Below are 115,343 nucleotides of genomic sequence, written 5' to 3' on the forward strand. Positions count from 1 at the left end.
TCTCTCTATGCATCATGTGCCTGAACGAGCACAAACAGCTTGAACAGCACTGATCCCGGGGGAGGCAACTCCCCCTTCTGCTTAAGCTTTTGTAAAAGTGGTAACGCGCCCGGACGCAGTGGCTAATCTTTAAGCCATATGCCGATAAAGGAGTGCGTTATGCCTCGATCCTCGCTGATTTTCCTGCCTGCGTTATTCATTCCGTTTTCACTTCTTGCTGCGCCAGAGGCGGTGAAGGTCGAGGTGCTGCAAAACAGACTCGATCACCCCTGGTCCCTGGCGTTCCTGCCGGATAATAACGGGCTGCTGGTGACCCTGAAGGGCGGTCAGCTCAAACGCTGGCAGGCCGGAAAAGGGCTCTCCGATCCGATTGTCGGCGTACCGAAGGTCTGGGCAAACGGGCAGGGAGGATTGTTGGATGTGGTGCTGGCGCCGGATTTTGAAACGTCGCGCCGCGTCTGGCTGAGCTACGGCGAGGCCGGGCATGACGGCAAAGCCGGAACGGCGGTGGGCTTTGGCCGCCTGAGCGACGACTATTCCCGCATCGAGGGATTCCAGGTGGCGTTCCGCCAGATGCCGAAACTCTCAACCGGTAACCATTTCGGCGGACGGCTGGTGTTCGACGGCAAAGGCTCCCTCTTTATCGGACTCGGCGAGAATAACCAGCGTCCGACGGCGCAGGATCTGGATAAATTGCAGGGCAAAGTGGTGCGCCTCACCGAAGACGGAAAAGTCCCGCCGGATAACCCCTTTGTGAATACCCCCGGTGCGCGACCTGAAATCTGGTCTTACGGCATCCGCAACCCGCAGGGGATGGCGATGAACCCCTGGAGCGACACGCTGTGGCTCAACGAGCACGGCCCGCGCGGCGGGGATGAGATCAATATCCCGGAGAAGGGTAAGAACTACGGCTGGCCGCTGGCAACGCACGGCATTAACTACAGCGGTCTGAAAATCCCGGAAGCCAAAGGCGAGCACGTTGAGGGCACCGAGAAGCCGCTGTTCGTCTGGAAAGTCTCACCCGCGGTAAGCGGCATGGCGTTCTACAACAGCGACGTCTTCCCGCAGTGGAAAAACAAGCTGTTTATCGGCGCGCTGAAGGAGAAGGACGTGATCGTGCTGAGCGTGGAGGGTAACAAGGTGACAGAGGACGGGCGCATTCTGGGTGACCGGGATCAGCGTATTCGCGATGTGCGGGTGGGGCCGGATGGGTATCTGTATGTCCTGACCGACGAGACGGACGGGCAGCTGTTGAAAGTCAGCCCGTCCGGCGCGTAATCAGGTAACCGGGATCATCACGACGTTACGGTACGCCGGGCGATCGCTCAGCTGTTTAAGCCAGCGCTCCAGGTGCGGGCGCGGCGTCCACTTCAGGCCCATGTTGGTCAGGTTCCAGACGAATGGCGCCACGGCGATATCGCCGGTGCCGAACGCCTCGCCGGAGAACCAGGCGTGCTTCGCCAGCTCGTCATCCATCATCGCAAACAGATTTTCGCAGGCATCCTGCGCGGCGTGAATCGCGGGATAATCGCGTTCCGCTTCCGGCGTGCGGATAAGCCCCATCAGGATCACGCGGTGGGTCGGGGACAGCGTCTGGTTCGCCCAGTCCATCCACTTTTCGCCCTGGGCGCGGCGGGCCGGGTTTTCTACCCACAGGCGGCCCTGACCGTACTGGGCGGCGAGGTAACGCACAATCGTGTTGGACTCCCAAAGCGTCGCGTCCGTTTCATCATCGCGCAGCAGCGGCACCAGGCCATTCGGGTTCATGGCCAGATAGTCGGCCTCCTTGTTCACGCCGAACGCCATGCCTGCCATGATTTGATTGAACGGTAAATCCAGCTCTTCCAGCGTCCAGAGCACTTTCTTAACGTTGGTCGAATTATTCCTGCCCCACAGCGTAATCATATTTACTCCCGATGAGATGTGAATCCGAATCAGCTTTTCGCCATGGTGAGATAAACCTAACAATTACGCAACAGAAGACAAAAAAATCGCCTTAATCAAAGCGTATCTGAATGTTATTGCATAAACTTTAATAACTTTACCCTCGTTGGGTTTCTTTAACGGTTTTAGTGCGCTATTACTCATCGCTTCTTGCGACACGGTGATGTGACGTAATTTTTGAATGGACACTCGGGTGGCATTTATGACGCGTAAAATGACTTCTCTGCGCAGCCTGGCGGCAGGCTCTGCGCTTCTTTTCCTGTTTGCACCAACGCTCTACGCAGCTGAACAGGCTGCGCCCGAAGCGCCGCCTGTGGATGCGCGCGCCTGGATCCTGATGGACTACGCCAGCGGTAAAGTGCTGGCGGAAGGGAATGCGGATGAGAAACTCGATCCGGCAAGCCTGACCAAAATCATGACCAGCTATGTGGTGGGCCAGGCGCTGAAAGCGGGCAAGATCAAGCTGGACGATATGGTGACCATCGGGAAAGACGCCTGGGCGACCGGCAACCCGGCCCTGCGCGGATCTTCCGTGATGTTCCTGAAGCCAGGGGATCAGGTCTCCGTTTCCGATCTGAATAAAGGGGTGATTATTCAGTCAGGAAATGATGCGTGCATCGCGCTGGCCGACTACGTTGCCGGCAGCCAGGATTCTTTCATTGGCTTGATGAATGGTTACGCGCAGAAGCTGGGCTTAACCAACACCACGTTCAAAACGGTTCACGGCCTGGATGCGCCGGGCCAGTTCAGCACCGCGCGCGACATGGCGCTGCTGGGGAAAGCGCTGATCCACGACGTGCCGGATGAATACGCCATCCACAAAGAGAAAGAGTTTACCTTCAACAAAATTCGCCAGCCGAACCGCAACCGCCTGCTGTGGAGCAGCAACGTCAACGTGGACGGGATGAAAACCGGCACCACGGCGGGTGCAGGCTATAACCTGGTGGCCTCCGCGACCCAGGGCGACATGCGCCTGATTTCGGTAGTGCTGGGCACCAAAACCGACCGCATTCGCTTTAACGAATCAGAAAAACTGCTGACCTGGGGCTTCCGCTTTTACGAAACCGTGACGCCGATTAAACCGGATGCCACGTTCGTCAGCCAGCGCGTCTGGTTTGGTGACAAGAGCGAGGTGAACCTGGGCGCGGGTGAGGCGGGCTCGGTAACCATTCCGCGCGGCCAGCTGAAAAACCTGAAGGCCAGCTACACTCTGACCGACCCGCAGCTCACCGCCCCGCTGAAAAAAGGCCAGGTGGTTGGGACGATTGATTTCCAGCTTAACGGTAAGTCGATTGAACAGCGTCCGCTGATTGTGATGGAAGCGGTGGAAGAGGGCGGCTTCTTCAGCCGGATGTGGGATTTCGTGATGATGAAATTCCACGGGTGGTTCGGCAGCTGGTTTAGCTAAGTTTTTGCCGGGTGGCGCTGCGCTTACCCGGCCTACGTTCGAGCCGTTGTAGGCCGGGTAAGGCGAAGCCGCCACCCGGCATAACCTCAATACATCAACTTCACCTGCTGCGCTTTCGCGTGGGCCACAATCTCGTCGTCCGGGCGGCAATCGCTGACGATGGCATCGAACTGCGCCAGCTCGCCCATTCTTGCCGGACGCACCTTACCAAACTTACTGTGATCGACCACCAGCACATGGTACTGCGCGGCGCTTAACGCCCAGTGCTTGACCGGTAATTCTTCCAGGTTAAAGCAGGTTGCCCCCTGACGCACATTGACGCCTGCGGCGGAATAAAACGCGATGTCCGGGCAGAGATTGCTGAGCGTGTCCTGCAGGTTGAGCGGCTTAAAGATCGCGTTGCTGGCGTGAAACTCACCGCCGCAGAGGATCACCCGGCACTCGGGTTTCTCCTGAAGCGCCAGAAAGGTGTTCAGGGAATAACAGACGGCGGTAAACGGAATGCTGCTGTCGATGGCTTCGATAATCCACGGCGTGGTGGTACCGCAGTCAAAAAACAGCGTCTGGTGCGGCTGTACCAGGGAAGCCGCAAGCCGCGCGGCTTTGCGTTTCTCTTCCACCAGGCGCGTCTTCTGGTCGCTGATCAGATAATGGCTGGCGCTACGCGGCTCAAGCACAATGTATCCGCCCAGCAGCACGACGGGCGCGCTCTCGCTGTTCAGATCCCGACGAATGGTCATCTCCGAGACGCCGAGGAGGTTGGCGGCTTCCTTAAGATGCAGCTTATCGCTGCGCTTCAGCGCCTGTAGCAGCTGAGCAATGCGGTCATCGCGACGTGTTTCCATAGTTCCTCGGCATAAAAAAATGAACCCCCGCAGGGCGGGGGGTCAAGTGTAACCTGTCAGGTCGGGGTTAGTCACGTATCCAGCCTTTGCGGATCGGGATGGCGAAAATGGCGCGATAGAGTGAAGAAAGCGCACGGTAGAGCGCTTCCCCGATGAGGCTCCACAGGATAGCCGCGCTCACGCAGCCAATCAGCCCCACCAGGAAGCCGCCCACCATATCCAGCGGCCAGTGGACGCCCAGATACACGCGAGACCAGGCGATGGCCACCGCGACCACCATCAGCACCGCACCCGACCACAGGCGATGCCAGAACAGGAAGGCCAGTGCGAAGGTGAAAATCACCGTACCGTGATCGCTCGGGAAAGAGTCATCCGGCGCATGGTGCAGGAAGGTATAGCCGACGTGATCGACAAACGGACGATCGTGCGGGAACGCATGGCCCAGAATGTAACTTGCCAGGACGCTTACGCCGAGAGCCATCGCCACTTTGATTACAAGCTTGCGCTGCGCTTTCACCTGGCTACGCGGTCCCCACAGCCAGAGGATGGCTGCCAGCGCGGGCACGATACTGATCAGATCTTTTGCCAGAAAGGTGGCGAAGTCGATCATCCACTCGGGCGAGGCCGGGGTGGCGTTGATCAGATAAAACAGCTGATAATTCAGATTCTCTAGCATAGCGTTATCACTCTTTAGCAAACCGGGTGGAAACCAGCCCGTAGACTGCCACCTGGGAAAACCAGACCCACCACCCGGCCCACAGGTTGTGAGAGAAAAAATGCGCCCCGCGCATGACCTGACCGAAGCCCATCGCCAGACCCAGCAAAATGCCGAGAACGACAAAGCTCCAGGCCAGACGCGGCCGCTCGCGCCAGAAGGCAAAAAACAGTCCCATCACCATAAAGCCGCTGGAAGAATGGCCGCCGGGGAAGCAGCGCCCTGGGCCGCTGTCCGCTGGGACGGCGCTGAACAGGGGATAGGACATCGCCTTACCGCCATATTCCACCAGGTCCCACGGGCAGCTGTGATGGCTCATGCTTTTCAGCACGCCCACGACCAGCGCGCCAAGCCCCATCAGCAGCGCCGCCGTAACCAGCCTCGCGTTACGCTTGTACGCGCCGTAAAACAGCGCCACGGCGCCTAAAGCGATGGCAATGTACTTCGCCAGACGATGGTTGAGCAGATCCAGCAGGTGGTCTTTCTGCAGCGGGAAGCTCTGCGTCGCCGCGTCATACCAGAAGCCGGTGATCCATCTGTCGAGCGCTTCATTGCGCGATAGCCACGTAAACACCACGGCAAGGACTATCAGTATGAAAAGCTGATAACCATAAAAGCGGGCCGGCAAGCGGTAAAGGCGTTTTGTCTTATTTGTCTGTAACTTAGACAATTCTGAACGGCTGGAGGTGAGTGACATAATTTGGGGTCGTTGACGAGTAATGGGGCTATCATAAATCTGTCAAATTAAGGAAACCTTAAACGAAGACGATATGTGCTTTATTTCTGTTTATCCTCGATAAATCACTATCTCGGGCTGCGGCATTTCATTACACTCGTCGCGATTTTGTCATTATAAAGAGATTGCATGTTAAACCGTTCTTCTTCAGGTTCACGTCTGGGTCGTCAGGCGTTGCTTTTCCCCCTGTGTCTGGTGCTCTACGAATTTTCTACCTATATCGGCAACGATATGATCCAGCCCGGTATGCTGGCCGTGGTGGCGCAGTACAACGCCGGAATTGAGTGGGTACCGACCTCCATGACCGCCTATCTGGCCGGCGGCATGTTTTTGCAGTGGCTGTTAGGCCCGCTGTCGGATCGTATTGGCCGTCGCCCGGTGATGCTGACGGGCGTGGTGTGGTTCATCGTCACCTGCCTTGCCACGCTGCTGGCGCAAAATATTGAACAATTTACTCTGCTGCGCTTCCTGCAGGGGGTGAGCCTGTGCTTTATCGGCGCCGTGGGGTATGCGGCCATTCAGGAGTCGTTTGAAGAGGCGGTGTGTATCAAAATCACCGCGCTGATGGCGAACGTGGCGCTGATCGCCCCCTTGCTCGGGCCGCTGGTGGGCGCCGCATGGGTGCATATGGCCCCCTGGGAAGGGATGTTTGTGCTGTTTGCCGTTCTCGCCGCCATCGCGTTCTTTGGCCTGCACCGTGCGATGCCGGAAACCGCCACCCGCATCGGCGAGAAACTCTCGCTGAAAGAGCTGGGTCGGGATTACAAAGAGGTGCTGAAGAATGGCCGCTTTGTTGCGGGCGCGCTGGCGACCGGGTTCGTTAGCCTGCCGCTGCTGGCGTGGATTGCCCAGTCTCCGGTCATTATCATCAGCGGTGAAAAGCTCAGCAGCTACGAGTACGGCCTGCTGCAGGTGCCGATCTTTGGCGCGCTGATTATCGGTAACCTGGTGCTGGCTCGTCTGACGTCACGCCGCACCGTGCGTTCGCTGATTATCATGGGCGGCTGGCCGATTGCGGCAGGGCTGATTCTGGCGGCGGTGGCAACCGTCGCGTCATCTCACGCTTATTTGTGGATGACGGCGGGGCTGAGTATCTACGCCTTCGGGATTGGCGTGGCGAACGCCGGGCTGGTGCGCCTGACGCTGTTTGCCAGCGAGATGAGTAAGGGCACGGTCTCCGCGGCGATGGGGATGCTACAGATGCTGATTTTTACCGTCGGTATCGAGGTGAGCAAGCATGCCTACGCGATGGGCGGTAACGGGCTGTTCAGCCTGTTTAACCTCGCCAATGGCGTGCTGTGGGTTGGCCTGATGGTGGTATTCCTGAAAGACAAGCGCGTCGGAAACGCTCTGCAACCTTAATTCTTATGCCCTCTCCCTGTGGGTGAGGGCACCAGACCGCACGCGGTCAATTAAACGGTGCCTCCCCGTTCAATACCTTCTCAATCACATCCAGCACGCCTTCCTCGTTATTGTGCGGCGCTTCAAAGCGCGCCGCCGCTTTGATATGCGGTCTGGCATTCGCCATCGCAAAGCTGAACCCGGACTGGCGCAGCATCTCCACGTCGTTGCCGCTGTCGCCGAAGGCCACCACGTCGCTGTTCTCTATCCCCCAGCGCTGTTGCAGGATCCGCAGGCCGTTGGCTTTATGCACGCCGGGGATAATGAGGTCGATACTGCCGTGACCGGTGGTGACGGGCACCATGATGTCGCTGAGCTTTTCATGCAGCAGCGCCTGAATACGCGGAATTTCATCATCGGACACGTTGAGTCCGAACTTGAAGAAAATATCGTTCAGGTTGTCGAAATCGCTGACCATTTCCAGACGGTGATAGTACTTCGCCGCGATGGCCTTAAAGCCCTCGTCATAGCACTTCAGCGTATAGGCGCTGCTCTTCCCGCAGGCGATAATCTCAATGCCGGGAACGTCGTTTAAGACGCTCGCGACGGTCTCGAAATGGGCTTTCGACAGTTCACCGTTAAAGACGTCTTCACCCTCACTCACGACCCAGCCGCCGTTTTCGGCGACGAATGAAATTTCATGCGCAATCTCCGGGAAAAAGGAGATGAGCTGGTAGTACTGGTTGCCGCTGGCGACCACGAAACGAATGCCTTGCGCCTTCATGCGCGCGTACTGCGCCAGAAAGCGCGGGCGATTGTAGCTCTTGGCATCGCTCAGGAATGTGCCATCCATGTCGACGGCGATCAGTTTAACGCTCATATCCCTTCTCCAGTGTCGTTTGATTCGTTTCCGGCTTTGCCACCGCGCGCGCCACCAGCGCCGCGATGATGACCAACCCTAACACCACCAGCATGGCGCTGCGCAGCCCGTAGTGCTCCCCGAGGAAGCCGAGCAGCGGCGGCCCGACCAGGAAGGCGAGATAGCCCGTGGTTGCCACCACGCTGACGCGCGTCGGGGCATCCGGGCCGGTATCGCTGGCGGCAGAGATGGTCAGCGGGAAGCCGAGGGATGCACCCAGCCCCCAGAGGATCACCGAGACGCCGGCAATCCAGTCCACATCCACAAAGATGATCATCGCGATACCCAGCCCGCCGAGCAGGGCGCTGGCGCGCACTACCGCCACGCGGCTGTAGCGGTCGATAAACCAGCCGCCGGTGAAGCGCCCGACGGTCATCCCCAGCGTAAACCCGGCGTAAATCAGCGAGCCGGAGGTCGGGCTAAAGCCGTGACCGTCCACCATCAGCAGCGGCAGCCAGTCGTTGGCCGACCCCTCCGCGAACGCCATCGCCAGCACCACCACGCCGATCAGCATCAGCTGGAAATCGCGGTAGAAGGGCAGCCCTTTTTCGGCTGAGTGCTGTTCGTCAGCGGAGTTTTTACCGGTGCCGTCCGGGATGGCCCGGATGCCGGTCAGAATGGGAATGATGCACACCAGCGCCGCCAGCAGAATATGCAGATTCGCGCTCACGCCAGTGGCCGTCAGCGCCATCCCCACGCCCGCACCGGCCAGCGTGCCGAGGCTATAGAAGCCGTGCATCATCGGCAGCACGGTTTTGTTCATCTCGCGTTCGACCGCTGCCCCTTCCACATTTATCGCCACTTCCGCCGAGCCGAAGCTGCCGCCAAACACCGTCAACCCCAGCGCAAACAGCACCGGTGAGGCAAACCACAGCGCCACGCTCAGCACGATCATCCCGAACACCGCGAAGCACATGGTGGTGCGGATCACCGCTCGGGTACCGAAGCGCTTTACCAGCCACGCGGAGCAGAGAATGCCGCTCATGGAGCCTATCGACAGGCCGAACAGCACGATGCCCATTTCCGCGGTAGAGACGGACAAAATATCGCGAATGGCGGGCGTGCGCGTGGCCCAGGAGGCCATCAGCAGACCGGGAATAAAGAAGAACATAAACAGCGCCCACAGGCGGAGCTGTAGGGCTTTACGGGGAGAGGTCAGCGTCATCGGGGTAGCACCAGAAGTACAACAATAGCGACAACACTAGCAAGTTTGTGTACATTTGTACACAAACCAGGTGAGGAATTGATGAGCAGACCACCCAACGATCCGCATCGCCGGGAGAAGATCCTGCAGGCGACGCTCGACACCATTGCTGAACACGGTATTCACGCCGTCACGCACCGTAAAATCGCCACCTGCGCGGGCGTGCCGCTGGGGTCGATGACCTACTATTTCGACGGCATGGAGCCGCTGCTGGAGGAGGCCTTCACGTGGTTTACCCGCCAGATGTCGCAGCAGTACCGGGATTTCTTCGCGGGCGTCACCGGGCCGGAAATGGCGTGCGAATCCATCACCACCCTGATCCACAGCTCGCAGGTGACAACGCCCCACAACATGGCGCTGATGTATCAGCTTTACGCCTTTATGCACCGCAGCGCGGCGCTGAAAACGGTGATGCAGGACTGGATGAAGATGAGCCAGACCACGCTGGAGCAGTGGTTCGACCCGGTCACCACCCGCGCGCTGGACGCGTTTATTGAAGGGATGACGCTGCACTATGTCACCGACCGGGCGCCGTTAAGCCGGGAGGAGATTCGGGCGATGGTGGGGAGGATTGCGGGCATTACACCATTAAATAAAGAAAATTAGTTCATACTTTTCAATGTATTACGATTTTTCTCCATATTGACAATCCGGACCTAACACGTGACTATCCACCGCGGTGGTTATTTACTGTTCAGTGGTTGAGGTTGGCGTTGGGTGAAAAAGTAAGTACCTGGTTCGTGCAGGTCAGTCTGGCAAAAAAGAGAGCGTTGTTAGTACTGTTGATTTTGGTTCAGACGAGTCTGCTGATTGGGCATCTGCTCTACCAGCGCGGCTATGTGGAGGATAACGCTGCACGTATCCTTCGCAATACGGCCATACTCCAGTCCCAGCAGTTTGAAACCAGCCTTAACGCGATGCGCTACCAGATGCGCTTTATCGGGAATGCCTTTCTGCTCAACCATACGGTCACGCCTGAAAACGCGCAGCCATTCCTGCAAGGGGAGCTTAAGCGCGCCTGGCTGGATGGCGTTGTCGTCTTTGATGAAGACGGTGATTTTCTCAGCAGCCGCGCGCTATTTCCTTTTGAGCGCGCTCTGGACGCCACTACGCTTGCGCAGGCCAGCTTTCGGCAGCACCCTCTGTTTACTGATTTTCGCCGGGATGAAGTTACCGAAAGTTTGTTTTACTGGCAGAGCAACGGCACGGATAAAAACATGTTGGGCTTCGTGATGTTCCGTGCAGTGCGCGACGCACATGGTCGCTTTCTTGGTGGTGCGTTGGGTTTCTTCAATGGTAACACCATGAACGATATGTTTCGCAAAATGGAAGCGCAGGGCTTCGATTTAGGTCAGGGTGGGGCGATGGCGGTCCTTGATCGTGACAATGCGGTGCAGCTTGCCCGTATGGGGGCGAATGACGGTTCGCAATTGAACACCTTCGACCCGCGCCTCGCGAAGCTGCTGGAATACGCAAGCGATACCGCACAGGTCCAACGATATACTTCTCCGATTGATGGCGTTGAACGTATGGGAGTATTTCTTAACCTCAACGAACGCAAATGGGTGCTGGCCGTCGGGCTGGCCAGAAAAGACGTGCTGCACGGCTGGTATTATCAGGCTCTGTGGACGGCGCTGGCGATTCTGGTTATCTCCATTACGCAGTGGTTTCTGATGCATTACATCCACGTCAACGCCCTGCAGCGGGCGCGTTTCCAGCAGGAGGCGCGGCTCGATCCGCTCACCGGGCTGGCAAACCGTCGCCAGTTTGATGAGTGGTCTTTGCGGGCCTGCAATCTTGCCCGTCGGCATCAGCAACCCCTGTGCCTGATGAGCATGGATCTGGATTTCTTCAAGCGTATTAACGACACCTGGGGCCATGACGGCGGCGATGCGGTGCTGAAGCATATTGGCAACGCGCTTCCGGCACTGGTGAGAGGCAGCGACATTGTCGCCCGCTTCGGCGGGGAAGAGTTTGTCGTGGCAATGCCGCAGACCTCTCTGGAGACGGCCGCTGAGATCGCCGAGCGCGTACGGATGAGCCTTGCCAGCCAGAACGTCGACTTCAACGGGCAGACGATCCGCTTCACCGCCAGCATGGGGCTCGTATGTATGACGCCGGATGAACTGGAGATTGAACATGGCGTGCAGTCAGCCCTGGCGCGAGCCGATCGTGAGCTTTATCGTGCAAAACGTGAGGGGCGCAACCGGGTCTGCGTGGCGAGCTAGCGGGCGGTTGTTTTCTCCAGGCGTTCAGGGCCCGCCGGGCGCTGGCCCTGTCGTCCACCTGAGGATGGATTATTTTTTCAGGATATTCTTCCCGCTGGCGTCCACCACCGCTTCGCCATCCTCTTTCGTAAACGCCCCTTTCTGCGCGTCCGGCAGGATGTCGAGGACGGCTTCAGACGGGCGGCACAGGCGGGTGCCCAGCGGCGTCACCACAATCGGACGGTTAATCAGGATCGGGTGTTGCAGCATAAAATCGATAAGCTGGTCGTCGGTGAAGCTGTCTTCGGCCAGGCAGAGCTGTTCATAGGGCTCCACGTTTTTACGCAGCAAATCGCGCACCGAAATGCCCATATCGGCAATCAGGGCGGTCAGCGTATCGCGCGACGGCGGCGTTTCCAGATAGAGAATAATCTCTGGCTCCGCGCCGCTGTTGCGGATCATCTCCAGCGTGTTGCGCGAGGTGCCGCAGGCGGGGTTGTGGTAAATGGTGATGTGGCTCATATCAGTGGCTCATTACAGTGTGAAGGAGAGACGTAGCGCCAGGGCGGCGAGCGTCACAAACAGGACCGGCAGCGTCATGATGATGCCCGTCCGGAAATAGCCGCCCCAGGTAATCGTCATGTTTTTCTGCGCCAGCACGTGAAGCCAGAGCAGGGTGGCGAGACTACCAATAGGCGTGATTTTTGGCCCCAGATCGCAGCCAATCACGTTGGCGTAAATCATCGCTTCCTTAATCAATCCCGTCGCCGTACTGCCCTCAATGGAGAGCGCGCCAATCAGCACCGTGGGCATATTGTTCATTATGGATGACAGAAACGCGGTGATGAACCCGGTTCCCAGCGTGGTGGCCCACAGCCCGTGTCCGGCCAGGCTATTCAGTACGCCTGTGAGAGAGTCCGTCAGCCCGGCATTACGCAGGCCATACACCACCAGATACATCCCCAGCGAGAAGATGACGATCTGCCACGGCGCGCCGCGCAGCACTTTTCCGGTATTTATCGCATGTCCGCGTTTTGCGACAGCGAATAAAATCAGCGCGCCGACGGTCGCAATGGCGCTGACCGGAATGCCGAGAGGTTCAAGCACGAAGAAACCGACGAGCAGAAGGAGGAGGACGATCCAGCCCGTTCTGAACGTCGGGAGGTCGTGAATGGCCCGCGCAGGCTCCTGGAGTTTCGCCAGGTCATATTCTGGAGGAATTTCCTTGCGAAAGAACAGGTGCAGCATGACCAGCGTTGCGGCAATCGCGGCGATATCCACCGGGATCATCACCGAAGCGTACTCGCTGAACCCCAGCGCGAAGAAGTCTGCCGAGACGATGTTGACCAGGTTGGAGACAATCAGCGGCAGGCTGGCGGTATCGGCGATAAAACCTGCCGCCATCACAAACGCCAGCGTGGCCTGTTTGCTGAACCCCAGCGCCAGCAGCATGGCGATGACGATAGGCGTGAGGATCAGCGCCGCGCCGTCATTAGCAAACAGCGCTGCGACGGCTGCGCCCAGCAGGATAATCCAGGTAAACAGCAATCGCCCTCGACCTTTCCCCCAGCGAGCGACGTGCAGTGCTGCCCACTCGAAAAAGCCGGACTCATCCAGCAGCAGACTGATAATGATAACGGCGATAAACGTTGCCGTGGCGTTCCAGACGATATTCCAGACTACCGGAATATCGTTAATGTGAATCACGCCGCTGGCCAGCGCCAGCACGGCGCCAATAGTCGCGCTCCAGCCGATACTCAGTCCTTTGGGCTGCCAGATGACCAGCACCAGCGTAAACAGAAAAATTGCCCCTGCCAGAAACATCGCTTACTCCGTTATATCTGTTTTTGTGAATGTGTTGTGATTAGCACGAACCCGGAAGCCGGTTTTTCAGCTTCATACGCGTCTCTTCCCGCAGGCAGTTCCAGCTGGTGTCGATAACGGCTGCCGCCCATGCAGGCATGTTGGGAGAGAGACGGTAATGGACCCACTTACCCTCGCGACGGTCGATCACCAGCCCGGACTCGCGCAGCAGCGCCATATGGCGGGAGACTTTCGGCTGAGATTCGGCGGTGGCGGCGCAGAGATCGCAGACGCACAGCTCGCCCGCTTCGCGGAGCAGCATGACGATGGCGAGCCGCGTTTCGTCGGAGAGGGTTTTGAAGAGGTGGAGTGGGTGGAGCATTCGGTCATCCTGAATGTCTTTAATCATATGCATTAAATCATATGTGTTTATGGCTGGCGAGAGAAGAGGGAAAAGCAGGAAGGATAGAAAAACTCAGGGAGGGCTTGTTGAAGGTCAAAATAGTCTTTTATGGCTTGCCCGGACCAATCCTGACAGTCATGGGAAAGAAACCGTCCCCTGGAACGGTTTCATTTTATCTGCTCACTTTCAACACTCTTCTGTGCTCAGGCGCAACAGCGATCGTTCCAGGTGTCACGGTAAATGATATTCCCCTCCGTGTACTTCCATGAGATAGCTTCATAACGCAATTCGAGTGTTTCAAGATGGGTGCTGCTCATCCCGTTAGGGGTCAGGAAGGGTGCCACTGTCGTGAACTTAACGTTTTCCATCACGATATTGAAATATTCGGCCTCGATACCGGACTCCAGAATACGGTACATCTTAATAATCCCCTTCTTCATCACTCGCCCTTCGCACACGGCTCGGTAAAGAAGTGGGGTAGTCTGATCAAATTCTTTGATTATCGTAATAGGGCGATGGACGCGCGTGCCGGTGAGCTTGCCCCAACTTGGGTCAACCGGAATGGTTACGCCATGGGAGAACGATTTCAGTTCTATGGAACCATGACGGGTGGGCATCATACAGCTACCAACAATTGGCGAGCCGTTCTCGTCCTCAAGCCAGAGATGTGCGGGTGTAGACATGTCATTTCCTTATTAGCAAACGTGAAGCTTTTATGGTTCTCAATGCCATATCCAGTAAGCCAGCCCGAGTGTGACCAGGTAAAACAGGAGGATGAATCCCTGGCTAACCTCAGGGAAGTAAACGTCAAGGACATAGCCAAAAATGAACGAGAGGATGATGGGTATATAAGTCCAGAAGAAAAATTGGGCCTGAGATTTGAGCCAGCGTCTTAGAAAGCCCATTAGTGCCTGCCCATGAGCTTCAGGATAGTGTCAGCAGCATCATAAGGGCTTTGACTGTCGGTCCATTGATGGGTTAGCACGCCCGCGCGCATAAAAGCAGGTTCCACCAGGAAATACATCATTTCCAGTTCTCGCAGGTACAACGCTTGATAGTAGGCGGGATGCATCACTTGCAAGCGATGAGCGCTGTCAGCGGCCTGTTGCACAATCCCATATATCCCCAGCCCGCCAATAGCCGCGCCCGTTAATCCTGAAACGACCTTTAACCCTGAAGGTGGAAGGGTTATATAAAGGCAAACAGTCGATGTGACCCCTGCAGAGAATGAATAAGAGGTTAGCGTGCTGGTGGATATATAAACGTTAGCGCGCATTAGAGCATGCTGTATCCCTGATAATTCTGCCGGGGAATAATCCTTAACCAGCTCCTCAACGTACGTGTTGATTAGGTCAAAGACGATGTTCCAGCGAGAAACGAGATGGAATATGCCCTTTCGGAAGCGAGCGTCCTCCAGGTTTTGTCGGGTGCATACATCGTAATATTCATCAGTAAAGCAGGAAGTGTAGTACAGCAGGCGTTGGGCACCGGCACCTATATTACTCAGCTGGCTCTTTACTTCTTCACCTACCGCGCGTACCGCCTGGTCCAGCTTCATGGCCAGTATTTTTTGGCTCTGAAGCTGGCGGATGATCTCTTCAGAATGGTACATGCTTACTGACCTCGCACTTCAGCTCACTTGAGCGATCTTTTGCTGCATTCCCTAAGACCGGAATTGCCATTACTGAGCTTGAAAACTGCATTCCTGTCCCCTCCATAGTGTTTCTATCCGCTCCAGCGTATGCCCGTAACTAATATGGACGTTCAAAGCAGATCATGTTTATGAAAAACAGGGGATTTTTAGGAGAATGACCTGATATTTTTTAATCTAAATACGATTTATCGGGAGGTTTTAGGGCGAATAGATGAGTTCAATACTGAGTGGCGCGTTCCAAAGCCCAAATGGATTGCAGTAACAGTTAGCTGACTAATATAGACCCGCCGCTGGCTGGTTTTTTATTACCTGTTACAGCTATATAAGTTCTGCCGCGACGATGTCACTATGCAGGGGAACGTGGCGGCCTAAAGCATTAATTTACAGAGTGGTAATTTTCAGGCAACAAAAAACCCATCAACCTTGAACCAAAACGGCGGGGTTGATGGGCTCCACAAATTGGGGACATCAAAGAAAAGCAGTGGCACTAGTTATGACTGCCCCCTGATAAAAAAGTTCTGCGCGTAACGAAAATATTTTCCGCCACGCGCATTCTTAGGAGTTATCCGAGCCCCGGCCAGATGATGATGATCAGCGTACCCGCCAGCGTGAGCAGTACGTTAGCGATAGCATAGGTGCCCGCATAGCCCAGCGCCGGAATGTTGCTGCGCGCGGTGTCGCTGATGATTTCCATAGCAGGCGCACAGGTACGCGCCCCCATCATCGCCCCGAAGAGCAGGGCGCGGTTCATGCGCAGCACGTAGGCACCGAACAGGAAACAGATAACGACCGGTACCAGGCTGACGATAAGTCCGGAAACCAGCATCTGCCAGCCGACGGCGCCCAGGCTGTGACCAATCCCGCTGCCCGCGCTTAAGCCGACGCCTGCCATAAAGACCATCAGACCGAACTCTTTCACCATGTTCAGCGCGCCCTGCGGAATGTAACCGAAGGTCGGGTGGTTCGCTCGCAGGAAGCCCAGCATGATCCCGGCGAACAGCAGACCGGCGGCATTACCGATGCCGAAGCTGAAGTTGCTGAACTGGAAGGTGATCATCCCGATCATCAGGCCAACGATAAAGAATGCGCAGAAGGCCAGCAGGTCGGTGACCTGGCTGTGAATGGAGATAAAGCCGATGCGGTCGGCCACGGTTTTCACGCGGCGGGCGTCGCCGCTGACCTGCAGCACGTCGCCTTTGTTGAGCACCACGTTGTCGTCGATTGGCATCTCAATCTGGCTGCGGATCACGCGGTTGAGGAAGCAGCCGTGGTCGGTCAGCTTCAGCTGCGCCAGGCGGCGGCCCACGGCGTTATGGTTTTTCACCACGATCTCTTCGGTGACGATGCGCATGTCGAGCAGGTCGCGGTCGAACACCTCTTTGCCGTTACGGAAGCTCGGGTCGAGACGGGCGTGGGCGTCCGGGTAACCGACCAGCGCGATGTCGTCGCCCATCTGCAGCACCGCGTCGCCGTCCGGGTTCGCCAGAATACCGTTGCGGCGGATACGTTCGATGTAGCAGCCCGTCTGGCGGTAAATCCCCAGCTCGCGCAGATTTTTACCGTCTGCCCATGCCACCAGCTCTGGCCCGACGCGGTAGGCGCGGATCACCGGGAGATAAACTTTACGTTTGGAGTCGGTATCCAGACCGCGCTCGCGGGCGATTTGCTGGGCGCTGGTCTGCAGATCCTGATGCTGCAGTTTTGGCAGGTAGCGTGCGCCAACGATCAGGCTCACCAGACCAATCAAATAGGTCAGGGCATAGCCCAGGCTCAGGTGGTCGAGGGCGGTGGAGAGCTGTTCCCCGGCCATACCGGAGTGGCGCAGGGTATCACCGGCACCCACCAGCACCGGAGTGGAGGTCATCGAGCCTGCCAGCATACCGGCCGTTAGCCCGATATCCCAGCCAAACAGTTTACCCAGCCCTAACGCGATCAGCAGCGCGCTGCCGACCATCACCAGCGCCAGCATCAGATAATTTTTGCCGTCGCGGAAGAAAATAGAAAAAAAGTTCGGCCCCGCTTCCACGCCAACACAAAAAATAAACAGCATAAAACCTAGGTTGAGCGCGTCCGTGTTAATGCTGAAGTGCTGCTGCCCTAATAATAAGGAGACGACTAAAACGCCAATGGAATTACCGAGTTGAACCGAACCCAGGCGCAATTTACCCAGGCAAAGGCCCAGCGCCAGTACCACAAATAATAACAGGATGTAATTCCCATTTAACAAGTCTGCGACGTTTATATTCACGGAGGCTAACTTCTTGTTTACCAGTAAGTTGTTGAATGAAAGGACTTTTTGGGCTACTGTTTTTTGGGTCAGGGAAAAGCGTTAACGCTCCCTGTTTCCTGCTTTATTCCCTAAAACATTAGCTGGCGTGTAGTTTAATCGCATTAGCTACTGACAGCTACTGATTATCGCATCACCCTGTGCGTACTTTGGCAAGGATTGCCGCATTGCTTTATCTGACTGGGCGTCTACCCGACGAAAGTGTATTTGATAGAGATAAGTCAGGAGGATAGGTTGAATATGAAACGAAACTGGGCGGGGGTGATCAGCTGCTTTTTGCTGTTCACGGTCGTATGCATGTCGCTTGCTTTTAACGTGAAAGGGGCATTCAGGGCGTCGGGTCATCCGGAGCTCGGGTTGCTCTTTTTTACCCTGCCGGGGGCAGCTGCCAGTTTTCTCTCCCGTAAAGGGGAGGTGGTGAAGCCACTGCTGGGCGCCATGCTGGCCGCGCCGCTCTGTTTGCTGATGATGCGCTTGCTGTATATCTCTACGCGGAGTTTCTGGCAGGAGCTGGCGTGGTTGATGAGCGCTGTTTTCTGGTGCGCCCTTGGCGCGCTCTGCTACTTATTTGTGCGCAGTCTGCTTCATAACCGACGGCACCACAAATAAAAACGCCCTCTCGGTGAGGGCGTCCTTTCATTTCATTACTGGGCAGCAAACAGGCCCAGGTGCTCTTTGGCGTAAGCTTCAAAGTCGGTGCAGCCGCCAATGTGTTTCTGATCGAGGAAGATCTGCGGTACGGTTTCAACCGGCTTACCGACAGTTTTTTCCAGATCGGCTTTGGTGATGCCTTCCGCGTGGATGTCCACATAGCGGAAGTTGAAGTCATCGCGCTCTTCGGTCAGTTTCTCAGCCAGCTCTTTCGCGCGCACACAGTAAGGGCACCCTGGACGACCAAAAATAACTGCAAACATTTCTCTCTCCTCAAAAAAACAAGCCTGACGGCGAATGACACGTATAGTGCCCCATAACCTGTCGTCATTAAAGAAGGTTTCGCCTGTCGTTATAATATCTATGAGCTATGTTTCGCCAATTACACCGCGCATATCATTGCCTATACTGGCTGCCATACGGTTTAAGCAAGACAAAGAGAGACAAGATGACGCCAACCATAGACCTGCTCCTTTCCCATCGTTCCATTCGCCACTTCACCGATGAGCCGATTACCGATGCGCAGCGCGAAGCGATTATTAACAGCGCAAGGGCGACCTCCAGCTCCAGCTTCCTGCAGTGCAGCTCCATTATCCGCATTACCGACCCGGCGATGCGTGAACAGCTGGTGACGCTGACCGGCGGGCAGAAGCATGTGGCTCAGGCAGCCGAGTTCTGGGTATTCTGCGCCGACTTTAACCGCCACCTGCAGATCTGTCCTGAGGCCGAGCTGGGCCTGGCCGAACAGCTGCTGCTGGGCGTGGTGGATACCGCGCTGATGGCGCAAAACGCCTTTACGGCGGCGGAGTCGCTGGGGTTAGGCGGCGTCTACATTGGCGGCCTGCGTAACAACATTCAAAGCGTGACCGACCTGCTGAAGCTGCCAAGACACGTGCTGCCGCTGTTTGGCCTGTGCCTTGGCTGGCCGGCGGATAACCCGGATCTGAAGCCGCGCATTCCTGCCGCCATGCTGGTGCATGAAAACCACTACCAGCCGGTCGATCAGGATGTCCTGAATCACTACGATGAAGAGCTGGCGAATTACTACTTGACGCGCGGCAGCAATAACCGCCGCGACACCTGGACTGACCATATTCGCCGCACCATCATTAAAGAAAATCGCCCGTTTATTCTTGATTACCTGCACAAACAGGGCTGGGCGACGCGATAGTCCATTTATCCTGCGCCTGCCTGCGTATATGATACGCAGGCTTTTTCCATGTCTTCAGAGAGGTGCAGGGTGAAAATTGCCATATTGTCCCGGGATGGAACGCTCTATTCATGTAAGCGCCTGCGAGAAGCGGCGGCGAAACGCGGGCATCAGGTTGAGATCCTCGACCCGATGTCCTGCTATATGAACATCGACCCCGCCGCCTCGTCGATTCACTACAAAGGCCGCAAGCTGCCGCACTTTGATGCGGTGATCCCCCGCATCGGCTCCCAGATTACCTACTACGGCACCGCCGCGCTGCGCCAGTTCGAGATGCTGGGCAGCTACCCGCTCAACGAATCCGTCGCCATTTCCCGCGCCCGCGACAAGCTGCGCTCGCTGCAGCTTCTTGCCCGTCAGGGGATCGATCTTCCCGTCACCGGGATTGCCCATTCCCCGGACGACACCAGCGATCTGATCGACATGGTGGGCGGCGCGCCTTTGGTGATCAAGCTGGTGGAAGGCACGCAGGGCATTGGCGTGGTGCTGGCGGAGACCCGTCAGGCGGCGGAGAGCGTGATTGATGCCTTCCGGGGCCTCAATGCCCACATTCTGGTGCAGGAGTATATCGAAGAGGCGAAAGGGCGCGATATTCGCTGTTTTGTGGTGGGTAACGAGGTGGTGGCGGCGATCGAGCGGCAGGCCAAAGAGGGCGATTTCCGCTCTAATCTTCACCGCGGCGGCATTGCCAGAATCGCCGATATCAGCGATCGCGAACGGGAAATTGCCGTGAAAGCGGCGCAAACCCTGGGGCTGGACGTGGCGGGTGTAGACCTGCTGCGCGCGACGCGCGGGCCGCTGGTCATGGAGGTGAACGCCTCGCCGGGGCTGGAAGGTGTGGAAAAAACCACAGGGGTCGATATTGCGGGTAAAATGATCTTATGGATCGAGCGTCATGCGACGCCGGGCTACTGTCTGAAAACGGGTGGTTAAATGGATTACCGCGCGCTTTTTAAGTACCCTATGCGAAGTTTTTATTAAAGAGGCTGCATCGCGATGGATTTACAGGTCGTACCTACACTGGATACGTTACGTCAATGGCTTGATGATGCCGGAATTACGTTCTTCGAATGTGATTCCTGCCAGGCGCTGCATCTGCCTCATATGCAGAATTTCGACGGCATTTTCGATGCCAAAATCGATCTGATTAACGACGTGATCCTTTTCTCCGCGCTGGCCGAAGTGAAGCCCTCCGCGCTGCTGGCGCTGGCTTCCGACCTGTCGGCAATCAATGCCAGTTCTTTGACGGTGAAGGCATTTCTCGACATACAGGATGATAATCTGCCAAAACTGGTCGTTTGCCAGTCTTTATTCTCCGGGGCAGGGCTGTCGTTCAAGCAGTTCGCCTGGTTTATGCGCTTGAGCGAAGAGCAAATTTCCATGGTTATGATGGAAGCCAATGCACACCATCTGCTGTATAGCGCGGAAGATGATGCAGAGAATAATGATGCATCTCCCAATTTTCTTCACTAAGCCTGTCTGACTTTTGCGCAGTCGCTGCCATAGCGGCTGCAGAAGGCCATTTTTTCTGCTGCTTTTAACCTTTCTTTAAAGAATTATTCACCTCCCTGAAGGCCGTTTCGGCTTATCACGTAGACTTAACCTGCATAAAAAATTGATAAAAGGCGTTTTTTCGTCTGGGCTATAGCCGGGGACACGGGCTACAGTTATTCTTGCGATGCTTAAAAAAGCGAGCGGAAGCTGCCGGGTAAAGAGGTTTCTTTTTATTTTGAGCAGAGCGACAAACTATGCATGATTTTTGCATATATCCTGATTGCACAGTTTTAGTTCGTTTGTTAACGAGCTTTCAGAAGGAATAACACTATGATCGCCTTGAATAAAAAATGGTTATCGGGTCTGGTTGCGGGTGCTCTGATGGCCGTCTCTGCCGGCACGCTCGCTGCGGAACAAAAAACGCTGCACGTTTATAACTGGTCTGACTATATTGCGCCGGACACGGTGGCAAATTTTGAAAAAGAGACCGGCATTAAAGTCGTCTACGACGTGTTCGATTCCAACGAAGTGCTGGAAGGAAAGCTGATGGCGGGCAGCACCGGGTTTGACCTCGTGGTGCCTTCCGCAAGCTTCCTGGAGCGCCAGCTGACGGCAGGCGTCTTCCAGCCGCTGGATAAGAGCAAATTACCGAACTGGAAAAATCTCGATCCGGAAGTGCTGAAGCTGGTGGCTAAGCACGACCCGGACAACAAATACGCGATGCCGTATCTCTGGGCGACCACCGGTATCGGCTACAATGTGGATAAAGTCAAAGCCGCGCTGGGCCCGGACGTGAAGCTGGACAGCTGGGACGTGGTGCTGAAGCCGGAAAACCTCGAGAAGCTGAAAAGCTGCGGCGTCTCCTTCCTCGATGCGCCGGAAGAGATTTTCGCGACCGTGCTGAACTACCTGGGCAAAGATCCGAACAGCAATAAGGCCGATGATTACACCGGCCCGGCGACCGATCTGCTGCTGAAGCTGCGTCCAAACATTCGTTACTTCCACTCGTCCCAGTACATCAACGACCTGGCGAACGGCGACATCTGCGTCGCGATCGGCTGGGCAGGGGACGTATGGCAGGCGGCAAACCGCGCGAAAGAGGCGAAAAACGGCGTGAACGTCTCCTACTTCATTCCGAAAGAGGGGGCGCTGGCCTTCTTCGACGTCTTCGCGATGCCGGCTGACGCCAAAAACAAAGACGAAGCGTATCAGTTCCTCAACTACCTGATGCGTCCTGAGGTTATCGCCCACATCAGCGACCACGTTTACTACGCGAACGGTAACAAGGCCTCCGTGCCGCTGGTGAGCGAAGAGATCCGTAATAACCCGGCTATCTATCCGCCAGCGGATGTGTTCGCCAAGCTCTTCACCCTGAAAGTCCAGGATCCAAAAATTGACCGCGTGCGTACCCGCGCGTGGACCAAGGTGAAAAGCGGTAAATAACCCTTTGTCACAGGCCGGGCAAGCGAAGCGCCCCCGGCAACAGGCGCACCGTTCTGGTGCGCCTGCACCATGATTTGATCTCTACCGGAGAACACCCCGTGAATGACGCGATCCCCCGCCCGCAGGCGAAAGTCCGTAAAGCGCTGACCCCGCTTCTTGAAATTCGTAACCTCACCAAATCTTTCGATGGCCAGCATGCCGTGGACGACGTCAGCCTGACGATCTATAAAGGCGAAATTTTTGCCCTTCTGGGGGCCTCTGGCTGTGGTAAATCGACCCTGCTGCGTATGCTGGCCGGTTTTGAACAGCCCACCGCCGGGCAGATCGTGCTCGACGGCGTGGACCTCTCCAGCGTGCCGCCGTATCAGCGCCCGATCAACATGATGTTCCAGTCCTACGCGCTGTTCCCGCATATGACGGTGGAGCAGAACATCGCCTTTGGCCTGAAGCAGGACAAGCTGCCGAAGGCTGAAATTACCGCGCGCGTGGCAGAGATGCTGAGCCTGGTGCACATGCAGGAGTTCGCGAAGCGTAAGCCGCACCAGCTCTCCGGCGGCCAGCGCCAGCGCGTGGCCCTGGCCCGCAGCCTGGCAAAACGCCCGAAACTGCTGCTGCTTGATGAGCCGATGGGCGCGCTGGATAAAAAGCTGCGCGACCGTATGCAGCTTGAAGTAGTCGATATCCTCGAGCGCGTGGGCGTGACCTGCGTGATGGTCACCCACGACCAGGAAGAGGCCATGACCATGGCCGGGCGTATCGCCATCATGAACCGCGGGAAGTTCGTGCAGATTGGCGAGCCGGAAGAGATTTATGAGCATCCGACCACCCGCTACAGCGCGGAGTTCATCGGCTCGGTTAACGTCTTCGAGGGGCTGCTGAAAGATCGTCAGGAAGACGGTCTGGTCATCGAATCGCCGGGGCTGCAGCATCCGCTTAAGGTCGATCCGGATAACTCCGTGGTGGATAACGTGCCGGTCTACGTCGCGCTGCGTCCGGAGAAGATCATGCTCTGTGAGGATCCGCCTGCCGATGGCTATAACTTTGCCGTGGGCGAAGTGGTGCACATTGCCTATCTGGGCGATCTCTCCATCTACCACGTGCGCCTGAAAAGCGGGCAGATGCTCAGCGCGCAGTTACAGAACGAACATCGCTACCGCAAGGGGCAGCCTACCTGGGGCGACGAAGTGCGCCTGTGTTGGGATGCAGACAGTTGCGTTGTGCTGACGGTATAAGGAGCGGCCAATGAGTACACTTGAACCTCCAGCCCGCGTCGAAAAGCCGGGCGGCTTTGCCCACTGGCTGACGCGCATGCAGATGAAGCACGGCCGCAAACTGGTGATCGCCATGCCATACGTGTGGCTGATCCTGCTGTTCCTGCTGCCGTTCCTGATTGTTTTCAAGATAAGCCTTGCGGAAATGGCGCGGGCGATCCCGCCTTACACCAACCTGCTGGACTGGGCCGACGGGCAGCTGACGCTGACCTTAAACCTGGGTAACTTCCTGCAGCTCACCGACGATCCGCTCTATTTCGAAGCCTATCTGCAATCGCTGCAGGTGGCGGCGATCTCGACGCTCTGCTGTCTGGTGATGGGCTACCCGCTGGCGTGGGCGGTGGCGCACAGCAAGCCGTCGACGCGAAATATCCTGCTGCTGCTGGTGATCCTGCCGTCGTGGACCTCGTTCCTGATCCGCGTTTACGCGTGGATGGGGATCCTGAAAAACAACGGCGTGCTGAATAACTTCCTGATGTGGCTGGGAGTGATCGATCAGCCGCTGACGATCCTGCACACCAACCTCGCGGTCTATATCGGCATTGTGTACGCCTATCTGCCGTTTATGGTGCTGCCGATCTACACGGCGCTGACGCGTATCGACTACTCGCTGGTAGAAGCGTCGCTCGATCTCGGTGCCCGTCCGTTAAAAACGTTCTTCAGCGTCATTGTCCCGCTGACCAAAGGCGGCATTATCGCCGGGTCGATGCTGGTCTTTATCCCGGCGGTGGGGGAGTTTGTGATCCCGGAACTGCTCGGCGGGCCAGACAGCATCATGATTGGCCGCGTGCTGTGGCAGGAGTTCTTCAATAACCGCGACTGGCCGGTGGCGTCGGCGGTGGCGATTGTCATGCTGCTGCTGCTGATCGTGCCGATCATGTGGTTCCACAAGCATCAGCAGAAACAGATGGGAGATCGCGGATGAACAACTTACCGGTAGTGCGCTCCCCGTGGCGAATTGCGATCCTGGTCATCGGCTTTACCTTCCTGTATGCGCCGATGCTGATGCTGGTGATCTACTCGTTTAACAGCTCTAAGCTGGTGACGGTCTGGGCAGGCTGGTCGACGCGCTGGTACAGCGAGCTGTTCCACGATGATGCGATGATGAGCGCGGTGGGGCTGAGCCTGACCATTGCAGCGCTGGCGGCGACCATGGCGTCCGTGCTGGGCACGATCGCCGCGCTGGTGATGGTGCGCTTCGGGCGTTTTCGCGGTTCGAACGGCTTCGCCTTTATGATCACCGCCCCGCTGGTTATGCCGGACGTGATCACCGGTCTCGCGCTGCTGCTGCTGCTCGTGGCCCTGGCGCACGCCATCGGCTGGCCGGCGGATCGCGGGATGCTCACCATCTGGCTGGCGCACGTTACCTTCTGTACCGCCTATGTCGCGGTGGTGATCGCCTCGCGCCTGCGCGAGCTGGATCGCTCCATTGAAGAGGCGGCGATGGATCTCGGCGCGACGCCGCTGAAGGTCTTTTTCATCATCACGCTGCCGATGATTATGCCGGCGGTGATCTCCGGCTGGCTGCTGGCGTTTACCCTGTCGCTCGACGATCTGGTGATCGCCAGCTTTGTTTCCGGCCCGGGGGCGACGACGCTGCCGATGCTGGTCTTCTCCAGCGTGCGCATGGGGGTCAACCCGGAGATCAACGCCCTGGCCTCTATCATCCTCGGCGTGGTCGGAATTGTCGGATTTATCGCCTGGTATTTGATGGCGCGCGCGGAAAAACAGCGCGTGCGCGATATCCAGCGTGCAAGACGCGGCTGAAGGATTTAAAATTTCCAGTGATGTGCCGCGCATGACGCGGCACTGTTTTTCAGGGAAGTAAAACATTGGGATTATTAAAAAAATCACGTATTACGCACGCGCGTCCTAACGTACCTGCACTGGTTCAGGTGGCGGCGCTCGCCATTATTATGATCCGCTGCCTGGACGTGCTGATGATTTTAAACACCCTGGGCGTGCGCGGCATCGGTGAATTCATTCACCGCAGCGTGCAGACGTGGAATCTGACGCTGGTCTTTTTGAGCAGCCTGGTGCTGGTGTTTATCGAGATTTACTGCGCGTTTTCGCTGGTCAAAGGGCGCAACTGGGCGCGCTGGGTCTATCTGCTAACGCAGATTACCGCGGCGAGCTATCTGTGGGCCGCCTCGCTGGGGTATGGCTACCCGGAGCTGTTCAGCATTGCCGGTGAATCCAAACGTGAGATCCTGCGCGCGCTGTTTATGCAAAAGCTGCCGGATATGCTGGTGCTCTGTCTCCTCTTCGTTCCGGCCTCCAGTCGGCGGTTCTTCCGCCTGCAATAATGTGTATAATCGCAGCCCTCGTGATTCTTAAGGTTTTGATATGCAGTGCGCACTCTATGACGCCGGACGCTGCCGCTCCTGTCAGTGGTTAGAACAGCCGGTCTCTCAACAACTCACCGCCAAAATGGCCGACCTGCAACAGCTGCTGGCAGCACACGCGGTGGGCGAGTGGTGCGCACCCGTCAGCGGCCCGGAACAGGGTTTTCGCAACAAAGCCAAAATGGTGGTCAGCGGCAGCGTAGAAAAACCGCTGCTGGGAATGCTGCACCGCGACGGCACGCCGGAAGACTTAACCGACTGCCCGCTGTATCCCGACTCCTTTGCACCGGTCTTTGCCGCGCTTAAGCCGTTTATTGCCCGGGCGGGGTTAACGCCCTATAACGTGGCCCGCAAGCGCGGCGAGCTGAAATACCTTCTGCTGACCGAAAGCCAGATCGACGGCGGCATGATGCTGCGCTTCGTGCTGCGCTCTGAAACTAAGCTTGAGCAGCTGCGCGCGGCCCTGCCGTGGCTGCAGGCGCAGCTTCCGCAGCTGAAGGTCATTACGGCGAACATTCAGCCGGTGCATATGGCGATCATGGAAGGGGAGAAAGAGATTTTCTTCACCGACCAGCACGCGCTGGCGGAGCGCTTCAACGGCGTGCCGCTGTGGATCCGCCCGCAAAGCTTCTTCCAGACCAACCCGACCGTGGCAAGCAGCCTGTACGCCACCGCCCGCGACTGGGTGCGTGCGTTGAACGTTCACCATATGTGGGATCTGTTCTGCGGCGTGGGCGGGTTTGGCCTGCACTGCGCCACGCCGGAGATGCAGCTCACCGGGATTGAGATCTCTGCCGAAGCGATTGCCTGCGCGAAGCAGTCTGCCTCTGAGCTGGGGTTAACGAATCTGCGCTTCCAGGCGCTCGACTCCACGCAGTTCGCCACCGGCCAGGGCAACGTGCCGGAACTGGTGCTGGTTAACCCGCCGCGCCGCGGCATCGGGAATGCGCTGTGCGACTACCTGAGCCAGATGGCGCCGGAATACATCATCTATTCCAGCTGCAACGCGCAGACCATGGCGAAAGACATCGCTCAACTGCCGGGCTATCGCGTTGAACGCGTTCAGCTTTTCGATATGTTCCCGCACACCGCGCATTATGAAGTGTTGACGTTGTTAACCCGTAGGCCGGGCAAGGCGTAGCCGCCACCCGGCATGACCCCCGCACAATGTTCAACAAAATGTGAACTCTTCATCCCGGCGAAATCAGGTAAGCTTACGTCATAAGACATGAATATAGGCTTACCCATGAAGCAGATCCTGCTGGTAGAAGACGACCACGATATCGCGGCGCTTCTGCGACTCAATTTAGAAGACGAAGGCTACGCCATCACCCACGAGCCCGACGGGGGCAACGCCTTACAGCGTCTTGACGCCCAGACGTGGGATGCGGTGATCCTCGACCTGATGCTGCCCAACGTGGACGGTCTGGAGATTTGCCGCCGCATCCGTCAGATGACGCGCTACCTGCCGGTGATCATCATCAGCGCCCGCAGCAGCGAAACCGACCGCATTACCGGGCTGGAAACCGGCGCCGATGACTATCTGGCAAAACCGTTCTCCGTGCAGGAGCTGATTGCGCGCATCAAAGCGCTGTTTCGTCGCCAGCAGGCGATGGGGCAGGCGCAAACCGACGGACACATTCAGGCGCACGGGCTGACCATCGATCCGCTGGCGCGCAGCGTGCTGCTTCACGGCCAGGTGGTGGACCTCACCCCGCGCGAGTTCGAGCTGCTCTACTTCTTTGCCCGTCATCCCGGCGAGGTGTTCTCCCGTCTGGCGCTGCTGGAGCAGGTCTGGGGCTACCAGCATGAAGGCTACGAGCACACCGTCAACACCCATATCAACCGCCTGCGCATCAAGATAGAGAAGGACGCCGCCGAGCCGGAGATCATTCGCACCGTCTGGGGCAAGGGCTACAAATTTGCGGAGCCGCAGCATGATGCGTCGCTTTAGCCTGAGCCAGCGCCTGACGCTGCTCTTCATCCTGCTGATGATGCTCTGCGCCGCCGTCGCCTGCGCGGTACAGCTCTACAGCAGCATGCAGTACGGTAATGCGATGGTGCAGCGGTTATCGGGCGGGCTGGCGCAGCAGATCGTTCAGCGCGAACCGATTCTGGATGCGCAGGGCAGGGTCGACCGCAGCGCGCTGAAACCGCTGTTTGGCCGGCTGATGACCTTTAATCCGAGCGTTGAGCTCTACGTTGTCTCCCCGGACGGCGATATCCTCGCCGACGCTGCCCCGCCCGGCCATATTCAGCGGCAAAAAATCGACCTGGCACCGGTGCAGAGCTTCCTGAGCGGCACCGCCATGCCGGTACTGGGCGACGATCCGCGCAGTCAAAATCAAAAAGTCTTTAGCGCTACGCCGCTGCGGCAGGACGGCGAGCTAAAAGGCTATCTGTACATTATTTTGCAGGGCGAGGAGTCAAACGCCCTGGCGGAAATGGCCTGGCACAAGGCGCTGTGGAGTACCGTCCTGTGGTCGCTGCTGTGGGTCGCGCTGTTTGGGCTGCTGGCAGGGCTGCTGGTCTGGTACTGGGTCACGCGCCCGGTCAAACAGCTGACGGTGGAGGTCGCCGGGCTGGAGCAGGACAGCATAAGCGCCATCAGGCTGCTGGCGGGACAGACGCCGGACGCGGCGGCAAAAGATGAAGTGGCGATCCTGCGCAACAGCTTTATCGAGCTGGCGCGCAAAATCACCCAACAGTGGGATCGGCTGGCCGACAGCGATCGTCAGCGTCGTGAGTTTATCGCCAATATTTCGCACGATCTCCGCACGCCGCTCACCTCGCTGCTGGGCTATCTCGAAACCCTGTCGCTCAAATCCGCCACCCTGACGCCGCAGGAGCATCAGCAGTATCTCGCCACCGCACTGCGTCAGGGGCAAAAAGTCCGGCATCTTTCGCAGCAGCTGTTTGAGCTGGCGCGCCTTGAACACGGCGGTATTAAACCCCAGCGCGAGCGGTTCGCAATGGCGGAGCTGATTTCCGACGTGGCGCAGAAGTTTGAGCTCACGGCCCGCACGCGAGAGGTCAATCTGCATATTGACGTGCCGGGGCCGCTGCCGATGGTAAACGCCGATGTGTCGATGATTGAACGCGTGGTGACCAACCTGCTGGATAACGCGATGCGCCATACGCCTGGCGGCGGAGAAATTCGCCTGGCGGTGTGGCAGGAAAATGAACAGCTGCAGGTCGAAGTGTCCGACAGCGGAACGGGCGTGGATGCCTCGCTGCGCGACGATCTGTTCGAGCGGCCGTCGGCGCTCAACACCCAGGCGTCGAGAGAGAATCGCGGCGGGTTAGGGCTGCTGATTGTGAAACGGATGCTGGAGCTGCACGGCGGCGGGATCAGGCTGATGGAGTCGGCGAGAGGGGCACGGTTCAGGTTCTTTGTGCCGCTGTGAGAGAGTGCCGGGTGGCGCTGCGCTTACCCGGCCTAAAACTCCCCCCGTAGGCCGGGTAAGGCGAAGCCGCCACCCGGCAAAAGACATTACTGCGGGAACCACTGCTCGCTGATTTTCTGGTACGTTCCGTCCGCTTTAATCGCCTTAAGCGCGCCGTTCAGTTTTTCCAGCAGGGCTTTATTATCCGGACGTACCGCGATGCCGAGGCCCGTGCCGAAGTACTGCGGATCGGTCACTTTTTCCGTTGCGGTGCCCAGCTGCGGGTTGGTTTTCAGCCATTCGTTCACCACGGCGGTATCGCCGAACACGCCATCAATACGGCCATTTTTCAGGTCGATAATCGCGTTCTGGTAGCTGTCATAGGCCACGGTTTTCACTTCCGGATGTTTGTCCTGCAGGTACTTCTGGTGGGTGGTGCCGTTTTCCATCCCGATGCGTTTGCCTTTCAGCTCGTCGAAGGATTTGTATGCCCCTTTCTTCGCAATCACCACCGCCGAGTTGGCGTAGTACGGGTCGGTGAACGCGACCTGCTTGCTGCGCTCAGGCGTGATGTCCATCCCGGAGATCACCGCGTCGTATTTTTTGAACTTCAGCGACGGGATCAGGCTGTCAAAAGCATGGTTAGTAAAGGTGCAGTCGGCCTGCATCTGTTTGCACAGCGCTTTCGCCAGATCGATATCGAAACCGACGATCTGGTTGCTGGCATCCAGCGATTCAAACGGTGGATAGGTGGCGGACACGCCGAAATTGATTTTATCCGCAGCGGATGCGCCAGCGGCGAAGGTGGCGAGTAATGCGGCCAGAACTAACTTTTTCATTGTAATGCTCCCGTCTGTCTTATTGATGCGCCGTGTCTGCGGCCTGGATGTACAATGCCAGTTAATGAATTTATATGCAATAAAAATGATTAAGTATTATTTTTAGCGCAAAAAAAAAGCGGATAACCCATCAGGTTACCCGCTCCATGAATACCGTTTTATGCACTTGCGTGGTTAATTCCTGCGCTCAAACGCCAGCGCTTTACGCTCAATAAGGCGCATCATCAGCGTCAGCAGACCGTTCACCACCAGATAGACCACGCCCGCCGCGCCGAACACCATCACGTCATAGGTGCGCCCGTACAGCAGCTGTCCGTGTCCCATCACCTCCATCAGGGTGATGGTATAGGCCAGAGAGGTACTCTTGAACACCAGCACCACTTCGTTGGAGTAGGAGGAGAGCGCGCGCTTAAAGGCGTACGGCAGCAGGATCGCCAGCGTGTCCTTCTTGCTCATGCCCAGCGCCCCGCAGGACTGCCACTGGCCTTCCGGAATGGCGCGGATCGCACCAAAGAACAGCTGGGTGGTATAGGCCGCGCTGTTCAGCGAAAGGGCAATCAGGGCACACAACCATGGCTCAGAGAGTAGATGCCAGATAACCGGATACGCCTGCAACGACGGGAACTGGCCCGGGCCGTAGTAAATCAGGAAGATCTGCACCAGCAGCGGCGTACCGGTAAACAGGGTGATGTACCCGCGCACAATCCACACCAGCACCGGCGTTTTCAGCGTCAGGATGATGGTGAAGATGAGCGCCAGGATCAGCGCCACGATAATGGACGCCACGGTCAGCGTCAGGCTGGTGTGCAGCCCTTTCATCAACTCGGGAAAGTATTCAAGCATCAGCCTGGTCTCCGTTCAAAGCGCGTCGCTCGCAGGTCAATACGCTTGAGGATGTACTGACTGAGCAACGTGATCACCAGGTAGATTGCCGCCGCCACAATGTACCAGGTAAACGGCTCCTGGGTACGGGTGGCGATGCTTTTGGTTTGCAGCATCAAATCGTTAACGCTGATCAGGCTCACCAGCGCGGTATCTTTCAGCAGCACCAGCCACTGGTTGCCGAGGCCCGGCAGGGCATGACGCCACATCTGCGGCATGACCAGACGGAAGAAGATGGCGGATTTTGACAACCCTAACGCCTGACCTGACTCCCACTGTCCCTGCGGCACGGCCTTCAGCGCACCGCGCAGGGTTTGCGACGCGTACGCGGAGTAGAGCAGGGAGAGCGCAATGACGCCGCACAGGAACGGGCTGACGTCGAAGTTGTCAATCTGCATCTGCACCGGGATCTGCGCAAAGCCGAGATTAATCGTGAAGCCGTCCGACAGCGTGAGCAGCAGCTGCGAGGAACCGAAATAGATGAACAGGACCACCAGAATTTCCGGTAGCCCACGCAGCACGGTGACCAGCGCGGAGCCTGTCCAGGCGACGGGGAACCATTTCGCGGATTCCCACACCGCAAAGAACATCGCCAGCACCAGGCCGATAATCAGTGCGCAAACGGCAAGGCCGACGGTCATCCCGGCGGCGCTTGCTAAAGGAAAAATTTCATTCATCAGGAATTACTTCTGGAACCATTTTTTATAGATGGTTTCGTAGGTGCCGTCTTTCTTCACTTTTTCCAGCGCAGCGTTGAATTTCTGCTGCAGCTCAGTGTTGCCCTGACGAACGGCAATCCCCAGACCGGTACCGAAGTAGTCCTTATCGGTCACTTTGTCGCCCACTGGTGCCAGCTTGTCGTTGGCTTTCAGCCACTCGGTCACGACAGCGGTATCACCAAATACGCCGTCGATACGGCCATTCTGCAGATCCAGCTTCGCGTTCTGGTAGCTGTCATATGGGACGGTGGTGATTTCCGGATGCTTATCCATGATGAATTTCTGGTGCGTGGTACCGTTCTGCACGCCCACTTTTTTGCCTTTCAGCTGATCGACAGAGGTGAATTTGCCTTTCTGACCAATGAACAGGGCAGAGTTATCGTAGTAAGGGGTGGTGAACAGCACCTGCTTTTCACGCTCCGGGGTGATGTCCATACCTGCCATTACGGCGTCGATACGGCGGAACTTCAGGCTTGGGATCAGGCTGTCGAACGCCTGGTTGCTGAAGGTGCAGGTCGCATCGATCTCTTTACACAGGGCGTTAGCCAGGTCCACGTCGAAGCCAACAATTTTGTTGTTCGCATCGATGGATTCAAACGGAGGGTAAGAGGCTTCCGTGGCGAAACGAATGGTCTGAGCTGCGGTAGCGGAAAGGGTAACGCCAGCAAGCAGCACGGCAAGTAATACTTTTTTCATTATATTTCCCCTGACACAATCAATGAGATAAATAGTTTTTGAAGGCATCGGTTTGCGGGTTAGCGAAGCAGCTCGCATCACCTTGCTCAACGATATACCCGTTTTCCATGTACACCACACGGCTGGCGGTTTTACGCGCCACTTCCACTTCGTGGGTAACGATAACCTGCGTAATGTTGGTTTCCGCCAGCTCGCGAATAATGCTGACGATCTGAGCGGTGATTTCCGGGTCCAGCGCGGCCGTTGGTTCATCAAACAGCAGTACCGCAGGCTCCATCATCAGCGCACGGGCAATGGCCACGCGCTGCTGCTGACCACCGGACAGGTGCAGCGGGTAGCGGTCGCTGTAGGGCTTGAGGCGCAGACGCTCCAGCAGCTTTTCGGCACGCGCGATGGCCTGATCTTTGCTTAACCCCAGCACGCGGCACGGGGCTTCAATCAGGTTTTGCAGCACCGTCAGGTGCGGCCAGAGATTGTATTGCTGGAAGACCATGCCGACGTTTTGACGCAGCTCGCGTATCGCTTTATCAGACGGCGTCTTTGCGAAATCAAAATGGTTACCGGCAATTGCCAGCGTACCTGAACGAGGCATTTCAAGCAGATTAAGGACGCGCAGAAGGGAACTTTTGCCTGCACCGCTTGGGCCAAGCAAAACCAGCGTTTCGCCTTCCGGGCAGTTCAGCGTGATGTCAAACAGCGCCTGGTGTGCGCCGTAGAAGCAGTTAATGCCGTTTAGTTTAATACTCATCGGGGCAGCCTTTACTCATCCAGGCAATCTATAGCAATTGAGGCCGCAGATAGTACCGTTGACAGAATAGTTATGCAATATTTCTGCGTTAAAAGTTAAATATAACCCGTATTTCCTCTTAAACATAGCACAAAATAGCGAAGGGCAAAGGCGGCGAGTATAAATGTCGGCATTCCGCGAGAAATGCCGGACATTTTACGGGGGTAACATTTTTATCACTGATGAATCAGCGGTTCTCAATCGACTGGCGCAGCGTGCCCGCCGGGGCATGCACGCTGCCGCCCACGTAGCGTACGTCGTCCACCGCCCAGCACTGGCCTTCACGGATCATCAGCACTTCGTCCTGCCAGGTTTGGCTGCCCTGCGTCAGCTTCACGCGCAGCGGAATATTACGGGCATCCGTGTTCGGGATGGTTGACGCGCTGGCCACTACTGCGCTGTCCGGCAGCGTGGTGCGGCTGGAGAACGGGTCGGATTTCAGCAGCGCGTTGTGCTGCGGATCGCGGGTGGCATCGTTAAGCAATTTTGCCAGACCATCGCTCAGATACGGGCGCAGGCCGGTGAGGTCGTTGCTGCGGTGCTGAATGCGGTAATCATAGAACTGCTGCGCCACGGTGTCCGGGCCGCCCTCAATGCAGGGGCCGCTGCGGGTACCGATATCCTTAAAGGCTGGCGTGACCGTGGTGGTACAGGCGCTGAGCACCAGCGCGCAGGGCACTAAAAGTGTTAAAGCTGAATAGCGCATGTTGATTTCCTTATTTATTAACTATCCTTTCAATCATAGCGTAACGAACCGATAATGCTGTGCCTAAGGCATTGAACGCTAAAGAAGGAGAGAAACCATGCAGTTTTCAACAACGCCAACCCTGGAAGGACAGACAATAACCGAGTACTGCGGCGTGGTCACCGGCGAAGCGATTCTCGGCGCCAATATCTTCCGTGACTTTTTTGCCGGTATCCGCGATATCGTGGGTGGCCGCTCTGGCGCATACGAAAAAGAGCTGCGCAAAGCACGCGAAATCGCCTTTAAAGAGCTCGGCGAGCAGGCGGAAGCCCTCGGCGCGGATGCGGTCGTGGGAATCGATATTGACTACGAAACGGTCGGGAAAGACGGCAGCATGCTGATGGTGAGCGTAAGCGGTACGGCGGTGAAAACCCTGCGATGAGGCGTGCGTTTGCCACGCTCCTGCTGGCGCTGCTGCTGGCAGGGTGCGTTACGGAAAAGGGGATTATCGATAAAGGTGCCTACGAGCTGGATACGCGTCATCAGGCGCAGGCGGCTTACCCGCGCATCAAGGTGCTGGTGATCCACTACACCGCGGATGATTTTGACAGCTCGCTGGCCACGCTGACGGATAAAAACGTTAGCTCTCACTATTTGATCCCTGCCAACCCCCCGGCGCCGGACGGCAAGCCGCGCATCTGGCAGCTGGTTCCCGAGAGCGAGCTGGCCTGGCATGCGGGCATTAGCTTCTGGCGCGGCACCAACCGGATTAATGATACGTCCGTGGGGATTGAGCTCGAGAACCGCGGCTGGCAAACGCGTGACGGCGTGAAAACCTTTACCCCGTTTGCGCCTGCGCAGATTGCAGCGCTGATCCCGCTTGCCAGGGACATTATTGCCCGCTATGACATTCAGCCGCAGAACGTGGTTGCCCATGCCGACATTGCCCCGCAGCGTAAAGACGATCCCGGCCCGCTGTTTCCGTGGCAGCAGCTGGCGCAGCAGGGGATAGGAGCCTGGCCCGATCCCGCGCGCGTGGCGTTCTATCTTAACGGGCGGCCGCGCTATCAGGAGGTCGAGCGCGGTGCGCTGCTTGATGTGCTGAAACGCTATGGCTACGAGGTGCCGGACAACGCCACGGAACTGCAGCAGAAGAGGGTGATCAGCGCGTTTCAGATGCACTTCCGCCCCGCGCTGTGGAACGGCGTGGCTGACGTAGAAACCCTGGCCATCGCCGAGGCGCTTTTAGAGAAGTACGGGCAAGGGTAGTCCTCAGGGCTGCCCCTGACCAGACCGTATTACCTTAGTTTTCTTGAGATTAATCTTAAGTACATTCTCAATTCATTTTTAGTTAATTGACTTAAAAGTACCCTCATTTAAGATAGACGTATAGCTTGCTAAGTATTTATAAAAAATAACACCTGCATAGTGATTTTTATTATCACTTCTTCTTGAAGTTTTTTATCAGGTTTATACGAATAGTTTCGGTGGTTCCACCGTGGCCATTTTTTATCTAAAATTTACATCTTAATTCGGGTATAACAATGTTAAGCATTTACGGCAGAAAATTACGTCCTCATCATGAAATAGAAAAAATCATTTCCGCAACGGAAGGATTTGAAGAAAAATCGTTAAAGAAATGGCAAAAAATTTCCACCGTCGATAATGAATTTATTCATATTATCGTCAGCGGTGAAGTGGAATTCCGCCGCGAATCCGACGAGCTCTGCTTGTTCGCCCTGCAGGGGCAGTGCATTTTTGGACTCTCTTCCATTTTTTATCATTCGTCCCATATGTATGGCCTGGTCCGCTCGAATACCGTGGTGCGTTCGATTCCGAAAAGCGTTTTCTCTCAACTGATGACCGAGAAAGGCTTGTGGCCTGAACTCACCAAGGTGCTGGCCTGGTATATCTGTCTCCTGAGCAAGCGCGATGACGTGCTGGTTGCCCGCAGCGCCTATTCTGTCGTGCGCGAATTTTTGCTGGAAATTAATGAACTGATTGTACATCATCAACGCGATATTAATGTTTATGATTATATTCAGGAATACACCAGCCTGGCACGCAGTACGATTATAAAAATCCTCTCCGATCTGAAAAAAGGTCAATACATTGTGGTGGAAAAGGGTCGGCTCCTTAATATCACCAACCTGCCTGAAAAATATTAACTATTCCAGCCGGTCTCCCTTTTTACTTAATGGAGACCGGGAACTTTCTTTATGTAATGCGCCCGCCTGAGTATTATCCTGCGTTTCGTCAACCGGCGGTGCGGGTATTTTCCCTTGCGAATAATCCTGCTCTTGTTCTTTTAACGCCTGCTTAAACAGTTCGGTTAATGATGCGTCGTCACCCTCCGTGCGGGGGGAGACGGCATCGTCGTGCGCTTCCGTTCCGGGGAGGGTATCCCGCGAGGTATCGTGCGGCACCGTGCCGTCAGGCATCTGCTGCCAGTCGGCGTCGTCGCTGTTAATCGGCAGATCCTGCATGGCAGGAACGTCGGCCTGCACCGGGACGGGTTTCGGGTGCGGATGCGGGAACGGCTTGCTCACGTACACGTAGTGCATATCGGAAAGCTGCGTCTCGGGCTTCGCCACGTTCACTTTTTTTACCGGCTCCGGCGCAGGGTGGCGCAGTTGCCAGTATACGTGGGCGTACAGCCCCGCCATCAGCATGACGCAGAGGCTTACTATTCCTAAAAAGGCGTTAGAAGCGATTTTTCTCAGGCGGGGAATGCGGTACGAAAACCAGACCGCCTCCCCGGAAACGTAGCTGCGCTGAGCTGCAAGACAGATGGTAGACATTAGGAATGCTTCTCCTGCGTTTTCGCGTCCGGTGCGGCATGGGGGGTCTGAAGCAGCACGCTCGGCGTGGTGTTAGTGTCGCGCATCAACTGCATCAGCGTCTCCTCACCCGGGATACCGTCGACGCGCAGATGCATTTTTTGCTGGAACTCGCGGGTACGTTTCATCATCTCCGTCGTCCAGGTTTGAGCGTGGGTTTCCGGCTCGGCAAGGGCCTGGCTCAGCTGCTGATCCAGCCACCCCATGTCCTTCGCATCGCTGGCGGCGCTGATGGCGTCTTTACCTTCCGGCGTCAGGCGGTGCAGCTGGGTATAATTGCCGGTGGCATGCTGGTTAAACCAGTGACGGCTTACCTGCCAGGTGCGGTTATTCATCAGCAGGTCGAGTGAGTTAACCCCGGCGCGGGCGACCACGGCATAGTTAAGGTGGTTGCCGGTTTTCAGTTCACTCACCCACGGATACCCTTCCTGGGCCAGCGCGTCCGGTGAGGCATTTCCCTGCTTACACATCAGGTTCACCTTCGCGGCGTTCTGGCACAGGGCATCGTCCGCCGAGGCGTCATACCCCCACATCAGATAGAGCTGATGCATCGCATCCGGCTGATTAACCACCTCGTTGTCGATAGCCGGCACCACCGGCGCCTGCTCGATGGGCGTCTGCTGTTTCCAGCTCGCGGGCACCGGCAGTTGAATCGGAAGTCTTGCTCCGATCGAGGAGGTCAAATACCAGCCGCAGGCAGCGAACAGCACGGAGGCGAACAGGCCCACGGTAGCCAGGCGCATACCGTGTTTTTTCGCAGGCAGGATCTCACCGGCCGCCAGGCGCAGATGACGCGGGCTAACCTGTTCTGTACGTTCGGTCCAGGCGGCGAGCATCGACAGGTGCGCCAGCTCGTTCAGCTTGCTGATATTCCCTTTGGTCAGCGCATGCATTTTACGCACGCGCGCCGGGGTCAACGGTGAGTGCTCACACCCGTGCGCTTCACACTGCGCCTGAACGTAGCTGAGAAACTCCCGGCAGGTAAGGGGGCGCAGGGTGTGGCAGGTATGCGCATATTCACGCAGTTCAGACTGCTGCATCAGAACGGCTTCCCGATCCGCTGTACCCATCAGTACGACGGACAGACGAAACTCCAGCTCCTGCGCGCGCGTCAGCAGCAGAGCCAGCACCTCCCGACAGGTCTCTTTCATGGCATCGGTATGGCTAATCACCAGCACTTTCGTCCTGCTTTTCCCCCCCTGCCACTGGTGCAGGATGGCATCCACCGCCTGAAGCCGGTTTTTGCTCTCTTTCGTTCCCGGGTTGAGTTTATACAGCAGGCTACTGGCACTCAGTTTTGGAAACGCGTTGATGGCAATAACGTCAGGGGTTGCGGATTTCAGGGCGTCGCTGAACTGGCCCAGCAGCGGGGCATCGTCTGCAAAGAGCCCAATAATCCCCGCCTGTTGGGTTTTCTCTTTCAGCAGGTTGAAAATATCCTGGTGATACGGCACGAAGAAATCGCCCGAGGCGCGGGTAATTTTTCGAAAAGGCGGGTGATTAAATTTAAAATGACTCTGATACATAACGACTTACCGTCTCTGGGCATGAATAGCAATGGTCCAGAAAAGTACGGCAAGGGTGCGTCATGGTCAATTTACGGGCAGGGTAAAAATAACCTGTCGGCTTTCTCTAACACTGGTTTTTTTGACGGTCAATCTTTTTCTTTATCAAAGTTAACGGCGAAGCAGGTGGTCGATTGTCAGGCCGCTAATTACTATTTATGTCACATATTGGCGCAGCATGACGCTGCTTATTTCCGCTTTGCTAAAGGCCAGATGAATAATGAGGCTCTCACTTTTTTCACGGTGGATAACGCCCTGTATTATGTTTGTATTGCTGATTTTTTGCGGTCAGCAAGGCTACGTCATTTTTAAAGATTATAAAAAAGTGACGAATAAACTCGCGAACGCAGCGGCGAAACCGCAAAGAAAACGTCAGGAAGAAAAGACATTTTCACTTTTCACCGCCGCCGTGCGTCAGGACAACCTGCCAGCGGCCGGGAAAGCCCCGCTCGCTGCCGAAATTGAGGGGATCGTCCGCAGCGACGATGCCTGGTTGTCCTTCGCCGTGATCAAAACGCCGGGGGGGCAAAAGAGCTATCGCGAAGGCGAAGCGCTGACCGGTTTTAACGATGCCTTTATTCAGGAAATAAACAAAGACAATGTGGTGGTTAATTACGAAGGTGCTACGCAGGTACTGGCGTTAAATAAACCTGACTATTTTAAGGGCGGCGTTGACAGCGGCCCGGTAACCCAATCGACGAAAGATGCTGGTGCTGAAAGCGTGCATCTGGATGATTATCTGGTGTTAAAGCCACTTATCGAAAAGGGCCAGCTGGAAGGCTACAACATTAATCCAAGGAATGCCTCTGACTTCTACAGCCATGCCGGTCTGGAAAAAGGTGATGTGGCGGTAAAAGTCAATTCTGTCGATATGACCGATGCAAAAAAGGCAAAAGATATTATTGCCAACTGGTCGAAAATGAAAGAAGCGGAGGTCGTCGTCAGACGTCACGCTCACCTTGAAAATATTCGGGTCAATGTTCTAAACAATTAACAAGTGTACAGACATGAAGAAATTTCCTTGGGCGTGCGTGGCGCTGACCGCATTGTCGTTATATTCCAGTTCGCTGCTCGCAGCTAACTTTAGCGCCAGCTTTAAAAACACCGATATCCGCGAATTTATTGATACGGTAGGCCGCAATCTGAACAAAACCATTCTGGTCGACCCGTCCGTGCAGGGCACGGTGTCGGTCAGAACCTATAACGTATTGACGGAAGACGAATATTACCAGTTTTTCCTGAGCGTGCTGGACCTGTACGGCCTGTCGGTGATCCCGATGGATAACGGCATGGTTAAAGTGGTGCGCTCGAGCATTGCCCGCACCGCCGGTGCGCCGCTGGCCGACGGTAAAAATCCGGGCAAAGGCGACGAGATCATCACCCGCGTCGTGCGCATGGAAAACGTGCCTGTTCGCGAGCTGGCGCCGCTGCTGCGTCAGCTCAACGATGCCACCGGCATCGGTAACGTGGTCCACTTTGAGCCGTCCAACGTCCTGCTGCTAACCGGTAAAGCCTCGGTGGTGAACCGTCTGGTGGATCTGGTTCAGCGCGTGGACAAAGACGGTATTCAGCGTCGTGAAATCGTGCCGCTGCGCTTTGCGTCCGCCAAAGAGCTCTCGGAGATGTTGAATAACCTCAACAACGAAGAGCAGAAAGGGCAGAACGCGCCGCAGCTGGCGACCAAAGTGGTGGCCGATGACGAAACCAACAGCCTGGTGATCAGCGGTTCGGAAGATGCGCGCGCGCGGACCCGCTCCCTGATCCATCAGCTGGATCGCGAGCAGAACAACGAGGGGAATACCCGCGTCTTCTATCTCAAGTATGCCAGCGCCACCAAGGTGGTGCCGGTACTCACCGGCATCGGCGAGCAGCTGAAGGACAAGGCCGGCGCGCCGAAGTCGAAAACCGCGCCAGCGTCCAGCGATCTGAACATTACCGCCGACGAAGCAACCAACTCGCTGGTGATTACCGCCCAGCCTAACGTGATGAACTCCCTTGAGAAGGTGATCGACAAGTTGGACATCCGTCGTCCGCAGGTGCTGGTGGAAGCCATCATCGCGGAAGTGCAGGACGGGAACGGCCTGGATCTCGGCGTGCAGTGGACCAGCAAGCACGGCGGCGTGCAGTTCGGCTCCACCGGCCTGCCAATCAGCCAGATTAAAAATGGCACCATGAAAGGGGCGAGCTTCACTGGCCTGGCGACCGGCTTCTTTAACGGTGATTTTGGTGCGCTGGTGACTGCGCTTTCCACCGACGGCAAAAATGACATCCTCTCCACGCCAAGCGTGGTCACGCTGGATAACAAAGAAGCGTCGTTCAACGTGGGCCAGGATGTGCCGGTACTTTCCGGTTCGCAAACCACCAGCGGCGACAACGTCTTTAACTCCGTTGAGCGTAAGACGGTCGGTACCAAGCTGAAAATTGTGCCGCAGATTAACGATGGCGACATGATCCATCTGAAGATTGAGCAGGAAGTCTCCAGCGTCGACAACAGCGCGACGGAAGACTCCAGCCTCGGCCCAACCTTCAATACGCGCACGATCAATAACGAAGTGATGGTCCACAGTGGCCAGACGGTGGTGCTTGGCGGTCTGATGGAAAATGTGACCAAACAGTCCGTGTCCAAAGTGCCGCTGCTCGGCGATATCCCGCTGGTCGGTCAGCTGTTCCGCTACACCTCCCAGGATACCTCCAAGCGCAACCTGATGGTGTTCATTCATACCACCGTTCTGCGTGACGACGACAACTACAGCGCGGCCTCGAAAGAGAAATATGACCAGATCCGGGTGCGCCAGATGCAGCGCGTGGAAGAGAAAAAGCTCGGTATTGTTGAGCCGAGCGACAATGCCGTCCTGCCCGCGTTTCCTTCAGCAAGCCCTCACGCCGCACCGGTGAAAACCCGCGCGACACGCAATCCGTTTAAAGAGTAAGGCGGAGGGGCAACGTGGACGAACTGAGTAAAACACTGTGTAGCAGCAGCTACGCAAAAGATAACGGCGTTCTGCTTTACAACAATGACGTCTATATCCGTGAGGACACCCCGGCGTTAGCACTGCTGGAAGTGCGCCGGGTGTTGGGCCGCGCGTTCGTCCCGGTTTCTGTGACGCCGGAAGCGTTTGACGAGATGCTGGCCAAAATCTGGCAGCAGAGCAGCGGCGTTTCACAGCAGCTGGTGGACGACATGGATGCGGATATCGACCTGATGGCGTTAACCGAGGAGATCCCGGATAACGAAGATCTGCTTGATAACGACGAAAACTCGCCGGTGATCCGCCTGATCAACGCCATTCTCGGCGAGGCGGTTAAGGACGGCGCGTCGGATATCCATATCGAAACCTTCGAGCGCACGCTGAGCATTCGCTTCCGCGTTGACGGCGTGCTGCGCCCGGTGCTGCAACCGGCGCGTAAGCTCGCCCCGCTGCTGGTGTCGCGTATCAAGGTGATGTCGAAACTCGACATTGCCGAAAAACGTCTGCCGCAGGATGGCCGTATCTCACTGCGCATTGGCCGCAAGGCGATCGACGTGCGCGTCTCGACCATTCCGTCCCAGTACGGCGAGCGCGTGGTCATGCGCCTGCTCGATAAAAGCAATCTCAAGCCCGACATCAACAAGCTGGGCCTGATCGATGAAGAGCTGGAGAAGTTAAAAGGGCTGATTGAGCGCCCGCACGGCATTATCCTGGTCACCGGGCCGACAGGCTCCGGTAAAAGTACCACCCTGTACGCCATTCTTTCGGCGCTGAACGGCCACGAACGCAACATCCTGACCGTGGAAGACCCGATCGAATATGAGCTGGAAGGGGTGGGGCAGACGCAGGTTAACCCGCGCGTGGACATGACCTTTGCCCGCGGGCTGCGCGCTATTCTGCGTCAGGACCCGGACGTGGTGATGATCGGGGAAATTCGTGACGGTGAAACCGCGCAAATTGCGGTGCAGGCGTCGCTCACCGGTCACCTGGTCATGTCTACGCTGCACACCAACAGCGCCGCCGGGGCGATTACGCGTCTGCGGGACATGGGGCTGGAGTCCTTTTTAATCGGTTCATCGCTGCTCGGTGTCATTGCCCAGCGTCTGGTGCGTCGGCTGTGTACGCACTGCCGGACCACCAGTCCGCTGGATGCCAATGAAAAAGCGCTGTTCAGCTTTATGGACGCGCCGCCAAAAGCCATTTATCGCGCGGTGGGCTGTGAACACTGCCGCCAGAGCGGCTATCAGGGCCGTGCCGGTATTCACGAGTTCCTGGTGGTGGACAGCGCCATGCGCCGCGCCATTCATGAAGATAAAGACGAAATGTCCATCGAGACGCAGCTCTTTAAGCAGGCTTACAGCCTGCGCGAAAACGGGCTGTTGAAGGTGATTAGTGGCGTTACCTCGCTGGAAGAGGTGATGCGTGTGACCGCCGAGCGCGGGGGGGATGCGTAATGGCCTTCTACGCCTGGACGGCGACGGATGTCGCAGGCAAAACCCAGCGCGGCACGCTGCAGGCCGAGGGGCAAAAGCAGGTTCGCCAGATGTTGCGCGAGCAAAAGCTGATGCCCGTCAGCATCAGCGAAACCCGTGAAGCGGCGTCTGCCGGAAAAGCAAAAACCGGAGCCAGGCTCTCCACGCCGGTGCTGTCGATGTTTACCCGTCAGCTCTCCACGCTGGTCAACGCCGCACTGCCGCTCGAGAGCGCGCTGAAGGCGATCTCGAAGCAAACGGAAGACAAAAAGCTGGCGGCAATGGTGGTGGAGATCCGCGAGAAGGTGGTGGAAGGTCACACCCTGTTCGACGCCTTCAGCCAGTTCCCGCGCACCTTTGACAAGCTCTACTGCACGCTGGTGATGGCCGGTGAAAAAACCGGCCACCTGGGCGACGTGCTGGAGAAGCTGGCGGAGTACAACGAGCAGCGCCAGAAGATGAAGAGCAAGCTGACGCAGGCGATGGTCTACCCGATTACCCTCACCGTGGTCGCCATCGCGGTCATCAGCATTCTGCTGGTGGCGGTGGTGCCGCAGGTGATCGAGCAGTTCACCCACATGAAGCAGCAGCTGCCGATCACCACCCGCACGCTGATTGCGGTGAGCGATTTCCTGCAGGCGTACGGGATCTACATCGTGGGGATCCTCGGCGGCGGGTTTGTTGGTTTTAAGACCTGGCTCAGAAACGCCAAAAACCGTTTTCGCTGGCACAGCTGGCTGGTGAACGGCTCGCCGATTAAAAAGCTGGTGTGCGCGATCAACAGCGCTCGCTATATCCGCACGCTCAGCATCCTGCAGGCGAGCAGCGTGCCGCTGCTTGAAGGGATGTATATCGCGATGGACGGTATCGAAAACCTCTACGCCCGGCAGGTGCTGGAGCAGGCGGCGGATACCGTGCGTCAGGGGGCCTCGCTCTATGCCGCGCTGGAGCAGGCGAAATTATTCCCGCCCACCATGCTGTACATGATTGCCTCCGGCGAAGAGAGCGGCGAGTTAGGCAACTTAATGGACCGCGCGGCGGAAAACCAGGAGTCGGCGCTACAGCATCGTATTACGTTAACGCTCTCGGTATTTGAACCGGCGCTGGTGGTCTCCATGGCGACGATTGTTTTATTCATCGTGCTGTCAATATTACAGCCGCTTCTGCAACTTAATAATATGGTAGGTTAAATCATGGCTATAAAAACAAAACGTCTGGCTCGCCAGGCGGGGTTCACCTTGCTCGAATTAATGGTGGTGATCGTTATTCTCGGCGTTTTAGCGAGTATGGTGGTGCCCAATTTAATGGGTAATAAAGAAAAAGCGGACGCGCAAAAGGCGACCAGCGATATTGTTGCGCTCGAAGGCTCGCTGGATATGTATAAGCTCGATAACCACCGCTACCCAACGACCGAGCAGGGTCTGCAGGCGCTGGTGACCAAGCCTGAGATCGCGCCTATTCCCAACGGCTACCGCGCCGACGGCTATATTCGCCGCCTGCCGCAGGATCCGTGGGGCAACGATTATCTGCTCGTCAGCCCGGGTGAACACGGCGCCGTAGACGTCTTCTCTGCCGGTCCTGATGGCGAAGCCAACACCGCAGACGATATTACGAACTGGTCTCTGGATAAGAAAGAGAAATAATGAAGAATCAACGCGGCTTTACGTTGCTGGAAATTATTCTGGCGCTGGTGATATTTGCCAGTTGCGCCATGATGGTTGTCTCAACAATACCCTCACGCAGCGGTGCGGATATATTTGGTCAGCAATTAAAAGCCCTCGTTGATTATGGTTCAGACCGCGCGGTCATGGACGGAAATATTGTCGGGCTGGTGATCGCTACCGATAAATATCAGCTGGTCACGCTCGACGATAAAAACGGCGAACGTCACTGGGTGCCGTTATCCGCCGGCCGTATTACCACGAAAGGCGATTTCCCGGAAGAGATGCACGTGTCGCTCTCGCCTCAGCGTCTGGCGGCTAACGTCGAGGCCGACCCCCAGATCCTCTTTCTGCCGGACGGTGAGATTGGCCGTTTTACGCTGACGCTGCAAAGTTACGACAAACAGCATCACTTCCGCGTGGTGTCGCAGGGCACGGCCCCGGTTTCGGTAGAGAACGATGACTAAAGGCAAGGTTAAGCAGAACGGGATGACGCTCCTGGAGGTGATGGTGGCGCTGGTCATTTTCTCCACCGCCGCGCTGGCGCTGATGAATTCCGTCTCCCTGAACGTGCGCTTCACCCACGGGCTGGCCGAAACGCTGCAGGCCAGCTGGGTTGCAGAAAATCAGCTGGCTGAAGCCCAGCTTAGCAAAACCGATTTTCCCGATGCCGAGGAGCAGGGGACGGAAATCATGGGGGGGCGCAGCTGGTACTGGCATAAGCAGCGGGTGAAAACCGCCAATAGCGGTTGGGCCAATGCCATCCGCGTTTACGCCGAAGGCGATAAAAGCCAGCCGGTCATTTCGCTTCAGATCATTGGGCCGGGAGAAGAGAGCAAGTGAAGACGAGCCGACGCCAGCGCGGTTTTACCCTGCTGGAGATCATGATTGCGCTGACCATTTTTGCGGTCATCAGCACCCTGGCCTGGCAAATCCTCGACGGCGCGATGCGCACCAGTTCGGCAACCGATACCCGCGCGGCGAAGCTTAATCAGCTTCAGCGTGCCTGGAGCCTGATGGAGCGCGATTTTTTCCAGCTGCAGGCGCGGGCGCCGCGCAACGCGCCGGATCTGTTTTTACAGGATGGCGATGCCGTGGAATTCACCACGCTGAACGGCGTGAGTGGCACGGTCCAGCTGGAGCGCGTGCGCTGGCGGCTGGAAGAAGGGCGTCTGTATCGCGACGTCTGGCCGGTGATTGACAGCCCGGCGGACGTCAAACCCGATGAAGTGCCTATCGTCAGCGAGGTGAAAGCGATGCAATGGCGGTTTTATCACCAGGGCTGGCAAAAAAGCTGGGGTGACTCTGCCCATCTGCCAGACGGCGTGGAGCTTACGCTGACCATGGAAAATGGCGACACCTGGCGCTGGGTGTTTACCACGCCGGGAGAGATACCAGAAGCGGTGGCACCGGCGGCAGAAAACGCGCCTGCCCCGCAAAATGCGCCTGCGCCGGACGTGAAGCCATGAGCCGGGTCCATCAGCAACGCGGTGTTGCCCTGCTGGTTGTGCTGATCCTGTTGGTCATGATGTCGGCCCTGGCGGCCAAAATCAGCCAGCAGTTCTGCCGTAATTTGCAGAAAACCCACTATCAGGTGAGCCAGCAGCAGCTGCGCTGGGCAATGCAGGCGCAGGAAAAAGTGGTGAAAGACCGGTTGCAGAACGACGCCAGCGGCGAGAGCAAACCGCTCGACCCGGCGGGCGACTGGCACCAGCCGCTGGAGACGCAGGGTGAAGACTATACGGTGGTCAGCCAGGTCGACGACGCGCAGGACTGCTTCAACGTCAATAACCTGCTGGCCGCAGACAAAGTGGCTCAGGATCAAAATGCGTCAACCGTGTCGGAAAAACCGCGAAAAGAGAAGATTGTCGAGCAGATCCTGACGGACGGCGGCATCAGCCAGACGGCGGCGGAAGAAATTTATCAGCAGCTGGTGGATTATCTCGACGGCGACGCCACGACGGTGAAAGAGGGCGCGGAGATGGACGCCTGGTCTGGCGTAGTGCCGGCGCGTCAGCCTGCGAATCAGATGATGCGCACCCTTGCCGAGATCAAGCTGCTGCCGGCGTTTCCTGCGGCAGCGTACCCGAAAGTGAGCAAGCTCTTATGCGCGCTGCCGGACTCGGCCAGCAAGGTGGATGTCAATACTCTGACGCCGGAGCAGGCGCCCTTACTGGCAGCCCTGTTCCCGGGAAAACTCACCGCGGACGATGCCGTACGCCTGATTGAGTCGCGGCCGGAAACCGGCTGGGAAAGTATGGACGTCTTCAGCAAAGCGCTGGAACAGGCCTTCCCGCAGTTGAAGGAAGAGTTGCCGCAGGTGGCCGGGCTGCTCTCCATCAACAGCCGGTATTTTCGCGTCAACTACACCGGCAATACCGATGAGTTAACGCTTCGCGTGGTGAGCCAGCTTCAGGTGAATAACGAAGCCGGTGAAATTGTGACGTGGCAACGTCGTTACCGAATGATTGAATAAGAAAAGTAGAACGCTATGAAACAGGTACTTTTTGTTCGTCCCGACAGCCGTGAGGACGGGAAAATCATGTGGTGTGAGTCGGGAAGCGAACAGGTTACAACCCTGGACACCCCGCAGGCGCTGCATACCCTTGCCGACCATCCTCTTGCTGCGCGCGTGTGTCTGCTGCTGCCCGCCAGTGAGATGATCTTCCGCCACTTTACGCTGTCGAAGAAAATGGCGTCGCAGGCGACCGCCTTCTCGTGGATGGCGGAGGAGACTCTGATTGGTGAGGTGGACGATCTCCACTGGACGGTGCTGAACAAAAAAGGCGCCGAGGTGGACGCCGTGGCGATAGATTCCGCCCGCCTGCAGCAGTGGCTGACCCGCTTTCACGAGGCGGGCCTGAAGGTCATTCAGGTCCTGCCTGACGCCTGGCTGCTGCCGGTCACGGCGGGTGGAAGCACGCTGGTTGCGCGGGAAGAGAACTACTGGTTGCGCTTGTCGCCGCATATCGCCTGTAACGTTGAGGTTGGCCTGTTGCCGCTGCTGATGCAAAAAGCCGGAGAGGGCGAGGTCCGCTGCTACGGGGACATCCCGCCGGGCATTGAGGTTGACGAACAGCTGGCGGCAGAACATCCGCTGGTGCTGATCCAGCCGCAGTGGCGGGCGTGCCGCGTCAACGTGCTGCACGGTGCGTTCAGCGCGAAAGCGACCAGCGCGAGGGCGGCGAAAGGGATGAAGGCCGCCGTCGCGGTGATGGGGCTTCTCTCTCTGGGCCTGCTGCTCGGCCCCCGCATCACCCTGGCGTGGATGCTGGCAGATCGGGAAAATCAGGTGCAGCAGGAGATGGTCGAGCTTTATCAACACCATTTTCCGAGTATGCGCCACCAGACCAACCTTAAGTACCATTTTGGACAGAACATCAAGAAGCAGCCTAAAGGCATTTTTTTGCAGATGGACGAACTGGAAAAGATCCGTCAGTCCGTTCCGTCGATGGAAATTACGCTGTTTGAATATGACGACACGCAGGGAACCCTGACATTAAGCGTGAGTGCGCAAAACGAGCAGGCATTACAGGAATTCATTCATCAGGCCAGCACGAATTTTGATTTTACGTTACAGCCTATTTCAAAGGACGCGCCGTATACGGCCATGATTACAGGGAAATATAAATGAAAGCGCGAATTGCACAGTTTACATCTCGTTATCAACAATACAGCACCAGAGAAAAATTCATTTTAAAAATAGCGGCGGGAGCTTTATGCAGCGCCGTCATCTATTACGCAGGGATAATTCCCCTGGATAACATGATAAAAAATAGCCAGGCAACGCTGGCGCGACAAATTGAAACGGTAAACTGGATGAAAACAGAAATTGATAAAAATCATCTGCCGGTGCTACAGGTGAAAACCGATAATCCACGCAGCGTGGTGGAGAATAGCGCGCATGAAATCAACCTGACGCTGACCGATATTCGTCAGGACGGTCAGACTCTGGCCTTTGTCGTGAACCGGGTCAACGTGTATGAATTAAAAAACTGGCTGCGGGAGATGAACCTCGCGTCAGGCGTCAGGCTGGAGAAAATGAACCTCACGCCCGTGGATCACCTGAGCGACGTGAAGGCTGAAATCCAGCTGACCTGGAAAAAAGTGGCATGAACGGGCTGATACTCGTCCGGGAGAGTTATCCCGTCGGGTTTGCCGCGATGAGCGGCGTGTTCGGCGCGATCCTGGGGAGCTTTCTCGGCGTTGTGGTGGATCGCGTGCCGGGGATGGTGCTAGAGGAGGAGAGCCGCAGCAACCTGCTTTTCCCGGCGTCACACTGTCCCGTCTGCCAGCATGCTCTGCGCGCATGGGAGAACATCCCGCTGCTGAGCTGGCTGGCGCTGCGGGGACGCTGTCGTTGCTGCAAGTCGCCGATTCCGCTGCGGTTATTTTTACTCGAGCTGTTGACGGCGGTGTTCTTTGGCCTCACCGCCCGGTGGATACCGGACTTAGCATCCCTTTTCTCGCTGTGGGTGCTGGCGGCCTTTCTGCTGCCGCTGGCGATGATTGACGGACAGCACCAGCTGCTGCCCGACTGCCTGACGCAGCCGCTGCTCTGGGCCGGGCTGCTGTTCCACGCCTTCAGCCACGGGCTGCTCCTGCGTGATGCGCTGCTCGGCGCGGTGGCAGGCTATCTTTCGCTCTGGCTGGTGTACTGGGCGTTTCGTCTGCTTACCCGTCGGGAAGGGCTGGGCTACGGCGATTTCAAGCTGCTGGCGGCGCTGGGCGCCTGGTGCGGCTGGCAGTCACTCCCTGCGATTGAATTAATTGCCGCATTAAGTGGCATAGTGGGTTATTTGTTATTAAATAAATCGAATAAAAATAACCTAACCATCGCTTTCGGACCTTATCTGGCTTTTGCTGGAATAGCGCTCTATACCTGCCAGCTATTTGTGAATACCTATTAAATAACCGGGTCAAGTTTTTTTATCAATATTTTCGACGAGGAAAGAGAAGGACGACCTTTTATCCTCAGTGTATCGTAAAAGGCATAAACTACACGGATTTTTAGCTTGTATCTTTTAATGGAGGAATACAACGCGTCTTTAAGGTTTGGATAACGGCTGTCTGCGTATTTAAAAACGCACTATGTGAATATCATTCCATGTTCTAAAGGAAGACATGGATCAATTTCGTTTACGAATAAATTTATCAGGAAAGAAAAATGAAATTTATTAAGCCTAAATATCTGGCGCTCTTTATTGCAGCGGCAACCGGTTCTGCATTCGCTGCTGCGCCAGGTGCACCGACCATCGGCTCCGGCAATGACAAATTTGCGCTGGTCGAGGTGGATCAGGCCGCGCAGGATTACAACAGCCTCGTCAAGGTACATAACGACGGCGTGGATGTGAAAGTCGAGTGGAACGTGTGGAGCGGCGACGCGCCAACGTCTGCAAAAGTGCTGCTGGATGGTAAAACCGTGTGGACCGGCGCAGCTGGTGCAAGCGGCTCAGCCACCTTTAAAGTGAAAAAGGGCGGACGTTATCAGGAGCAGGTGGAAGTCTGTAATGCCAGCGGCTGTACCAAAAGCGCCAGCAAGCTGATCATCGTGGCGGACACCGACGGCAGCCATCTGCTGCCGCTGAACGCGCCGCTGCAGGAGAACAACAAAACGTTCGCCAAACATACTGATAAAGTGGTTGCGGCGTATTTCCCTGAATGGGGCGTTTACGATCGTAACTTCCCGGTTGATAAAATCCCGGCAGCGAACCTTAACCACATCCTCTATGGCTTCATTCCAATCTGTGGCGGCGACGGCATCAACGATGGCCTGAAAACCGTTGAAGGCGGTAACAGCTTCTCCGTACTGCAGCGCGACTGCGCGGGTCGTCCGGACTATACCGTCGCCATTCACGATCCGTGGGCTGCGCTGCAAAAACCGCAGTCTGGCGTCTCCAACTGGGACGACCCGTACAAAGGTAACTTTGGCCAGCTGATGGCGCTGAAAAAAGCGCATCCGGACCTGAAAGTGCTGCCATCCATCGGTGGCTGGACGCTGTCCGATCCGTTCTTCCACATGGGCGACCCGGCAATCCGTGCCCGCTTCGTCTCCTCTGTGAAAGATTTCCTGCAGACCTGGAAGTTCTTTGACGGTGTGGATATCGACTGGGAATTCCCTGGCGGCGGCGGCGTGAGCGAACACCTGGGTAACCCGCAGCAGGATAAAGCGACGTATACCGCCCTGATGCATGACCTGCGCACCATGCTGAACGAGCTGTCTGCACAGACTGGCCGTACCTATGAACTGACCAGCGCCATCGGTGCGGGCCGCGATAAGATTGAAGACGTGGATTACACCGCTGCTCAGCAGTACCTCGACCACATCTTCCTGATGAGCTATGACTTCTACGGCGGCTGGAGCAACACCGAGCTGGGCCACCAGGCCGCACTGCGCGCGCCGTCATGGCGCCCGGACACAAACTACACCACCGAGAACGGCGTGGACGCGCTGCTTGCTCAGGGCGTACAGCCAGGCAAGATCGTGGTGGGTGCGGGCATGTATGGCCGCGGCTGGACTGGCGTGCATGGCTACACCGGTGACAATCCATTCACGGGTACCGCAACCGGTATGGTGAAAGGTACCTGGGAACCTGGCGTGGTCGACTACCGTCAGATCGTTAACGAGTACAAAGGCAAGCCTGGCTGGGAATATGGTTACGACGCGAATGCTGAAGCGCCATATGTCTTCAATAAGTCTACCGGCGACCTGATCACCTATGAAGATGCACGCTCTACCGCCGCTAAAGGCAAGTATGTGCTGTCGAAAAACCTGGGCGGACTCTTTGCCTGGTCTATTGACTCTGATACCGGCGACATCCTGAACGCGATGAACGAAAGTTTGCTGGGCGGTTCTACCCCGGTCGATCCGGTGGTCACCAACCATGCGCCAATCGCGTCTTCTGCGGATCAGAACGTCTCTGGCCCGGCAACCGTCACGCTTGATGGTTCTGCTTCCAGCGATCCAGACGGCGATGCGATTACCTACAAATGGACCCAGGTTTCTGGCCCATCTGTAACTCTCTCCAACAGCACCAAAGCGAAAGCAACCTTCAACGTTGCGGCAGCGACCAGCGACCAGACCATGGTGTTCCGCCTGACGGTTACGGATGCTAAAGGCCTGAGCAACGCCATTGATGTGCAGGTTGTGAATAAAGCGCCAAAAGCTAACCAGGCGCCAGTCGTGAACGCAATGGAGGCAGTGACGCTGCAGGCAGGAGAAACCTATGCTCTGCACGCGCAGGCTGTGGATCCAGACGGTGATGCGATGACCTTCTCCTGGAGCGTGCCAGCGGATATGCATGCAACCGGTACCGATACCGCGAACGTGACGATCACTGCGCCAGACGTTGCCACCACGTCTACCTATACGCTGAGCGTAGTTGTAGGCGACGGCAAAACCAGCGTGCAGTCTAACGTGCAGGTAACCGTGAATCCGAAACCGGCTGACGTTACACCACCGTCTGATGAGGTTACACCTCCGTCTGATGACGTAACGCCACCCTCTGATGAAGTTACGCCTCCGTCTGATGACGTGACCCCGCCATCTGACGAAGGGTCTGCAACCGGTAGCTGCGATGCGCCTGTCGATGCTAACGCCAGCAAATATGCCGCGTGGGATGCCAGCAAAATCTATAACAGTGGCGATACCGTGAGCTTCGACCATCTGGTGTGGAAAGCGAAGTACTGGACGCAAGGCAACCAGCCTGGCTTCGGTGTGGATGCCTGGGAGCTGGTCAGCAACGTGAAGATGAACTGGCGTTCTGACCTGGTTTATAACGGCGGCGAAACCACAACCTACCAGGGCAACGTTTACCGTGCCAAATGGTGGACCCGCGGTGACAACCCGGCTAACAGCGATGTATGGGTGAAAGAAGGTCCTTCAACAGACTGCAAATAACCTTCTGAACCGTGGATTGCGGGAATGATATCAACCCGCAATAGTTGGTCACACCCCACTTCGGGTGTGACCAACACTTCAGAATTATCGCTAATGATGAGCGGAAAGAGGTTCAGTATTTAAAAAGCAGGTGCTCATGAAACGCGTGATTATATTTTTACTGCTGTTTAGTCAAAGCGTATTCGCGAACTGTTGGGATAACGCCGGACATTATTATCATGTCGATCCGTGGTTATTGTATGCAATTGCCAAAGTCGAATCCGGAATGAATCCCCACGCGGTAGGCTGGAACCACGACGGCACGCGTGACGTCGGGTTGATGCAGATTAACAGTTCACACTTCAGTGAGTTAGAACGTCAGGGTATTGATGAGAGTCAGCTTATTAATGAGCCCTGTACCTCCATTATGGTCGGCGCCTCCATCCTGTCCGGGATGATAAACGTGTATGGCTATAACTGGGAAGCGGTGGGCGCGTACAACGCCGGATTGAAAAAAGAAAATTATCCGCAGCGCATGCGTTATGCCCATAAAGTGTGGGCGAAGTATCAACAAATAAAATCGGGTAAATAACCGTAGCATTATTTTTATTTTTTGAAGAATTCCTTTCGGTGTTCTTCAGAAAATGAAAAAGAACCACACTCTCTGGCTTATTTATTAAGGGAGTAATACATAAGCCGGGAATGTACTCACCCTAGTTGCTTAAATACAGGATTATTTGAAATGACGAAAAGGACATTACTGAGCGTTCTCGTGGCGGGGGCATGTATTGCACCCTTTATGGCCCAGGCTGCATCACTGCAGGCGGCCAGCAGTGAGCCGTACACCATGAAAGCCAGCGATCTGGCGAAAAAGGAAAAAGAGCTGACCAATTTCCCGCTGATGGTTTCGGTGAAGGATACCATTGCGACCCTGGACAATAGCCTCGTTGAGCAGATTGAGCCAGGTCGTGCCTCGAACCCTGACAACGTCAAGCGCGTTGAAGGGATCGTGAAGGCCAGCGACTGGGAATATCTCTTCCCGCTGCGCGCTCAGTCTTATACCTACAGTAACTTCCTGAAGGCTGTTGGTAAATTCCCGGCACTGTGTAAGACCTATAACGATGGTCGCGACAGCGACGCCATCTGCCGCAAAGAGCTGGCGACCATGTTCGCCCACTTTGCGCAGGAAACCGGCGGCCATGAGAGCTGGCGTCCGGAAGCCGAGTGGCGTCAGGCCCTGGTTCACGTCCGTGAAATGGGGTGGACTGAAGGCCAGAAAGGCGGCTATAACGGCGAATGTAACCCTGACATCTGGCAGGGGCAGACCTGGCCATGCGGTAAGGACAAAGACGGCGACTTCGTAAGCTACTTTGGCCGCGGCGCGAAGCAGCTGTCTTACAACTATAACTACGGTCCGTTCTCTGAAGCGATGTTTGGCACCGTCCGCACCCTGCTCGACAAGCCTGAGCTGGTGGCGGATACCTGGCTGAACCTGGCAAGTGCGATCTTCTTCTTCGCCTATCCGCAGCCGCCAAAACCAAGCATGCTGCAGGTTATCGACGGCACCTGGCAGCCAAACGATCACGATAAAGCCAACGGCCTGGTTCCGGGCTTCGGCGTGACCACCCAGATCATCAACGGTGGCGTAGAGTGCGGCGGCCCAACCGAGATTGCCCAGTCTGAAAACCGCATCAAGTACTACAAAGAGTTCGCGAACTACCTGAAAGTTCCTGTTCCGGCGAATGAAGTGCTGGGCTGCGCCAACATGAAGCAGTTCGATGAAGGCGGCGCCGGCGCGCTGAAGATCTACTGGGAGCAGGACTGGGGGTGGAGCCCGGATACGCCGGACGGTAAGACCTACTCCTGCCAGCTGGTGGGGTACCAGACGCCGTTCAGCGCGTTCAAAGAGGGTGACTACACCAACTGCGTTAAGAAGTTCTATAACGTGAACATCATTAACGACGACGGCTCAGCCGTGACCCCAGGAGAAGACAAAACCCCGGCAGACACCACGCCGCCAGCGGATACGACGCCAGCGGAAGATACCACCCCTGTTGAACCGGCTACCGTGAATCACGCCCCTGTGGCGCAGATTGCGGGCCCAATCGGGGCGGTTGAAGCGGGTGCGCAGGTTTCCCTGAGCGCGGAAGGCTCCACTGACGCCGACGGTAACAAGTTGACCTACACCTGGCGTTCCCAGGATGGCCAGACCGTGACCGGTCAGGACAAAGCGGTGGTGACCTTCAAGGCGCCAGAGTCGGCAACGGCTCAGCAGTACGAAATCGGCCTGACCGTCAGCGATGGTGAACTGACCAGCACCACGTCCTACCTGCTGAATGTGAAAGCGAAAGCCGAGTCTAAGGACGAAGGCACTTCCGGCTCTTACGCCGCGTGGAGCGCGAACAGCAAGTACAACGCAGGTGATATCGTGAACAACCACGGTAAACTGTTCCAGTGCAAACCGTTCCCGTACAGCGGCTGGTGTAACAATGCCCCGGCATACTACGAACCCGGCGCTGGCCTGGCGTGGGCTGATGCCTGGACGGCTCTGTAAAAGCAAACGGCAACCTTCGGGTTGCCGTTTTCGTATTTGCACCCTCTGTCTTTTACCGGGTGGCGCTGCGCTTACCCGGCCTACATGAGGCTAAGGGGCGAGGGGTCAGTACGGAGCCGTTGTAGGCCCGGTAAGGCGAAGCCGCCACCGGGCAAAAAGGCTAGCGATGCAGCTTCCCGTGATCCCGCAGCCACGCCGCCGTGCGCATAATCCCTTCATCCAGCGTCACAACCGGTTTATACCCCAGCTCATTCTCCGCCCGCGAAATATCCAGCGTGAAGTCAAAGTTGAGTTTAGAGACGCCGTAATGCGTCAGCGCAGGCTCTTTGGCTGTTTTACTGCCAAAGCGCTCCATGCTGCGGGCAATCATATCCAGCATTGGGTAGGGCACGGAACGGATACGGCAGTTGATCTGCAGCTCGTCGATCAGCCGCTGCACAATGCTGCGCAGCGTGCAGGGTTCGCCGTTAGTGATGTTGTAGGCGCGACCGGAGATCAGCTTATCGCAGTCCGGCTGGCTGGCCAGCCACATGGCGTGAACGGCGTTTTCGTAATAGGTCATATCCACCAGCGCATCGCCGCCGCGCGGCAGCAGCACGCTGCCGTAATGGTGCATCATCTGCGCCAGACGCGGAATAAATACCTTATCGTGCGGCCCGAACAGGCTCTGCGGACGCAGGACCGTAAAGCGGGTGTGCGGGTTTGACTGCGCCAGCAGGTCGATGACCTCTTCGCTGGCCGCCTTGCTGCGGGCAAACTCACAGGCAAAGCGAGCAGGGCGGAAATCTTCCTGCACGTCACGGTGGTGGTGATAGTCGAAATAGAGTGACGGTGACGAGATATGAATAAAGTTACGCACGCCCCAGGCAACGGCCCATTCCCCCAGACGGCGGGTGGCCCGCACGTTGGCGAGGTCGAAGGCTTCCTGGGTCCCCCACGGGGAGGTAAAACTGGAGCAGTGCCATAGCGTGTCGATACCGGCGAGCATCACCTTCGCCTGCGAGGAGACCAGCTCCGTCAGGTCGGCATGGACGAACTCTGCGCCCATTTTTTGCAGCAGCTTACCCATCGCTTCGTTGCGACCGGTAGCCCTGACGCTGATGCCCTTGTTGCGCAGAAATTCGACCGCATTTCGGCCTAAGCCGCTGGTCGCCCCGGTAACCAGTACCTTCATAGCTATCCACTGTGTTGAAAAGAATTTCGTGCGCATTCTTTCGTGAATTACGGCGCTATGCAATGGGAAAGGTGAAAGAAAGAGAGTTTTATTTAGATCTTTTCCGTCTTTTGTTCTGCCCGTTGCGCAATGCGTTTCGCCATTCCCCGGAAGATAAACAGGTGGGCAGGGATCATCAACAGCCAGTAGAACAGACCCGGCATTCCGTGCGGGTGCCACCAGGCGCGCACGTCCAGTTCACGATGATCGCCTTTGTCTTTCAGGGTAAAGCAGAGTCGGCCCAGCCCCGGGGCTTTCATGCCGAACAACAGCGCCAGCTGTTTTTCCGGTTCGACGACGATCACCTTCCAGCTGTCGACTGCGTCGCCCACCTCAAGATACGGGCGTGCCGGGCGGCCTTTCGCCAGCCGGTGGCCCACCAGCAGGTCCATCGCCCCGCGCGTTTGCCAGAGGAGATTACCGAAGAAATACCGTTCTTTGCCGCCAATCTGGTTCACCACCTCCCAGAGCGCGGCCAGGCTCGCGGAGGTTTTCACCGTGCAGCCCGCCTGTTTCGGGTAATAACCATACTCAGGCCGCCAGCGGGCAAAGGCCTGGGCGTCGTAGCCCCAGTCGCTGGAGTTCACCAGCTGTTCTTCTTCCTTGAGCGTAATGCGCACGGCATCGTCAAAGCGGATCAGATCCTGAGGAATTAAGGCGCGCAGCGCGCGATCGTCGGCCAGCAGATCGTGCTTCAGCCCCTGGATCAGCGCTTTGGCGGTCGTCGGCGGCACCGAGGTGATGACATTCAAAAACCACACCGAAATCCAGCGCGTCGGGAAGGGAATGGGGATCAGCCAGCGGCGGCGGCCGCTGACGCGCATGAAATGTTCGAACTGCGCCTGATAGCTCAATACTTCAGGACCAGCGGCTTCCAGCACGCGGTGTTGCTCCGCCGGGTGATCCAGCAGGGCCACCAGATAATGCAGGAGGTTCTCCAGCGCAATCGGCGTGGTGCGCGAACGGACCCAGCGCGGCGGCGTGAGCACCGGCAGGTTGTAGACCATATCGCGCATCACTTCGAAGGCGGCAGAACCGGCGCCGACGATGATCCCGGCGCGCAGTTCGGTGACGGAGATATTGGCCCCCCGCAGGATGTCCGCCGTCAGCTGGCGGGCGCGCAGGTGATCGGACTGCTCGCGTTCAGGTGCCTGAAGTGAACTGAGAAAAATCACCTGCTTCACCGGGGTTTGCAGCAGGGCATCGCGGACGTTCATCGCTACCTGGCGCTCGTGGGCGATAAAATCTCCGCCTTCACCCATGCTGTGCACCAGGTAGTAAAGCGTGTCGACCCCTTCCAGCAGCGCGGGAAGCGCCTTTGGCCAGTTGAGGTCAACGTTGTGACAGGTAACGCCCGGCAAACCGAGTTTTTGCAGGCGTTCGGTATTGCGTGCCGCAGCCAGCACCTGGTGCCCCTGCTGGCTTAACGCCGCGGTGAGATGCTGACCGATATACCCGCTGGCGCCGAGCACCAGAATGCGTTGCGGCACGTGATGCTCCTTATCGCTGTAAAAACGCCTGCCAGTGTTTCACCACGTCGGCCAGCTGCTCGCGGTTGACGTCGAGATGCATGACCAGACGCACCACAGGTGAGGCGTTGATCAGCACGCCACGTGCTTTCATGAACTCGCCAAGCGCAGCGGCGTGGTCATCGCCCACGCGGACGAACAGCATGTTGGTGTCGTGGCGCATCACGTCGGCGCCAATTTCACGCAGCTGCGCCGCCATCCACGCGGCGTTGTCGTGATCGTCCTTCAGGCGCGCCACGTTGTTTTTCAGGGCATACAGCCCGGCAGCCGCCAGAATACCCGCCTGGCGCATGCCGCCGCCGGTCATTTTACGCCAGCGGTTGGCGCGCTTGATGTAGTCCGCATTGCCCACCAGCAGGGAACCCACTGGGGTGCCCAGCCCTTTAGAGAGGCAGATGGTGAACGAGTCGCAATATTGCGTAATCTCTTTCAGCTCGCAGCCGTACGCCACCACGGCGTTGAAGATGCGCGCGCCATCCACGTGCAGGCCGAGCCCGCGCTCGCGGGTAAACTCCCACGCCGTCTTCAGGTATTCGCGCGGCAGGACCTTGCCGTTGTGGGTGTTTTCGAGGCTGAGCAGCCGGGTGCGGGCAAAATGAATATCATCGGCTTTGATTTTCGCCGCGACTTTATCAAGGGGCAGGCTGCCGTCCGGCGCAGCGTCAATCGGCTGCGGCTGAATGCTGCCGAGCACCGCGGCACCGCCCGCTTCGTAGAGATAGTTATGCGCGCCCTGGCCGACGATATACTCTTCACCGCGCTCGCAGTGGCTGAGCAGCGCCACCAGGTTGGCCTGCGTGCCGGTGGGCAGGAACAGGGCGGCCTCTTTTCCGCTCAGCGCTGCGGCATAACGCTGCAGTTCGTTGACCGTCGGGTCATCGCCGTAGACGTCGTCCCCGACCGGGGCGGCCATCATCTCTTCGAGCATGGCGCGACTCGGGCGGGTAACGGTATCACTGCGTAAATCAATCATGGCATGTCCTTATATTTAAAAAGGCGATGCCAGATGTTTTACCTGAGCCAGTTGGTTTTTGCCAGTTCGATCACCTCGTCACCGCGTCCGCTGATGATGGCGCGGAGCATGTACAGGCTAAAGCCTTTGGCCTGCTCCAGCTTGATCTGTGGCGGGATGGCCAGCTCCTCTTTGGCGACGACCACATCCACCAGTACCGGGCCGTCGATGGAGAAGGCGCGCTGCAGGGCTTCATCCACCTCAGAGGCTTTCTCCACGCGAATGCCGGTAATGCCGCAGGCCTCGGCGATGCGGGCAAAGTTGGTGTCGTGCAGCTCGGTGCCGTCCGTCAGATAGCCGCCTGCCTTCATCTCCATCGCCACGAAGCCCAGCACGCTGTTGTTGAAGACCACGATTTTCAGCGGAAGCTTCATCTGCACCACCGACAGGAAATCACCCATCAGCATGCTGAACCCGCCGTCGCCGCACATCGCCACCACCTGACGCTCCGGCGCCGTCGCTTTTGCGCCCAGCGCCTGCGGCATGGCGTTAGCCATCGAGCCGTGGTTGAACGAGCCGAGCAGTCGGCGTTTGCCGTTCATTTTCAGGTAGCGTGCCGCCCAGACGGTTGGCGTGCCTACGTCGCAGGTAAAAATGGCATCGTCGTCCGCGAAATGGCTGATCTGCTGCGCCAGATACTGCGGGTGAATGGCTTTGTCGCTCGGTTTGGCGAGGTCGTCCAGACCCTTGCGGGCATCGCGATAGTCGCTCAATGCTTTATCAAGGAATTTGCGGTCCGTTTTCTCTTCCAGCAGCGGCAGCAGGGCGGCAAGGGTGGATTTGATGTCGCCCACCAGCGCCATATCGACCTTGCTGTGCGCGCCGATGCTGGCCGGGTTGATATCAATCTGAATGATTTTGGCATCCGTGGGGTAAAACGCGCGGTACGGGAACTGGGTGCCGAGCAGGATCAGCGTGTCGGCGTTCATCATGGTGTGGAAGCCGGAAGAAAAACCGATCAGCCCGGTCATGCCTACATCGTAGGGGTTATCGTATTCGACGTGCTCTTTGCCGCGCAGGGCGTGGACAATCGGGGCTTTCAGCTTTCCGGCAAATTCCAGCAGCTCTTTATGCGCGCCCGCACAGCCGCTGCCGCACATCAGGGCGATATTGCTGGCGTAACGCAGCAGCTGCGCCAGCTTTTTCAGCTCCTCCTCGGCTGGCGTCACCACCGGCTGCGGCGCGTGATACCAGTGGGTGCTGGCTCCTTCCGGCGCGGCCTTGAGCGCCACGTCGCCCGGGATAACGACCACGGACACGCCGCGATTCAGCACGGCCTTGCGCATGGCGATCGCCAGAACCTGCGGGATCTGCTCCGGGGATGAAACCAGTTCGCAATAGTGGCTGCATTCACGGAACAGCTCCTGCGGATGCGTCTCCTGAAAATAACCGCTGCCGATTTCGGACGAGGGGATATGGGCGGCAATCGCCAGCACCGGCACGTGATTGCGGTGGCAGTCGAAGAGGCCGTTGATCAGGTGCAGGTTACCCGGCCCGCAGGATCCGGCGCAGACGGCCAGCTCACCCGTAAGCTGCGCTTCAGCACCTGCGGCGAACGCGGCAACCTCTTCATGGCGGGTCGGCATCCATTCGATGGTCTTCATCTTGTTGAGGCTGTCGCTGAGTCCGTTCAGGGAATCGCCGGTGACGCCCCAGATACGTTTTACGCCAGCCTGTTCGAGCGTTTTCGCTATATATGCAGCCACGGTTTGTTTCATGGTTGTCCGTCTCCTTTTTGTGATAACGCTTACAAGCTTAGAAGAAAGTCTCCGTATTGCCCGTCACATCCCCCCAATTAAAAGGTGCTTTTCACGCGCAACGCTTCGGCATAATCTGATGATACCTCAGTGAAAACAGGAATCATTTCAAATGGTTAAATCATTGTTAATTGCTGTTAATGAAAAGCTATCGTGCGACGATCTCGGCAAACTCTTGTTACGACTTGCCGTCGGCGGGCTGATGCTCTTTCACGGTTTGCATAAGCTGTTTGGCGGGGTGGGCTTTATCAGCGGCATGCTGGTGGAGAAAGGGCTGCCGGGGTTTATTGCCTACGGCGTGTTGATTGGCGAAGTGGTGGCGCCGCTCCTGATTATTGTCGGGCTCTTTACGCGCCCGGCCGCGCTGGTGCTGGCGTTTACGATGATCGTGGCGTGGCTGATGGTGGGATTGGATGAGACATTCGCGCTCGACAAGGTCGGGGCATGGGCGATTGAAAGCCTGGTGTACTTCTTTATCGGCTCGCTGGCGGTGGCGTTTTTAGGGGCAGGGCGGTTTGCGCTGGGGAAAACACCTGCGTGGCGGTAGGGGGGTTGTAGGCCGGGTAAACGCAGTGCCACCCGGCAAAAAAGCCCGGTGGCGCTGACGCTTACCGGGCCTACGAACGAACGTTTATTGTTTATGCGAGGACCAGATCGCCCTGCGGATGGCACGAGCACGCCAGCACGTAACCCTCGGCAATTTCCGCGTCGGACAGCGTCATGGTGCTGGTGACGGTGTACTCCCCGGAAACCACCTTTGTTTTACAGCAGCCGCACACCCCGGCACGGCAGGCCGCCGCCACCGGCACGTTGTTGCTTTCCAGCGCCTCCAGCAGCGTCGTGCCCACGCGGCCAAAGAAGGTCTGCGCAGGCTGCAGTTTGGTGAACTGAATCCCGCTGGTTGCCGCTTCCGCCACCGGCGTGAAGAACTGTTCTTTGAAGAAACGGGTCACGCCGAGCGCTTTCACCTCTTTCTCGACGATATCCATGTACGGCGCCGGGCCGCAGGTCATCACGGTGCGGTTCGCGATGTCCGGCACGCTTTGCAGCAGCTCGCGGCTCAGGCGACCGGGCACAAAACCGTGCGTCGCGTTGTGCTCAGCCACCAGCGTCACCGGATAATCACGCCACTCCTCGGCAAAAATGACATCGTCCGGAGAGCGCACGCTGAAGATCGCCTGCACGTCGGCCTGCGGGCGGTTTTTTGCCAGCCAGCGGCGCATCGACATAATCGGCGTTACGCCACAGCCCGCCGCCAGCAGCAGGAATTTATCGTCCGCTTTGTCGTCACAGGTGAAATCCCCCTGGGCGTCGGACAGCCAGATGTAATCTCCGCGCTTCACGTCACGGGTCAGCCACTGAGAGCCGGCACCGTCATCAATGCGGCGGACGGTGAGCGTGATGTATTCGCTGACGCCCGGCGTGGAGGAGAGGGTGTAGGCGCGCAGGGTGTCCGCCGAATGGCGAACGCTAACCAGCGCATACTGACCGGCTCGGTACGGATAGTAGTCGTGGCACAGCAGCGACAGCGTCCACACATCCGGCGTCTCCTGATGGATGTGATGCACCTGCATCCGCCACGGGCAGTGTGAGGTTGGCATGGTCATGAATAGCTCCTTACGCGCTCAGCAGTTGCTTCATATCGTCTTCAACGTTGGTCACGGAACGCAGGCCGAATTTCTCGTTCAGCACGGCCAGCAGGTCCGGCGTCAGGAAGCCTGGCGCTGTCGGGCCGGTCACGATGTTGGTCACGCCCAGAGAGAGCAGGGTCAGCAGGATGACAATCGCTTTCTGCTCAAACCAGGAGAGCACCAGGGAGAGCGGCAGATCGTTGACGCCGCAGCCCAGTTTTTCCGCCAGCGTGACCGCCAGAATAATGGCCGAGTAAGCATCGTTACACTGGCCCGCATCGATCAGGCGCGGCAGGCCTTCGATGTTGCCGAAGTCCAGCTTGTTGAAACGGTATTTACCGCACGCCAGGGTCAGGATCAGGCAGTCTTCCGGCACGCGGGTGGCGAAATCGGTGAAGTAGTTACGCTCGCCGCGCGCGCCGTCGCAGCCGCCGACGAGGAAGATGTGGCGCAGCTTTTCGCGGCTGACGAGGTCAATCAGCGAATCGGCGGCGCCGAGCAGGGTTTCACGACCGAAGCCGACGGTGATCAGATGCGGGATCTCGCTGTACGGGAAGCCTGCCATCTGCTGCGCTTGCGCTATCACCGGTCCGAAATCGTCACCTTCAAGATGGCTCACGCCCGGCCAGCCGACGATGCTGCGGGTCCAGATGCGGTCGTCATACGCGCCCACGGTCGGGTCGATGATGCAGTTAGAGGTCATCACGATAGGACCGGGGAAGCGGGCAAATTCCACCTGCTGGTTCTGCCAGCCGCTGCCGTAGTTACCGATCAGGTGCTTGAATTTACGCAGCTCCGGATAGCCGTGCGCTGGCAGCATTTCACCGTGGGTATAGACATTAACGCCGGTGCCTTCGGTTTGCTTCAGCAGGTTGTAGAGATCTTTCAGGTCATGACCGGAGATCAGGATGCACTTGCCCTCGGTCGCTTTGACGTTGACCTGCGTCGGCGTCGGGTGGCCGTAGGTGCCGGTTTCACCCGCATCCAGAATGCTCATCACGCGGAAGTTCATCTGGCCGATTTCCATTGAGCATTCCAGCAGCGCGTTCATATCGGCAGGCCAGGTGCCCAGCCACGCCATGATTTTATGGTACTGGGCGTAGATGTCGTTGTCGTACTGACCGAGCACGTGCGCGTGTTCCATATAGGCCGCAGCGCCTTTCAGGCCGTACAGGCACAGCAGGCGCAGGCCGAGAATGTTGTCGCCAATCGCTGCTTTGTCTTTATTTGGGGTGAATTCGGCCGCCTGACGCTGCAGATCGCCGAGATCGTCGCTCACCAGCTGAAGGTCAGACATCGGGTTTTCCACGCGGGCGTTAGCATCCGCCTTCATGCACTGCGCCTTCAGCGCTTCACGCAGGGCAATGGCTTCGCGGGCATAGCCAACAATGCGCGGAGAGTCGAAGTTAACGTTGGTTAGCGTGGAGAAGAAGGCGCGCGGGGCGAAGCTGTCGACGTAGTGGTCGATGATGCCATATTCGCGGGCTTTAAACGCCCATGCGGAAAGGCCTTGCAGGGCGGCAATCAGCAGGTCCTGCAGGTCAGATGTTTCTGCGGTTTTGCCGCACATACCCTGTGCGTAAGAGCAGCCATTGCCTGCCGGGGTACGGATGGTTTGTTCACATTGCACACAAAACATAATCACACCTGTTAAAGTTATATTTAATATACATGTTTAAGGTTATGCCTGTGCCAGAACGGTGAAAAGGGCTTTTTACTACAAAATAGAGGGAGATTGATTTAGCGCAATTTTGGCGGCAGGCACCCTACCGCCAAAGAGGTATCAGGCCGAGAAGACGGCCATCAGAACCGGAACCAGCAGGCTTAAAATAAAGCCGTGAACGATGGCGGCGGGCACCATCTCCAGTCCACCAGAGCGTTGCAATACAGGCAGGGTAAAGTCCATCGACGTCGCGCCGCACAGGCCCAGCGCGGTAGAGCGGCTGCGGCGAACCAGCCCCGGGATCAGCATAATGGCGAGCAGCTCGCGCGCCAGATCGTTAAAGAAGGCGGCACTGCCGATGACCGGGCCAAAGGATTCGGTCAGCAGGATACCGGAGAGGGAATACCAGCCAAAGCCTGACGCCATCGCCAGGCCGGTTTTCAGCGGCAGGTCGAGAATAAAGGCGTTAATGACGCCCGCTACCATGGAACTGGCGACCACAATGACCGCAACCATCATTCCCCGACGGTTTAAAACAATTTGCTTCAGCGTCATGCCATTATTTCGCAGCTGGATACCGATCAGGAACAGCAGGAAAATTAGCGTATATTCACTGGCCTCTGTCGCGTGCTGTAAAAATGCCCAGCCGGTCAGACCAAGAAGAAAACCGAGCACCACTACGCCGCACAGTTTTAATGATTCCAGCGCCATCGCAATTCGGGAAGGCAGTTTTTCCTGATGATGATGGTTTTTCCACGGAACGGTGCGCTCAAGCCAGAATAATGCGGCGATATTACACAGCAAAATAACCACCACGGTGACCACCGAATAATGCAGGATGGAAAGCAGATTCGTCGCCAGATTATCCAGGAAGGCCAGGCTGATCCCCATAAAGAAAAGAATGACGTAAACAATCCAGCTGAGAAAACGGTTGATAAGCCGTAATGCGGATTCTCTGTGCAGCGGGATGAGATAGCCCACAATCAGGGGCAGCAGAATAATGAGGAGTCCTGAAAACATGAACAGCCGGTCCTTTTGAGTATCTGTTGAGCGCCAGAGACACTACCCAATAAAGACTGTTCAGTAAAGCGGCAATAAAAAAGCCGGGTGGCGACTGCGCCTTACCCGGCCTACAAGTGCACACTCACGTAGGTCGGGTAAGCGTTAGCGCCACCCGACACCGCGCGCAATTAATCGCGTTTTTCCAGCAGGGTGCGGTACAGCACGCCACCCAGGATACCGCCGATAATCGGCATCACCCAGAACAGCCAGAGCTGCTCAAGCGCCCAGCCGCCCTGGAAGATGGCGACGGCGGTGCTGCGTGCCGGGTTAACGGAGGTGTTGGTGACCGGAATGGAGATCAGGTGGATAAGCGTCAGTGCCAGACCAATGGCAATCGGCGCGAAACCGGCTGGCGCGTGTTTGTCGGTTGCGCCGTGGATCACCAACAGGAAACCTGCGGTCAGCACAATTTCAATCACGATGGCAGACAGCATGGAATAACCGCCCGGAGAATGCTCGCCGAAGCCGTTAGAGGCGAAGCCGCTGGCCGCCGCGTCGAAGCCAGCTTTACCGCTGGCAATGACGTACAGAACGCCCGCTGCGATAATACCGCCCACCACCTGAGCGACAATATAACCAATTACCTCTTTCGCCGGAAAACGACCGCCGGCCCATAAACCTAATGTCACTGCCGGGTTAAAATGACCGCCGGAAATATGCCCCACGGCAAAGGCCATGGTTAATACGGTTAAACCAAATGCCAGCGCGACGCCGACAAAACCGATACCTAATTCCGGGAATGCTGCTGCCAGAACGGCGCTACCGCAGCCACCAAATACCAGCCAGAATGTACCAAAGCATTCTGCTGCCAATTTTCTAAACATAACCACCTCAAATAATTTTCCGCACGCTTTCCCGCGCACGGGATATATCGCCATAAAGGGATGACGACTCAAAGAGTCCGTATTTTAGAAACCAATAACACCCCTTCGCCACTTAAATAAATTCGATTAATTTGATTTAAGGCAATGTGATGTCAATCCTTGTTCAAATCAGCGGTAAATAGAGCATAGACCAATTCTTGTCAGGGTGAATGTTGTGCTGTCGTGACAGGGCGCCTCCCGCTATACTGCTGATAACTTAAAGGAAAAAGTGAACATTGCGCGGGGGATTTATGCTTCTCGAACGTGTGGAAATTGTCGGGTTTCGCGGTATTAACCGCCTGTCGCTGCAGCTGGAACAGAACAACGTCCTGATCGGCGAGAACGCCTGGGGTAAGTCCAGCCTGCTGGATGCGCTGACGTTACTGCTTTCGCCCGAAGACGATCTGTATCACTTCGTTCGCGACGATTTCTGGTTCCCGCCCGGCGACGTGACGGGGCGCGAGAAGCACCTGCATATCATCCTGACGTTCCGCGAATCCGAACCCGGGCGCCATCGGGTGCGTCGCTTCCGCCCGCTGTCACCCTGCTGGGTGCCGTGCGATGACGGTTTCCACCGGATATTCTACCGGCTGGAAGGGGAGATGGCGGAAAACGAGGGCGTGTTGACCCTGCGTGATTTTCTTGATGAGAAGGCCAGCCCGATCCCGCTGGACAATATCGACGATCTTGCCCGCCACCTGATCCGCCTGACGCCGGTGCTGCGCCTGCGCGACGCGCGTTTTATGCGGCGCATCCGTAACGGTACCGTACCGAATATGCCGGAAGTGGAAGTCACCGCCCGCGAGCTGGATTTTCTGGCGAGAGAGCTGGTGTCGCGTCCGCAGAATCTGACCGACGGTCAAATTCGTCAGGGGTTGTCCGCAATGGTACAGCTGCTGGAGCACTATTTTTCCGAGCAGGGAACGTCGGAGTCGCGCCACCGCCTCATGCGCCGCCGCTCTCATGACGAACAGCGCAGCTGGCGCTACCTCGATATCATTAACCGGATGATCGACCGGCCCGGCGGTCGTACCCATCGGGTGATTTTGCTGGGGCTGTTTTCAACGCTTCTGCAGGCCAAAGGCACCGTGCGTCTTGACCGGGACGCCCGGCCGCTGCTGCTGGTGGAAGACCCGGAAACGCGCCTGCATCCCATCATGCTCTCCGTGGCATGGCATCTGCTGAATCTGCTGCCGCTCCAGCGCGTTACGACCACCAATTCCGGCGAATTATTATCGCTGACGCCGGTCGAGCACGTCTGTCGTCTGGTGCGTGAATCTTCCCGCGTCTCCGCCTACCGGTTAGGTCCGGGTGGATTGAACGCGGAAGACGGGCGGCGCATCGCGTTTCATATTCGCTTTAACCGCGCGTCGTCGCTCTTTGCCCGCTGCTGGCTGCTGGTGGAAGGAGAGACGGAAACCTGGGTCATCAACGAACTGGCGCGCCAGTGCGGCCACCATTTTGATGCGGAAGGCATCAAGGTGATTGAATTTGCCCAGTCGGGACTCAAGCCGCTGATAAAATTTGCCCGCCGGATGGGGATCGAGTGGCATGTGCTGGTCGACGGTGATGAGGCGGGCAAAAAATATGCCTCGACCGTGCGTAGCCTGCTGAATAACGAGCGCGAGGAAGAGCGCGACCATTTAACCATGCTGCCCGCGATGGACATGGAACACTTTATGTATCGTCAGGGGTTCGACGACGTATTCCACCGAATTGCCATGGTGCCGGTCGATGTCCCGATGAACATGCGGCGCGTGATCGCCAAAGCTATTCATCGTTCTTCGAAACCGGATTTAGCCATTGAAGTGGCGACGGAAGCGGGGAGGCGGGGCGTGGAGGCGGTGCCGACCCTGCTGCGGAAGATGTTCTCCCGCGTGCTGTGGCTGGCACGCGGGAGAGCGGATTAACGTTGAGTCGCCTGTTTTACCTGCTGAATCAGGCTGTCCAGCAGCGCGTAGCGGCGGCGATATTCGGAGCGTTTTTTGCTCGCAATCTCTTCCATCGGTTTACGCGGCATGACGAGGGGCAGCATGAAGTTGCCGCTATCCTGCTTTTCGCCGCCGATGGAGATCCAGAAACTGTCGTAATCGGCCAACAGTTTCCCCTCTTTTTTCTTGCGGTAGCGCCAGCTGCGATAAATATGGGTGTCATTACTGACGGCGACAATCTGTTCTACCGGGAAGGCGGTGCCGAGAGTCATGGCGGCTTCGACCAGCAGACGTTTCGGGAACAGACCATGGCAGGCCTTCGTCGCACCCTGGATCAGCTCATGGGGAACGTGGGCTTTTGCGCCCTGCAGGCCGCCGATAAACAGCGTCGATTTTCCCTCAAACTGGCACAGGGTGAAGGTCATCTCGGCCAGCACCGTATTCTGATGGTCGCAGAAGGCGAGGGTGGCTTCCCCTTCTTTATCCAGAAACGCATCGGCGCACAGGCGGACGGTAAATTGCTCTTCATCTTTACCGGTTAAGGTGAGCAGCGTGAAGCCCTTTTTCGACAGATAGCCCGAGAGCAGCGATGCCGGCATATGGCGGCTCATCGTTTGATAATGCCAGTTAAGGGACTCAAGGGCCTGCTGGCGATCCATATTCACCGTCAGCCAGGGGCGATGCAGACGGCACGGCAGTCCTGGCTGCACCTGCAGCATTTGCATCAGGCTCGGCTGTTTTGCAAGGCTCGTCAACAGGCGAGCGGTACTTACAGGCGTCGCCAGCGAACGTAGCATGAATTTACGTCGATAGGCGGGGTTTTGCCACGCCAGCCCTGGCGTGAGCTTACCGGAAGCCAGATGACTGAAGAGCTGCCAACCCGATGCAGGCTGTGGCAGGTTTGAAAAAGGTGTATCGACGATGGAAGACATGTTAGATCCTGCTTCTTGATGAAGATCTCCATTTCAGCAGGCGAACGTTCAACGTCTCGTAAACAAATTGTGACGATTTCGGAGAACAGGGGTTTCGTTGAGGAGTCGTTTAGATAGAATCAGCATTTATCATTGCCAGAACATTTATTTGGAATATTTATGAACCTCAAGGGAAAACGCAGAACGCTGTTTCTGCTGCTGGCGGTCGTGGTGTTAGCCGGTGGGTACTGGCTATGGCAGGTGCTGAATGCGCCGGTGCCGCAGTATCAGACGCTGATTGTTCGTCCGGGCGAACTGCAACAAAACGTCCTCGCGACGGGCAAGCTTGATGCCCTGCGCAAGGTTGACGTCGGCGCGCAGGTCAGCGGTCAGCTGAAAACGCTGTCGGTTGAGATTGGCGATAAGGTAAAAAAAGGCCAGCTGCTCGGCGTGATCGATCCTGAACAGGCCGAGAACCAGATCCGCGAGGTGGAAGCCACGCTGATGGAGCTGCGCGCGCAGCGTGCGCAGGCGCAGGCAGAGCGTAACCTGGCCCAGGTGACGCTGACCCGTCAGCAGGCGCTGGCCAAAACCCAGGCGATCTCGAAGCAGGATTTAGATACGGCCACCACGGAACTGGCGGTGAAGCAGGCGCAGATTGGCACGATTGACGCGCAAATCAAACGCAACCAGGCCTCGCTGGATACGGCGAAAACCAACCTCGACTACACCAAAATCGTTGCGCCGATGGCCGGGGAAGTGACGCAAATTACCACGCTGCAGGGGCAGACGGTGATTGCCGCGCAGCAGGCGCCCAACATTCTGACGCTGGCGGACATGAGCACCATGCTGGTCAAAGCTCAGGTCTCGGAGGCGGACGTTATCCATCTCAGACCGGGGCAGAATGCCTGGTTTACGGTGCTGGGCGATCCGCAGACGCGCTACGAAGGCGTGCTGAAAGACATTCTCCCGACGCCGGAAAAGGTTAACGACGCCATCTTCTACTATGCCCGTTTTGAAGTGCCGAACCCGCAGGGCGTGCTGCGTCTCGACATGACCGCGCAGGTGCATATCCAGCTGACCGGCGTGAAGAACGTGCTGACCATTCCCCTCTCCGCGCTGGGTGAGTCCGCCGGTGATAGCCGCTATAAAGTGAAAGTGCTGCGCAACGGCGAAACGCGCGAGCGCGAAGTGGTGATTGGCGCGCGCAACGACACCGACGTGGTGGTGGTGAAAGGGCTGGAAGAGGGTGAGGAGGTTGTCATCAGCGAAAGCCTGCCCGGAGCCGCGAAATGACGGCATTGCTTGAGCTGAAAGACATTCGCCGCAGCTATCCGTCGGGCGATGGCCCGGTGGAGGTGCTAAAAGGCATCTCCCTTCGGGTGGAGGCGGGCGAGATGGTGGCGATTGTCGGGGCATCGGGCTCCGGTAAATCGACGCTGATGAACATTCTCGGCTGCCTGGATAAACCCACCAGCGGCACGTACCGCGTGGCCGGGACGGACGTATCAACGCTGGACGGCGACGCGCTGGCGAAGCTGCGTCGGGAGCACTTCGGCTTTATCTTCCAGCGTTACCATCTGCTTTCTCACCTCAATGCCGCGCAGAACGTGGAAGTTCCGGCGGTCTATGCGGGCGTCGAGCGGAAAAAACGCCTCGAGCGCGCGCAGATGCTGCTGACGCGCCTGGGGCTGGCGGAGCGGGTGGAGTATCAGCCCTCGCAGCTGTCCGGCGGCCAGCAGCAGCGCGTGAGTATTGCCCGAGCCCTGATGAACGGTGGGCAGGTGATCCTCGCGGATGAGCCAACCGGCGCGCTCGACAGCCATTCCGGCGAAGAGGTGATGGCGATCCTGCACCAGCTTCGCGATCAGGGGCATACGGTCATTATCGTGACCCACGATCCGCAGGTGGCGGCGCAGGCGGAGCGAATCATTGAGATCCACGACGGCGAGCTGGTCGGCAACCCGCCGCCGCGTGAGTCCAGGGCTGCGGCGCCGAAAGAAGTGCTTCCGGCATCAACCGGATGGGGGCAATTTTCCAGCGGCTTTCGTGAAGCATTGACCATGGCCTGGCTGGCGATGGCGGCCAATAAAATGCGTACGCTGCTGACCATGCTCGGCATTATCATCGGTATCGCCTCGGTGGTGTCGATTGTGGTGGTGGGCGATGCGGCCAAGCAGCTGGTGCTGGCCGATATCCGCGCAATCGGGACCAACACCATTGACGTCTATCCCGGCAAAGACTTTGGTGACGACGAGCCGCAGTATCAGCAGGCGCTGAAATACGACGATCTGGCGGCCATTCAGAAGCAGCCGTGGGTCAACTCCGCCACGCCTGCGGTGTCGCAAAACCTGCGCCTGCGCGTGGGCAATGTTGACGTGGCGGCCAGCGCGAACGGCGTCAGCGGGGATTATTTCAACGTCTACGGTATGACCTTCAGCGAAGGCGCTACCTTTAACGCCGAACAGCTGGCGGGCAGGGCGCAGGTGGTGGTGCTGGACGCGAACTCGCGCAGACAGCTCTTCCCCAATAAAGCTAACGTGGTGGGCGAAGTGATCCTGGTCGGCAACATGCCTGCCACGGTCATCGGCGTGGCGGAAGAGAAGCAGTCGATGTTTGGCAGCAGCAAGATCCTGCGCGTCTGGCTTCCCTATACCACCATCTCCGGGCGGATTATGGGTCAGTCCTGGCTCAACTCCATCACCGTGCGCGTGAAGGAGGGCTACGACAGCGCCATGGCCGAACAGCAGCTTGAGCGGCTGCTCACCCTGCGCCACGGGAAGAAAGATTTCTTCACCTGGAATATGGACGGCCTCTTGAAAACGGCAGAAAAGACCACACGTACTCTTCAGCTGTTCCTCACGCTGGTGGCGGTGATTTCGCTGGTCGTCGGCGGTATCGGGGTGATGAACATCATGCTGGTGTCGGTAACCGAGCGTACCCGGGAGATTGGCATCCGCATGGCGGTCGGGGCCAGAGCCAGCGACGTGCTGCAGCAGTTTTTGATTGAAGCCGTGCTGGTGTGTCTGGTCGGCGGTGCGATGGGGATTGCGCTCTCGATGATGATCGCCTTCGCGCTCCAGCTCTTTTTACCCGGCTGGGAGATTGGCTTCTCGCCGGTGGCCATTATTACCGCATTCTTGTGTTCAACCTTTACCGGCATTTTGTTTGGCTGGTTGCCCGCCCGCAACGCGGCGCGGCTGGATCCGGTGGATGCGCTGGCTCGGGAATAACCCGAAAATAAAAATGCCAGCCGATCGGGCTGGCATTTTGACTGCGGGATGTACACAATAAAACAGAGAGCTATGCAACCGTCTCTGCTTCAATGGGGACGATAAGGCTTGCATGATTGCCTTTTGGTCCCTGGTGGACATCGAACCGGACGGACTGCCCGGCTTTGAGCGTTCTGTAACCATCCATCTGAATGGTGGAATAGTGAGCGAAGATATCCTCGCCGCCGCCTTCGGGGCAGATGAAGCCAAACCCTTTGGCGTTGTTGAACCACTTAACAGTACCCATTTCCATGCTTCGACATCCTTCGTAAATCTTATAAGTTAAGATGGAATGAACCGGTGGTGGAGTGGGGGCTGTTCAAAACCTCGCCATCTCACGCTTGTACAATTTAGAGAAACGAAAGACGTCGTCAAGCGTTTGGCGCTGGAGATGGGACAATAATCAACCAAAGTTTGAAGCAGTTAACGCTATTGCAACAGTTTGTGACAGACATCGCGGATGACAGTAATAGATGATTGTTATCTAACATCTGAGGTAGATTCAAAGTGGTTATGCAAAATGGGTAAGACCAACGACTGGCTGGATTTTGACCAGCTGGCGGAAGACAAAGTGCGTGACGCGCTAAAACCGCCATCTATGTATAAAGTTATGTTAATGAACGATGATTACACGCCGATGGAATTTGTTATTGACGTGCTACAAAAGTTCTTTTCTTATGATGTAGAACGTGCAACGCAACTGATGCTTACCGTTCATTATCGTGGCAAAGCTATCTGCGGCATCTTCACAGCCGAAGTGGCGGAAACCAAAGTGGCGATGGTGAACGACTATGCGAGGGAGAACGAGCATCCGTTGCTGTGTACGCTGGAAAAGGCCTGATAAGGCATAAAATTGGGGGAGGTGCCTATGCTCAATCAAGAACTGGAACTCAGTTTAAACATGGCTTTCGCCAGAGCGCGTGAGCACCGACATGAGTTTATGACCGTCGAGCATTTACTGCTCGCACTGCTTAGCAACCCATCTGCCCGCGAAGCGCTGGAAGCCTGCTCCGTGGATCTGGTGGCGCTACGTCAGGAACTCGAAGCCTTCATCGAACAAACCACACCGGTGCTGCCTGCCAGTGAAGAAGAGCGCGACACGCAGCCGACGCTCAGCTTCCAGCGCGTGCTGCAGCGCGCGGTATTCCACGTCCAGTCTTCCGGACGTAGTGAAGTGACTGGCGCAAACGTCTTAGTCGCCATCTTCAGCGAGCAGGAGTCACAGGCTGCCTATCTGCTGCGCAAACACGAAGTCAGCCGCCTCGATGTGGTTAACTTTATCTCTCACGGAACGCGCAAAGACGAGCCTAACCAGGCATCGGATTCCAGCAATCAGGTCAATAACAATGAAGAGCAAGCAGGCGGGGAGGATCGTATGGAAAACTTCACCACCAACCTTAATCAGCTTGCTCGCGTTGGCGGTATCGACCCGCTGATTGGTCGCGATAAAGAGCTGGAGCGCGCGATCCAGGTGCTGTGCCGTCGCCGCAAGAACAACCCGCTGCTGGTGGGGGAATCTGGCGTGGGTAAAACCGCGATTGCCGAAGGCCTTGCCTGGCGCATTGTGCAGGGCGACGTACCGGAAGTGATTGCCGACTGCACCATCTACTCGCTGGACATCGGCTCGCTGCTGGCGGGCACCAAATACCGTGGTGATTTTGAAAAACGCTTCAAGGCGCTGTTAAAACAGCTGGAGCAGGACACCAACAGCATCCTGTTTATCGATGAAATCCACACCATCATCGGCGCAGGGGCGGCCTCCGGTGGCCAGGTGGATGCGGCTAACCTGATCAAACCGCTGCTCTCCAGCGGCAAGATCCGCGTGATTGGCTCCACCACCTACCAGGAGTTCAGCAACATCTTTGAGAAAGATCGCGCGCTGGCGCGCCGCTTCCAGAAAATCGACGTGACCGAACCGTCCGTTGAGGAAACGGTGCAGATCATCAACGGCCTGAAGCCGAAGTATGAAGCGCACCACGACGTGCGTTACACCGCGAAAGCGGTGCGTGCGGCGGTGGAGCTGGCGGTGAAATACATCAACGACCGTCATCTGCCGGATAAGGCGATTGACGTGATTGATGAGGCAGGGGCGCGTGCGCGCCTGATGCCGGCCAGCAAGCGTAAGAAAACCGTTAACGTGGCGGATATTGAGTCCGTGGTGGCCCGCATCGCGCGTATCCCTGAGAAGAGCGTCTCTCAGAGCGACCGCGACACGCTGCGCACCCTCGGCAACCGCCTGAAAATGCTGGTCTTTGGTCAGGATAAAGCCATTGAGGCCTTAACCGAAGCGATCAAGATGGCACGCGCAGGACTGGGGCATGAGCACAAGCCTGTCGGTTCCTTCCTGTTTGCCGGCCCGACCGGCGTGGGGAAAACCGAGGTAACGGTTCAGCTCTCTAAAGCACTGGGCATTGAGCTGCTGCGCTTTGATATGTCCGAGTATATGGAGCGTCACACTGTCAGCCGTTTGATTGGTGCGCCTCCGGGCTACGTGGGCTTTGACCAGGGCGGCCTGCTCACCGACGCGGTGATCAAGCATCCGCACGCGGTACTGCTGCTCGATGAAATCGAGAAAGCGCACCCGGACGTGTTCAACATCCTGCTGCAGGTGATGGACAACGGGACGCTGACCGACAACAACGGGCGCAAGGCGGACTTCCGTAACGTGGTGCTGGTGATGACCACCAACGCCGGGGTGCGTGAAACCGAGCGTAAATCCATCGGCCTGATCCACCAGGACAACAGCACCGATGCGATGGAGGAGATCAAGAAGATCTTCACGCCGGAGTTCCGTAACCGTCTGGACAACATTATCTGGTTCGATCACCTCTCTACCGAGGTGATCCATCAGGTCGTGGACAAGTTCATCGTCGAGCTGCAGGTTCAGCTGGATCAGAAAGGCGTGTCGCTGGAAGTAAGCCAGGAGGCCCGCAACTGGCTGGCCGAGAAAGGCTACGACCGTGCGATGGGGGCCCGTCCGATGGCGCGCGTGATTCAGGACAACCTGAAGAAACCGTTGGCGAACGAGCTGCTGTTTGGCTCGCTGGTGGACGGCGGCCAGGTGACCGTGGCGCTGGACCAGGCGAAGAACGAACTGACGTACGATTTCCAGAGTGCGGCGAAGCACAAGCCGGAAGCGGCTCACTGATTTCTTACGTAGGTCTTAAAAACCGGGCAATAGCCCGGTTTTTTTATGCCTGCCTTTCGCCCTCTCCCTGTGGAAAAGGACTGGGATGAGGCCACCAGGTTGCCAAAAAATACATCCCCCGGCATAGCCAAATTAAAGCCACAAATAAAAAAGGCCGGGTTTAACCCGACCTTTTAAATATTCATCTGCCATTACAGGCGAAAACAATTAGCGACTACGGAAGACAATGCGGCCTTTGCTCAGGTCGTACGGGGTCAGTTCAACAGTCACTTTGTCGCCCGTCAAAATGCGAATGTAGTTTTTGCGCATTTTACCGGAGATGTGCGCAGTTACCACGTGACCGTTTTCCAGCTCTACGCGAAACATGGTATTAGGCAACGTATCAAGTACGGTACCCTGCATTTCAATATTGTCTTCTTTGGCCATCTAATCCTCTGGGGTATCACTACCAAGTTTTGAACCGGCAAGATAATGCCGAAATTCATCAATTAAGTAAAGAATTGCGCGTTTGAAACGCAGCAAAACAGTTTCGGCGCATTGCCCAAGCGTCACGGTACAACCGAACGGAAAGCGCATTCGTAAAGGGGATACAACAGGATAAACGTCAGGACGTTATCTGAAGCGAAGGTCCCAAACGGCGGCGGGGCAACAGGCAGAAGCTACTCTGCGGCGTAATTATAACACCCTCACAAAAAATATGCGGAAAACATTTAGGCATTGGGCATAAAGAGCGTTCTCGGTATCCAGAAGTCGCGCGGGAGCTTTTCCTGACGGCTGGCATCCAGATGCTCGATGTACTGGCGTCGCGGTATCTCAACGGCGCCGAGGGAAGCTGTGTGCTCATTGAGCACCTGACAATCGATCAGGCGTCCGCCGCGCTGGGCAAATGCCTGGCAGAAGACCAGCAGCGCTGTTTTCGAGGCGTTAACCGCGCGGGAGAACATCGACTCACCGCAAAACAGCGTCCCCTGCGCCACGCCATACATGCCGCCGACGAGTGCTCCGCCGTCCCATACCTCAATGGAGTGCGCGTAGCCAAGCTCGTGAAGCTGGTGGTAGGCGGTAATGATATCGCGGGTTATCCATGTTCCCTCAAACCGGTCTTCGGCACAGCCTTCAATGACCTGACCAAAGGCGTGGTTCAGGGTGACGCGGTACGGTGATTTTGCATGGAAACGCTTCATGCTGCGGCTCAGGTGAAACTGCTCTGGCCACAGCACGGCACGCGGATCGGGAGACCACCATAAAATCGGGTCGCCGGGAGAAAACCAGGGGAAGATGCCGCGCTGGTACGCCATCAACAGCCGCGCAGGGCTGAGGTCACCACCAAGGGCCAGCAGCCCATTGGGTTCACGCAGCGCCCCTTCCGGAGAAGGGAACGCGATGTTATGACGAGAAAGCTGGACCAGGCGCATGACAGCAAAACTCCAGTACGCGAGTGAGGACGCTACAAATATAGTCTACAGACGCTGTTTAAACTGGAAGTAGCGACCCTGTTTCGCCAACAGCTCTGCGTGACTACCTTGCTCAATAATGTGTCCGTTGTCCATCACAATTATCCGATCAAAACTCGCCAGTCCGCGCAGGCGGTGCGTGACCATCAGGACGGTTTTACTGGTCATGACATTGGCCAGCAAATCAAGGATTTGGCTCTCGGTCGTGGCATCCAGCCCTTCGGTGGGTTCGTCAAGCAGCATCAGCGGCGCATCGTGCAGCAGCGCGCGCGCAATCGCCAGACGGCGCAGCTCTCCGCCGGAAAGCTGACGACCGCCTTCACCGAGCCAGCTGTTCAGTCCATCGCCCTCAAGCAGCTTATGCAGACCGACCTGTTCCAGCACGGCGCGAAGCGCATCATCAGAGGCCTCTGGCGCAGCCAGCAGCAGGTTATCGCGCAGGGTGGCGCTAAACAGATGCACCCGCTGCGGAACGACGCTGACGGTTTTGCGCAGGGCCTGCTCGCTGAAATCGGTCAGCAACGTATTATTAAAACGAATCTGACCGCGCTGCGGGTCCCAGGCGCGGGTCAACAGCTGCAGCAGCGTCGATTTACCGCAGCCGGTACGGCCGAGGATCGCAATCCGCTGACCGGCATTCACAGAAAGGGTGATACCGTCCAGCGCGTTCTGCGCCTGTTTGTCATAGCTGAAGGTAACATCTTCAAGCGTCAGCGCAACCTGCTCAGGGACAGCGGTCTGCCCGGCACTGAACGTGACTTCAGGCTCCTGCTCGGCAATCTGGGTGATGCGCAGGGCAGAGGCGATGACCTGTCCCAGATGCTGGAAGGCGCCCGTCACCGGAGCCAGCGCTTCAAACGCGGCCAGCGCACAGAAAACGAAAAGGGCAATAAGCGGACCCGGCTGTGTGTTTCCTCCAATATCGCCGGAAGCCAGCCACAGCATGGCAATCACCGCCACGCCGCCGATCAGCATCATCAGCGCCTGAGAGAAGGCCGTCAGTTCCGACTGACGGCGCTGGGCCTCATGCCAGTTCAACTCCGTACTTTCCATCCGCGCGCGGTAGCGCTTGCTGGCACCAAAAATGGTCAGCTCTGCCTGCCCCTGAAGCCAGGCGGTCAGCTGCTGGCGGTAGTCCCCGCGCAGGCGCGTCAGGTTTTCCCCGGTGGATTTCCCGGCGCGGTAAAACAGCGGCGGCAGAACGATAAGCGTCAGCAGCATGATCCCGCCCAGCGTCAGCGCAACGGGAACATCCAGAACAGACAGCCCCAGCGTGACCACCACAATCACCACAAACGCGCCCACGATAGGGGAAATCACGCGCAGGTAAAGGTGATCCAGCGTGTCAACGTCCGCCACCACGCGGTTAAGCAACTCGCCCTGACGAAAACGCGCCAGCCCGGCAGGGGAGAGGGGCAGCAGTTTGCTGAAGGTATAGATACGCAGGTGCTGCAGCACGCGGAAAGTGGCGTCGTGGCTGACCAGCCGTTCGAAATAGCGTCCGGCAGTACGGGTGATGGCGGTACCGCGAACCCCGGCGGCCGGAAGCATATAGTTGAAGCTGTATAATCCGGCGAACCCCGCGACGGCCGAGGCCGACAGGAACCAGCCGGAAAGCGTGAGCAGGCCGATGCTGGCGAGCAGCGTGACAATCGCCAGCACAATCCCCAGCGTCAGCATCCATTTGTGGCGTTTATAGAGCGCAAGATAAGGCAGCAGAGCGCGCATCAGATATCCTCCTGACGGTTCGCCAGCAGGGTCGCAAATGGCCCCTGGGCGGCAACGAGAGAGGCGTAGTCGCCTTGCTCAACAATACGGCCGTTTTCCATGACCCAGATCTGGTCCCAGTCGGCAATCCCTTCCAGCTGGTGGGTGACCATCAGGGTGGTTTGCTGCAGGGAGGCGGCGTTAAGCGCTTCCATTACGCGCTGCTCGCTGTGTGCGTCAAGGCTGGCTGCGGGCTCGTCCAGCAGCATGAGTTGGCATGGGTTAAGCAGCGCGCGGGCAACGGCCACACGCTGCGCCTGCCCGACCGACAGCCCGGCGGACTGGTCGCCGACTACGGTATCCACCCCTTGCGGCAGCAGCGGCAGAAATTCGCTGACCCAGGCGCGGTCGAGAACCGATTGCAGCTCATCTTCACGCGCGTCCGGGCGCGCCAGAAGCACGTTTTCGCGCAGCGTCGCGGCGGGAAGCTGCGGGTTTTGGCCTACCCAGCTGAGCTGTTTACGCCAGGCGTCAGGATCGAGGTTACGCAGTTCGGTTTTGTTGATCCGCAGTGAACCCGTGTAGACCATAAATCCGGACAACGCGTTCAGCAGAGAACTTTTCCCGGAACCGCTGATGCCAACAAGCACCACGCGTTGTCCGGCAGGTAAGGTAAAGTTCAGCGGACCGGCGAGCACTTTGCCTTCGGGCGACAGAATGGAAAAGTCCTGCGCTTCAATGGTCACGGAGTCTTTAGCATTCAGCGTTACATCACCGCGCTCCGGGTGGGCCAGCGGCGTTTCCAGGAACGTTTTCAGGCTATCGGCGGCGCCAACCGCCTGGGCTTTGGCGTGATAGAAGGTCCCCAGATCGCGAAGCGGCTGGAAAAACTCCGGCGCCAGGATCAGCGCCAGGAACCCGGCGGAAAGGGTCACCGCCGTGCCGTAATGGCCGAAATCCAGCGCGCCGAGGTAGGAGAAGCCGAAGTAGACCGCCACGAGGGCAATCGACAGTGAGGTGAAGAATTCCAGTACGCCGGAGGACAGGAAGGCGAGGCGTAACACTTCCATGGTGCGCTGACGGAAGTCCTGCGACGCCAGGCGAATATTTTCGGTTTCCGCTTCACCGCGGCCAAAAATGCGTAACGTCTCCATGCCGCGAAGGCGATCGAGAAAATGACCGCTCAAGCGACCCAATGCCAGGAAGTTTCGGCGGTTGGCATCCGCTGCCCCCATCCCGACCAGCGCCATAAAAAGCGGGATCAGCGGGGCGGTGCCCAGCAGAATCAGCGCTGCCATCCAGTTCACCGGGAAAATGGCGATCACGATCAGCAGCGGAACGAAGACGGCAAGGGCCATCTGCGGCAGATAGCGCGCGTAGTAGTCATGCATATCGTCAATCTGCTCAAGGATCAGCGTCGCCCAGCTACCGGCCGGTTTTCCCTGAATCCACGCGGGCCCGGCTTCCTGAAGCCTGTCGAGCACCTGACGGCGGATCTCGTAGCGGATATGCTGCCCGGCGTGGAAGCCGACGCGCTCACGCAGCCACACCACCCAGGCGCGCAGGATAAAAATCAGGATCAGGACAATAAAGGGCAGCAGGAGCGCTTCGCGGGGAATGTTCTCCATGATCATGTGATTAAGAATGCGGGCCAGCAGCCATGCCTGGGCAACAATCAACAGACCGCTGATGAAACCCAAAATACGGGAAATCCTAAGCCAGCGGCGGGAAAGAACGCTTTGCTGTTTCAGCCAGCGTGTTAACTCTTGTTGACGGGTTTTTTCCATTGCGTACTTTGCAGGTGACGTTATTAGAAGTTGGGCAGCGCAATGTTACAACGGGGAGACAATAAAGGCGACTTATCGCCGCCTTTATTTACGTTTGTTACTGACTTGTAAAGATTATTTACCTTGTTCAGCCAGTCCATCGAGGTAGCGTTCAGCGTCCAGCGCGGCCATACAGCCGGTGCCCGCAGAGGTGATCGCCTGACGGTAAATGTGGTCCATTACGTCGCCGGCCGCGAATACGCCCGGGATGCTGGTTTGAGTCGCATTACCGTGAATGCCGGACTGCACTTTGATGTAGCCGTTTTCCAGCTCCAGCTGGCCTTCGAAGATCGCGGTGTTCGGGCTGTGGCCGATAGCCACGAACAGACCCGCCACTTCCAGCGTTTCGACGTTATCGGTGTTCTGGGTATCACGGATACGCAGACCGGCAACGCCCATCTGGTCGCCCGTCACCTCTTCCAGGGTGCGGTTGGTGTGCAGCACGATGTTGCCGCTTGCCACTTTATCCATCAGACGTTTGATCAGGATCTTCTCCGCGCGGAAGGTCTCGCGACGGTGGATCAGGTGCACTTCAGAGGCAATGTTGGCCAGATAAAGCGCTTCTTCCACCGCGGTGTTGCCGCCGCCGATAACCGCGACTTTCTGGTTGCGATAGAAGAAACCGTCGCAGGTGGCGCAGGCAGAAACCCCGCGGCCTTTAAACGCTTCTTCGGATGGCAGACCGAGATAACGGGCAGAGGCGCCGGTTGCAATGATCAGCGCGTCACAGGTGTATTCACCGCTGTCACCCGTCAGGCGGAACGGACGGTTCTGCAGGTCGACCTTGTTGATGTGATCGAACAGAATTTCGGTTTCGAATTTAGCGGCATGCTCGTGCATGCGCTCCATCAGCAGCGGCCCGGTCAGGTCGTTCGGGTCCCCTGGCCAGTTTTCCACTTCGGTGGTGGTGGTCAGCTGACCGCCTTTTTCCATGCCGGTGATGAGTACCGGGTGCAGGTTAGCGCGTGCAGCATAGACCGCCGCGGTATATCCCGCAGGTCCAGAACCAAGGATTAGCAGCTTACTGTGTTTGGCCGTGCCCATGAGATCCCCATTGTTGTTGGCAGACATTTGGCTGGATTGTAGGGAATTTGTTGCCGTAAAAAAAGAGCGCAGCAATTTTGATATCAATCTGTGTAATAGCCGTGGACGATGAATCGCGCGCGATAACATCACGCTTTCTTAAGAAAACCGGTCGTTTATAAGGCAATAAAATGAGGATTAATACCCTGTCGTAATGAATATCCGGCATGTTGTACTAAAAAACGATGTTTTGCTTTGACAATCCCCTGCGCTTTTGCGAAAACATTCAAGGAAGAAAAAAAACCGCGTTAACCGTATGCCGCATAGGCATGCACGTAAATGCCATTTTTACCGGGTCAGTGAAATCTACGCATGGCGTGGACAGACGCCATACGTGATGTCGGTGACAGCCTTCGGGCAACGGTCTTCTTACCAACAGAACCCGAATCCGCATCGCGTCTAATACAAAACCAGGCGATGTGATGACTAACGGGTACAGGCTCTGAACAGTGATGTGCACAGGGTCCAGGCAGGAGTAGGGAAGGAATACAGAGAGACAATAATAATGGTAGATAGCAAGAAGCGCCCTGGCAAAGATCTCGACCGTATCGATCGTAACATTCTGAATGAATTGCAAAAGGATGGGCGTATTTCCAACGTCGAGCTTTCAAAACGTGTGGGACTTTCCCCGACGCCGTGCCTTGAGCGTGTGCGCCGACTGGAAAGACAGGGTTTTATTCAGGGCTATACGGCTCTGCTGAACCCGCATTATCTGGATGCCTCACTTCTGGTATTTGTTGAGATTACTCTGAATCGTGGTGCGCCGGATGTGTTTGAGCAATTTAACGCCGCTGTACAAAAACTTGAAGAAATTCAAGAGTGCCATCTGGTGTCCGGTGATTTCGACTACCTGTTGAAAACCCGTGTGCCTGATATGTCCGCCTACCGTAAGCTGCTGGGGGAAACCCTGTTGCGTCTGCCGGGCGTGAACGACACCCGTACTTATGTGGTAATGGAAGAGGTCAAACAGAGCAATCGTCTGGTTATTAAGACGCGCTAACACGGAACAGGTGCAAAATCAGCGTAGTTTGATTACACTCCTGTTAATCCATACAGCAACAGTGCCGGGGAGTCCCGGCGCTGTTGTCCGTTTTAGCAAACAGGCAGGATATGCCTGATACCTGGAGAGCCTTTCTTGAGCCAGGAATACACTGAAGACAAAGAAGTCACACTATCGAAGCTAAGCAGCGGACGTCGTCTCCTCGAGGCTTTGCTGATTGTTATTGCCCTTTTTGCCGTCTGGCTGATGGCAGCCTTACTCAGTTTCAACCCCTCTGATCCCAGCTGGTCACAAACTGCATGGCATGAGCCTATCCATAATTTAGGCGGTGTCCCCGGTGCCTGGCTTGCGGACACGCTGTTTTTCATTTTCGGTGTGATGGCCTACACCCTTCCCGTCATTATCATTGGCGGATGCTGGTTTGCGTGGCGTCATCGTCAGAACGATGATTACATCGACTATTTCGCCGTCTCGCTGCGCCTGATTGGCGCGCTGGCGCTGATCCTCACCTCCTGCGGGCTGGCAGCGATCAATGCGGATGATATCTGGTACTTCGCCTCTGGCGGGGTAATCGGCAGCTTATTAAGTTCCGCGCTTCAGCCGATGCTGCACAGCAGCGGCGGCACGCTGGCGCTGCTGTGCATCTGGGCCGCCGGGCTGACGCTGTTTACCGGCTGGTCCTGGGTGAGCATTGCCGAGAAAATTGGCAGCTTTATCCTCACCATTCTGACCTTCGCCAGTAACCGTACCCGTCGTGACGATACGTGGGTGGATGAAGACGAATACGAAGATGAAGAGGAAGACGACGCGCCTGTGCAGCGTCGCGAGTCTCGTCGTGCCCGAATTCTGCGCGGTGCGCTGGCGCGTCGTCAGCGTGTTGCTGAGAAATTTGCCAACCCGCTGGGCCGTAAAACCGATGCGGCGCTCTTCTCCGGTAAACGCATGGATGAAGACGAGCAGGTTGAGTACCGTGCAGCAGGTACCGCCGTCGATCCTAATGATGTGCTTTTTTCCGGTAGCCGTGCCACGCCGGGTGACTTCGACGAATACGATCCACTGTTGAACGGCCACTCGGTTACCGAGCCGGTTGCGGCTGCCGCCGCCGCGACGACCGCTGCGCAGGCGTATGCCGCGCCTGTCGACGCCGTGATGCCATCCGCGCCGGTCCCGCCGCCGGAGTCCGTTATTCAGCAACCTCAGGTTGACTGGCAGACTGCGCCGGGTGTTCATACGCCGGAGCCCGTTATTGCGCCTGAACCTGAAAGCTACATCCCCGTGCAGCAGGAACAGTGGCAGCAGCCTTATCAGCCGCCGCAGCCTGAGTATGCACCGCAGCAATATCAGCAGCCAGTGTCCCAGCCTTATCAGGAGTACGTGCCTGAACCCGTTGAACCTGTGCAGCCTTACGTGGCACCGCAGCCTGAACCTGAGCCTGAAATCGTGGAAGAGGTGAAGCCTGCGCGTCCACCGCTGTACTATTTCGAAGAAGTCGAAGAGCGCCGTGCGCGTGAACGCGAACAGCTGGCCGCCTGGTATCAGCCTGTGCCTGAACCGGTGCAGGAGCCGGTTACGAAGGCGCCTTCTGTATCTGTTCCGCCGGTCGACCCGACGCCTGCTGTAGCACCCGTAGCGGAAGGCGTTAAGCAGGCTACTGCGGCCGCAGCAGCGGTGGCACCGGTCTTTAGCCTGGCAACAGGGGGCGCACCGCGTCCTCAGGTGAAAGAGGGGATTGGTCCGCAACTGCCTCGTCCTAACCGCGTCCGCGTGCCAACCCGCCGTGAGCTTGCGTCTTATGGCATCAAGCTGCCTTCCCAGCGCATGGCTGAAGAAAAAGCGCGCGAGTCTGAGTACGACGATGATGCTGATGAAATGCAGCAGGACGAGCTGGCCCGCCAGTTCGCTGCGCAGCAAAATCAGCGCTACGGTCAAGACTATCAGCACGACGAACCTGCGCTGGAAGACGAAGATGATGCGGCAGAAGCTGAATTAGCGCGCCAGTTTGCGGCAACGCAGCAGCAGCGTTACTCCGGTGAACAGCCGGCAGGGGCAAATCCGTTCTCACTGTCGGACTTTGAATTCTCGCCGATGAAAGATCTGGTGGATGATGGCCCAAGCGAGCCTTTATTTACCCCGAGCGTGATGCCGGAAGCTGAGCCTGTGCGCCAGCAGACACCATCGACCTACGCACAGCAGCCTGTTCAACAGCCGTATGTGCAACCACAGCAGCCGCAGCAACAGCAGTTCCAGCAGCCTGCGCCACAGCCGCAGGAGAGCCTGATTCACCCGCTGCTGATGCGTAACGGTGACAGCCGTCCGCTGCAGCGTCCAAGCACGCCGCTGCCGTCGCTGGACCTGCTGACGCCGCCGCCAGCTGAAGTCGAGCCGGTTGATACGTTTGCGCTGGAGCAGATGGCCCGTCTGGTTGAAGCCCGTCTGGCTGACTTCCGTATCAAGGCGGACGTGGTGAACTACTCGCCGGGTCCTGTGATCACCCGTTTTGAACTGAACCTGGCGCCGGGCGTAAAAGCCGCGCGTATTTCCAACCTGTCCCGCGACCTGGCGCGTTCGCTGTCAACCGTTGCGGTGCGCGTGGTGGAAGTGATACCGGGCAAACCGTACGTTGGTCTTGAGCTGCCGAACAAGAAACGTCAGACCGTCTACCTGCGTGAAGTGCTGGATAACACCAAGTTCCGTGATAACCCATCCCCACTGACCGTGGTGCTGGGTAAAGATATCGCTGGCGATCCGGTTGTGGCAGACCTCGCAAAAATGCCTCACCTGCTGGTCGCGGGTACCACCGGTTCCGGTAAGTCCGTCGGTGTGAACGCCATGATCCTCAGCATGCTCTATAAAGCGCAGCCGGAAGATGTGCGTTTCATCATGATCGACCCGAAAATGCTCGAACTGTCGGTATATGAAGGTATTCCACATCTGCTGACTGAAGTGGTCACCGACATGAAAGACGCCGCCAACGCTCTGCGCTGGAGCGTGAATGAGATGGAACGCCGCTACAAGCTGATGTCTGCGCTGGGCGTGCGTAACCTGGCCGGCTATAACGAGAAAATCGCCGAAGCGGCGCGCATGGGCCGTCCGATTCCGGATCCGTACTGGAAGCCGGGTGACAGCATGGATGCCCAGCATCCGGTGCTGGAAAAACTGCCTTATATCGTGGTGCTGGTCGACGAATTCGCTGACCTGATGATGACCGTCGGTAAGAAAGTGGAAGAGCTGATTGCCCGTCTGGCGCAGAAAGCGCGTGCGGCCGGTATTCACCTTGTGCTGGCGACCCAGCGTCCTTCCGTGGACGTTATCACCGGTCTGATTAAAGCGAACATTCCGACGCGTATCGCCTTCACCGTATCAAGTAAAATTGACTCCCGTACCATTCTTGACCAGGGCGGTGCAGAGTCGCTGCTGGGTATGGGTGACATGCTCTATTCCGGGCCGAACTCCACCTCTCCGGTGCGTGTTCACGGCGCGTTCGTGCGCGACCAGGAAGTGCACGCGGTCGTGCAGGACTGGAAAGCGCGCGGTCGTCCGCAATACGTTGATGGCATCACCAGCGATACGGAAAGCGAAGGCGGCGGCGGTGGCTTTGACGGCGGTGAAGAGCTGGATCCGTTATTCGATCAGGCGGTAAATTTCGTTACCGAAAAACGTAAAGCGTCTATCTCTGGCGTACAGCGTCAGTTCCGCATCGGCTATAACCGCGCTGCGCGCATCATCGAGCAGATGGAAGCGCAGGGCATTGTGAGCGAGCAGGGGCATAACGGTAACCGCGAGGTGCTGGCTCCGCCACCGTTTGATTAACCTTCTGCGATTGCAAAGAAGGGTAAATCAGCCAAAATTAAGCATTTTCTTCTGTCGCCTGCCTCCGGGCAGGTCCAGAATAGAAGTCGGAAACCCCATATCGGGAAGACGTATTTTAAGGAATAACAATGAAAAAAATCGCCATCGCCTGTGCATTACTCACCAGTTTTGTCGCCAGCAGCGTCTGGGCTGATGCAGCCAGCGACCTTAAAAGCCGACTGGATAAAGTAAGCAGCTTCCACGCCAGCTTCACGCAGAAAGTGACGGACGGCAGCGGCAACGCGGTGCAGGAAGGTCAGGGGGACTTGTGGGTAAAACGGCCAAATCTGTTTAACTGGCACATGACCCAGCCGGATGAGAGCATCCTGGTGTCTGACGGTAAAACCTTATGGTTCTACAACCCGTTCGTTGAGCAGGCTACTGCGACCTGGCTGAAAGATGCCACCAGCAATACGCCATTTATGCTGATTGCCCGTAACCAGGCCAGCGACTGGCAGCAGTACAATATTAAACAGACGGGTGACGAGTTTGTCCTGACGCCGAAAGGCAGCAACGGCAACCTGAAGCAGTTCACCATCAATGTCAGCACCAACGGTACCATTAATCAGTTCGGCGCGGTTGAGCAGGACGATCAGCGTAGCAGCTATCAGCTCAAATCTCAGCAGAACGGCGCCGTTGATGCATCGAAGTTCACCTTTACCCCGCCGAAGGGCGTAACGGTGGACGACCAACGCAATAAGTAAGAGGCGTGAGTGGGCAATCTGTCGCTCGATTTTTCAGATAACGCGTTTCAACCTCTGGCCGCCCGTATGCGGCCAGAAAATTTAGCGCAGTACATCGGTCAGCAACACCTGCTGGCTGCCGGGAAGCCCTTGCCGCGCGCCATTGAGGCGGGGCATTTGCACTCCATGATCCTCTGGGGCCCCCCAGGCACCGGCAAGACTACGCTTGCAGAAGTGATTGCCCGTTATGCCAACGCGGACGTTGAGCGTATCTCAGCGGTGACGTCCGGCGTGAAGGAGATCCGTGAGGCTATCGAGCGTGCGCGTCAGAACCGCAACGCCGGACGCCGCACCATTCTTTTTGTCGACGAAGTCCATCGCTTCAACAAGAGCCAGCAGGATGCCTTCCTGCCGCATATTGAAGACGGCACGATCTTCTTCATTGGGGCGACCACCGAAAACCCGTCGTTTGAGCTGAACTCGGCGCTGCTTTCCCGTGCGCGCGTTTATCTGCTCAAATCGCTGACGACCGAGGATATCGAAAAGGTTCTCACTCAGGCGATGGACGACAAATCGCGCGGCTACGGCGGACAGGATATCGTTCTGCCTGACGAGACGCGTCGTGCGATTGCCGAGCTGGTTAACGGCGATGCGCGTCGGGCGCTGAACACGCTGGAAATGATGGCCGACATGGCCGAGGTCGACGATGCCGGCAAGCGGGTGCTAAAACCGGAACTGCTCACCGAAATTGCCGGGGAACGCAGCGCGCGTTTCGATAATAAAGGTGACCGTTTTTACGATTTGATTTCGGCGCTGCATAAGTCCGTGCGCGGCAGCGCGCCGGATGCGGCGCTGTACTGGTATGCGCGTATTATTACTGCGGGTGGCGATCCGCTATACGTCGCGCGCCGCTGTCTGGCGATTGCCTCAGAAGATGTCGGCAATGCCGATCCTCGCGCCATGCAGGTCGCACTGTCGGCCTGGGACTGTTTCACCCGGGTTGGACCCGCAGAAGGTGAGCGCGCCATTGCGCAGGCGATTGTCTATCTGGCCTGTGCGCCGAAAAGCAATGCGGTTTATACCGCCTTCAAGGCAGCGATGTCTGACGCACGCGAACGCCCGGACTACGATGTGCCGGTTCACCTGCGTAACGCGCCGACCAAACTGATGAAAGAGATGGGGTATGGGCAGGAATACCGCTACGCTCATGATGAACCCAATGCCTACGCTGCCGGGGAGGAATATTTCCCGCAGGAGATGGCACAAACGCGCTATTATCACCCCACAAACAGAGGTCTTGAAGGCAAGATTGGTGAAAAGCTCACCTGGCTCGCCGGACAGGATCAAAATAGCCCTATAAAACGCTACCGTTAGTTCAATCGTTGCGGTAATGTTGGCAATTGTATCCTTGTGGCCGCAGGCTGTGGTCACATTTCCTATTTTAATTCGATAAGCACAGGATAAGCATGCTCGATCCCAATCTGCTGCGTAATGAGCCAGACGCAGTCGCTGAAAAACTGGCACGCCGGGGCTTTAAGCTGGATGTAGATAAGCTGCGCGCTCTTGAAGAGCGTCGTAAAGTACTGCAGGTACAAACTGAAAATCTGCAGGCAGAGCGTAACTCTCGATCGAAATCCATCGGCCAGGCGAAAGCGCGCGGGGAAGATATTGAGCCATTACGCCTGGAAGTGAACAAGCTGGGTGAAGAACTGGATCAAGCGAAAGCTGAACTGGATGTTCTTCAGGCCGAAATTCGTGATATTGCCCTGGCTATCCCGAATATTCCTGACGACAGCGTGCCTGTCGGCAAAGATGAAAACGACAACGTTGAAGTGAAACGCTGGGGTACGCCTCGTGAGTTTGACTTTGAAGTGCGCGATCACGTGACGCTGGGCGAAATGCACGCTGGCCTGGATTTTGCGGCAGCGGTTAAGCTGACCGGCTCTCGCTTCGTGGTAATGAAAGGCCAGATTGCCCATCTGCACCGTGCGCTGGCGCAGTTCATGCTGGATCTGCACACCGAGCAGCATGGCTACAGCGAAACCTATGTGCCGTATCTGGTCAACCACGATACGCTGTACGGTACGGGCCAGCTGCCGAAATTTGCCGGCGACCTGTTCCATACCCGTCCGCTGGACGAGGAAGCAGACAGCAGCAACTACGCGCTGATCCCAACCGCGGAAGTGCCGCTGACTAACCTCGTGCGTGATGAGATCATCGACGAAGACGATCTGCCAATCAAACTAACGGCGCACTCTCCGTGCTTCCGTTCTGAAGCAGGATCTTACGGTCGCGACACGCGCGGTCTGATCCGCATGCACCAGTTCGACAAAGTTGAGATGGTGCAGATCGTCCGTCCTGAAGAATCCATGGACGCGCTGGAAGAGATGACCGGCCACGCTGAAAAAGTGCTGGAGCTGCTGGGTCTGCCATACCGTCGTATGGCGCTGTGCACCGGTGATATGGGCTTTGGTGCCTGCAAAACCTTCGATCTGGAAGTGTGGGTACCTGCGCAGAATACTTACCGTGAAATCTCCTCCTGCTCTAACGTCTGGGATTTCCAGGCGCGCCGCATGCAGGCACGTTGCCGCAGCAAATCTGATAAGAAAACCCGTCTGGTGCATACCCTGAACGGTTCTGGCCTGGCTGTGGGCCGTACCCTGGTTGCCGTGCTGGAAAACTATCAGCAGGCAGACGGTCGTATCGAGATCCCTGAAGTGCTGCGTCCATACATGAAAGGCCAGCAGTACATCGGCTAATAATTTGTCTTAAAACAAAAAAGCGCCTCAGGGCGCTTTTTTTATGCCTTTGGTTTGATACGACGCAATAACCTCTCCCTCTAAAGTAGTAATACTCCTTCGAATGAAAGCCAGCATAAAAAGCTGATAACGATAATATTCGTTATATATAAAACTACATAGCGGTTTGCGCCGCCTCTCTTTTCTTTGTGAGCAACCAAAGTGAGTCTCTATGAAAATCAACGCGCCTGAAGCATTAATGGCTGCCGAGGTCACTCGCCGTGGGTTGATGAAAACCACGGCAATAGGCGGCCTGGCTGTAGCCAGTAGTGCCTTCACGCTCCCTTTTACCCGACTGGCGTCGGCGGCAGATGCTCTGTCTCCGGCCACTTCGCCGGAAAAAGTGGTGTGGAGTGCCTGTACCGTTAACTGCGGTAGCCGTTGTCCGCTGCGTATGCATGTGGTGGATGGCGAAATTAAATATGTCGAAACCGACAATACCGGGGACGATAACTACGAAGGGTTACATCAGGTTCGTGCGTGTTTGCGTGGTCGCTCCATGCGTCGCCGCGTCTATAATCCGGACCGCCTGAAATATCCGATGAAGCGTGTCGGTAAGCGTGGGGAAGGGAAGTTCGAGCGGATTAGCTGGGATGAAGCCTACGACATCATCGCCACCAATATGCAGCGCCTTATTAAAGAGTACGGCAACGAATCCATCTACCTGAACTACGGTACCGGGACGCTCGGCGGCACGCTGACCCGTTCCTGGCCGCCGGGAAAAACGCTGGTGGCGCGCCTGATGAACTGCTGCGGCGGTTATCTCAATCACTATGGCGACTACTCCTCGGCGCAGATCGCAGCGGGACTGAACTACACCTACGGCGGCTGGGCGGACGGCAACAGCCCGTCCGATATCGAAAACAGCAAGCTGGTCGTGCTGTTCGGTAACAACCCGGGTGAAACCCGCATGAGCGGTGGTGGAGTAACCTACTACCTCGAACAGGCTCGCGCCAAATCCAATGCCCGCATGATCATCATCGATCCGCGCTATACCGACACCGGTGCCGGACGTGAAGACGAGTGGATCCCAATACGTCCGGGTACCGATGCGGCCCTGGTCTCAGCGCTGGCGTGGGTGATGATCACCGAGAACCTCGTCGATCAGCCTTTCCTGGATAAATACTGCGTCGGCTATGACGAGAAAACCCTGCCCGCCAGCGCACCGGCAAACGGACATTACAAAGCTTACATTCTCGGTCAGGGTAGCGATGGCGTGGCAAAAACGCCGGAGTGGGCGTCCACCATCACCGGCATCCCGGCAGAGCGTATCGTTCAGCTGGCGCGTGAGATTGGCTCAGCCAAACCAGCCTACATTAGCCAGGGCTGGGGTCCGCAGCGTCATGCGAACGGTGAAATTGCGACCCGTGCCATTTCCATGCTCTCCATTCTGACCGGCAACGTCGGCATTCACGGCGGTAACACCGGCGCGCGTGAAGGCTCATATGAAGTGCCGTTTGAACGTATGCCAACGCTGGATAACCCCGTTCAGACCAGCATATCCATGTTTATGTGGACCGATGCGATTGAACGTGGCCCGGAAATGACCGCCCTGCGCGACGGCGTGCGCGGTAAGGACAAGCTGGACGTGCCGATCAAGATGATCTGGAACTACGCCGGCAACTGTCTCATCAACCAGCACTCTGAAATCAACCGCACCCATGAAATCCTGCAGGACGACAAGAAGTGCGAGATGATTGTGGTGATCGACTGCCACATGACCTCCTCGGCAAAATATGCCGATATCCTGCTGCCGGACTGCACCGCCTCTGAGCAGATGGATTTCGCGCTGGACGCCTCCTGCGGCAACATGTCCTACGTGATCTTTACCGACCAGGCGATTAAACCGCGCTTCGAGTGCAAAACCATTTATGAAATGACCTCTGAGCTGGCGAAACGTCTTGGCGTTGAGCAGCAGTTCACCGAGGGGCGTACTCAGGAAGGGTGGATGCGCCATCTGCATGAACTCTCCCGTAAGGCAATTCCTGACCTCCCTGACTTTGATACCTTCCGCAAGCAGGGGATGTACAAACAGCGCGATCCGGAAGGACACCACGTGGCGTACAAAGCGTTCCGTGAAGATCCGCAGGCGAACCCGCTGACCACGCCGTCGGGCAAAATCGAAATCTATTCCGAAGAGCTGGCAAAAATCGCCTACACCTGGGAGCTGCCGGAAGGGGATGTTATCGATCCGCTGCCGATCTACACGCCGGGCTTTGAAAACTATAACGATCCGCTGACGGCGAAATTCCCGCTGCAATTGACCGGTTTCCACTACAAAGCGCGTGTTCACTCCACCTACGGTAACGTCGACGTGCTGAAAGCCGCCTGCCGCCAGGAGATGTGGATCAACCCGATGGACGCGAAAGCGCGCGGCATCAGCAATGGCGATCGCGTGCGCATCTTCAACGGTCGCGGCGAGGTGCATATTGAAGCCAAAGTCACCCCGCGCATGATGCCCGGCGTGGTGGCGTTAGGGGAAGGGGCCTGGTACAGCCCGGATGCCAACCGCATCGACCAGGCAGGCAGTATTAACGTACTGACCACACAGCGTCCGTCGCCGCTGGCGAAGGGTAACCCATCCCACACTAACCTTGTCCAGGTTGAAAAGGTTTAAGGAGTAACCGATGACAACTCAGTATGGATTTTTTATTGATTCCAGCCGTTGTACCGGGTGCAAAACCTGCGAGCTGGCCTGCAAAGATTACAAAGACCTGACGCCGGACGTGAGCTTCCGTCGCATCTACGAATACGCCGGGGGCGACTGGCAGGAAGATAACGGCGTCTGGCATCAGAACGTCTTTGCGTATTATCTGTCAATTGCCTGTAACCACTGTGAAGATCCCGCCTGTACAAAAGTCTGCCCGAGCGGGGCGATGCACAAGCGAGAAGACGGTTTTGTGGTGGTGGATGAAGATGTCTGCATTGGCTGTCGCTACTGCCATATGGCCTGTCCGTACGGCGCGCCGCAGTACAACGCCGCTAAAGGCCACATGACCAAATGCGACGGCTGCCACACCCGCGTAGCGGATGGCAAAAAGCCGATTTGCGTCGAGTCCTGTCCGCTGCGCGCGCTGGACTTCGGCCCGATTGAAGAGCTGCGTCAGAAACACGGTCAGCTCGCCGCCGTGGCACCGCTGCCGTCTGCGCACTTCACGAAGCCGAGTATTGTGATTAAACCTAACGCCAACAGCCGTCCTACAGGTGACACCACCGGCTACCTGGCAAACCCGAAGGAGGTGTGAGATGGGAAGTGGATGGCATGAATGGCCGCTGATGATCTTCACGGTCTTTGGTCAGTGCGTAGCGGGCGGCTTCATTGTGCTCGCGCTGGCGTTGTTGAAAGGTCGTCTCAATGCTGAACAGCAGCAGCGCCTGGTGTTGAGTATGTTTGGCCTGTGGGTACTGATGGGGATCGGCTTTATCGCCTCAACGCTGCACCTGGGCTCGCCGATGCGCGCGTTTAACTCTCTGAACCGCGTGGGGGCCTCATCCCTCAGTAACGAGATTGCCAGTGGCGCAATTTTCTTTGCCGTCGGTGGGCTGGGCTGGCTGCTGGCCGCTATGAAGAAGTTGCCTGCGGGTCTGCGCAGCCTGTGGCTGATTGTGACCATGGTGCTGGGCGTGGTGTTCGTGTGGATGATGATACGTGTCTATAACACCATCGATACCGTCCCCACCTGGTACAGCGTCTGGACGCCAATGAGCTTCTTCCTGACGATGTTTATTGGCGGGCCGCTGCTGGGCTACCTGCTGCTGCGCGTGGCGGGTGTCGACGGATGGGCAATGCGTCTGCTGCCCGCTGTTTCGCTGCTGGCGCTGGTAGTGAGTGCGATAGTCGCCCTGATGCAGGGTTCTGAACTGGCAACCATTCACAGCTCTATTCAGCAGGCCTCTGCCCTGGTGCCGGACTACGGTGCGCTGATGGCCTGGCGTATCGTTCTGCTGGTCGCCGCGCTGGTATTCTGGATTGCCCCTCAGCTCAAAGGTTATCAGCCGGCGCTGCCGCTGCTGTCACTGGCTTTTGTGCTGGTACTGGCGGGTGAACTGATTGGTCGCGGCGTGTTCTACGGGTTGCATATGACCGTTGGTATGGCTGTCGCCAGTTAACGGTGTATTTGGTTATATCAAGCCGGGCCAGAGTGCCCGGCTTTTTCTTTTTTCGATCATGAAATTTTTCGACTGTCGTTTTGTTTTAATTTTGCCCATTAATAAATGAAAACAGAGACATAATTAATATCTATAGCAGGCGTGGCATTAGCAGGATAAGTTTTTTAAATCGACAGGGAACATATTGTGCGAGGCGGCTAAATCAGTGGATTGACTTTGTTTTTGCCAGTGGCATGATGCGCACGAAATCTGAACTTCCTCGCGGTTTTTAATCCATGACCACCTATACCCGGCCAGTGCTGCTGTTGCTCTGTGGCCTGCTTTTGTTGACCCTGGCGATCGCAGTGTTAAATACGCTCGTCCCGCTGTGGCTCGCCCATGAAAACTTACCGACCTGGCAGGTGGGTATGGTCAGCTCATCCTTTTTTACCGGGAACCTGCTGGGTACGCTGGTGACCGGGAGCCTGATCAAGCGCTTTGGCTTTAACCGCAGCTATTATCTGGCCTCGCTGATTTTCGCCGCCGGATGTGCGGGGCTGGGCCTGATGGTCGGCTTCTGGAGCTGGATGGCATGGCGCTTTATCGCCGGTGTAGGCTGCGCGATGATTTGGGTGGTCGTTGAAAGTGCGCTGATGTGCAGCGGCACCTCCCGCAACCGCGGACGCCTGCTGGCTGCCTACATGATGGTTTACTATGTCGGCACCGTGCTGGGACAACTGATGGTGAGCAAGCTGCCAACCGACCTGATGAGCGTTCTGCCGTGGGTAACGGGCATGGTGCTGGCCGCAATCCTGCCGCTGCTCTTTACCCGCATTGTGAACCATAGCAGTGAACACCAGGAAGCAACCCACGTCTGGCCCATGCTGAGACTGCGTCAGGCGCGTCTGGGCGTTAACGGCTGCATTATCTCGGGGATTGTACTGGGCTCGCTCTATGGCCTGATGCCGCTTTATCTGACCCATCAGGGCGTCAGCGACTCCGGAATTGGCTTCTGGATGGCGGTGATGGTGAGTGCGGGTATTGTTGGACAATGGCCAATTGGCCGTCTGGCTGATCGCTTTGGCCGTCTGCTGGTGCTGCGCGTTCAGGTCTTCGTGGTGATCATGGGTTGCCTCGCCATGCTCAGCAATGCCGCGATGGCACCCGCGCTGTTTATTCTTGGAGCGGCAGGTTTCACGCTTTATCCGGTTGCGATGGCGTGGGCCTGTGAGAAAGTTGAACATCACCAGCTCGTGGCAATGAACCAGGCGCTATTACTGAGCTATACCATCGGCAGCTTATTAGGGCCGACGTTTACCGCGATGCTGATGCAAAATTATTCCGACAATTTACTGTTTATCATGATCGCCAGCGTGTCGTTTATTTATCTCTTAATGCTGCTGCGTAAAGCGGGCGAACATCCAACGCCTGTGGCACACGCCTGATTAAATAAAAGCCTGTCATCGACAGGCTTTTTTGTCCCTGTCACATATAAGACTTTTACGTATTGTTTGTTTTTCCCGCCTGGCGATAATTCAAATGAGTTCTACCACTAAAAGGCAACAATCATGTCTATACGTCGTTTTTCCACTACCGCACTTGCCGTAGTGTTGTCTTTAACGTTTGCAACGGCTCCGGTCATGGCTAATCCTGGCAACGGGAACGGCGGTGGTCACGGAAACGGTGGCGGACAAGGTAATGGCGGCAATCATGGTAACGGGAATTCTGGTAACTCCGGTAACCATAGTAATAAGCAAAATAGCGGACAGGATAACCCTGGAAAATCGGATAAGAACTTCAAAAACAGCAAAGATGTCGGTAATGACGTTGATGCTCGCGTGAGCTTCGATCATGTCCGTCATCTGGCCGTGAATTACGGCTTAACGGGCTATAAGTCTCTGCCCCCGGGGATCGCAAAAAACCTGGCGCGCGGCAAACCACTGCCTCCGGGTATTGCGAAGAAGGCCGTTCCGGCCTCAATGCTGGACCAGCTTCCTTCCTATCCCGGCTACGAATGGCGCGTAGTGGGGGACGACCTGGTCTTAATTGCGCTGAGTACTGCGATTGTGACTTCCGTTATTAACGGCGTCTTTAAATAGAATAAAAAAGGCCCGGTTCTCACCGGGCCTTTTCTTTAATACATCACTTTGTGACCGTACTGTTCAAGAATACCTTTGACGCGTTCCATCGTCTCTTTTTTCGGCGGCTTCACGCCATCAAGCTTGTACTCTTCACCCATGGCCACCCATTTATGTTTACCCAGCTCATGATAGGGCAGAAGCTCGATTTTCTCGACGTTGCCCATGTCGCGGGTAAATTCTCCCAGGCGGTGCGCGGAGTCGTCGTCATCTGACCAGCCAGGAACAACCACGTAGCGGATCCAGGTTTTGATGCCCTTGTCGGCAATATATTTGGCAAACTCCAGCGTGCGGTGGTTGGAGACGCCCACCAGATTCTGGTGGATCTCATCATTCATCTGTTTGAGATCGAGCATCACCAGATCGGTCACTTCAAGCAGTTCATCAATCACCGGATCGTAGCGACGTACAAAGCCGTTGGTGTCGAGGCAGGTATGAATACCTTCTTTATGACAGGCGCGGAACCAGTCGCGGACAAACTCAGCCTGAAGAATGGCTTCACCGCCGGACGCGGTCACACCGCCGCCGGAGGCGTTCATAAAGTGGCGATAGGTCACCACCTCTTTCATCAGATCGTCGACGGTGACTTCTTTACCGCCGTGCGTGTCCCAGGTGTCGCGGTTATGGCAGTACAGGCAGCGCATCAGGCAGCCCTGGAAAAAGGTGATAAAGCGGATACCCGGGCCATCGACGGTGCCACAGGATTCAAAGGAGTGAATACGACCAATAGTTGACATTGCGGTGATATCTCCATCATCGGCCCGTCCGGGGCCTGTGTATGCACAGCTCAAAGCCGGCTGTGTTAAGTCTGTTTTGGCTGTTATCCATTCAGTATAGATAGCGGACAAAAGAGACTGAGGTGGAGAGGGTGCTAAAAAGGCCCCACTGACGTGGAGCCTTTATTGTACGCTTGTTAACGCGTGATTTCAGTCAATTCCACTTACATGGACTGAGTGAAAGTACGGGTGATAACGTCCTGCTGCTGTTCTTTAGTCAGGGAGTTAAAACGTACTGCGTAGCCAGATACGCGGATGGTCAGCTGAGGATATTTCTCAGGATGTTCCATCGCGTCGAGCAGCATTTCACGGTTCATGACGTTCACGTTCAGGTGCTGACCACCTTCGATGGACGCTTCGTGGTGGAAGTAACCATCCATCAGACCCGCGAGGTTAGTTTTACGCACTTCGTCGTCTTTACCCAGCGCATTTGGCACGATAGAGAAGGTATAAGAGATACCATCTTTCGCGTAAGCAAACGGCAGTTTAGCGACAGAAGTCAGAGAGGCAACCGCACCTTTCTGGTCACGACCGTGCATTGGGTTTGCACCTGGGCCGAATGGCGCGCCAGCACGACGACCGTCTGGGGTGTTACCGGTTTTCTTACCATACACAACGTTAGAGGTGATGGTCAGAACAGACTGAGTCGGGATAGCGTTACGGTAGGTAGTCAGTTTCTGAATTTTCTTCATGAAACGTTCTACCAGGTCAACCGCCATGTCATCAACGCGAGAATCGTTGTTACCAAACTGCGGATATTCGCCTTCGATTTCGAAGTCGATAGCCAGACCGTCTTCGTCACGAATTGGTTTAACTTTCGCATATTTGATTGCAGACAGGGAGTCAGCAGCAACGGACAGACCTGCGATACCACATGCCATGGTGCGGATAACGTCACGGTCGTGCAGCGCCATCAGAGAAGCTTCGTAGCTGTACTTGTCGTGCATGTAGTGGATAACGTTCAGCGCAGTGACGTACTGTTTCGCCAGCCAGTCCATGAAGTGGTCCATGCGTTCCATGACTTCGTCATAGTTCAGCACATCGCCTTTGATCGGCTCAGACTTAGGACCAACCTGCATTTTCAGTTTTTCATCAACGCCGCCGTTGATTGCGTACAGCATAGTTTTCGCCAGGTTTGCACGCGCACCGAAGAACTGCATTTGCTTACCAACAACCATTGGGCTTACGCAGCAAGCGATAGCGTAATCGTCGTTGTTGAAGTCCGGACGCATCAGGTCATCGTTCTCGTACTGCAGAGAAGAGGTGTCGATGGACACTTTAGCGGCGAATTTCTTGAAGTTCAGAGGCAGTTTTTCAGACCACAGAACGGTGATGTTCGGCTCCGGAGAAGGACCCATGGTGTACAGGGTGTTCAGGAAGCGGAAGCTGTTTTTGGTCACCAGAGTACGGCCGTCAACGCCCATACCGCCGATGGATTCAGTTGCCCAGATTGGGTCACCGGAGAACAGCTCATCGTATTCAGGGGTACGCAGGAAGCGAACCATACGCAGTTTCATGACCAGGTGGTCAATCATTTCCTGAGCGTCTTGCTCGGTGATTTTGCCTGCTTTCAGGTCACGTTCGATATAGGCATCCAGGAAGGTGGATACACGACCGAAGGACATTGCTGCGCCGTTCTGAGATTTAACTGCGGCCAGGTAGCCGAAGTAGGTCCACTGGATAGCTTCCTGAGCGTTGGTAGCAGGACCAGAGATATCGCAGCCGTATTTAGCAGCCATCTCTTTGATCTGACCCAGCGCGCGGTGCTGTTCAGCGATTTCTTCACGCAGACGGATAGTCGCTTCCAGGTTTACGCCGTTTTCCAGATCGGACTGCAGGGAAACAAACTGCGCGTACTTGTCTTTCATCAGGAAGTCGATACCGTACAGCGCAACGCGACGGTAGTCACCGATGATACGGCCACGGCCATATGCATCTGGCAGACCAGTCAGAACGCCAGATTTACGGCAGTTCAGAATGTCTTTGGTGTAAACATCGAATACGCCCTGGTTGTGGGTTTTGCGGTATTCGGTGAAGATTTTTTTCAGCATTGGGTCCAGCTCGCGGTTATACGCTTTGCAGGAACCTTCAACCATTTTAATACCACCGAACGGGATGATTGCGCGTTTCAGTGGTGCTTCAGTCTGCAGACCAACGATTTTCTCAAGGGCTTTGTTGATATAGCCAGCATCGTGAGAAGTGATGGTGGAAGCAACGGAGGTGTCAAAATCAACTGGCGCGTGAGTGCGGTTTTCCAGTTTAACGCCTTCCATTACGCTGTCCCACAGCTTGGTGGTCGCGTCAGTTGCGCCAGCCAGGAAGGATTCGTCACCTTCATACGGGGTATAGTTTTTCTGAATGAAGTCACGTACGTTTACTTCATTCTGCCAGTCACCTTTCGCAAAACCTTCCCAGGCTGTGGCTAACTTTTCATTAAGCTCGGACATGTAACACCTACCTTCTTAAGTGGATTTTTTATTTACTGCCTGAGAAAACCATCAATGATGATCGTCGCCACGCAGGTAAATGACCCAGTATGTCAACCCAACTAACAGACCCCCACCGATAATGTTCCCGATAGTGACAGGGATCAGGTTATCAGTAATGAAATTCATAATAGTCAGGTGAGAGAAACTTTCCGGGGATGAACCAACTGCGGTCCAGAACTCCGGGCTCGCAAAGTCGCGGATAACAATGCCCATTGGGATCATGAACATATTCGCGATACTGTGCTCAAAGCCGCTGGCAACGAACATCGCAACCGGCAGAACCATAATTAAGGCTTTGTCCATCAGGCTACGACCCGAGTAGCTCATCCATACAGCCAGGCAGACCATCAGGTTCGCGAGGATGCCGAGAGCAACGGCTTCGATAAATGTGTGGTGCATTTTGTGGTCGGCAGTTTGCAGGACGTTAAGGCCCCAACCACCGTTGGCGGTCATGTACTCGCCAGAAAGCCACATCAACAAAACAAAGAGCAGACAGCCAACCAGGTTACCCACGTAAACATTAAGCCAGTTACGTGCCAGCTGACCCCAGGTAATTCTTCCGCTCGCCTTTGCCACGACAATCAGCACCGTTGAGGTGAAGAGGTCGGCGCCGCAAATAACGCAAAGAATCAGACCCAGTGAGAAACAAATGCCGCCAATCAGTTTGGCCATGCCGAAAGGCATTCCGGCAGTACCGGTAGTGGCGGTGATGTAGAAGACGAAAGCGATAGAGATGAACACACCAGCCGTGATCGCCAGATAGAACGTCTTCATCGGGTGTTTCGTTGCTTTATAGACACCTGCTTCTTCGGCAACTTTGGCCATCGCAGCAGGGAGTAAAAGATCAAAAGGGTTGTCAGCTTTCACACTAACTCTCTCTTTATTAAGTCGGCGACGAGATACTAACAAAGCATTATAGAAGAGAAATTGATATAGATCATATCTCGCCTGGCTTATAGGCCCGCAATGTGTATGGATTTACAGCAAATGCGGAGTAAGTATTTGATTATCCGTATAAAAATAAATTTTAAAAGTTATGAAAAGAGTTGAATTTTTTCGTTCGGCCACCTCTTTATCAGTTAATTAATATGGAGTATTAACCATAAAAAGTAACAGTAAAGCCCAGATCAATATTATTATATTTACCCGTGTTTAACTTTATTATTACAATCAACAATCATTGCCGAAGGAAATAAAAAAAGGGGCAATGAAATTGCCCCGTAATATAGCCCAGACGATTGAATACGCCTACTGCTGGTAATGTTATGTGCGCTTATTTTGACCAGTAAGCGGCTTTTGCTTTCTGCAGCTTTTCGTAGGCCTTCAGCAGCGACTGATGCGCCGGGAAGGCTTTCAGATCGCTATCAACAGCCTGCAGGCCATAGAACGGCGCTTCGCCGCTCAGGGCTGCGCTGGCTGCTTCAACGGCCTCAGCGCCGTACATACGCACGAAAGCATTCAGATATTGCAGCGGTTCGCGATCCTCTTCCTGTGCAAGCAGCAGCAGGGTTTGCAGGCAGCGGTAATAGTTGGTGCGCTCGGCAGAGAAGACCGACTGGTTGAACTCCATGGTCCACTCGGTCCAGGCCAGGGCCTGATCCAGATCGCCGCCCGCCAGGGCCAGCATCGCTTTCAACTCACCGATGCGCAGGGTGTACCAGCCGTTGTCTTTACCGGTCGCCAGGCCCAGGAGTTCGCGTACGCGGGTGAAATCATCATGGCCTTCTTCGTCCAGCTGGGCGATCAGGTTCAGATAATCCTCTTTCTCCCATTCGCTGCCCGGCAGAGCCAGCAGCGTTTCACGCAGATGCGCGCCCATGCTGTTGTTCGCCAGCCACAGATCTTCCGCCGGATAGATATCAGACATGCCAGGCACGATGATGCGGCACGCGTAAACGCCCAGGTGCTCGTAATCGGCAATGTACACTTCCTGGTCTTCCGCGTTGAAGATCGCCATCAGCGTCGCGAACTCTTCTTCCGTGGTACCGGCAAAGCTCCAGTCCACGAACGGATAGTCCGCGTCCTGCTTGAACATATCCCAGGAAATTAAGCCGCTGGAATCGATGAAGTGGGTTTCGAGGTTGGTATGCTCGGCCACTTCTTCATCGTCAAACGTTGGCGGCGTAAACACGTCGAGATCTTTCAGGCTACGGCCCTGAAGCAGCTCGGTAACGGTACGCTCCAGCGCCACGCCGAAGTCCGGGTGCGCGCCGAAGGAGGCGAAGCAGGTGCCGTTGGTCGGGTTAAACAGCACGACGCAGATCACTGGATACTTGCCGCCCAGCGAGCCGTCATACGCAAAGATTGGGAAACCTTCTGCTTCCAGCTTGGCGATGGATTCCACCACGCCCGGGTAGCGTGCCAGCACCTCTGCCGGAATTTCAGGCAGGCTGATGGATTCGGCAATAATGCGGTTTTTGATATGACGCTCGAAGACTTCAGACAGCCCCTGCACGCGCGCTTCATTGCGGGTGTTACCGGCGGACATGCCGTTAGACACATACAGGTTGCCGACGATGTTCATCGGAATATAGACGGTCTGCTCGTCAGACTGACGGGTAAACGGCAGGGCGCAAATACCGCGATCGTCGTTACCGGACTGCAGATCGATCAGCATGCTGGCGGTCAGTTCGTTTTCCGGATCGTAGAAGGCACGCAGGCGCGCGTCGAGAATTCCTTCTGGCAGTTCATCGTCTTCGGTCAGCGGGAACCATTTTTCGTTCGGATAGTGAACGAACGGGCCGTTGGCGATGGTTTCGCCCAGCCAGAAGTCAGCAAAGAAATAGTTGGTGGACAGACGCTCAAAATACTCACCCAGCGCGGAGGCCAGTGCCGCTTTTTTTGTCGCGCCTTTACCGTTGGTAAAGCACAGGGCACAGTCTTTATCGCGAATATGCACAGACCAGACATGAGGCACCGGATTGAGCCAGGAGGCTTCTTCGATGTTAAAACCCAGGTCGGTCAGTTTCTGCTGGAAGCGAGCGATGGAATCTTCCAGAGCGGCGTCTTTGCCGGGGATAAACGTTTGAGTCATGGCGTTCACTTTTATCGTACGTAAAGCGCGCAATGATACGGGTTTTGCGTGACGGGTGCTATCTCCGGCGAAAATAAAAGACTGGGCTATGCTTACTGTCAGTAACTCACTGTTAAGGCATAGAAAAATGAAAGCATTCGATCTCCAGCGGATGGCGTTTGATAAAGTCCCTCCTGAATTTTTAGGCGAAGTGGCGCTGCGTAGTCTGTATACCTTCGTTCTGGTCTTCCTGTTTCTTAAAATCACCGGTCGTCGCGGCGTGCGGCAGATGTCGCTTTTTGAAGTATTGATCATCCTGACGCTGGGTTCCGCGGCGGGGGATGTCGCCTTCTATGATGATGTGCCGATGGTGCCGGTATTTATCGTTTTTGTCACACTGGCGCTGCTTTACCGCCTTGTCATGTGGCTGATGTCGAAAAGTGAAAAGCTGGAAGACCTGCTTGAAGGGAAGCCGGTCGTTATCGTCGAGGACGGTCAGCTGGCCTGGGAAAATGTGCAAAGTGCCAATATGACCGAGTTTGAGTTTTTTATGGAGCTACGCCTCAACAGCGTGGAACAACTCGGGCAGGTGCGTCTGGCGATCATGGAGACCAACGGGCAGATCAGCGTCTATTACTATTCTGACGATGAGGTGAGGCCGGGACTGTGCATCCTGCCGGATATGCTGGTCGAGCGTTTCAGAACCGTACCGGAATCAGGCGAGTATGCCTGCGTGAGATGTAGCCATGTCGTCGCGATGCAGCCGGGGGATCGTCAATTATGCCCCCGCTGTGCAAATCCGGAATGGACGAAGGTTAGCCGGGCTAAACGCATCACCTGACAGCCATTTTGTCGGTTTTGTCCTGGCGAGGCGGCAGATTGTTTTGTGTGACGCGGGGCACATTTCACGGGTCATAAGTTTTAGACATTGCGGCGCGTGTCACTGAATGATAAAACCGATATCCACAGTTATAACTTATGGCTTTTAGCGTGGTGAGGGGAAATGGCTCAAGTCTTTAATTTCAGTTCAGGTCCGGCAATGTTACCGGCAGACGTGCTTAAACAGGCTCAACAGGAACTTTGTGACTGGAACGGTCTGGGAACGTCGGTGATGGAAATCAGCCACCGGGGTAAAGAGTTTATTCAGGTGGCGGAAGAGGCAGAAAAGGATTTTCGCGATCTGCTGAATATTCCCTCGAACTACAAAGTATTGTTCTGTCACGGCGGCGGGCGCGGCCAGTTTGCAGGCGTACCGCTAAACATCCTGGGCGATAAAACGACGGCAGACTACGTTGACGCAGGCTACTGGGCGGCCAGTGCGGTGAAAGAAGCGCACAAATACTGCACGCCGAATGTGATTGACGCCAAAGTGACCGTTGACGGCCTGCGCGCCGTGAAGCCAATGAGCGAATGGCAGCTTTCTGATAACGCAGCGTATCTGCACTATTGCCCGAACGAAACCATTGACGGGATTGCCATCGACGAGACGCCGAACTTCGGTAAAGACGTCGTGGTTGCCGCTGACTTCTCCTCCACCATTCTTTCTGCACCAATTGACGTCAGCCGTTATGGCGTGATCTACGCGGGCGCGCAGAAAAATATCGGCCCTGCAGGCCTGACGATTGTTATCGTGCGTGAAGACCTGCTGGGTAAAGCGCATACATCGTGCCCGTCCATTCTTGATTACACCGTGCTGAACGACAACGATTCAATGTTCAACACCCCACCGACGTTTGCCTGGTACCTCTCCGGCCTGGTCTTCAAATGGCTGAAGCAAAACGGCGGCGTGGCGCAGATGGACAAAGTGAATCAGCAGAAAGCCGAACTGCTGTATGGCGTGATCGACAAGAGCGATTTCTACCGCAACGACGTGGCGAAAGCTAACCGTTCCCGCATGAACGTGCCGTTCCAGCTGGCGGACAGCAACCTGGATAAAGTGTTCCTGGAAGAGTCCTTCGCGGCCGGCCTGCACGCGCTGAAAGGTCACCGTGTCGTGGGCGGCATGCGTGCCTCCATCTATAACGCGATGCCGCTGGAAGGCGTTAAAGCGCTGACCGATTTCATGATCGACTTCGAACGTCGCCACGGTTAATCGCGCTGTTTTCACCCCCGTAGCCCTGCTGCGGGGTTTTTATTATGTTGAGTTGAGAGTTAAGTTTTCATGGAATCCCTGACGTTACAACCTATCGCGCGGGTAGATGGCACCATTAATCTGCCTGGTTCAAAAAGTGTCTCGAACCGCGCTCTGCTGCTGGCAGCACTGGCAAACGGCACCACCGTCCTTACAAACCTGCTGGACAGCGATGACGTGCGCCATATGCTCAATGCGCTGAAAGCGTTGGGTGTTCATTACACTCTCTCCGACGATCGTACCCGCTGCGAAGTGACCGGCAACGGCGGCGCGCTGCAGACGGGTGAAGAGCTTGAGCTGTTTCTGGGCAACGCGGGTACCGCGATGCGTCCGCTGGCGGCGGCCCTGTGTCTTGGGCGCAACAACATTGTGCTGACCGGCGAGCCGCGCATGAAAGAGCGTCCGATTGGCCATCTGGTGGATGCTCTGCGTCAGGGCGGCGCGCAGATCGAGTATCTGGAGCAGGAAAATTATCCGCCACTGCGTCTGCGCGGGGGCTTTACCGGCGGTCACGTCGAGGTGGACGGCAGCGTCTCCAGCCAGTTCCTGACCGCGCTGCTGATGACCGCACCGCTGGCGCCGCAGGATACGGTTATCACGATTAAAGGCGAGCTGGTCTCCAAACCGTATATCGATATCACGCTGCACCTGATGAAAACCTTCGGCGTTGAGGTGGAAAACCAGTCTTATCAGCGTTTTGTCGTGCGTGGGGCGCAGCAGTACCAGTCTCCGGGCAGCTATCTTGTTGAAGGCGACGCCTCGTCGGCATCTTACTTCCTGGCGGCAGGCGCGATCAAAGGCGGTACCGTGAAGGTGACCGGTATTGGCCGCAACAGCGTGCAGGGTGACATTCGTTTTGCGGACGTGCTGGAAAAAATGGGCGCGGTTGTGACCTGGGGTGATGACTTCATTTCCTGTACCCACGGCGAGCTGAAGGCCATCGACATGGACATGAACCATATTCCGGACGCGGCGATGACCATTGCCACGGCGGCGCTGTTTGCAAAAGGCACCACCACGCTGCGTAACATCTACAACTGGCGCGTAAAAGAGACTGACCGTCTGTTTGCGATGGCGACTGAGCTGCGTAAGGTCGGAGCAGAGGTGGAAGAGGGCGAAGACTACATTCGCGTCACGCCTCCTGCAAAACTGCAGGTTGCCGAGATCGGCACCTACAACGATCACCGTATGGCGATGTGCTTCTCGCTGGTGGCACTGTCCGACACGCCTGTGACCATTCTCGATCCGAAATGTACGGCGAAAACGTTCCCGGACTACTTTGAACAGCTGGCACGCATTAGCACGCTGGCCTGATGACGCTTGCCGCATCACCTGATGCGGCATTTCCTTACGCTTCCTGACGAACACTTCCGTTCATTTCTTCTACACTCTGCTTCAATCAATCCGTAATTTGCACGCAAAGGTAACAGTTGCGCACGTTGACGCGTATAATGCGCGGCGTTCATGTAAACGGTATGCCTTATTTAAGGAGAAAAAGATGACGGCAATTGCCCCGGTAATCACCATTGACGGGCCGAGTGGCGCAGGGAAAGGGACTCTGTGCAAAGCGATGGCGGAAGCATTGCAATGGCATCTTTTAGATTCGGGAGCAATCTATCGCGTGCTGGCCCTGGCTGCGCTGCATCATCATGTGGACGTGGCGTCAGAAGAAGCGCTGGTTCCGCTGGCTGCGCATCTTGATGTGCGTTTCGTATCGACCAATGGCAACCTGGAAGTCATCCTTGAAGGGGAAGACGTGAGCGGGGAAATCCGTACTCAGGAAGTGGCGAATGCGGCCTCTCAGGTAGCGGCCTTCCCGCGCGTTCGTGAGGCGCTGTTACGCCGTCAGCGCGCGTTCCGTGAGGCCCCGGGTTTGATCGCGGACGGACGCGATATGGGAACCGTGGTATTCCCTGATGCACCTGTGAAAATTTTCCTTGACGCCTCTTCGGAAGAACGCGCTCAACGCCGCATGCTTCAGTTGCAGGAAAAGGGGTTTAGTGTTAACTTTGATCGCCTTTTATCCGAGATAAAAGAGCGCGATGACCGCGATCGTAACCGCGCCGTCGCCCCACTTGTTCCAGCAGAAGATGCATTAGTTCTGGATTCAACCAGTTTAACTATTGAGCAAGTGATTGAAAAAGCGCTACAATATGCGCGCCAAAAACTGGCACTCGCGTAATCGCGACCGATTTAGCAGTACCCCCGCTGCAATGGATTGACGGCGGGTATGTGAAACAACCCCATCCGGCACGGAGCCAGGTGGACGTTAATATTAACCTGAAGATTAAACATGACTGAATCTTTTGCTCAACTGTTTGAAGAATCCTTAAAAGAAATCGAAACCCGCCCGGGTTCCATCGTTCGCGGTGTTGTTGTTGCTATCGACAAAGACGTAGTACTGGTTGACGCCGGTCTGAAATCTGAGTCCGCCATTCCGGCAGAGCAGTTCAAAAACGCCCAGGGCGAGCTGGAAATCCAGGTTGGCGACGAAGTTGACGTTGCTCTGGACGCAGTAGAAGACGGCTTCGGTGAAACCCTGCTTTCTCGTGAGAAAGCGAAACGTCACGAAGCATGGATCACGCTGGAAAAAGCTTACGAAGAAGCTGAAACTGTGGTCGGTGTTATCAACGGCAAAGTTAAAGGTGGCTTCACTGTTGAGCTGAATGGTATTCGTGCGTTCCTGCCAGGTTCTCTGGTAGACGTTCGTCCAGTTCGTGACACCCTGCACCTGGAAGGCAAAGAGCTTGAGTTCAAAGTAATCAAGCTGGACCAGAAGCGTAACAACGTTGTTGTTTCCCGTCGTGCCGTTATCGAATCCGAAAACAGCGCAGAACGCGATCAGCTGCTGGAAAACCTGCAGGAAGGCATGGAAGTCAAAGGTATCGTTAAGAACCTCACTGACTACGGCGCATTCGTTGACCTGGGCGGCGTTGATGGCCTGCTGCACATCACCGACATGGCGTGGAAACGCGTTAAGCACCCAAGCGAAATCGTGAACGTGGGCGACGAAATCACTGTTAAAGTGCTGAAGTTCGACCGCGAGCGTACTCGTGTATCCCTCGGCCTGAAACAGCTGGGCGAAGATCCATGGGTAGCTATCGCTAAGCGTTACCCAGAAGGGACTAAACTGACTGGTCGCGTAACCAACCTGACTGACTACGGCTGCTTCGTTGAAATCGAAGAAGGCGTTGAAGGTCTGGTGCACGTTTCCGAAATGGACTGGACCAACAAAAACATCCACCCATCCAAAGTTGTTAACGTTGGTGATGTAGTGGAAGTGATGGTTCTGGATATCGACGAAGAACGTCGTCGTATCTCCCTGGGCCTGAAGCAGTGCAAAAACAACCCATGGCAGCAGTTCGCGGAAACCCACAACAAGGGCGACCGTGTTGAAGGTAAAATCAAGTCTATCACTGACTTCGGTATCTTCATTGGCCTGGACGGCGGCATCGATGGCCTGGTTCACCTGTCTGACATCTCCTGGAACGTTGCAGGCGAAGAAGCAGTTCGTGAATACAAAAAAGGCGACGAAATCGCTGCAGTTGTTCTGCAGGTTGACGCAGAGCGTGAGCGTATCTCCCTGGGCGTTAAACAGCTCGCAGAAGATCCGTTCAACAACTGGGTTGCACTGAACAAGAAAGGCGCAATCGTAAACGGTAAAGTCACTGCAGTTGACGCGAAAGGCGCAACCGTAGAACTGGCTGACGGCGTTGAAGGTTACCTGCGCGCTTCTGAAGCTTCCCGTGACCGTGTTGAAGATGCCACTCTGGTTCTGAACGTAGGCGACGACGTTGAAGCTAAGTTCACCGGTGTTGACCGTAAGAACCGTGCAATCAGCCTGTCTGTTCGTGCTAAAGACGAAGCTGATGAGAAAGATGCAATCGCAACTGTTAACAAACAGGAAGATGCAAACTTCTCTAACAACGCAATGGCTGAAGCTTTCAAAGCAGCTAAAGGCGAGTAATATCAGGTTCTCAGCATCATTTGCGCTGTAACGCATTTACAGCGCGAAGGATGAGGAGCAAACTTGACAGATTACAGGATTCGTCCTGTAATCAATAACAAAGGGCGGCTACGGCCGCCCTTGTTTAATGAGCTGTTCAGCTAATTGGTTTGAAAGGAACCGGAGGAATCATGACCAAGTCAGAATTGATTGAAAGACTTGCCAGTCAGCAACCGCATATCCCTGCCAAGGCAGTGGAAGATGCCGTAAAAGAGATGCTGGAGCATATGGCCTCCACTCTTGCCCAGGGCGAGCGCATTGAAATCCGCGGTTTCGGTAGTTTTTCTCTGCACTATCGTGCTCCACGTACCGGGCGTAACCCGAAAACTGGCGATAAAGTCGAACTGGAAGGTAAGTACGTTCCACACTTTAAGCCGGGTAAAGAACTGCGCGATCGCGCCAATATTTACGGCAACTGAGTTTAGCCAGCCGGTTAAACTGGGTTCGAAAGAAAGCACCTGCGGGTGCTTTTTTTGTCGCTGTCGCTTTCTTTCTCAAGGTGCCCCGCATTTTCCGTTTCGTTTTCTGCAACCCGTTAAATACCTTGCTGCGCTTGCCGTAAATCGTATTCTTCACACCTGACGACCGCTCAGCCTGCTTGCATACTGCCACCCTGAAACAGGGAGGTAGCAATGGGAATTCCCGCGCTTAGCATCTGCGCCATTCTGGCGATAGTTCCGTTACTCTGGTTACCTGAACTGCCTTCCCCCAACACCGTTTGGGTAATGATGGCTGGCGGGCTAGCGCTTGCTGCATGGCAAAACAGTCGACTGAAGTATGCGGGTATGACGCTGTTATTTTGTGCCTGGGGCATTTTTGCCGCGCAGGAGAGCATCTGGCCGATGCAGCATTTAACAACGGGGGCCGTGCAGGCTGAGATAGAGCTCACCGCGACCGACGGCGCCACTCAACATCAGGGAAGCATTCTAAGCGTCAATGGCAAGCGCTGGTGGGCCTCTACCGGCGTAACGCTGTATGGCAATTATCTGCCGCAAAAGGCGTGTGCAGGGCAGCGCTGGAGCGTGACGCTCAGGCTCAGGCCTGCACACGGCGAACTCAACGACGGCGGTTATGATTCTCAGCGCAGCGCTTTTGCCCGACATCAAACGCTGAGCGGGCGCTTCACCCGTGCGGAGATCGTCGACGGGCGCTGCAGCCTGCGAGCGCAATATCTGATGTCGCTGCAAAACCGACTTTCAGCTTACCGATGGGGAGCGGTTATCCTGGGGCTTGGGATGGGAGAACGCCTGGAAGTATCCCATGAAATAAAAGACCTGATGCGGGAAACCGGCACGCTGCATCTGATGGCGATTTCGGGTCTGCATATCGCGCTGGCAGCCTCTCTCGTCTGGTTACTTGCTCGTGGACTCCAGTTTTTATTACCCAGCCACCGCGTCCACTGGCAAATGCCTCTCCTTGCCGGGTTGTTCTTTGCTGCTTTCTACGCCTGGCTTACCGGTCTGCAACCGCCTGCGCTGAGGACGATCATCGCCCTTGCGGTGCTTGCTCTGTTGCGGATTACTGGCCGTCAATGGTCTCCCTGGCAGGTTTGGAGCTGCTGCATCGCGGCGATACTGATTAACGATCCCCTGGCCGTACTTTCGCAGAGTCTGGTTCTGTCAGCCTTTGCCGTCGCCGCGCTGATTTTCTGGTTTCAGTGGCTGCCTCTTCCCGACTGGAATTGGACACGACGGATGCGGCCGCTACTGAACCTGATTTATCTGCAGATCGGGATGTTGCTGCTGCTCATGCCGTTACAGGTTCTGATTTTCCATGGCTTCAGCTTCTCCTCCCTTGTCGCGAATCTCTTTGCCGTTCCCCTGGTAACCTTTGTCTCCGTCCCGCTGATCCTGCTCGGTATGCTGCTCCATTTGCTACCGCTGGCTGCGGTAGAAAGTGCCATCTGGTTTGCCGCCGATAAGTCGCTTGCGGGACTCTTCTGGCTACTGATGCGCCTGCCAGATGGCTGGCAGAATGTTGATCAACGCTGGCAAATCATGGCATTACTGCCGTGGTTGAGTATTATTGCCTGGCGTTTTCGTGCCTGGAAAACCGTTCCTGCCGTTTGTCTTGCAGGCAGTGTCCTGCTGACATTTCCCCTCTGGCGAGCGGCAAAAAGCGAGAGCTGGACGCTGCATATGCTGGACGTGGGGCAGGGGCTGGCCATGGTCATTGAAAGGCAGGGAAAAGCCATTCTTTATGATACCGGGCTCGCCTGGCCGGACGGAGACAGCGCGCAGCGGTTAATTATTCCCTGGCTTCGCTGGCATCACCTGCGGCCAGACGGGGTGATTCTCAGTCATGAACACCTCGACCATGCAGGAGGCCTCGCGTCGTTGCAAAAAGCATGGCCGGATATATGGGTAAGAAGCCCGTTACGCAGGACGGGACACCGCCCTTGTTTTCGTGGGCAGAAATGGGAATGGCAGGGATTAACCTTCACCGTCCACTGGCCTCCTGAAAATTACCCGGCCCAGGGGAATAACCATTCCTGTGTGGTAAAGGTGGACGACGGGGAGCAAAGCGTTCTGCTAACAGGGGACATTGAAGTGCAGGCGGAACAGGCTATGCTTAGCCATTACTGGCGTCATCTGAGGGCCACGCTCATACAGGTCCCCCATCATGGCAGCAATACCTCGTCTTCATTGCCGCTGGTACAGCGGGTGGAAGGACAGATCGCCCTGGATTCTGCGGCCCGTTATAACGCATGGCACTTCCCGTCGGCAAAAGTCGTTCGACGTTATCGAAAAGAGGGATATATCTGGCACGATACCCCTCATTCAGGACAAATATCGGTGACATTCTCGCAACATCACTGGCAAATCCGGCGCTTGCGAGAGCAAATTTTACCACGTTGGTATCATCAGTGGTTTGGCGCGCCCGTCGATAACGGGTAGAATATGCGGCTATTTCAACAATGCTGGTTTTTTGAATGCATAACGACAAAGATCTCTCCACGTGGCAAACGTTCCGCCGACTCTGGCCGATGATTGCCCCCTTTAAAGCAGGCTTGATCGTGGCGGGTGTAGCGTTAATCCTCAACGCAGCCAGCGATACCTTTATGCTATCGCTTCTCAAACCGTTACTGGACGACGGTTTTGGTAAAACGGATCGCTCAGTGCTGCTATGGATGCCTCTGGTGGTTATCGGACTGATGATCTTACGCGGTATCACCAGCTATATCTCCAGCTACTGCATTTCCTGGGTATCCGGGAAAGTGGTGATGACCATGCGCCGTCGGCTGTTCAGTCACATGATGGGCATGCCGGTTGCGTTCTTTGACAAGCAGTCAACCGGGACGCTGCTGTCGCGGATCACCTACGACTCCGAGCAGGTTGCCTCTTCCTCTTCCAGCGCGCTGATTACGGTTGTGCGCGAGGGCGCGTCGATTATCGGCCTGTTCGTGATGATGTTCTACTACAGCTGGCAGCTGTCGCTCATCCTTATCGTTCTGGCACCGGTGGTTTCTATTGCTATCCGCGTCGTGTCAAAACGCTTCCGTAATATCAGCAAGAATATGCAGAATACGATGGGGCAGGTGACTACCAGCGCAGAGCAGATGCTGAAAGGGCATAAAGAAGTGCTGATTTTTGGTGGTCAGGACGTTGAAACCAAACGCTTTGATAAAGTGAGCAACAAAATGCGTCTGCAGGGGATGAAAATGGTCTCGGCCTCTTCTATCTCCGACCCGATTATTCAGCTGATTGCCTCACTGGCGCTGGCGTTCGTTCTGTATGCGGCAAGCTTCCCGAGCGTCATGGAGACGCTGACGGCGGGTACCATCACCGTGGTCTTCTCCTCAATGATCGCCCTGATGCGTCCGCTGAAATCACTGACAAACGTCAACGCCCAGTTCCAGCGTGGGATGGCGGCCTGTCAGACCCTGTTCAGCATTCTGGATTCCGAGCAGGAAAAAGATGAAGGCAAACGCGTCATTGAGCGCGCGAACGGTGACGTTGAGTTCCGCAATGTGACCTTTACCTATCCTGGTCGTGAAACACCGGCTCTGCGCAATATCAACCTGACCATTCCGGCGGGGAAAACCGTTGCGCTGGTAGGCCGTTCCGGCTCGGGTAAATCGACCATTGCCAGCCTGATCACCCGTTTCTACGACATTGACGAAGGTGAAATTCTGTTAGACGGTCACGATCTGCGGGAGTATACCCTGCAGTCGCTCCGTAACCAGGTGGCGCTGGTCTCCCAGAACGTGCACCTGTTCAACGATACCGTGGCAAACAATATTGCTTATGCACGCACTGAAGAGTACAGCCGCGAGCAGATTGAGAACGCCGCACGTATGGCCTACGCGATGGACTTTATCAACAAGATGGATAACGGTCTGGATACCATCATCGGCGAGAACGGTGTACTGCTCTCCGGTGGGCAGCGTCAGCGTATCGCCATTGCCCGAGCGCTGCTGCGCGACAGCCCGATACTGATCCTGGACGAAGCGACCTCTGCGCTGGATACGGAATCTGAACGCGCGATTCAGTCGGCGCTGGATGAGCTGCAAAAGAACCGCACCTCGCTGGTGATTGCGCACCGTCTGTCGACTATCGAGCAGGCTGATGAAATCGTCGTGGTTGAGGATGGGGTCATTGTTGAACGCGGAAGCCATGCTGATCTGCTGGAACACCGCGGCGTTTACGCTCAGCTTCATAAGATGCAGTTCGGCGAATGATTGCACGCATCTGGTCCGGTGAATCCCCGCTGTGGCTGCTGCTTTTGCCGCTCTCCTGGCTCTACGGCCTGGTGAGCGGCATTATCCGTCTGCTTTATCGTCTTGGGGTGAAGCGGGCCTGGCGCGCGCCGGTGCCCGTTGTGGTCGTCGGTAATCTTACGGCGGGCGGCAACGGCAAAACGCCGGTGGTGATCTGGCTGGTCGAGCAGTTGCAAAAGCGCGGTATACGCCCGGGCGTGGTATCGCGGGGATATGGTGGTAAAGCGGCGCATTACCCGCTGTTGCTGACAGCGGAAACCACGACGGCTGAAGCGGGTGATGAACCGGTATTGATTTTCCAGCGTACTGGCGCCCCTGTTGCGGTCTCCCCGGTGCGCAGCGATGCCGTCCGGGCCCTGCTTGCCGAACATGCGGTACAGATCATTATCACTGACGATGGTCTGCAGCATTATGCCCTGGCGCGAGATAAAGAGATTGTGGTCATCGACGGGGTTCGCCGTTTTGGGAACGGCTGGTGGTTACCTGCCGGACCCATGCGCGAACGCGCTTCGCGTCTGACGTCCGTGGATGCGGTGATCGTGAACGGTGGTGAGGCGAAAACGGGTGAAATCCCGATGCGCCTGCAGCCGGGTCTGGCAATCAACCTGGTGACGGGTGAACGCCGGTCGGTTTCAGAGCTGCCTTCACTGGTAGCGATGGCGGGCATTGGTCATCCGCCGCGCTTCTTCGCGACGCTGGAACAGTGTGGTGCCCGGCTGGAAAAACGCGTTCCGCTGGCCGACCATCAGGCGCTGGTGGAAGGGCAGGTAGACGCCCTGACCACATCCGGGCAGTCGCTGATCATGACCGAAAAAGATGCGGTGAAATGCCGTGCCTTTGCGAAAGATAACTGGTGGTATCTGCCGGTTGACGCCGAACTCAGCGGTGAGCAGCCGGAACATTTGCTCAAGGAACTGATTGCGTTGGTGCACTAAAGGCTTACGCGGTTCTGGTGGCGCTTTGACTGACAGGAAAACGCATGTCTTTACCGCAACTCTCGCTCTCAGCCGCACGTAATCTCCACCTTGCCGCGCAGGGGCTGCTCAAAAAGCCCCGCCGCCGCGCGCAGCCTGCCGATATTCTCTCTACCGTACAGCGCATGTCGCTACTCCAGATCGACACCATTAATATTGTGGCACGTAGCCCTTACCTGGTGCTGTTCAGCCGCCTGGGGAGCTATCCTTCTCAGTGGCTGGATGAGGCGCTCAGCAAGGGGGAGTTGATGGAGTACTGGGCGCACGAAGCCTGCTTCCTGCCCCGCAGCGATTTTGCCCTTGTGCGTCACCGTATGCTTGCGCCGGAAAAGATGGGCTGGAAATACCGGCAGGCGTGGATGCAGGAACATGCGGCTGAAATAGAGCAGCTCATCGCGCATATTCAGGAAAACGGTCCTGTACGCTCCGCCGATTTTGAACACCCGCGCAAAGGTACAAGCGGCTGGTGGGAGTGGAAGCCGCACAAGCGTCATCTCGAAGGCCTGTTTACCTCAGGCAAAGTCATGGTGATTGAGCGGCGTAATTTTCAGCGTGTCTACGACCTCACGCATCGCGTGATGCCCCACTGGGACGACGAGCGCGACCTGCTTACCCAGGAGGCGGCCGAGGCCATTATGTTAGAAAACAGCGCCCGTAGTCTGGGGATTTTTCGCACGCAATGGCTGGCAGATTATTATCGCCTGCGCCAGCCCGCGCTGAAACCGCTGCTGGACATGTGGCAACGCGAACAGCGCGTCATTCCCGTTACCGTGGAAACGCTGGGCGAAATGTGGCTACATGCGGATCTCCTCCCGCTATTGCCTCAGGCCCTGGAGGGGAAACTGCAGGCGACCCACAGCGCGGTATTGTCGCCTTTCGACCCGGTCGTCTGGGACAGAAAACGCGCCGAGCAACTCTTTGATTTCAGCTACCGGCTGGAATGTTATACCCCGGCCCCAAAGCGCCAGTATGGTTACTTTGTTTTACCGCTGCTGCATAAGGGACAGCTGGTCGGGCGCATGGATGCCAAAATGCACCGCAAGACCGGCACGCTTGAAATCATTGCGCTTTATTTGCAAGAGGGCGTCAGGGTGACGGCGAGCCTGGAAAAAGGGTTAACGTCCGCCATTAGCGAATTCGCGCGCTGGCAGGGGGCCGACGACGTGACGCTGGGCCGGGTACCTGACGGATTGTTTACATCCTGTCGAAGTGGCTGGGAAACAGGCACGCCCTGAAAAAGGAATGTGTTAAGCTTTAGTGATTACCCATACGGAGGAACTATGGATCACCGTTTACTTGAAATTATTGCCTGCCCGGTATGCAACGGCAAACTCTACTACAGCCAGGACAAACAAGAGCTCATTTGCAAGCTGGACAGCCTGGCTTTCCCGCTGCGCGACGGTATTCCTGTATTGCTGGAAAACGAAGCCCGTTCCCTGGTGGCAGAAGAGAGCAAACCATGAGTTTTGTTGTCATTATTCCTGCGCGTTACGCTTCAACCCGTCTGCCGGGTAAGCCGCTGGTGGATATCAATGGCAAGCCGATGATTGTGCATGTCCTTGAGCGTGCGCGTGAATCCGGTGCTTACCGCGTGATTGTTGCCACCGATCATCCGGATGTCGCTCGTGCGGTTGAGGCGGCAGGCGGTGAGGTATGCATGACCCGCGCAGATCACCAGTCCGGCACCGAGCGTCTGGCGGAAGTGGTTGAGAAATGCGGTTTCAGTGATGATACGGTTATCGTAAACGTGCAGGGTGACGAGCCGATGATCCCCGCGGTGATTATCCGTCAGGTGGCCGAA

The 115,343-nt window shown here is 56.4% G+C and carries 105 protein-coding genes (2 of these 105 cut by a window edge); 65 read left to right on the forward strand and 40 right to left on the reverse strand.

All coding sequences use genetic code 11. The features are described 5' to 3' along the window. On the forward strand, positions 1-53 hold the 3' portion of the coding sequence (gene bssR, locus L362_RS19985; protein ID WP_021240947.1) for a biofilm formation regulator BssR. 331 nt of this gene lie to the left of the window's left edge; 53 of the gene's 384 nt are visible here — the last part of the coding sequence; its start codon lies beyond the left edge, outside the window; it ends in the stop codon at positions 51-53. A gap of 106 nt (positions 54-159) precedes the next feature. Beyond that, complete coding sequence (locus L362_RS19980; protein ID WP_023343648.1) at positions 160-1,278, forward strand: PQQ-dependent sugar dehydrogenase; 1,119 nt, start codon at positions 160-162, stop codon at positions 1,276-1,278. Here the strand turns inward: L362_RS19980 and L362_RS19975 are convergent, their stop codons facing one another. Next, on the reverse strand, positions 1,279-1,905 hold the full coding sequence (locus tag L362_RS19975) for a glutathione S-transferase family protein (RefSeq protein WP_023326978.1): 627 nt from the start codon (positions 1,903-1,905) through the stop codon (positions 1,279-1,281). It lies immediately after the preceding gene. Between the two features lie 241 nt (positions 1,906-2,146). Between L362_RS19975 and dacC the strand changes: the two genes are divergently transcribed. Then, positions 2,147-3,352 carry a serine-type D-Ala-D-Ala carboxypeptidase gene (gene dacC, locus L362_RS19970; RefSeq protein WP_008501207.1) on the forward strand — a complete coding sequence of 402 codons (1,206 nt, stop codon included), beginning with the start codon at positions 2,147-2,149 and terminating at the stop codon, positions 3,350-3,352. An 86-nt stretch (positions 3,353-3,438) separates the two neighbouring features. Here the strand turns inward: dacC and deoR are convergent, their stop codons facing one another. The 3 genes from deoR to L362_RS19955 form a co-directional block, all read right to left on the reverse strand. Beyond that, positions 3,439-4,197: a DNA-binding transcriptional repressor DeoR gene (deoR, locus tag L362_RS19965; RefSeq protein WP_023292922.1), complete on the reverse strand. Its 759-nt coding sequence runs from the start codon at positions 4,195-4,197 to the stop codon at positions 3,439-3,441. A 67-nt stretch (positions 4,198-4,264) separates the two neighbouring features. Further along, complete coding sequence (gene ybjG / locus L362_RS19960; protein ID WP_021240944.1) at positions 4,265-4,873, reverse strand: undecaprenyl-diphosphate phosphatase; 609 nt, start codon at positions 4,871-4,873, stop codon at positions 4,265-4,267. A gap of 7 nt (positions 4,874-4,880) precedes the next feature. Beyond that, a complete protein-coding gene (locus L362_RS19955; protein WP_023326979.1) occupies positions 4,881-5,609 on the reverse strand; it encodes a phosphatase PAP2 family protein in 729 nt (242 codons plus the stop codon). Positions 5,610-5,777: 168 nt separating this feature from the next. Here L362_RS19955 and L362_RS19950 point away from each other — a divergent pair, with 168 nt between their 5' ends. After that, the gene (locus L362_RS19950) at positions 5,778-7,010 is read left to right on the forward strand and encodes an MFS transporter (RefSeq protein ID WP_021240942.1); all 1,233 of its coding nucleotides are present in this window, start codon (positions 5,778-5,780) and stop codon (positions 7,008-7,010) included. Between the two features lie 46 nt (positions 7,011-7,056). Here L362_RS19950 and L362_RS19945 read toward each other — a convergent pair whose 3' ends face one another. Both L362_RS19945 and L362_RS19940 read right to left on the reverse strand, forming a co-directional pair. Beyond that, complete coding sequence (locus tag L362_RS19945) at positions 7,057-7,869, reverse strand: Cof-type HAD-IIB family hydrolase (protein WP_023343649.1); 813 nt, start codon at positions 7,867-7,869, stop codon at positions 7,057-7,059. Further along, a complete protein-coding gene (locus L362_RS19940) occupies positions 7,859-9,073 on the reverse strand; it encodes an MFS transporter (RefSeq protein ID WP_023343650.1) in 1,215 nt (404 codons plus the stop codon). Before L362_RS19940 ends, L362_RS19945 begins: the two co-directional genes overlap by 11 nt. A gap of 81 nt (positions 9,074-9,154) precedes the next feature. On the opposite strand from L362_RS19940, the gene L362_RS19935 reads away from it, so the two are divergent. Both L362_RS19935 and L362_RS19930 read left to right on the forward strand, forming a co-directional pair. Next, positions 9,155-9,718 carry a TetR/AcrR family transcriptional regulator gene (locus L362_RS19935; RefSeq protein ID WP_021240939.1) on the forward strand — a complete coding sequence of 188 codons (564 nt, stop codon included), beginning with the start codon at positions 9,155-9,157 and terminating at the stop codon, positions 9,716-9,718. Between the two features lie 164 nt (positions 9,719-9,882). Continuing rightward, positions 9,883-11,340 carry a sensor domain-containing diguanylate cyclase gene (locus L362_RS19930; RefSeq protein ID WP_230469164.1) on the forward strand — a complete coding sequence of 486 codons (1,458 nt, stop codon included), beginning with the start codon at positions 9,883-9,885 and terminating at the stop codon, positions 11,338-11,340. A gap of 69 nt (positions 11,341-11,409) precedes the next feature. Here the strand turns inward: L362_RS19930 and arsC are convergent, their stop codons facing one another. From arsC to L362_RS19895, 6 genes are all read right to left on the reverse strand, one after another. Beyond that, the gene (gene arsC / locus L362_RS19925) at positions 11,410-11,841 is read right to left on the reverse strand and encodes a glutaredoxin-dependent arsenate reductase (RefSeq protein WP_023343652.1); all 432 of its coding nucleotides are present in this window, start codon (positions 11,839-11,841) and stop codon (positions 11,410-11,412) included. A 12-nt stretch (positions 11,842-11,853) separates the two neighbouring features. Continuing rightward, positions 11,854-13,143 (reverse strand): arsenic transporter, encoded by a 1,290-nt coding sequence (locus tag L362_RS19920; RefSeq protein ID WP_023343653.1) that lies wholly within the window; start codon positions 13,141-13,143, stop codon positions 11,854-11,856. Between the two features lie 40 nt (positions 13,144-13,183). Then, the gene (locus L362_RS19915) at positions 13,184-13,504 is read right to left on the reverse strand and encodes a metalloregulator ArsR/SmtB family transcription factor (protein ID WP_008503437.1); all 321 of its coding nucleotides are present in this window, start codon (positions 13,502-13,504) and stop codon (positions 13,184-13,186) included. 224 nt (positions 13,505-13,728) lie between these two features. Beyond that, the gene (locus L362_RS19910) at positions 13,729-14,208 is read right to left on the reverse strand and encodes an Hcp family type VI secretion system effector (RefSeq protein WP_021240935.1); all 480 of its coding nucleotides are present in this window, start codon (positions 14,206-14,208) and stop codon (positions 13,729-13,731) included. 221 nt (positions 14,209-14,429) lie between these two features. Next, on the reverse strand, positions 14,430-15,137 hold the full coding sequence (locus L362_RS19900; RefSeq protein WP_021240933.1) for a hypothetical protein: 708 nt from the start codon (positions 15,135-15,137) through the stop codon (positions 14,430-14,432). A gap of 604 nt (positions 15,138-15,741) precedes the next feature. Further along, complete coding sequence (locus L362_RS19895; protein ID WP_008503440.1) at positions 15,742-17,427, reverse strand: aspartate:alanine antiporter; 1,686 nt, start codon at positions 17,425-17,427, stop codon at positions 15,742-15,744. A 273-nt stretch (positions 17,428-17,700) separates the two neighbouring features. On the opposite strand from L362_RS19895, the gene L362_RS19890 reads away from it, so the two are divergent. Then, a complete protein-coding gene (locus tag L362_RS19890) occupies positions 17,701-18,075 on the forward strand; it encodes an inner membrane protein YbjM (protein ID WP_025912901.1) in 375 nt (124 codons plus the stop codon). Positions 18,076-18,110: 35 nt separating this feature from the next. Here L362_RS19890 and L362_RS19885 read toward each other — a convergent pair whose 3' ends face one another. Beyond that, on the reverse strand, positions 18,111-18,380 hold the full coding sequence (locus L362_RS19885; protein ID WP_006809455.1) for a GrxA family glutaredoxin: 270 nt from the start codon (positions 18,378-18,380) through the stop codon (positions 18,111-18,113). A 185-nt stretch (positions 18,381-18,565) separates the two neighbouring features. Between L362_RS19885 and nfsA the strand changes: the two genes are divergently transcribed. From nfsA to L362_RS19830, 11 genes are all read left to right on the forward strand, one after another. Further along, entirely contained in the window at positions 18,566-19,288 is a 723-nt protein-coding gene (gene nfsA / locus L362_RS19880; protein ID WP_023343654.1) for a nitroreductase NfsA, read from the forward strand. A 69-nt stretch (positions 19,289-19,357) separates the two neighbouring features. Beyond that, entirely contained in the window at positions 19,358-20,260 is a 903-nt protein-coding gene (gene rimK / locus L362_RS19875; protein ID WP_021240931.1) for a 30S ribosomal protein S6--L-glutamate ligase, read from the forward strand. Between the two features lie 63 nt (positions 20,261-20,323). Beyond that, positions 20,324-20,800, forward strand: a complete 477-nt coding sequence (locus L362_RS19870) for a YbjN domain-containing protein (protein ID WP_003858385.1) — start codon at positions 20,324-20,326, stop codon at positions 20,798-20,800. Positions 20,801-21,151: 351 nt separating this feature from the next. Further along, positions 21,152-22,264: a spermidine/putrescine ABC transporter substrate-binding protein PotF gene (gene potF, locus L362_RS19865; RefSeq protein WP_008503444.1), complete on the forward strand. Its 1,113-nt coding sequence runs from the start codon at positions 21,152-21,154 to the stop codon at positions 22,262-22,264. Positions 22,265-22,362: 98 nt separating this feature from the next. After that, the gene (potG, locus tag L362_RS19860) at positions 22,363-23,496 is read left to right on the forward strand and encodes a putrescine ABC transporter ATP-binding subunit PotG (RefSeq protein ID WP_021240929.1); all 1,134 of its coding nucleotides are present in this window, start codon (positions 22,363-22,365) and stop codon (positions 23,494-23,496) included. A 10-nt stretch (positions 23,497-23,506) separates the two neighbouring features. Next, positions 23,507-24,460, forward strand: a complete 954-nt coding sequence (gene potH, locus L362_RS19855; protein WP_021240928.1) for a putrescine ABC transporter permease PotH — start codon at positions 23,507-23,509, stop codon at positions 24,458-24,460. Continuing rightward, the gene (gene potI / locus L362_RS19850; RefSeq protein ID WP_023343655.1) at positions 24,457-25,302 is read left to right on the forward strand and encodes a putrescine ABC transporter permease PotI; all 846 of its coding nucleotides are present in this window, start codon (positions 24,457-24,459) and stop codon (positions 25,300-25,302) included. The genes potH and potI overlap by 4 nt, the downstream gene beginning before the upstream one ends. Positions 25,303-25,367: 65 nt before the next feature. Then, on the forward strand, positions 25,368-25,841 hold the full coding sequence (locus L362_RS19845; protein ID WP_021240927.1) for a YbjO family protein: 474 nt from the start codon (positions 25,368-25,370) through the stop codon (positions 25,839-25,841). Between the two features lie 40 nt (positions 25,842-25,881). After that, positions 25,882-27,021 carry a 23S rRNA (uracil(747)-C(5))-methyltransferase RlmC gene (gene rlmC / locus L362_RS19840; protein ID WP_023343656.1) on the forward strand — a complete coding sequence of 380 codons (1,140 nt, stop codon included), beginning with the start codon at positions 25,882-25,884 and terminating at the stop codon, positions 27,019-27,021. 105 nt (positions 27,022-27,126) lie between these two features. Beyond that, complete coding sequence (locus tag L362_RS19835) at positions 27,127-27,834, forward strand: response regulator transcription factor (protein WP_021240925.1); 708 nt, start codon at positions 27,127-27,129, stop codon at positions 27,832-27,834. Next, entirely contained in the window at positions 27,818-29,287 is a 1,470-nt protein-coding gene (locus L362_RS19830) for a sensor histidine kinase (RefSeq protein WP_023343657.1), read from the forward strand. Before L362_RS19835 ends, L362_RS19830 begins: the two co-directional genes overlap by 17 nt. Positions 29,288-29,373: 86 nt before the next feature. On the opposite strand, the gene artJ is transcribed toward L362_RS19830, so the two are convergent. The 6 genes from artJ to L362_RS19800 form a co-directional block, all read right to left on the reverse strand. Next, positions 29,374-30,105: an arginine ABC transporter substrate-binding protein ArtJ gene (gene artJ, locus L362_RS19825; protein WP_015571008.1), complete on the reverse strand. Its 732-nt coding sequence runs from the start codon at positions 30,103-30,105 to the stop codon at positions 29,374-29,376. Positions 30,106-30,279: 174 nt separating this feature from the next. Then, the gene (gene artM, locus L362_RS19820) at positions 30,280-30,948 is read right to left on the reverse strand and encodes an arginine ABC transporter permease ArtM (RefSeq protein WP_023343658.1); all 669 of its coding nucleotides are present in this window, start codon (positions 30,946-30,948) and stop codon (positions 30,280-30,282) included. After that, the gene (gene artQ / locus L362_RS19815; protein WP_008500033.1) at positions 30,948-31,664 is read right to left on the reverse strand and encodes an arginine ABC transporter permease ArtQ; all 717 of its coding nucleotides are present in this window, start codon (positions 31,662-31,664) and stop codon (positions 30,948-30,950) included. The genes artM and artQ overlap by 1 nt, the downstream gene beginning before the upstream one ends. Positions 31,665-31,670: 6 nt before the next feature. Further along, on the reverse strand, positions 31,671-32,402 hold the full coding sequence (gene artI, locus L362_RS19810; RefSeq protein WP_008500032.1) for an arginine ABC transporter substrate-binding protein ArtI: 732 nt from the start codon (positions 32,400-32,402) through the stop codon (positions 31,671-31,673). A 19-nt stretch (positions 32,403-32,421) separates the two neighbouring features. Continuing rightward, a complete protein-coding gene (gene artP / locus L362_RS19805; RefSeq protein ID WP_008500030.1) occupies positions 32,422-33,150 on the reverse strand; it encodes an arginine ABC transporter ATP-binding protein ArtP in 729 nt (242 codons plus the stop codon). A 226-nt stretch (positions 33,151-33,376) separates the two neighbouring features. Beyond that, positions 33,377-33,895: a lipoprotein gene (locus L362_RS19800; protein ID WP_023343659.1), complete on the reverse strand. Its 519-nt coding sequence runs from the start codon at positions 33,893-33,895 to the stop codon at positions 33,377-33,379. 97 nt (positions 33,896-33,992) lie between these two features. On the opposite strand from L362_RS19800, the gene L362_RS19795 reads away from it, so the two are divergent. The 3 genes from L362_RS19795 (at position 33,993) to L362_RS19785 (ending at position 36,042) form a co-directional block, all read left to right on the forward strand. After that, positions 33,993-34,316: a heavy metal-binding domain-containing protein gene (locus tag L362_RS19795; RefSeq protein WP_008500028.1), complete on the forward strand. Its 324-nt coding sequence runs from the start codon at positions 33,993-33,995 to the stop codon at positions 34,314-34,316. Further along, the gene (locus L362_RS19790; protein ID WP_023343660.1) at positions 34,313-35,143 is read left to right on the forward strand and encodes an N-acetylmuramoyl-L-alanine amidase; all 831 of its coding nucleotides are present in this window, start codon (positions 34,313-34,315) and stop codon (positions 35,141-35,143) included. Before L362_RS19795 ends, L362_RS19790 begins: the two co-directional genes overlap by 4 nt. Before the next feature lie 275 nt (positions 35,144-35,418). Next, positions 35,419-36,042, forward strand: coding sequence for a helix-turn-helix domain-containing protein (locus L362_RS19785; protein WP_021240918.1), 624 nt, complete (start codon positions 35,419-35,421; stop codon positions 36,040-36,042). On the opposite strand, the gene L362_RS19780 is transcribed toward L362_RS19785, so the two are convergent. Both L362_RS19780 and L362_RS19775 read right to left on the reverse strand, forming a co-directional pair. Continuing rightward, positions 36,043-36,675, reverse strand: a complete 633-nt coding sequence (locus tag L362_RS19780; protein WP_021240917.1) for a hypothetical protein — start codon at positions 36,673-36,675, stop codon at positions 36,043-36,045. Continuing rightward, positions 36,675-38,240: an ExeA family protein gene (locus L362_RS19775; RefSeq protein WP_023343661.1), complete on the reverse strand. Its 1,566-nt coding sequence runs from the start codon at positions 38,238-38,240 to the stop codon at positions 36,675-36,677. Before L362_RS19775 ends, L362_RS19780 begins: the two co-directional genes overlap by 1 nt. On the opposite strand from L362_RS19775, the gene L362_RS24535 reads away from it, so the two are divergent. From L362_RS24535 to L362_RS19700, 16 genes are all read left to right on the forward strand, one after another. Continuing rightward, on the forward strand, positions 38,226-38,591 hold the full coding sequence (locus tag L362_RS24535; RefSeq protein ID WP_126348702.1) for a hypothetical protein: 366 nt from the start codon (positions 38,226-38,228) through the stop codon (positions 38,589-38,591). The two genes, L362_RS19775 and L362_RS24535, sit on opposite strands and share 15 nt — an antisense overlap. Then, entirely contained in the window at positions 38,542-39,273 is a 732-nt protein-coding gene (gene gspC, locus L362_RS19770) for a type II secretion system protein GspC (RefSeq protein WP_023326994.1), read from the forward strand. Before L362_RS24535 ends, gspC begins: the two co-directional genes overlap by 50 nt. A 13-nt stretch (positions 39,274-39,286) precedes the next feature. Then, on the forward strand, positions 39,287-41,209 hold the full coding sequence (gene gspD / locus L362_RS19765; RefSeq protein ID WP_023343662.1) for a type II secretion system secretin GspD: 1,923 nt from the start codon (positions 39,287-39,289) through the stop codon (positions 41,207-41,209). A 14-nt stretch (positions 41,210-41,223) separates the two neighbouring features. Continuing rightward, positions 41,224-42,702 (forward strand): type II secretion system ATPase GspE, encoded by a 1,479-nt coding sequence (gene gspE, locus L362_RS19760; protein WP_023343663.1) that lies wholly within the window; start codon positions 41,224-41,226, stop codon positions 42,700-42,702. Beyond that, the gene (gene gspF, locus L362_RS19755; RefSeq protein WP_023343664.1) at positions 42,702-43,910 is read left to right on the forward strand and encodes a type II secretion system inner membrane protein GspF; all 1,209 of its coding nucleotides are present in this window, start codon (positions 42,702-42,704) and stop codon (positions 43,908-43,910) included. Before gspE ends, gspF begins: the two co-directional genes overlap by 1 nt. A 3-nt stretch (positions 43,911-43,913) precedes the next feature. Further along, positions 43,914-44,363 (forward strand): type II secretion system major pseudopilin GspG, encoded by a 450-nt coding sequence (gene gspG, locus L362_RS19750; protein WP_008500018.1) that lies wholly within the window; start codon positions 43,914-43,916, stop codon positions 44,361-44,363. Continuing rightward, positions 44,363-44,848 (forward strand): type II secretion system minor pseudopilin GspH, encoded by a 486-nt coding sequence (gene gspH / locus L362_RS19745; protein WP_023343665.1) that lies wholly within the window; start codon positions 44,363-44,365, stop codon positions 44,846-44,848. Before gspG ends, gspH begins: the two co-directional genes overlap by 1 nt. Continuing rightward, a complete protein-coding gene (gene gspI, locus L362_RS19740; RefSeq protein WP_023292909.1) occupies positions 44,841-45,224 on the forward strand; it encodes a type II secretion system minor pseudopilin GspI in 384 nt (127 codons plus the stop codon). The genes gspH and gspI overlap by 8 nt, the downstream gene beginning before the upstream one ends. Continuing rightward, positions 45,221-45,850 (forward strand): type II secretion system minor pseudopilin GspJ, encoded by a 630-nt coding sequence (gene gspJ, locus L362_RS19735; RefSeq protein WP_023292908.1) that lies wholly within the window; start codon positions 45,221-45,223, stop codon positions 45,848-45,850. The genes gspI and gspJ overlap by 4 nt, the downstream gene beginning before the upstream one ends. Next, positions 45,847-46,857 (forward strand): type II secretion system minor pseudopilin GspK, encoded by a 1,011-nt coding sequence (gene gspK, locus L362_RS19730; RefSeq protein ID WP_023343666.1) that lies wholly within the window; start codon positions 45,847-45,849, stop codon positions 46,855-46,857. Before gspJ ends, gspK begins: the two co-directional genes overlap by 4 nt. Before the next feature lie 15 nt (positions 46,858-46,872). Beyond that, on the forward strand, positions 46,873-48,015 hold the full coding sequence (gspL, locus tag L362_RS19725) for a type II secretion system protein GspL (RefSeq protein WP_032637624.1): 1,143 nt from the start codon (positions 46,873-46,875) through the stop codon (positions 48,013-48,015). Continuing rightward, the gene (gene gspM / locus L362_RS19720) at positions 48,012-48,497 is read left to right on the forward strand and encodes a type II secretion system protein GspM (protein ID WP_021240906.1); all 486 of its coding nucleotides are present in this window, start codon (positions 48,012-48,014) and stop codon (positions 48,495-48,497) included. Before gspL ends, gspM begins: the two co-directional genes overlap by 4 nt. After that, positions 48,494-49,291, forward strand: coding sequence for a prepilin peptidase (locus tag L362_RS19715; RefSeq protein ID WP_023292905.1), 798 nt, complete (start codon positions 48,494-48,496; stop codon positions 49,289-49,291). The genes gspM and L362_RS19715 overlap by 4 nt, the downstream gene beginning before the upstream one ends. 257 nt (positions 49,292-49,548) lie before the next feature. Further along, entirely contained in the window at positions 49,549-52,281 is a 2,733-nt protein-coding gene (locus L362_RS19710) for a glycosyl hydrolase family 18 protein (protein ID WP_008500009.1), read from the forward strand. 136 nt (positions 52,282-52,417) lie between these two features. Next, the gene (iagB, locus tag L362_RS19705; RefSeq protein WP_021240903.1) at positions 52,418-52,852 is read left to right on the forward strand and encodes a type III secretion system invasion protein IagB; all 435 of its coding nucleotides are present in this window, start codon (positions 52,418-52,420) and stop codon (positions 52,850-52,852) included. Positions 52,853-53,002: 150 nt separating this feature from the next. Then, positions 53,003-54,814, forward strand: coding sequence for a chitinase (locus L362_RS19700; protein ID WP_008500007.1), 1,812 nt, complete (start codon positions 53,003-53,005; stop codon positions 54,812-54,814). A 160-nt stretch (positions 54,815-54,974) separates the two neighbouring features. Here the strand turns inward: L362_RS19700 and L362_RS19695 are convergent, their stop codons facing one another. The 4 genes from L362_RS19695 to poxB form a co-directional block, all read right to left on the reverse strand. Further along, on the reverse strand, positions 54,975-55,988 hold the full coding sequence (locus L362_RS19695) for an NAD-dependent epimerase/dehydratase family protein (RefSeq protein WP_008500006.1): 1,014 nt from the start codon (positions 55,986-55,988) through the stop codon (positions 54,975-54,977). A gap of 92 nt (positions 55,989-56,080) precedes the next feature. Further along, a complete protein-coding gene (locus L362_RS19690; RefSeq protein ID WP_023343668.1) occupies positions 56,081-57,517 on the reverse strand; it encodes an SDR family oxidoreductase in 1,437 nt (478 codons plus the stop codon). 10 nt (positions 57,518-57,527) lie between these two features. Further along, positions 57,528-58,529 carry a low-specificity L-threonine aldolase gene (ltaE, locus tag L362_RS19685; protein ID WP_023343669.1) on the reverse strand — a complete coding sequence of 334 codons (1,002 nt, stop codon included), beginning with the start codon at positions 58,527-58,529 and terminating at the stop codon, positions 57,528-57,530. A 38-nt stretch (positions 58,530-58,567) separates the two neighbouring features. Next, positions 58,568-60,286, reverse strand: a complete 1,719-nt coding sequence (gene poxB / locus L362_RS19680) for a ubiquinone-dependent pyruvate dehydrogenase (protein WP_023343670.1) — start codon at positions 60,284-60,286, stop codon at positions 58,568-58,570. Positions 60,287-60,437: 151 nt separating this feature from the next. Here poxB and L362_RS19675 point away from each other — a divergent pair, with 151 nt between their 5' ends. Further along, on the forward strand, positions 60,438-60,872 hold the full coding sequence (locus L362_RS19675) for a DoxX family protein (protein ID WP_023343671.1): 435 nt from the start codon (positions 60,438-60,440) through the stop codon (positions 60,870-60,872). A gap of 91 nt (positions 60,873-60,963) precedes the next feature. Here the strand turns inward: L362_RS19675 and hcr are convergent, their stop codons facing one another. The 4 genes from hcr to aqpZ all read right to left on the reverse strand — a co-directional run bounded on the left by hcr (position 60,964) and on the right by aqpZ (position 65,505). Next, positions 60,964-61,932 carry an NADH oxidoreductase gene (gene hcr / locus L362_RS19670; protein ID WP_023343672.1) on the reverse strand — a complete coding sequence of 323 codons (969 nt, stop codon included), beginning with the start codon at positions 61,930-61,932 and terminating at the stop codon, positions 60,964-60,966. A gap of 10 nt (positions 61,933-61,942) precedes the next feature. Further along, positions 61,943-63,595 (reverse strand): hydroxylamine reductase, encoded by a 1,653-nt coding sequence (gene hcp, locus L362_RS19665; RefSeq protein WP_023343673.1) that lies wholly within the window; start codon positions 63,593-63,595, stop codon positions 61,943-61,945. Between the two features lie 144 nt (positions 63,596-63,739). Then, positions 63,740-64,639: a LysO family transporter gene (locus L362_RS19660; protein WP_021240895.1), complete on the reverse strand. Its 900-nt coding sequence runs from the start codon at positions 64,637-64,639 to the stop codon at positions 63,740-63,742. Positions 64,640-64,809: 170 nt separating this feature from the next. Continuing rightward, on the reverse strand, positions 64,810-65,505 hold the full coding sequence (aqpZ, locus tag L362_RS19655) for an aquaporin Z (RefSeq protein ID WP_008499998.1): 696 nt from the start codon (positions 65,503-65,505) through the stop codon (positions 64,810-64,812). Between the two features lie 290 nt (positions 65,506-65,795). On the opposite strand from aqpZ, the gene L362_RS19650 reads away from it, so the two are divergent. Next, on the forward strand, positions 65,796-67,454 hold the full coding sequence (locus L362_RS19650) for an ATP-dependent endonuclease (RefSeq protein WP_008499997.1): 1,659 nt from the start codon (positions 65,796-65,798) through the stop codon (positions 67,452-67,454). Here the strand turns inward: L362_RS19650 and L362_RS19645 are convergent. Further along, positions 67,451-68,407: a VirK/YbjX family protein gene (locus tag L362_RS19645; protein WP_023343674.1), complete on the reverse strand. Its 957-nt coding sequence runs from the start codon at positions 68,405-68,407 to the stop codon at positions 67,451-67,453. The two genes, L362_RS19650 and L362_RS19645, sit on opposite strands and share 4 nt — an antisense overlap. 159 nt (positions 68,408-68,566) lie before the next feature. On the opposite strand from L362_RS19645, the gene macA reads away from it, so the two are divergent. After that, entirely contained in the window at positions 68,567-69,682 is a 1,116-nt protein-coding gene (gene macA / locus L362_RS19640) for a macrolide transporter subunit MacA (protein ID WP_023327007.1), read from the forward strand. Further along, entirely contained in the window at positions 69,679-71,619 is a 1,941-nt protein-coding gene (gene macB, locus L362_RS19635; protein WP_023343675.1) for a macrolide ABC transporter ATP-binding protein/permease MacB, read from the forward strand. Before macA ends, macB begins: the two co-directional genes overlap by 4 nt. A 70-nt stretch (positions 71,620-71,689) precedes the next feature. Here macB and cspD read toward each other — a convergent pair whose 3' ends face one another. Then, the gene (gene cspD / locus L362_RS19630) at positions 71,690-71,911 is read right to left on the reverse strand and encodes a cold shock-like protein CspD (RefSeq protein ID WP_008499993.1); all 222 of its coding nucleotides are present in this window, start codon (positions 71,909-71,911) and stop codon (positions 71,690-71,692) included. 267 nt (positions 71,912-72,178) lie between these two features. Here cspD and clpS point away from each other — a divergent pair, with 267 nt between their 5' ends. Both clpS and clpA read left to right on the forward strand, forming a co-directional pair. Then, positions 72,179-72,499: an ATP-dependent Clp protease adapter ClpS gene (clpS, locus tag L362_RS19625; protein ID WP_006174393.1), complete on the forward strand. Its 321-nt coding sequence runs from the start codon at positions 72,179-72,181 to the stop codon at positions 72,497-72,499. Between the two features lie 27 nt (positions 72,500-72,526). Beyond that, entirely contained in the window at positions 72,527-74,806 is a 2,280-nt protein-coding gene (gene clpA, locus L362_RS19620) for an ATP-dependent Clp protease ATP-binding subunit ClpA (protein ID WP_014831269.1), read from the forward strand. A 207-nt stretch (positions 74,807-75,013) separates the two neighbouring features. On the opposite strand, the gene infA is transcribed toward clpA, so the two are convergent. From infA to trxB, 5 genes are all read right to left on the reverse strand, one after another. Continuing rightward, positions 75,014-75,232, reverse strand: coding sequence for a translation initiation factor IF-1 (infA, locus tag L362_RS19615; RefSeq protein WP_002211347.1), 219 nt, complete (start codon positions 75,230-75,232; stop codon positions 75,014-75,016). Positions 75,233-75,516: 284 nt separating this feature from the next. Beyond that, positions 75,517-76,221 carry a leucyl/phenylalanyl-tRNA--protein transferase gene (aat, locus tag L362_RS19610; protein ID WP_008499991.1) on the reverse strand — a complete coding sequence of 235 codons (705 nt, stop codon included), beginning with the start codon at positions 76,219-76,221 and terminating at the stop codon, positions 75,517-75,519. Positions 76,222-76,266: 45 nt separating this feature from the next. Next, entirely contained in the window at positions 76,267-77,988 is a 1,722-nt protein-coding gene (gene cydC, locus L362_RS19605; RefSeq protein WP_023343676.1) for a heme ABC transporter ATP-binding protein/permease CydC, read from the reverse strand. Then, a complete protein-coding gene (gene cydD / locus L362_RS19600) occupies positions 77,988-79,754 on the reverse strand; it encodes a heme ABC transporter permease/ATP-binding protein CydD (RefSeq protein ID WP_023343677.1) in 1,767 nt (588 codons plus the stop codon). The genes cydC and cydD overlap by 1 nt, the downstream gene beginning before the upstream one ends. A 114-nt stretch (positions 79,755-79,868) precedes the next feature. Next, entirely contained in the window at positions 79,869-80,837 is a 969-nt protein-coding gene (trxB, locus tag L362_RS19595; protein ID WP_021240886.1) for a thioredoxin-disulfide reductase, read from the reverse strand. A 544-nt stretch (positions 80,838-81,381) separates the two neighbouring features. On the opposite strand from trxB, the gene lrp reads away from it, so the two are divergent. The 10 genes from lrp to L362_RS19545 all read left to right on the forward strand — a co-directional run bounded on the left by lrp (position 81,382) and on the right by L362_RS19545 (position 95,394). Further along, positions 81,382-81,876 (forward strand): leucine-responsive transcriptional regulator Lrp, encoded by a 495-nt coding sequence (gene lrp, locus L362_RS19590; RefSeq protein ID WP_000228469.1) that lies wholly within the window; start codon positions 81,382-81,384, stop codon positions 81,874-81,876. A 135-nt stretch (positions 81,877-82,011) separates the two neighbouring features. Then, on the forward strand, positions 82,012-85,686 hold the full coding sequence (locus L362_RS19585) for a DNA translocase FtsK 4TM domain-containing protein (RefSeq protein ID WP_023343678.1): 3,675 nt from the start codon (positions 82,012-82,014) through the stop codon (positions 85,684-85,686). Positions 85,687-85,814: 128 nt separating this feature from the next. Beyond that, positions 85,815-86,429 (forward strand): outer membrane lipoprotein periplasmic chaperone LolA, encoded by a 615-nt coding sequence (gene lolA, locus L362_RS19580; protein ID WP_021240884.1) that lies wholly within the window; start codon positions 85,815-85,817, stop codon positions 86,427-86,429. A gap of 9 nt (positions 86,430-86,438) precedes the next feature. After that, positions 86,439-87,782 carry a replication-associated recombination protein RarA gene (gene rarA, locus L362_RS19575; RefSeq protein WP_008499984.1) on the forward strand — a complete coding sequence of 448 codons (1,344 nt, stop codon included), beginning with the start codon at positions 86,439-86,441 and terminating at the stop codon, positions 87,780-87,782. Positions 87,783-87,874: 92 nt separating this feature from the next. Beyond that, a complete protein-coding gene (serS, locus tag L362_RS19570) occupies positions 87,875-89,167 on the forward strand; it encodes a serine--tRNA ligase (protein WP_008499983.1) in 1,293 nt (430 codons plus the stop codon). A gap of 211 nt (positions 89,168-89,378) precedes the next feature. Beyond that, complete coding sequence (gene dmsA / locus L362_RS19565) at positions 89,379-91,823, forward strand: dimethylsulfoxide reductase subunit A (protein ID WP_023343679.1); 2,445 nt, start codon at positions 89,379-89,381, stop codon at positions 91,821-91,823. A gap of 10 nt (positions 91,824-91,833) precedes the next feature. Beyond that, positions 91,834-92,451: a DMSO/selenate family reductase complex B subunit gene (locus L362_RS19560; RefSeq protein WP_021240882.1), complete on the forward strand. Its 618-nt coding sequence runs from the start codon at positions 91,834-91,836 to the stop codon at positions 92,449-92,451. A gap of 1 nt (position 92,452) precedes the next feature. Further along, positions 92,453-93,316 carry a dimethyl sulfoxide reductase anchor subunit family protein gene (locus L362_RS19555; protein WP_021240881.1) on the forward strand — a complete coding sequence of 288 codons (864 nt, stop codon included), beginning with the start codon at positions 92,453-92,455 and terminating at the stop codon, positions 93,314-93,316. A gap of 275 nt (positions 93,317-93,591) precedes the next feature. Continuing rightward, positions 93,592-94,740: an MFS transporter gene (locus tag L362_RS19550; RefSeq protein ID WP_023343680.1), complete on the forward strand. Its 1,149-nt coding sequence runs from the start codon at positions 93,592-93,594 to the stop codon at positions 94,738-94,740. 123 nt (positions 94,741-94,863) lie between these two features. Then, positions 94,864-95,394 (forward strand): anti-virulence regulator CigR family protein, encoded by a 531-nt coding sequence (locus L362_RS19545; protein ID WP_023343681.1) that lies wholly within the window; start codon positions 94,864-94,866, stop codon positions 95,392-95,394. A 35-nt stretch (positions 95,395-95,429) separates the two neighbouring features. Here L362_RS19545 and pflA read toward each other — a convergent pair whose 3' ends face one another. The 4 genes from pflA to ycaO all read right to left on the reverse strand — a co-directional run bounded on the left by pflA (position 95,430) and on the right by ycaO (position 101,732). Further along, entirely contained in the window at positions 95,430-96,170 is a 741-nt protein-coding gene (pflA, locus tag L362_RS19540; protein WP_008499976.1) for a pyruvate formate lyase 1-activating protein, read from the reverse strand. A 203-nt stretch (positions 96,171-96,373) separates the two neighbouring features. Continuing rightward, positions 96,374-98,656, reverse strand: a complete 2,283-nt coding sequence (pflB, locus tag L362_RS19535) for a formate C-acetyltransferase (RefSeq protein WP_008499975.1) — start codon at positions 98,654-98,656, stop codon at positions 96,374-96,376. A gap of 51 nt (positions 98,657-98,707) precedes the next feature. After that, positions 98,708-99,565 carry a formate transporter FocA gene (gene focA, locus L362_RS24540; RefSeq protein WP_008499974.1) on the reverse strand — a complete coding sequence of 286 codons (858 nt, stop codon included), beginning with the start codon at positions 99,563-99,565 and terminating at the stop codon, positions 98,708-98,710. A gap of 406 nt (positions 99,566-99,971) precedes the next feature. Next, complete coding sequence (ycaO, locus tag L362_RS19525; protein WP_023292885.1) at positions 99,972-101,732, reverse strand: 30S ribosomal protein S12 methylthiotransferase accessory factor YcaO; 1,761 nt, start codon at positions 101,730-101,732, stop codon at positions 99,972-99,974. 127 nt (positions 101,733-101,859) lie between these two features. Here ycaO and L362_RS19520 point away from each other — a divergent pair, with 127 nt between their 5' ends. The 12 genes from L362_RS19520 to kdsB form a co-directional block, all read left to right on the forward strand. Then, the gene (locus L362_RS19520) at positions 101,860-102,552 is read left to right on the forward strand and encodes a DUF421 domain-containing protein (protein WP_023343682.1); all 693 of its coding nucleotides are present in this window, start codon (positions 101,860-101,862) and stop codon (positions 102,550-102,552) included. 162 nt (positions 102,553-102,714) lie between these two features. Next, the gene (gene serC / locus L362_RS19515) at positions 102,715-103,803 is read left to right on the forward strand and encodes a 3-phosphoserine/phosphohydroxythreonine transaminase (RefSeq protein ID WP_021240877.1); all 1,089 of its coding nucleotides are present in this window, start codon (positions 102,715-102,717) and stop codon (positions 103,801-103,803) included. Between the two features lie 69 nt (positions 103,804-103,872). Further along, the gene (gene aroA, locus L362_RS19510) at positions 103,873-105,156 is read left to right on the forward strand and encodes a 3-phosphoshikimate 1-carboxyvinyltransferase (RefSeq protein WP_008499969.1); all 1,284 of its coding nucleotides are present in this window, start codon (positions 103,873-103,875) and stop codon (positions 105,154-105,156) included. 184 nt (positions 105,157-105,340) lie between these two features. After that, positions 105,341-106,024, forward strand: a complete 684-nt coding sequence (gene cmk, locus L362_RS19505; protein ID WP_008499967.1) for a (d)CMP kinase — start codon at positions 105,341-105,343, stop codon at positions 106,022-106,024. A gap of 111 nt (positions 106,025-106,135) precedes the next feature. Further along, complete coding sequence (gene rpsA, locus L362_RS19500) at positions 106,136-107,809, forward strand: 30S ribosomal protein S1 (RefSeq protein ID WP_008499966.1); 1,674 nt, start codon at positions 106,136-106,138, stop codon at positions 107,807-107,809. Positions 107,810-107,979: 170 nt separating this feature from the next. After that, positions 107,980-108,267, forward strand: a complete 288-nt coding sequence (gene ihfB, locus L362_RS19495; protein ID WP_008499965.1) for an integration host factor subunit beta — start codon at positions 107,980-107,982, stop codon at positions 108,265-108,267. A 213-nt stretch (positions 108,268-108,480) separates the two neighbouring features. Beyond that, positions 108,481-110,745, forward strand: coding sequence for a ComEC family protein (locus L362_RS19490; protein WP_023343683.1), 2,265 nt, complete (start codon positions 108,481-108,483; stop codon positions 110,743-110,745). Positions 110,746-110,780: 35 nt separating this feature from the next. Next, positions 110,781-112,529 (forward strand): lipid A ABC transporter ATP-binding protein/permease MsbA, encoded by a 1,749-nt coding sequence (gene msbA, locus L362_RS19485; RefSeq protein ID WP_008499963.1) that lies wholly within the window; start codon positions 110,781-110,783, stop codon positions 112,527-112,529. Further along, positions 112,526-113,503 (forward strand): tetraacyldisaccharide 4'-kinase, encoded by a 978-nt coding sequence (gene lpxK / locus L362_RS19480; protein WP_023343684.1) that lies wholly within the window; start codon positions 112,526-112,528, stop codon positions 113,501-113,503. The genes msbA and lpxK overlap by 4 nt, the downstream gene beginning before the upstream one ends. A gap of 44 nt (positions 113,504-113,547) precedes the next feature. Then, positions 113,548-114,777, forward strand: coding sequence for a winged helix-turn-helix domain-containing protein (locus L362_RS19475; RefSeq protein WP_023343685.1), 1,230 nt, complete (start codon positions 113,548-113,550; stop codon positions 114,775-114,777). Between the two features lie 45 nt (positions 114,778-114,822). Further along, on the forward strand, positions 114,823-115,005 hold the full coding sequence (gene ycaR / locus L362_RS19470) for a protein YcaR (protein ID WP_006174474.1): 183 nt from the start codon (positions 114,823-114,825) through the stop codon (positions 115,003-115,005). Continuing rightward, on the forward strand, positions 115,002-115,343 hold the start of the coding sequence (gene kdsB, locus L362_RS19465; RefSeq protein WP_023343686.1) for a 3-deoxy-manno-octulosonate cytidylyltransferase. The gene runs 405 nt beyond the window's last position; only the first 342 of its 747 coding nucleotides appear in the window; its start codon is at positions 115,002-115,004; its stop codon lies off the right edge, out of view. The genes ycaR and kdsB overlap by 4 nt, the downstream gene beginning before the upstream one ends.

The organism is Enterobacter sp. MGH 16 (genome assembly GCF_000493175.1).
Lineage (GTDB): Bacteria > Pseudomonadota > Gammaproteobacteria > Enterobacterales > Enterobacteriaceae > Enterobacter > Enterobacter roggenkampii.

Excerpts from the sequence above, each read along its gene's own strand:
- L362_RS19980 (WP_023343648.1), top strand. The coding sequence starts at position 160 with ATGCCTCGATCCTCGCTGATTTTCCTGCCTGCGTTATTCATTCCGTTT.
- L362_RS19975 (WP_023326978.1), bottom strand. The coding sequence starts at position 1,905 with ATGATTACGCTGTGGGGCAGGAATAATTCGACCAACGTTAAGAAAGTG.
- dacC (WP_008501207.1), top strand. The coding sequence starts at position 2,147 with ATGACGCGTAAAATGACTTCTCTGCGCAGCCTGGCGGCAGGCTCTGCG.
- deoR (WP_023292922.1), bottom strand. The coding sequence starts at position 4,197 with ATGGAAACACGTCGCGATGACCGCATTGCTCAGCTGCTACAGGCGCTG.
- ybjG (WP_021240944.1), bottom strand. The coding sequence starts at position 4,873 with ATGCTAGAGAATCTGAATTATCAGCTGTTTTATCTGATCAACGCCACC.
- L362_RS19955 (WP_023326979.1), bottom strand. The coding sequence starts at position 5,609 with ATGTCACTCACCTCCAGCCGTTCAGAATTGTCTAAGTTACAGACAAAT.
- L362_RS19950 (WP_021240942.1), top strand. The coding sequence starts at position 5,778 with ATGTTAAACCGTTCTTCTTCAGGTTCACGTCTGGGTCGTCAGGCGTTG.
- L362_RS19945 (WP_023343649.1), bottom strand. The coding sequence starts at position 7,869 with ATGAGCGTTAAACTGATCGCCGTCGACATGGATGGCACATTCCTGAGC.
- L362_RS19940 (WP_023343650.1), bottom strand. The coding sequence starts at position 9,073 with ATGACGCTGACCTCTCCCCGTAAAGCCCTACAGCTCCGCCTGTGGGCG.
- L362_RS19935 (WP_021240939.1), top strand. The coding sequence starts at position 9,155 with ATGAGCAGACCACCCAACGATCCGCATCGCCGGGAGAAGATCCTGCAG.
- arsC (WP_023343652.1), bottom strand. The coding sequence starts at position 11,841 with ATGAGCCACATCACCATTTACCACAACCCCGCCTGCGGCACCTCGCGC.
- L362_RS19920 (WP_023343653.1), bottom strand. The coding sequence starts at position 13,143 with ATGTTTCTGGCAGGGGCAATTTTTCTGTTTACGCTGGTGCTGGTCATC.
- L362_RS19915 (WP_008503437.1), bottom strand. The coding sequence starts at position 13,504 with ATGCTCCACCCACTCCACCTCTTCAAAACCCTCTCCGACGAAACGCGG.
- L362_RS19910 (WP_021240935.1), bottom strand. The coding sequence starts at position 14,208 with ATGTCTACACCCGCACATCTCTGGCTTGAGGACGAGAACGGCTCGCCA.
- L362_RS19900 (WP_021240933.1), bottom strand. The coding sequence starts at position 15,137 with ATGTACCATTCTGAAGAGATCATCCGCCAGCTTCAGAGCCAAAAAATA.
- L362_RS19885 (WP_006809455.1), bottom strand. The coding sequence starts at position 18,380 with ATGTTTGCAGTTATTTTTGGTCGTCCAGGGTGCCCTTACTGTGTGCGC.
- nfsA (WP_023343654.1), top strand. The coding sequence starts at position 18,566 with ATGACGCCAACCATAGACCTGCTCCTTTCCCATCGTTCCATTCGCCAC.
- L362_RS19870 (WP_003858385.1), top strand. The coding sequence starts at position 20,324 with ATGGATTTACAGGTCGTACCTACACTGGATACGTTACGTCAATGGCTT.
- potF (WP_008503444.1), top strand. The coding sequence starts at position 21,152 with ATGATCGCCTTGAATAAAAAATGGTTATCGGGTCTGGTTGCGGGTGCT.
- potH (WP_021240928.1), top strand. The coding sequence starts at position 23,507 with ATGAGTACACTTGAACCTCCAGCCCGCGTCGAAAAGCCGGGCGGCTTT.
- potI (WP_023343655.1), top strand. The coding sequence starts at position 24,457 with ATGAACAACTTACCGGTAGTGCGCTCCCCGTGGCGAATTGCGATCCTG.
- rlmC (WP_023343656.1), top strand. The coding sequence starts at position 25,882 with ATGCAGTGCGCACTCTATGACGCCGGACGCTGCCGCTCCTGTCAGTGG.
- L362_RS19835 (WP_021240925.1), top strand. The coding sequence starts at position 27,127 with ATGAAGCAGATCCTGCTGGTAGAAGACGACCACGATATCGCGGCGCTT.
- L362_RS19830 (WP_023343657.1), top strand. The coding sequence starts at position 27,818 with ATGATGCGTCGCTTTAGCCTGAGCCAGCGCCTGACGCTGCTCTTCATC.
- artJ (WP_015571008.1), bottom strand. The coding sequence starts at position 30,105 with ATGAAAAAGTTAGTTCTGGCCGCATTACTCGCCACCTTCGCCGCTGGC.
- artM (WP_023343658.1), bottom strand. The coding sequence starts at position 30,948 with ATGCTTGAATACTTTCCCGAGTTGATGAAAGGGCTGCACACCAGCCTG.
- artQ (WP_008500033.1), bottom strand. The coding sequence starts at position 31,664 with ATGAATGAAATTTTTCCTTTAGCAAGCGCCGCCGGGATGACCGTCGGC.
- artI (WP_008500032.1), bottom strand. The coding sequence starts at position 32,402 with ATGAAAAAAGTATTACTTGCCGTGCTGCTTGCTGGCGTTACCCTTTCC.
- artP (WP_008500030.1), bottom strand. The coding sequence starts at position 33,150 with ATGAGTATTAAACTAAACGGCATTAACTGCTTCTACGGCGCACACCAG.
- L362_RS19800 (WP_023343659.1), bottom strand. The coding sequence starts at position 33,895 with ATGCGCTATTCAGCTTTAACACTTTTAGTGCCCTGCGCGCTGGTGCTC.
- L362_RS19795 (WP_008500028.1), top strand. The coding sequence starts at position 33,993 with ATGCAGTTTTCAACAACGCCAACCCTGGAAGGACAGACAATAACCGAG.
- L362_RS19790 (WP_023343660.1), top strand. The coding sequence starts at position 34,313 with ATGAGGCGTGCGTTTGCCACGCTCCTGCTGGCGCTGCTGCTGGCAGGG.
- L362_RS19785 (WP_021240918.1), top strand. The coding sequence starts at position 35,419 with ATGTTAAGCATTTACGGCAGAAAATTACGTCCTCATCATGAAATAGAA.
- L362_RS19780 (WP_021240917.1), bottom strand. The coding sequence starts at position 36,675 with ATGTCTACCATCTGTCTTGCAGCTCAGCGCAGCTACGTTTCCGGGGAG.
- L362_RS24535 (WP_126348702.1), top strand. The coding sequence starts at position 38,226 with ATGACTCTGATACATAACGACTTACCGTCTCTGGGCATGAATAGCAAT.
- L362_RS19775 (WP_023343661.1), bottom strand. The coding sequence starts at position 38,240 with ATGTATCAGAGTCATTTTAAATTTAATCACCCGCCTTTTCGAAAAATT.
- gspC (WP_023326994.1), top strand. The coding sequence starts at position 38,542 with ATGTTTGTATTGCTGATTTTTTGCGGTCAGCAAGGCTACGTCATTTTT.
- gspD (WP_023343662.1), top strand. The coding sequence starts at position 39,287 with ATGAAGAAATTTCCTTGGGCGTGCGTGGCGCTGACCGCATTGTCGTTA.
- gspF (WP_023343664.1), top strand. The coding sequence starts at position 42,702 with ATGGCCTTCTACGCCTGGACGGCGACGGATGTCGCAGGCAAAACCCAG.
- gspG (WP_008500018.1), top strand. The coding sequence starts at position 43,914 with ATGGCTATAAAAACAAAACGTCTGGCTCGCCAGGCGGGGTTCACCTTG.
- gspH (WP_023343665.1), top strand. The coding sequence starts at position 44,363 with ATGAAGAATCAACGCGGCTTTACGTTGCTGGAAATTATTCTGGCGCTG.
- gspI (WP_023292909.1), top strand. The coding sequence starts at position 44,841 with ATGACTAAAGGCAAGGTTAAGCAGAACGGGATGACGCTCCTGGAGGTG.
- gspK (WP_023343666.1), top strand. The coding sequence starts at position 45,847 with ATGAGCCGGGTCCATCAGCAACGCGGTGTTGCCCTGCTGGTTGTGCTG.
- gspL (WP_032637624.1), top strand. The coding sequence starts at position 46,873 with ATGAAACAGGTACTTTTTGTTCGTCCCGACAGCCGTGAGGACGGGAAA.
- gspM (WP_021240906.1), top strand. The coding sequence starts at position 48,012 with ATGAAAGCGCGAATTGCACAGTTTACATCTCGTTATCAACAATACAGC.
- L362_RS19715 (WP_023292905.1), top strand. The coding sequence starts at position 48,494 with ATGAACGGGCTGATACTCGTCCGGGAGAGTTATCCCGTCGGGTTTGCC.
- L362_RS19710 (WP_008500009.1), top strand. The coding sequence starts at position 49,549 with ATGAAATTTATTAAGCCTAAATATCTGGCGCTCTTTATTGCAGCGGCA.
- iagB (WP_021240903.1), top strand. The coding sequence starts at position 52,418 with ATGAAACGCGTGATTATATTTTTACTGCTGTTTAGTCAAAGCGTATTC.
- L362_RS19700 (WP_008500007.1), top strand. The coding sequence starts at position 53,003 with ATGACGAAAAGGACATTACTGAGCGTTCTCGTGGCGGGGGCATGTATT.
- L362_RS19695 (WP_008500006.1), bottom strand. The coding sequence starts at position 55,988 with ATGAAGGTACTGGTTACCGGGGCGACCAGCGGCTTAGGCCGAAATGCG.
- ltaE (WP_023343669.1), bottom strand. The coding sequence starts at position 58,529 with ATGATTGATTTACGCAGTGATACCGTTACCCGCCCGAGTCGCGCCATG.
- poxB (WP_023343670.1), bottom strand. The coding sequence starts at position 60,286 with ATGAAACAAACCGTGGCTGCATATATAGCGAAAACGCTCGAACAGGCT.
- L362_RS19675 (WP_023343671.1), top strand. The coding sequence starts at position 60,438 with ATGGTTAAATCATTGTTAATTGCTGTTAATGAAAAGCTATCGTGCGAC.
- hcr (WP_023343672.1), bottom strand. The coding sequence starts at position 61,932 with ATGACCATGCCAACCTCACACTGCCCGTGGCGGATGCAGGTGCATCAC.
- hcp (WP_023343673.1), bottom strand. The coding sequence starts at position 63,595 with ATGTTTTGTGTGCAATGTGAACAAACCATCCGTACCCCGGCAGGCAAT.
- L362_RS19660 (WP_021240895.1), bottom strand. The coding sequence starts at position 64,639 with ATGTTTTCAGGACTCCTCATTATTCTGCTGCCCCTGATTGTGGGCTAT.
- aqpZ (WP_008499998.1), bottom strand. The coding sequence starts at position 65,505 with ATGTTTAGAAAATTGGCAGCAGAATGCTTTGGTACATTCTGGCTGGTA.
- L362_RS19650 (WP_008499997.1), top strand. The coding sequence starts at position 65,796 with ATGCTTCTCGAACGTGTGGAAATTGTCGGGTTTCGCGGTATTAACCGC.
- L362_RS19645 (WP_023343674.1), bottom strand. The coding sequence starts at position 68,407 with ATGTCTTCCATCGTCGATACACCTTTTTCAAACCTGCCACAGCCTGCA.
- macA (WP_023327007.1), top strand. The coding sequence starts at position 68,567 with ATGAACCTCAAGGGAAAACGCAGAACGCTGTTTCTGCTGCTGGCGGTC.
- macB (WP_023343675.1), top strand. The coding sequence starts at position 69,679 with ATGACGGCATTGCTTGAGCTGAAAGACATTCGCCGCAGCTATCCGTCG.
- cspD (WP_008499993.1), bottom strand. The coding sequence starts at position 71,911 with ATGGAAATGGGTACTGTTAAGTGGTTCAACAACGCCAAAGGGTTTGGC.
- clpS (WP_006174393.1), top strand. The coding sequence starts at position 72,179 with ATGGGTAAGACCAACGACTGGCTGGATTTTGACCAGCTGGCGGAAGAC.
- clpA (WP_014831269.1), top strand. The coding sequence starts at position 72,527 with ATGCTCAATCAAGAACTGGAACTCAGTTTAAACATGGCTTTCGCCAGA.
- infA (WP_002211347.1), bottom strand. The coding sequence starts at position 75,232 with ATGGCCAAAGAAGACAATATTGAAATGCAGGGTACCGTACTTGATACG.
- aat (WP_008499991.1), bottom strand. The coding sequence starts at position 76,221 with ATGCGCCTGGTCCAGCTTTCTCGTCATAACATCGCGTTCCCTTCTCCG.
- cydC (WP_023343676.1), bottom strand. The coding sequence starts at position 77,988 with ATGCGCGCTCTGCTGCCTTATCTTGCGCTCTATAAACGCCACAAATGG.
- cydD (WP_023343677.1), bottom strand. The coding sequence starts at position 79,754 with ATGGAAAAAACCCGTCAACAAGAGTTAACACGCTGGCTGAAACAGCAA.
- trxB (WP_021240886.1), bottom strand. The coding sequence starts at position 80,837 with ATGGGCACGGCCAAACACAGTAAGCTGCTAATCCTTGGTTCTGGACCT.
- lrp (WP_000228469.1), top strand. The coding sequence starts at position 81,382 with ATGGTAGATAGCAAGAAGCGCCCTGGCAAAGATCTCGACCGTATCGAT.
- lolA (WP_021240884.1), top strand. The coding sequence starts at position 85,815 with ATGAAAAAAATCGCCATCGCCTGTGCATTACTCACCAGTTTTGTCGCC.
- serS (WP_008499983.1), top strand. The coding sequence starts at position 87,875 with ATGCTCGATCCCAATCTGCTGCGTAATGAGCCAGACGCAGTCGCTGAA.
- dmsA (WP_023343679.1), top strand. The coding sequence starts at position 89,379 with ATGAAAATCAACGCGCCTGAAGCATTAATGGCTGCCGAGGTCACTCGC.
- L362_RS19560 (WP_021240882.1), top strand. The coding sequence starts at position 91,834 with ATGACAACTCAGTATGGATTTTTTATTGATTCCAGCCGTTGTACCGGG.
- L362_RS19555 (WP_021240881.1), top strand. The coding sequence starts at position 92,453 with ATGGGAAGTGGATGGCATGAATGGCCGCTGATGATCTTCACGGTCTTT.
- L362_RS19550 (WP_023343680.1), top strand. The coding sequence starts at position 93,592 with ATGACCACCTATACCCGGCCAGTGCTGCTGTTGCTCTGTGGCCTGCTT.
- L362_RS19545 (WP_023343681.1), top strand. The coding sequence starts at position 94,864 with ATGTCTATACGTCGTTTTTCCACTACCGCACTTGCCGTAGTGTTGTCT.
- pflA (WP_008499976.1), bottom strand. The coding sequence starts at position 96,170 with ATGTCAACTATTGGTCGTATTCACTCCTTTGAATCCTGTGGCACCGTC.
- pflB (WP_008499975.1), bottom strand. The coding sequence starts at position 98,656 with ATGTCCGAGCTTAATGAAAAGTTAGCCACAGCCTGGGAAGGTTTTGCG.
- ycaO (WP_023292885.1), bottom strand. The coding sequence starts at position 101,732 with ATGACTCAAACGTTTATCCCCGGCAAAGACGCCGCTCTGGAAGATTCC.
- L362_RS19520 (WP_023343682.1), top strand. The coding sequence starts at position 101,860 with ATGAAAGCATTCGATCTCCAGCGGATGGCGTTTGATAAAGTCCCTCCT.
- serC (WP_021240877.1), top strand. The coding sequence starts at position 102,715 with ATGGCTCAAGTCTTTAATTTCAGTTCAGGTCCGGCAATGTTACCGGCA.
- aroA (WP_008499969.1), top strand. The coding sequence starts at position 103,873 with ATGGAATCCCTGACGTTACAACCTATCGCGCGGGTAGATGGCACCATT.
- cmk (WP_008499967.1), top strand. The coding sequence starts at position 105,341 with ATGACGGCAATTGCCCCGGTAATCACCATTGACGGGCCGAGTGGCGCA.
- rpsA (WP_008499966.1), top strand. The coding sequence starts at position 106,136 with ATGACTGAATCTTTTGCTCAACTGTTTGAAGAATCCTTAAAAGAAATC.
- ihfB (WP_008499965.1), top strand. The coding sequence starts at position 107,980 with ATGACCAAGTCAGAATTGATTGAAAGACTTGCCAGTCAGCAACCGCAT.
- L362_RS19490 (WP_023343683.1), top strand. The coding sequence starts at position 108,481 with ATGGGAATTCCCGCGCTTAGCATCTGCGCCATTCTGGCGATAGTTCCG.
- msbA (WP_008499963.1), top strand. The coding sequence starts at position 110,781 with ATGCATAACGACAAAGATCTCTCCACGTGGCAAACGTTCCGCCGACTC.
- lpxK (WP_023343684.1), top strand. The coding sequence starts at position 112,526 with ATGATTGCACGCATCTGGTCCGGTGAATCCCCGCTGTGGCTGCTGCTT.
- L362_RS19475 (WP_023343685.1), top strand. The coding sequence starts at position 113,548 with ATGTCTTTACCGCAACTCTCGCTCTCAGCCGCACGTAATCTCCACCTT.
- ycaR (WP_006174474.1), top strand. The coding sequence starts at position 114,823 with ATGGATCACCGTTTACTTGAAATTATTGCCTGCCCGGTATGCAACGGC.